This is a genomic window from Myxococcus sp. MxC21-1, assembly GCF_032612255.1.
Taxonomy (GTDB): Bacteria; Myxococcota; Myxococcia; order Myxococcales; family Myxococcaceae; genus Myxococcus; species Myxococcus virescens.
This window is the reverse complement of sequence record NZ_CP123278.1, coordinates 1710788-1826130: the sequence shown is the minus strand read 5'-3', so window position 1 is coordinate 1826130 and position 115343 is coordinate 1710788. Positions and strand designations below refer to the sequence as shown.

Here is a 115343-nt window from a genome sequence, read left to right as displayed (position 1 = left end):
CACCGGCGCCGCGCTGTCCGCCGTGAATCAGAAGCTGGGCGAGATGACCGACGGCAGCCGCGTGCTCGCCTTCAACTACGACACGGGCGAGCGCTACCTCTCCATCGAGCCGCTCTTCCCGGCCCAGTAGTCCAAAGGGCCCTCAGCCGCGGTGCGTCCGCACCAGCTCCACCAACCGGTCCATCTCCTCGGGCAGGTTGTAGAAGTGGGGTGAGAGGCGGACGCGCCCGCGGCGCACCGAGAGGGCCACCTCCCGTCCAGCGAGCCACGCGCCGAGCGCGCTGGCCTCGCCCTCCGGAGGCAGGAACGTGAGGATGCCCGCCCGGTGCTCCGGCGCGGGCCCCACGTCGCAGCCCAGCCCACGCAGCCCTGTCTCCAGCTGGCCCAGCAGCTCGCGGATGCGCGCGGAGATGGCGTCCACCCCCACCTCGTGCAGCAACTCCAGCGCGGCGCCCAGGGCGTAGATGCCGGTGTACGCGGCGCTGCCCTCCTCCAGCTTGCCCGCGTCCGGGCGCAGCTCGAAGTGGCTGCGGTTGAAGTTCCACGCGTCAGTGGTGCTGCGCCAGCCCACCAGCACGGGCCGCAGCCTGGGCAGGACGTCCTTGGCCACGTAGAGGAAGCCGATGCCGGCGATGCCCAGCATCCACTTGTGGCTGTCCGCGCTGAGGAAGTGGACTCGGCTCTTCTTCACGTCCACGGGGATGCAGCCCACGCTCTGGATGCCGTCCACGCAGAACAGGACGCCCGCCCGCTCGCACAGGGCGCCCACCGCGTCCAGGTCCGTGCGGTAGCCGGTGGCGAACTGCACGGAGGACACGGCCACCAGCCGGGTGCTCGGGGTGAGCGCGGCGGCCACGGCTTCCGGCGTCACGCCCCTTCGGGCGTCTGGATTTCGCGCACGGTGACGCCGCGGTCCTTCAGGTGCAGCCAGGGATAGACGTTGGAGGGGTACTCCAGCGAGGATGCGACGACGACCTCGTCGCCGGGCTTCCAGTCCAGCCCCTCGGCCACCAGGCCCAGGCCGTGGCTGGTGTTGCGCACGAAGGCAATCTCGCCGGGCTCGGCGTTGATGAGGCGGGCGGCCAGGCCCCGCACGCGCTCGCAATGGGCCTCCCAGCCGCGCTCGTGCTTGATGCCGTGGTGGACGATGTCCTCCATCCACCCGCGCACGGCCTCGGCGGCGCGCAGGCTGGTGGGAGCCACACCGGCGTGGTTGAGATAGAGCTGCTCCCTCAGCACGGGGAAGAGGTCTCGGTAGGATTCGAGCGAGCGCGTCATGGTGCCCGAAGTGTAGCCACGTCGCCGCGCCGCGCCGTACTTCGTGAAGGCCGGGTGTCCGCCGTGGACAGACGCGGTGGTTTTTCCGTCCCACCTTGGGATGCGATATGCGTCGGGGCCTGCTCGCCGCGGAGGACCCATGCGCCGCACCATCCTGGACGCCATGAGGAACACGTTGTTCGTGGGCGCCGCCCTGCTGGCGGGCTGCGCGGGAACCGTTCATGCGCCCTACCCGCCCATCCGCGCGGACCTGTCCCCCGCCGCCCTGGAGCGAGGGGCCGCCATCTTCCACGCGAGCTGCGAGTCATGTCACCGCGGGGGCGACGCGGAGACGGCGTCGGGCGCGCCGCTGCGCGAGCTGCCCTCGTACATGGGGCGCTTCTACGCGGCGAATCTCACGTCGCATGCCGAGGCGGGCATCGGCGCCATGACGGATGAGGAGTTGGCGCGGGCCATCCGCTACGCGGTGAGCCGCGACGGGCGGTTGATGGTGATGCCCAGCTACGGCATGGGCGACGCGGACCTGGCGGCGGTGCTGGGCTTCATGCGCTCCGGGCACCCGCTCTTCACGCCGGATTCAGTGCCCGCGCCCCCGTCGAAGTTCAGCTTCTTCGGCGGTATCGGCTTCCGCTTCATCACCGGGAATGAGCCGGTGGAACGGCCCGCCTCGGGCATCCCCGTGCCGCCCAAGGCGGCGACCCGGGAGTACGGCCACTACATGGCGCATGACGTCTACGACTGCGCCTCGTGTCACACGGATGGCTTCAGCCCTCGGAAGACAGAGGGCGATGACGTGTTCGCGGGTGGCATGGCGTTCGTCGACCCGGAGGGAAGGAACGTTCATTCCAGCAACATCACGTTCCACGAGACGGGGCTGGCGCATTGGACGCTGGAGGACTTCACCCGCGCGGTGCGTGACGGACTGGCACCGGATGGCTCCGTGCTGCGCTCGCCCATGCCTCGCTTCCGGGGCATGGACGAGGTGGAGGCGCGAGCGCTCTATGACTATCTGCGCTCCGTGCCGCACAGGAAGAACGCAGTGAAGGGCGCGCGGCCGCGGCTCACCTCGGCGTCGGTCCGCCCGGACTGGGGCGCGGAGGAGGCGGAGGAGCAGAGCGCGGAGGCACTCCCGGATGCGGCGCAGGCCAGCGGGCCCAAAGTGACGCGCACGGGAGATGTTCTCAACGCCAGCGCCTCCATGAAGGGGGCAGGGGAAGAAACCTCGGCTCCGCCAGATTCCCCCGCGCAACCTCCGGCCAGCCATCAGGGCACACAGGGAGAAGACGCCCATGCCGCAGTGACGCCTTCGGCCTCGGCGACCGCTTCCGGCTCGGCGATGCCCACAGCACCCGGAGCCACCGACAAGAGCGCGGCATCGGCACCGTCCGCGCAACCCGATGCGGCCAACACCGCTGCGGCCAGCCCCTCCACGCTGGCCAGCAAGCCCGCCCCCACCCGCAAGCCGCGCCCCGCTGCGCCCAAGGTGGACGCCCCCGCCCTCTTCGTGAAGCTCGGCTGCGCGAGCTGCCACGCTCCTGGCGCGCGGTATCACGACCGGCTCGCCAAGGTCGCCTCGCGCAGCGAGGCCGAGTTGGTCCGGTGGGTGCGAAACCCCGAGCAGTTCCTCCCCGGCACGCCCATGCCCACCTACGCGGAGTTGATTGACGAGAAGACCGCGCGTGCCCTGGTGCGCTGGGTGAAGGCGGGAGGCCTGTCCAAGCTGCCCTCCACCTCGCGCTGAGCCGCGCCCCGAAGCACGCGGAAAAAACGCCCCGGAAATGACCGAGGAAAACCCCTGCTGGCGTATCCCGTCTGGAAGTTCTCAGCGGGCACCTCGTCGAGGCACTCGCTGGGCGCGTACCACCCCGGAGCCAACCGGCCCCAGCCCCGGGGTGGTGCGTGAGACTTCCCACCGCACCGTCGGCTGGCACGCCAGCGTCTCCGGCTACGGGGACGGCTGCACCCGCGCCGCCGCTCGCGTACGGTGCGCCGCATGACGGAGTGTCTCCTCAACGTCGACCTGGGCGAGCTTCCTGGTGAAGACGAACAGCTCTACGCGCTGGCCCATGTGGCGAACATCGCTTGCGGCGGGCATGCCGGGGACGATGCCTCCATGCGCCGGGCGCTGGAGCGGTGCGAGCGGCATGGCACGCGCGTGGGCGCGCACCCGTCCTACGAGGACAGAGAGGGCTTCGGCCGCCGCGCGCTCGACGTCACGCCGGAGCACCTCCGGGCGCAAGTGGCCGCGCAGTGCGGCCGGCTCGCGAAGCTGGCGGCTGACCGTCATCTGCCCGTGACGTACGCCAAGCCCCACGGCGCCCTGTACCACGCAGCCAATGCAACACCGGCCCTGGCCCGCGCGGTGGTGGCGGGCATCGTGGAAGCGCTGGGGACCGCCGTCACCTGCATTGGCCCCGGCACGGGCGCGCTGCACGACGCGGCCCTGGCGGCGGGGCTGGCCTACGCCCGCGAGGGCTTCGCGGACCGAGGCACCCGGCCAGACGGCTCGCTGATTCCCCGAGGACAGCCCGGCGCGGTGCTGACCGACCACGCCCAGGCGCGGGCCAACACCGTGCGCCTGGCCACCAGCGGCAGCGTGGATACCGTCTGCGTTCACGGCGACACGCCCGGCGCGGTGGCGCTGGCGCGCGAGGTCCGCGCCACCTTGGACGCGCTCGCACTTCGCGCCGAGCCTCTGGGTGAAGGCGCCCTGCGACTGGTCCTTCCCGAGGGACTGGAGCGGCGCGCCACGCGCGAGGCCCTCTGTGCCATGCCCGGCGTCCTCGACACCGTCATCACCGAGGAGCACGCCTGCGTGTACTTCGCCCCGGATGCACCACCCGAGGAGCCTCGGCTCGCGCTGGCGCGGTTGCTGCGCATCCCAGCCCCAGTGGCCGGCCGGCCCCTCACGACCATCTCCGTGCGCTACGACGGGCAGGACTTGCGCGCGGTGGCGGAACGCGCGGGCCTCACCGAGGACGAAGTGGCGCGGCGCCACACGGCGCGCGAGTACACGGTGCGCTGCGTGGGATTCCTCCCCGGGTTCGCCTATCTGGGCGAAGTCGACCCGAGCATCGCGGTCCCCAGGCTGGCCACGCCCCGCACGCGAGTGCCTGCCCTCGCGGTGGGAATCGCGGGTGGGCGCACGGGGGTGTATCCCTTCGCATCGCCTGGAGGCTGGAACCTCATCGGCACCGCGCTGGACTTCACCGCCTTCACAGCCGAGGAGGGCTCGGTGCTTCAGCTCGGGGACCGGGTGCGCTTCAAGCGGGTGGACCGATGACGGGCTGGCTGGACATCACGGGCGTGGGTGCGCCCGTCACGGTGCAGGACGCGGGACGGCCGGGGAAGATGCACCACGGCGTGCCTCCGGGAGGACCGCTGGTCCCGGAGCTGCTCGCCCTGGCCAATCTCGCCGTGGGAAACGCGAGTGGAACGGCGGCGCTGGAAGCCTTCGGCCGGTTGGAGCTGCGCGCCCGAGGCCGAAGCGTTCGCGTGTCCATGGACGGACACGCCCTCACGCTGGCGGATGGAGAGCGCCTCACCGTCCCCGCGCCCGAGTCGACGAGCGTGCGCTATGTCGCGGTGGACGGCGGGCTCGCCGTGCCGGAAGTGCTGGGGGACGCGGCACCCTGCTGGTCGCGCGCCTGGGCGGACACGAAGGCCGCCTGCTGCGTTCGGGTGACAGCCTGCCCCTGGGTGACGCGAACGAGCGCACCGAGGCGCGAGCGCCCGGTGCGTCACTGGATGCAGCGGCGCCCATCCGCGTGACGCTCGGACCGGACAACCGCCGCTTCGAACCAGCCACCGTGGCCACCCTGCTGTCGGGCGCCTTCACCGTGTCCGCCGCCACCGACCGCGTGGGGATGCGGCTCCAAGGGCCATCGCTCACCCATGGTGACGAAGGCACGGGCACGTCGCGCCCCATGGTTCGTGGGGCCATCCAGGTGACGCTTTCAGGAACGCCCATCGTGCTGGGCCCCGACCATCCGACGACAGGTGGCTATCCACTCATCGCGACAGTCATTCGCGCCGATTGGGGACGGCTGTGCGCCCGCCGCCCAGGCGCCGCTGTCCGGTTCCAGGAAGTGAGCCTCGAAGAGGCACGGGAAGCGTGGCGGCTCCACTCGGAGCACTTCGGTATCGGCACGCGCCCCACGAAGCCGTAAGCCGCGGCGCCAGGGCTCAGGGCGCCTCCAGCTCCGGGGGCCAGAGCGCGCCCAGGTCCAGCTCCAGGTCCTCGAACGGCTCGGCGCGCACACACGCATCCCCCGAGTACTGCCCCCGCGCGACCCATTCGCCTTCCCGTCGAGCGAAGACCTCCAGGGCCTTCGCTGTAGGGTCCACCAGCCACACGTGCCCCACGCCTTCGCGCGCGTAGATTTCCCGCTTGCGGTTCCTGTCCAGCTTCCAGGTCGACGGAGATAGCACCTCACAGACCCAGTCCGGCGCCAGCGTGAAGAAGGGGACGCGCCGCATCATCGGCATGCGCTCGCGGCGCCATCCCGCGATATCCGGCACCAGGACGTCCTCACCGACGTGCAACTCGGGCTCGGTAACAATCCACCACCCTCCCGGCGCTCGCTGCCCGACCTGGAACCGGGAGACGAGCAACCCGCCCAGGACGGAGTGCGCCACCGCATGCGGGCTCGCGGGCCTCGGCAATGCGATGAGCTCACCGTCGATGATTTGCCCGACCATGTTCTCGGGCAGCGCCACCAGGTCTTCATAGGTCGCGGGACGCTTCGTCTCATTCCCCATCTCGGGACTCCCCAGGCCAGCCGCCTCCCACCCCTCCATCATCCGTCCTGCCTCCCCCAAGTGGAACCCCACCTGAAACACCGTGTCCAGATGTCCCTACCTCAGGGGTCCGACATGCCCTCGGGGGCAGGGCGCACATCACTTCCCGGCGTCACCCGATGATGCGGAAATAAAGACTCCCCCAATCCCCGTGCCCCCTGAGCTCCACCATCCAGGGGACGCAACTTTTTCCGGTTTCAACCGATACTGGAGAAGATGAGTCCCCCAAAAATCGGTTCCCGAGCCCCCGTCCGCCCCACCGAGCTCCGCGAGCCGCCCCGCCCCGCTCGCAACGAGGCCAAACCCCAGGCCAAGGCCCAGGTGACCCGGCCCGGCATGTCCGGGGTGTCCCAGTTCGAGTCCCCGCCCGCCCGGCAACAGCCCGTGGCGCTGAACGCCCCCGCGGCCCTGGCGCGAGGCCCGAGCGTCGCGCCGGGCAGCTATCCCACCGCCGCGGACGTGCGGAACATCGCCGCCATGCAGGACCCGGTGGCGCGCAACCATGCGATTACCCAGGGCTATTCGGACCTGTCCAACGCCATGGGGCAGCTGCTGGGCACGGAGAACGCCAACTGGTCCACCTTCGCGACCTGGGCCTCGAAGCAAGCCGGCGTGAGCATCCGCGGCGAGGACATGCCCAAGTTCTTCACGGACGCGCTCAAGGGCGCCGACGGCGTCATGGGGCCGATGTCCAAGGTGGACGACCTGCTGCGCAAGCTGGGCCTCCCCTCGCTGCCGCTGGGCGACATCGCCTCGGCGGGCAATGAGGCGCTCCAGAACGTCAGCAAGGCCATCGCCGACGGCAACAAGCTGGTGTTCGAGGAGGTGGGCCAGGAGTTCGCCCGCTTCGTGGAGACCTTCCAGGGCGACACCCAGTTTGACGCCGCCAAGGTGGAGCAGTACCTGAGCGGCTTCCCCGCGGACAAGCCGCTGCTGAAGGAGGCCTTCGGCCACTACGCCCAGGCCATGTTCGAGAAGGACCCGAACAAGAAGGCCGAGCTGATGCTCCTGGCCAACGACAAGGTGGGCCTGCACGAGCAGACGCAGCTCCAGCCCTACGTCGAGAAGGCGCTCAACTCGCCGGTGAAGGACACCTTCCGCGACATCCTCAAGCAGACCGTCGAGGCGCAAATCAATGCGCTCCCCTTCCCCGCCAACCTCGCGGGCAAGGCGGCCTTGAAGACGGGCCTGGTGGACGCGGCGCTGAACCCCGTGGTGGATGGCGTGGCGAACGTGTTCCGCCGCGTCGCCACCGAGCACATGATGAAGCTGGCCGTGCCGGGCAGCGCGCTGAAGCTGGGCAATGATTTGCCGCCGCCTCCGGGCATGGAGTCGACGCTCTTCCCGCCGCACCTGCGCTCCATCGAAAACCCCGAGCTGCGCGCGCTGCTGGGCCAGCTCGACAAGAGTCAGGACAGCCTCAAGGGCTCCGGGGCGAAGGACTGGAGCAAGCTGGACCAGCGGATGAACTACATCGTCGACCTCTTCCGCTCGCGGCAGTCGGACCCGGCGCTGTTCGACCCGCCGTTCGGCCAGCGGGGCACCTACCCGGTGGCGCCCTCGGCACCGCGCGTCTCCTAGGCGCGCGGTTTCAAGGCTCACGCCTCGTCGACGACGAACTGCTCCAGCCGGGCGATGCCCAGCTTCTTCATCCGGCTCTGGAGCGTGGACGGCTTGAGCCCCAGCAGCGCCGCGGCCCCATTGGCGCCGTAGACGCGGCCCCGCGTGAGCGTGAGCACTCGCATGATGTGCTCGCGCTGCACGGCCGCCAGCGTCAGCACGGGGGCAGCTTCGGCCGTCCCGCCGCGGGCGCCGGCTCCTCCGGCAGGGCCGTCACCCCGGCCGCGCCGCGCGTAGGAACATCGAAGGACTCCGGCCCCAGCTCCGTCCCTCGCGTGAGGATGGTGGCCCGCTCCAACGCATTGGCCAGCTCGCGCAGGTTGCCCGGCCACTCGTAGGCCTCCAACCGCACCAGGCCCTCTGGCGTCACCCGCATGCCCCGCCGTCCCGTCCGGTTCGCCTGTTCCTCCAGGAGGAAGGCGCACAGCTGCGGCAGGTCCTCGCGGCGCTCGCGCAGCGGCGGCAGGCGCAGGGGGAACACGCTCAACCGGTAGTAGAGGTCCTCGCGGAAGCGCTTCTGGGCAATGGCTTGCTGAAGGTCCACGTGCGTGGCCGCCAGGATGCGCACGTCCGCGCGCACCGTCTTGTCGCTGCCCACCGGCTCGAAGGTCTTCTCCTGCAGCGCCCGCAGCAGCTTCGCCTGGAGGTCGACGGGCAGCTCGCCCACTTCATCCAGCAGCAGCGTGCCGCCATGCGCCATCTGGAAGCGTCCGGCCCGGTCCTTCGTGGCGCCGGTGAAGGCGCCCTTCACGTGGCCAAACAGCTCGCTCTCCAGCAAGCCCGCCGGAATGGCAGCGCAGTTGAGCGTGACGAAGGGCTGGTCCGAGCGGGCGCTCCAACGGTGGATGGCGCGGGCCAGCCGCTCCTTGCCCGTGCCCGTCTCACCGGTAATCAGCACCGGCGTGTCCGTCTCCGCCACCTGCCGCGCCCGCCGCGCCAGGTCTCGCATCACCGGGCTCTTCGACGTCTCGAGGATGCCCTCCGAGTCTCCGCCGAGCTGCGCCTCCAGCAGCTTCGCGTGCTCGTGGTCCTGACGGTGGAGACGCTCGAAGGTGGCGCGCTGCTCGGCCGACTGGATGGCCGTGGCCAGCATCTGCCCGTACACCTCCACCAGGTCCACCACCGGCTGGGGGTACGTCTCACACTCGGCGCGGTCCAGGGAGAGCACGCCGTAGCAGCGCTCCCCCGCGCACAGCGGCACCACCATGCACGAATGCCCCGGCGGCAAATCCAGCACGCCGTCGAAAGGGTCTCCATCCCCGTGGGCATGGTCCTCTTCCGTGAAGGCCTTCGCCCGCCGCGTCTCCAGGGCCTGCCGCAGCGAGGGGAACTCCGACAGCTGCAACGAGTGCTGCCGCACCTTCGCGTTGGCCAACGGCCCTCGCGCGGCCACCGACACCAGCCGGCCCTCCTTCAAGAGGAACACCGTGGCCAGGTCGAAGCGCACCACCCGCGTCAGCCAGTCGAGCCCACGGCGCAGCAAATCCCCGACGGAATCCTCCGCCGTTGCCAGCTCGAGGAGGTCCCGAGCGTCCTTCGCACCGTCGATGGCGCCTGAAAAGTCGTCCTGCATACCTACGAAATAATAGGGTTCCACCGAAATTGCAGTGAGGCAGGCACCGAGATTTCGTGCCCCACCGTCCAGGCAACCGCTCCAGGCCGGAAGATCCGTCGCAACTCCCGGAACACAAAGAGATTCTTTTGAACATTCGGGGAGGGCCCGCGCGAACGCGGGCGATTGGCTGTCGAGGTGAGCCCACGGCCCGGCCCTGATGCGTCGCGACGAGGACTATCGCCCCTTGTAGGTGAACGGAGCACGCGTTCGCGGCCGTACATTCGAGCCGTTGCCGGTCCGGAGTGGGTGCAACCACGCGGCACTTCTCGTATTTTCCGCCCGCTCGTGAGGGCCACGAGCGGCCAGTCTCCCCCGGTTCGTCGATCCACCGAAATTGCAGTGGCGAAACGCACCGAGATTTCGTTAGACACCGGCCCAGCGGCACCGACCCAGTGGGGGTGAAATCCAAACCCCTGGAATCATTGATTCGAGGTTCTGGCACGGTGACTGCTAAGCGGTAGGACAGAACACGTTCACTGGGGTCGGCTCACCGCCGGGCCCCCATCCCAAGGAGCCGTAATGCTGACCGTTGGCGACAAGATCCCGAACTTCAAGGTGAAGGCCACCGTGTCCCTGGAGAAGGGCAAGGAGTTCCAGGACATCACGAACGAGACCTTCAAGGGCAAGTGGCTGGTCCTGTTCGCGTGGCCGAAGGACTTCACCTTCATCTGCCCCACGGAGATCGCGGAGTTCGGCAAGAAGAACAAGGACTTCACCGACCGTGACGCGCAGGTCCTCGGCCTGAGCACCGACAGCGAGTTCGTGCACCACGCGTGGCGCACGCACCACCCGGACCTGAAGAACCTGCCCTTCCCGATGCTGGCGGACATCAAGCACGAGCTGTGCAACGCGCTGGGCATCCTCCACAAGGAAGAGGGCGTGGCCCTCCGCGCGACGTTCATCGCGGACCCCGAGGGCATCATCCGCCACGTGACGGTCAACGACCTGTCCGTGGGCCGCAACGTCTCCGAGACGATCCGCACGCTGGACGCGCTCCAGACGGATGAGCTGTGCCCCTGCAACTGGACCAAGGGTGAGGAGACCCTGACCCAGAAGCTGTCGAAGGCGGGGTAATCCACCATGGCCTCGCTCGAAGTCGTCCGCTCTGAACTCGCGGACTCCCACAAGGACACCCGCCTCAACCTCCAGGGTGTCCTGGAAGGTGGCAGCCTCACCGCGGAGCAGCGTTGGGGTGTGGCCGTGGCATGCGCCTTCGCCGCTCGGAATGAGCGGCTGAAGGAGGCCATGCTCAACGAGGCGAAGAAGGCCCTCGCGAATCCCGAGCCAGTCATCGAGGACGCGCGTGCGGCGGCGTCGTTGATGGCGATGAACAATGTGTACTACCGCTTCAGGCACATGATCGGGAAGGAGTCGTACTCGACCAAGCGCGCCGGGCTGCGGATGAACCGGCTCGCGCAGGTGCTGACGAACAAGGTGGACTTCGAGCTGGTCTGCCTCGCCGTCAGCGCCATCAACGGCTGCGAGATGTGCATGCAGTCCCACGAGAAGATCGTCCTCGAGGGCGGCCTCTCCGAGGACCAGGTGCACGACGCGGTTCGCATCGCGTCGGTCATCCACGCGGCGGCGGTGGGGCTGGAGTCTTAAGCCCCTCTGTCGCGAGGCATCGCCGAAGTTTCAAGCGCCCTCCGGTGGAAACACCGGGGGGCGCTCCCTTTTTGGCCGCCGCGCATCCAACCAGCCGACACCGACAAACACAGCCGAAAGGAAGACACCATGTACCGCAGCCCCAGCCCCCTCCCCGAGAAGGCCCGCGCCGCCATCGCTGAATCGCTCAACGAGCGGCTCGCCGACGGGCTCGACCTGCACTCGCAAATCAAGGTCGCGCACTGGAACATCAAGGGTCCGCAGTTCGCCTCGCTCCACCCGCTGTTCGAAACGTTCGCGGTGAGCCTGGCCACGCACAACGACTCCATCGCCGAGCGCGCGGTGACGCTGGGTGGCAAGGCCTACGGCACCAGCCGCCACGTGGGCAAGACGAGCCGCCTGCCGGAGTATCCGCAGGAGACGACGCGCGACATGGAGCACGTGAAGCTGCTGGCCGAGCGCATCGAAATCTACCTGGACGGCCTGCGCAAGAGCCGCGCCCTCTTCGTCGAGAACGGGGACTCGGACTCCGAGGGCCTCACCACGGACATCATCACCGAGTTCGAGAAGCACGCGTGGTTCCTGCGCGCTTCGCTCGAAGGCTGAGCCGCCCTACCCGGACGGGCCCGCCGGGGCTGTGCAACCCGCTGCACGCACATCCCGGGCCCTGTTCCGGCCGAGCCTCGTGTTCTCGCGAGGTTGCACCGGGCATGACGGTTGCTCTCCACGGGGGCAGGACCCGCCGCGAAGCCGCGGTGTCGTGCACCCCTGGAGAAGCGCCCATGCGACGCATCACCTGTCTTGCCCTCACCGTCCTCGCCACCGCCTGTGGCGGTGGAGCCCCCACGCAGGAAGAAGTGGACGCCGCCCGTCAGCGCGTGGAGCGCGTGGTGGCGGCCTCGCATCAGGTGCGCGGCGCGCTGGAAGTCCTGGGCGTGCTGCCGGTGTACACCTGCGGTGAGCCCCGTCGCGCCTTCCTCAGCACCGCCGCGTATGACGTGCGCACGCGGTGGGCCTGCGCCCGCGCCGCGGTGGAGCCCCATGACAGCGTGACGGACCGCGTGGTGCTCACCTTCGATGAGGGCGGCTGTGACGTGCACGGCCTGCGCTTCGCCGGTCAGGCCGCGTTCCTCTACCGCGGCGGCGAGGACCTCATGGAAGTGGAGGCGGACCTGCGCGGACTCACAGTGGACGGACACCCGCTCCAGGCGGAGGTGGGCTACGGCACGTGCGGAGACGAGACGCGCATTTGGGCGGATGTGGAGGGCGGCGTCCCTGGACGGCAAGGCCACACGTTCCACGTCGATGGCCGCGTGGGCATGCGAGCCGGCATGCCCGTGTTCGGTGGCACGTCACTGGTGCTGGACGGTCCAGGCGAGCTGACGGGCCCCGATGGCACCGACCGCCTCACGCTGACGGGGCTGCACTACGAGGTGGGTGAATACCTGCCGAAGGAAGGCACCGCGGTGCTGGAGACGGCGGACGGGCGGCGCGTGGAAGCCCGCTTCCAGCCCGTCCTGTGGCGCCTGGGCAAGGCTGAGGTCACGGTGGACGACCTGGAGCCGGTGACGGTGCCCATCGTCCGCTGAGCGGGCGCGCGGCGGCAGCGCGCACGGCGCGGACTTCCGCTAGGGTGTGACGCCGTGAGCGACGACGTTCCCCTTCCGGCATTCCGCGCCGTGCCCCGCACCGGCGTCATCTTCGTCACCGCCGAGGCCACCCGCCGTGGCTACCGCTCCAGCAACCCGGAGTGGTGCAACCTGGGCCAGGGCCAGCCGGAGACAGGAGACCTCCCCGGCGCGCCGCCCCGGCTGAACCAGGTCACCATCGACGTGGCCGACATGGAGTACGCCCCCGTCGCCGGGCTCTGGGAGGTGCGCGAGTCCATCGCCAGCCTCTACAACCGGCTCTACCGCCGGGGCATGCCCAGCCAGTACAGCGCGGAGAACGTGTGCCTGTCTGGCGGTGGCCGCGCGGCACTCACCCGCGCCGCGGCCAGCCTGGGCGCCATCAACCTGGGCCACTTCCTGCCGGACTACACGGCGTATGAGGAGCTGCTGGACGTCTTCAAGGCGTTCACCGCCATCCCCATCCTCCTGGAGGGTGAGCGCGGCTATGCCTTCACCGCGGAGGACTTGCGGCGCGAGGTGCAGGGCCGGGGCCTGTCCGCCCTGCTCTTCTCCAACCCCTGCAACCCCACCGGCAAGCTGGTGCACGGCGAGGAGATGGCGCGCTGGGTGAGCGTGGCCCGCGAGCATGAGTGCGCGCTGCTGGTCGACGAATTCTATTCGCACTACATCTGGACGGGCCGCCCCGGACACCTCCCGGTGGAGAGCGCCGCCCGCTACGTGGAGGACGTGAACAAGGACCCGGTGGTCTTGTTCGACGGCTTCACCAAGAACTGGCGCTACCCGGGCTGGCGCATGACGTGGACGGTGGGGCCGCGCCAGGTCATCGATGCGGTCTCCAGCGCGGGAAGCTTCCTGGATGGCGGTGGGAGCCGGCCGCTCCAGCGCGCGGCGATTCAGCTCCTCCAGGAGGAGCCCGTGGTGGCGGAGACGATGGCCATCCACAACACCTTCCGGGAGAAGCGGGACCGCTTCCACTCCCGGCTGGAGCGCATCGGCATCCGCACGGACCGCGCGCCGGACGGCACCTTCTATGTCTGGGGCAACGTGTCCGGGCTGCCGCCGCCGCTCAACGACGGCATGGGCTTCTTCCGCGCCGCGCTGGACCAGAAAATCATCGCCGTTCCGGGCGAGTTCTTCGACGTGAATCCCGGCAAGCGCCGCGCGCGGCCCTCTCGCTTCCGCGGCTACGTGCGCCTGTCCTTCGGCCCGTCCATGGAGACGCTGGAGAAGGCCCTGTCGCGGCTGGAGGCCATGGTCCTCCACTACTCGCGCACGCCGGGCCAGCCGCCTCCGGCGCCCTGACGTGAAACGGCCCGGCCCCTCCTGGCGAGGGCGCCGGGCCCGGACGCCTCCCGCCGTGCTCAGCGGGGCGCGCCGCCCGTGCCGCGCTCGGGGACGACCCAGAGGTAGAGCGTCCGTCCCTCGCTCTGCACCGTCTTGGTCGGCGCCCAGTCCCCCATGTCGAAGCTGTGCGACACGATGCGCGTGCCTGGCTTCAGCTCCGAGAGCAGCTTGGACTTGAGCCGCTCGTTGACGGAGGGCAGCAGATAGAGCGTCACCACCGACGCGTCACGGATGTCCGCGTCGAAGAGGTCACCCTGGCGGAACTCCACCTTGTTCTTCACGCCCGCCTGGCTCGCGTTCTGGTTGGCCTCGGCGATGCGCTCCGGGTTGATGTCCACGCCCACGGCGTGCTTCGCCCCGTGCTTCTGGACAGCGGAGATGACGATGCGGCCGTCACCGCTGCCCAGGTCATAGACAGTGTCCCCGGGCTTCACGCCAGCCAATGCCAGCATCCCGTCCACGGCACCTTCCGGCGTGGGGACGAAGGGAACCTCGGGCGCCTGAACCGAACTGCCCGGGGAGCCACTGACCTGCACCGTCACCTTCTGCTGTGCCGTCGAAACGCTCGCGGCGTTCGAGGCCATCGCCGCCGTGAACGTGAAAACCACCATCATTCGCTTCATGTCGCCTCCTTCGTTCGTTGCAGTCTGGGAGAGGAAGTGGCCTTGGGGGAGGTCCCCTGCGAGCCCCTGCGGGTGCGCACCGCCTCCACGGCGAGCAGCACGCCGCCCGTACCCAGCACGGCCAGCCCCGCGAGCGCGCCCAGCCCGGTGAAGGCCAGGCTGGAATAGAGGACGTAGGCGCAGATGCCGATGAAGAGCAGCGGCGTGAGCGGATACAGCGGCACGCGGAACGGCCGGGGCGCATCCGGCTCACGCACGCGCAGCACCATCAGCGACACGCCCGTCAGCAGGAAGAAGAGCCAGAAGACGGGCGCGGTGTACTCCACCATCGTCTCGAAGCCCTGACGCGTCAGCGTCCCCAGCCCCACCAGCGCCAGGGAGATGGCCCCCTGCACCAGCAGCGCGCGGGACGGGCCATTGGACTTCGCGTGCCACTGCCCCAGCCCGTTGAACAGCACGCTGTCCCGCCCGAAGGCATAGTGGGTCCGAGCCCCCGTCAGCACCGTGGCGTTGGCGGACGTCAGCGCGGAGATGGCGATGATGACGCTCAGCACCAGCGCGCCCCCGCTGCCCACCGCGCGCTGCATCAGGTCCGCGGCCACCGCCTCCGAACGCGCCATGCCTTCGAGCCCCAGGCCGCGCAGGTAGGCCACGTTGACCAGCAGGTACAGCGCCGTCACCAGCCCGATGCTCGCCAACAGCGACCAGGCGATGGTGCGCCGCGAACCCCGCACCTCCGAGGACAGGTACGCCACCTCGTTCCAGCCGCCGTACGTCAGCAGCACGAACACCATGGCCAGGCCCCAGGCGGTCCCCGACGACGCGGCCGGTGCCGGCGCCGCCTCAGCGGGCACCAGCGCGGGCGTGAACAACAGCCCCACGATGACGACAGCCCCCACGCCCAGAACCTCCAGGGCCGTGAGCAGGTTCTGCGTACGGGTCCCCTGTCGGATTCCTGCGATGTTCACCGCCGTCAGCCCCACCACCAGCATGGCCGCATAGACGGGCGACGAATACGGGCCCAGGGGGAAGAGCTGCGTGGCGTAGTCCCCGAAGACGAAGGCCAGCAGTGCGATGGAGCCGGTGGGGATGACGGTCAGCCGCGCCCACGCGAAGAGGAAGGCGGGCCCCTTGCCCAGCGCGCGGTACAGATAGTGGTAGTCCCCGCCCGGGTGTGGCCAGGCGCTGGCCAGCTCCGCGTAGCACAGCGCGCCCACCAGCGACGCGACACCGCCGAGCAGCCACGTGAGCAGCATGGCCTCACCGCTGGCGGACTGCGCGGCCACCAGCGAGGGCGCCTTGAAGATGCCCGCTCCCAGGACGATGCCCACGGTCAGGGCCATCACATCCAGCACGCGCAACGACGGCGACGGCGCGGACTCGCCCCGCTTCACGACTTCGACTCCTGCCTGCTGCTCCTGCATGGTGACGTGCTCCACGCGCCTCGGCAGCCTTCGCCGTCCGGCGCAAGATGAGGCCGGGACCCGGCCATGGGGAGGATGAGCGTAGAGAGCGTCCCCTCCCCGTCCATGAGACGGAGGGCCCCTCTGCATTGCCGTGGACAGGGCCCCACATCCGGACTGGCGAGCGGACACTTCCTCGTTCCCGACACGGTGGCTCTATGCTGGGCGTCAATGAGACTTCCGTCGTCCCGGCTCGCCCTGCTGTGCATGCTCTACTTCGTGCAGGGCCTGCCCTTCGGCTTCCAGGCCACCGCCCTGCCGGTGTACCTGCGCTCGCAGGGCGTCTCGCTGACCACCATCGGACTGCTCGGCGCGCTGTGGTTGCCCTGGGCCCTCAAGGCGCTCTGGGCGCCCCTGGTGGACCGGTATGGCTCGGCGCGCATCGGCCGGCGCAAGTCGTGGATTCTGCCGATGCAGGCGGGGCTCGCGGCCAGCTGCGCCGCGGCGGCGGTCGCGGCCTCGCGGGACGCGCTCCCCGCCCTGCTGGCGCTCGTCTTCCTGATGAACCTGTTCGCCGCCACGCAGGACATCGCGGTGGATGGCTTCGCCGTGGACACCCTTCGCCCCAGTGAGCTGGGCCTGGGCAACACCGCGCAGGTGGTGGGCTACAAGCTGGGAATGCTGACGGGCGGCGGGCTGCTGGTGTGGGCCAGCGCGCGCATCGGCTGGTCCGGCCTCTTCGTCGCCATGGCGCTGCTGTGTCTGGCCGTCTTCACGGTGATGCTCTTCGCCCGGGAGTCTCCCCCCGAGGCGCACGCCACGCCTTCCGCGGCCACCGCCCGGCAGGAGCCGGATTGGCGCGAGCTGTTCCAGCGGCTCAAGAAGGCGCTCCTGCTGCCGGGCGCGGGCTGGCTGCTGCTCTTCATCACCACGTACAAGCTGGGCGAGAGCATGTCCGACGTGCTCTTCAAGCCGTTCCTCGTCGACGAGGGCTTCACCGCCGCGCAGATTGGCCTGTGGGTGGGCACGTGGGGCACGGGCGCGTCTATTATCGGCTCATTGGCCGGAGGACTGCTGGCCTCGCGCATGCCGCTGCTGGGCGCAGTGGGGCTCACCGCGTCGCTGCGGGTGATTCCCCTGGTGGGGCGGTGGCTGCTGGCCACCGGAGGCGTCACCGACGCGGGCGTCATCGGCGTCACCATGGCCGAGGAGCTCTTCGGCGGCGCGCTCACCACGGTGATGTTCGCCTTCATGATGTCGCGCGTGGACCGGCGCATCGGCGCCACGCACTACACGCTGCTCGCCAGCCTGGAGGTCTGGGGCAAGGCGCCCGCGGGCCCGCTCGCGGGCTGGCTCGCGGACCCGAAGCACGGGCTCGGCCTGGGCTACGCCCCCGTCTTCCTGCTGGGCATCCTCCTGTCCGTGGCCTTCCTGGCGCTGCTGGTGCCCATGCGGCGCCAGAAGCACGCCCCGAGCACCACGCTCAACACCGCCTGAGGCCACAGCCCAGGAACGCCGTCAGCCCTCCACGGGCGGCGCGTCGGGGAGCTCCGCCGAGCGCCACATGTACCAGCTGGCCACCGAGCGCCAGGGCCGCCAGCGTTCGCCGTAGGCGAGCAGCGCCTTGGGCTTGGGCATCTCCGGCAGGCCATAGGCCTTCATGAAGCCCTTGCGCACGCCGTAGTCGTCCACGGGCAGCACGTCGGGCCGCTCGAGTTGGAACATGAGCAGCATCTCCACCGTCCACTGGCCAATGCCGCGCACCTGGGTGAAGTGCTCGATGAGCTCGGCGTCATCCATGCGCCGCACCTTGGCCAGCGGCGGCACGGTGCCGTCCAGCGTCTTGCGCGCCAGGTCCTGGAGCGCGGCCAGCTTGTTGGCGGACAGGCCCGCTTCGCGCAGCGACGTGTCCGGCACGGCCAGCAGCGCTTCCGGCGTGAACTTGCGTCCCGAGCCCACGCGCTCGCACACGCGGCCGAAGATGGTGGCGGCCGCCTTGCCGTGGAGCTGCTGGTAGACGATGGACTCCGCCAGCGCGCCGAACGGGCTGTGCAGCGGACGCACCTGGAGCCGGAAGGGGCCGACCTGCTTCATCAACGCGCCCAGCGTCGGGTCCGCGCGCGACAGGGCACGGCGGACCGAGGGCGTGTAGTAGCTGGGGTATCGAATGACGTCGGGAGGAGGACGCGGCATGGGCGGCGACCATGATGCCGCCGCCCAGCCCCCTTCACGCAACCCGATTCTTGCCGAGCGTCGCTGCCTGGAGCGGTGAGCATCCACGATGATGTCTCCGCTTCGTTGCGGGGGCCCACCAGGCAACGACGACGGCGCGCGTCCGAGGTGGGGCTCGAGCCCGCGCGCGGACGCCCGTTGCGAGTCGCGACGAGCCCGCGCGCCCGGCCTCACCCCGCGGGCGGTGGGCCCACACAACTGCCGGTGGCCTTGTTCCCCCAACCGGAGGTGCTCGCCTGGCGTGCACGCCTCACGTGGCTCGAGTGAACAGATGCCTGTGGCTCACCTGATAGGCCCGCGTGCGGATGAGCTCGCGGAGGGAGCGCGGCGCGGCCATCCAGCGAAGAACCGAGATGGGAGACGTCTTGTCCGTCGAGATGAGGGCGACGGTGCCGATGCCAAGGAGCCGGTCCAGCAGGCTCTGCGAGACCTGGGTATCACCGACACTCCGGAGGTCGATCTCCCCCACGGTTTTGGAGAGGGCTCCGGTCTCGATGATGAGGCGCTGGTTCGTCAGCTTGTAGTGTGTGGTCCTCAGCATGAGGAATGCGCCGAAAAAGCGGAGCAGCTCGTAGACAATCAACGCACCGACAATCCACCAGCCCACCCTCGCCGCCTGCTCCGCCGCCTCGCTGCTCGGAAGGAACGGGCCGAGACGGCCCACGCCTGCACGCAGAACGGCGGGAAGCACCAGCGCCACGAAGCCGAGCGCGAGGAGACGACCGAGAAGGACCCGCCAGGAGGGCGAGCCCTCCCACAGCGTCTCTTCAGGGCCCGGGGCCTCGCCAGAAAGCACCGGCCGTAGCGGCGCGGGGGCTCCGTCCATCGGACGCCCGCAGTGAGGGCATCTCGGTGCGGAGGTCGAGACTTCGCGCTGGCAGTCAGGACATGTGACCAGGGGCATGGAGGAAAGGTATGGGGCCTGGACCTGGTCAACACGGCGGCTGTCCGTCCACGGAGCACGCCCTCTCTCCGGGGCACGACTGGCCGGGCGACAGCGCTGCCCCGCCTTCACATGGGACGTGAACCCACCCTGACTTCTACCGAGCGCTTCGGCCTCCCCTTCTACCGAAGCGCTCCCAAGGCACATCACGCCAGGCCGTCCCAATCCTCAGCGCCCAGCAGATGCCCTCCACCACCCGCGCTAGATAGGCGCGGCGTGCTCCGTCTCCGAGGGCACCTGGGTGCGCGGCTCGCCCTCCATGAGCTCCTCGAACTCCTGCTGCATCTGGACACCCAGGTCCACGAGCTGCTCCTTGGACAGGAGCTTGCGGACCTTCTTGAAGAGCTCGCCCTCTTCCTCTTCGACGTGGTGCTCAATCTGCTCCTGGAGCACCTGCATCTTCGCGTCGAACTCCTCGTCGGATGGCTCCAGGTCCAGCAGATCGGCGATGAGGCGCTTGGCGGACAGGTGTTCCTCGGCGGCCTCGCGCAGCAGCTCCTCCGTGTCCTGGGCCTTGGCCGCGGGATAGAAGTACTGCTCCTCGATGGAGGCGTGCGCGCTCAAGCGGTCGGAAATCATCTCGAAGAGTTCCTGGCGTTTCGCCTCCGCCCCCTCCGAGAGCTTCTCGTACTTCTTGAACAGCTTCTTCACCTCGTCGTGCTGCTGCGTCAACAGTTCGATAGCGTCCATGCTCGCCCTCTCCCGTGTGGATGATGTGTGTCGTGTTGAGGTGTGAAGACGTGCGGCTCAGGTCGGCAGCTTCTTCGCCGGCAGGTCCTTCATGGCGGGGCCGTTGAGCACCTTGCCGGTGGGACTGAAGCGCCCTCCGTGACAGGGACAGTCCCAGGAGCGCTCCGCGCCGTTCCAGTGCACGTGGCAGCCCAGGTGCGTACACACCGGAGACACCGCGTGCGGGGTGCCGTCCTCCGCGCGGTACACCGCGACCTTCTGTCCCGCCACCTCCAGGACCTTGCCCTCGCCGGGCGCCACGTCCGCCAGCCGATGCCCCTCCGGCCGGGACAGGCGGTCCGCGACGAAGTGGAAGGCGACCTCCGCGTTCTCCTGGATGAAGTCCTTCGCGCCCGCCTGGGGCTTCACCCGCGTCGCCGAGTAGAGCGCGGCGAAGGGGTTCTGTCTGTCGAGGATGGCGTCGGAGAGCATCATCCCCGCCAGCGTGCCGAACGTCATGCCCGTGCCGGAGAAGCCGGTGGCCACGTACACGTGGCGGCTGGCCGAGTTGCGGCCGATGTACGCCAGCCCGTCCGCGGGCTCGATGACCTGGCCGGACCAGCGGTGGGTGATGTCCGTCACCGGGAAGCGCCGCAGCGTGTAGGCCTCCAGCGCGGCGTAGCGCCGGGCGGTGTCCTCGTCGGTGCCGACCTTGTGGTCCTCGCCGCCCACGATGACGTAGGTGCGCCCGTTCACCCGCTGCGTGCGGATGTAGTGATAGGGCTCCTGGCTGTCGTAGTACTGGCCCGGCTCCAGCGGCCCGTTGAGCGGCCCCGCCACCGCGTAGGTGCGGTAGGGGTAGAGCTTGGTGTGCATGGCCACGCGGTTGAGCGGCGTGGTGGTGGCCTCCACCACGGCCGCGGCGGTGACGGTGCCCCGGTCGGTGACGACGCGACAGGGCGCGCCGTCGTGGACCTCCGTCACCCGCGTGTTCTCGAAGATGTGGCTGCCGTCGCTGGGAATCCGGTCCGCCAGCGCCAGCAGGTACTTGCGAGGATGGAAGAGCGCCTGGTCCTCCACCCGCAGGGCGCCCTTCACGGGATACGGCAAGGGCACGTCCTGGGTGAAGGTGGCCAGCAAACCGGCCTCGCGCGCGGCGGTGACTTCGTGGTGCAGGTCGGCCAGCTCGCGCTCCGTCTCCGCGTAGCGGTACATGGGCACGCGCTGGAAGTCACAGACGATGCCGAGCTCGTCAACCAGCGCGGCGATCTGCTCGATGGCCGCGCGGCTGGAGGACGCCGCGAGCTGAGCCCCCTTCTCACCGAAGTCGCGCCGCAGCGTGGCGTAGGGCGTGTCGAGCATCTCGGTGAGGTGCGCGGTCGTCTGGCCCGTCTGCCCCGACAGGATGCGGTGCATGTCCAGCACCGCCACGCGCTTGCCAGCGCGCTTCAGGAGCCACGCAGTGGTCAGCCCCGCCATCCCCCCGCCAATGATGGCCACGTCCACCGTCACGTCCCCCGGCAGCGCCGGGAAGTCGCGCGGGGGGGCCGTCACCGTCCAAAGTGACCTGTGCGCCCGCTGCTCGTCGTCCATGGTCCAAGGCTAGGAACGGCGCCTCGGAGCGATAAGCCACGGGAGCGGACCGCACGGCTGGCTGCCTACCCAGCTCCAAGGCGCTGCAGATGTACACGAGCGAACACTGCCGGCCCCCTCGTGTTCGCAAATCACGGTGCGGGCAGGCCTGCTCTGGGGTGGCTCGCCGACGCGCGTTACAAAACCCGGCCCCAGGAGCCGAGGAGCTTCGACGATGCCCGTGGAAAGATTGGCTGGAAGCGCCAGCCTCGTCGACGTCTTGGACCGGGTGCTGGACCGGGGTCTGCGCTGGGACGCGAACGTCCACGGGCAGGCGCTCCAGGACTGGCCACCCGCATCCACACGCACCATCGTGGTGAAGTTCGTGGAGGTGCGAACGCCCACCCCTCACTCCCGTGGAGCCTGACGCAGTGGTCCCCCCCGCCGCACTGCCCACCCCAACCCCCGAGCCAGACGTCGAAGCTCGGCTCGCCCTGGCCGAGCACCTGCTCGCCTGCGACGAGCCACGTCTGTGCGCGCAGCACGTGGTGGCGTGGCTCACCCGCGAGCGGCCGTCGGACGTCGCGGCCTGCCTCGCGCGCGACAGCGGCACGGAAAGGTGGGTCTGCCTCGCGGCCCGGAACCTCTCCGAGGCCCAGCGTGACGCCCTGGCGTTCCAGCCCGGTGAGACCTCCCATCCCCTGGCGGAGACGCTGACGCAGGGGGCGCCTCGCTTCTTCGCCGCCCCCTGCGCCCCACTTCCAGCCGTGGGGTGCATCGCGGTGCCCCTGGGCCGTCCTGGAGCGCCCGCCGCGGGCCTGTTGCTGCTGTCCGCGGACGACCCCACGCTGACGCCGGACGCAGCCTGGGTGAGCGCGCACGTCGGCCCCCGGCTGGCCGCCATGCTGCCCACGGAGGGCCGCGAGGTGGCGGGCGGAGAGCTGCTCCGTCGCATCATCGACACCGTGGCGGACCCCGTGCTGCTGACGGACCTGGAGGGACGGCCCCACATCGCCAACACCCGCGCGGAGGTGCTGCTGGTGGCCGGACCGGATGCGAGCGAAGGCCGCCGCCGGGCGACGGCGCTCAACCGGCGGGTGTTCTCCTCCGCGCTGGCCAGCTTCGCCAGCGGTGAGACGTCCACCGTGCGCCGACGGGAAGTCCCGCTGGTGGACCCGGTGGAGGGAATCGACCTGCTCTTCGAGGTCGTCAGCACACCCGTGCTCGAGCCGGATGGCCGCGAGTCGCTGGTGAGCGTGCTGCGCAACGTGACGGACCTGGGCCGCGCCACCCAGGCGCTGGGGGAGAGCTACCGGCGCCTGCGCGACACGGAGCGGGAGGCCCGCAGCGAGCGGCACCGGCTGGACCGCGTGCTGGACTCCGTGCCGGACCCCCTCATCCTGTCCGACCCGGCGGGCGGCATGGTGATGATGAACGGCCCGGCGGAGAAGCTCTTCGCCACGCACCCCGACAGTGGGGAGGCGGCGCTGCGGCGGCTGCGCTCCAACAACGCGAGCTTCTCGTCGTTCCTCGCCAACCTGCTGGGCGCGGAAGGCCGGCCCCGCTGGCGCGGACAGCTCGGGCTGGTGGACCCGGCCACGGGCGCCACGCTCCCCATGGAGGCCGTGGCCAGCAAGGTCCTGGGCGACTCCGGTGAGCTGACGGGCATCGTCACCCTCTTCCACGACCGCAGCGAGGCGCTGGAGAAGGCGCGGCTGTTGGAGCGGGTGAAGGAAGGCTCCGTCCACCTGGAGGCGCGCGTGCAGGCCGCCACCGCGGAGCTGGCCGAGCAGAACGAGATGCTGCGCCGCCAGGCCATCCAGGTGGAGCAGGCCAGCGCGGCCAAGTCCCAGTTCCTGGCCAACATGTCCCACGAGTTCCGCACGCCGCTCAACGCCATCCTCGGCTACACGAACATGCTGCTGCAGGGCGTGTCCGGCGAACTGAACCCGGCGCAGAAGCGGAACCTCACGCGCATCGACTCCAACGGCAGACACCTGTTGGAGGTCATCAACGAGATTCTGGACATCACCCGCATCGAAGCGGGCCGCATGCCCTTGAACCTGTCGGACTTCGGCATCCCGGAGCTGCTCCAGGAGGTGATGGCGGAGATGGACCCCATCATCGCGCGCAGCAAGCTGACGGTGAGCGCCCACCTCGGCCCGCGCGTGCCGGCGGTGTACAGTGACCGGCAGAAGGTGAAACAAATCGTCCTCAACCTCCTGTCGAATGCGTTGAAGTTCACGCACGAAGGCTCAGTGCAGGTGCAGGCGGAGTACGTGGCTGCTACGTCCACGCTCACCATCTCCGTGACGGACACGGGCATTGGCATCGACCCAGCCAACCAGGAAAAAATCTTCGAGGACTTCCAGCAGGTGGACAGCTCTCCGACCCGAGCCTATGGAGGCACGGGTCTGGGGCTCTCCATCTGCCGTCGCCTGGCTGCCATGCTGGGGGGGCGCGTCACCCTCCAGAGCACCCAGGGCGAGGGTTCGACATTCACCCTGCACTTTCCCCGACGCGCGAGGCGCGCATGATGAACCCATCTGAGACCCCGAAGCCCCTCGTGCTGGTCGTTGACGACTATCAAGATGCCCGGGAGATGTACGCCGAGTACCTGGAGTTCTCCGGCTTCCGCGTCGCCGAGGCCAAGAACGGCCAGGAGGCGCTGGACAAGGCCTTCGAGCTGCGGCCCGACATCATCCTCATGGACCTGTCGCTGCCCATCATGGACGGCTGGGAGGCGACACGGCGGCTGAAGGGCGACGACCGCACGCGCACCATCCCCGTGGTGGCGCTCACGGGCCATGCGATGACGGGGCAGTCCGACGAAGCCAAGGGCGCGGGCTGCGACTCCTTCGTCACCAAGCCCTGCCTGCCGGACGCGCTGGTGGATGAAGTCCGCCGCGTGCTCGCCACCCACGGAGGCGCATCGGCGAGGTGAAGCGCACCATGTCCCGGACGACACGGCCCCGGAAGGGGGCGGCTCACGGCGACACCCGCCCGGCCCAGGCCGCCCGGCCTTCGCCCCCCACGGCGGAGACGGTGACGCCCGACGGGCCCCGGTATCTCTACGGAATCGTCCGTGCCACCGCGCCCCTGGACGTCGGGCGCATCGGATTGGGCACTGTTCCCGCGCAGGTGTACGCGGTGAGCGAGGCGGGCCTCACGGCCCTGGTGTCCGTGGCGCCAGGCCGCGTGGTGGACCCGACGCGAGCGCACCTGATCGGGCACCAGCGCGTCACCGAAACCCTGCTCCGTGAGCACACCGTGCTCCCCGTGGCCTTCGGCACCGTCATGGCGTCCGAGGCCCAGGTACGCGCGGTGCTGCGCACGGCTCATCGCGAACTGTCCGGCGTGCTGGACGCGCTGGAGGGCAAGGTGGAGCTGGGCCTGAAGGTGCTGTGGCACCGCGAGCACCTCGCCCAGCGGTTGGTGCTGGAAGACGCCCAGCTTCACCGGCGCGATGATGAGCCGGAGGCCGAGCACGAGCGCCGCTTGGAGGCCGCCGTGGAGGACCGCGCCGGGCGTGACATGCGCGCGCTGCTGGAGGGCCTGCGCCCCCGCGCCGCCGCCATGCGTGAGCATCCCCCGTAGGTGAGCGGATGCTGCTCAACGCGGCCTTCCTCGTCGAGCGGGCCCGGCAGGAGTCCTTCGAGGAGAAGGTCCGCTCCCTGGCCGCGCGCGCGGACACGTACTCGTTCCGCTTCACCGGTCCCTGGGCGCCGTACAGCTTCGTGGACGTGCACCTGGGGCTGCGTGACGAGGACGCATCACTTCCCTGAAGCGGAGGACACGGGCGCCGTCACCCGCGCCGCCTCTTCCGCCAGTGCGTCCATCCCGGCGTGGAGCCGGGCCCAGCCCGTGGTGTGCTCGGTCCGGGCGTAGAAGCCATCCTCGCCCTTCACCACCATGAGGTGGCCAACGGCCCGGCCCGCGCGCAGGTAGTCCACGCGGAAGGACTCCTGCGGCTCGCCCCCGGGAAGCGGCTCGTCGCGGCCGAGCAGGTCCACCGGCATCATCCGCCACACGCGGTCATGCCAGTTGCGCGCGAAGTCGTCCGGCCGCTCCGGTGCGTCCTCCGGCGCCAGGACGACCGGGCCGGGTGCCTTGCCCGTGGCCCGGAAGGCACGGGTGGCGCCGCCCGCGCGGATGGTCACCGCGTCGAAGTCTCCCAGGTCGAAGGTGTGCAGCCGGCGGTCCACCAGACGGCTGTTCGCGTTCTCCAGGTCCGGCAGCATCGCCGGCCCCAGCAGGTACACGCGGCCGTCCTCCTCGCTGCGCAGGTACGGCGTCCCCCAGCCGCCCGGAGGCGACGCCAAGGCGAACACACGCGCCTTGCCGGCCACGGTCAGCGTCAGCTTGCGCGGAGACGTGGCCAGGCCGACCTCCTCCAGCTTCTTCGCGTCCAGTTCCCCCAGCGCCCGCATGGCGCGCATGGGCGCGAAGCGGGAGAACAGCTTGTCCGCCACCTCGTTGGCGCGCAGCTCGCGCGGCGGTGGCGGTTCCTCGCGCGCGGCCACGGGCGGCTGTCCCGTGGCGGCGCCAGTGCCCGCGTCCGTGCCCACCGCCGCGGTGGCCACTCCCGCGTCCGCCGCCTGCGGAGCCAGGCCCGCGTCGGTGGCGCCGGCATTCGCACCGCCGGAGGCCGCCCTGGAGGCCTTGTAGCCCAGCCGCACCCAGAGCCGGTCACGCTCACTGGCATCGCGGAACACGTCCACGAAGCGGGAGTCGTCCTCGTAGCGGATGCTGTCCAGCGCGCGCGCCGGAACATCCACCACCGTGACTTCACCCGGGCCCGCGGAGGGCTCGCGCTGCCAGACGACGAACGCCGCAATCAACGCGGCCGCCGCCAGGGCCCCTTGGAGGGCCAGGTCCCGAACCTTCATCGCTCACCTCCCGCCACCGCGGGCGCGGCGCGCGGCGTCCCCGCCGGCGCGTCGTCACGAAGCCCACCGCCAGCACCAGGGCCGGCCCCAGGAACACCGTCGCGTAGAACCAGAGGACGTCCTGCTCCCGCGTGTGCTGGATGGGCGTGTCTTCCTCCGAGGACACGGCGCCGGAGATGGACTCCTCACCGGTGAGCCACCGCAGCGTGTCCACCGCCAGGTACGCGTTGCCCATGTTGCCTATCAGCAAGTCACTCACCGCGTCCGCGTCCGCCATCACCACGGCGCGCATCGACTCCTGGCCGGCCGGCGCGGGCTTCTCCACCGCGATGACCAGGGGCCAGGGCCGCCGCATCTCGCCCGCGTCCAACGTGAAGTTGCCATTGGCGTCCGCGAAGGTGGCGCCGTGCGCGCGCACCGACACGTCCTGCGCAATGCCACCCGGCAACGGGTGAATCTGCTCCAGGGCGCCCGCGCTCAGGAAGACAGCAGGCGCCTGTCCCGCCAACGACGACAGCGACGTGACGGACGGGTGCGAGGAGAACGTCGCCGTGCCCAGGTTGCCGCGGTCGCTCTGCTGCCGCGACGTGCGGAAGTACACCTGGTCATTGGCCAACGGCGTCTTGAGGTACTTCAGGCCCAGGGGCTCCAGCAGCGGCTGGAAGTCCGGCCCCTCCGGCTCCAGCGCCAGCCACAACCGGCCACCGCGCGCGGAGTACTCGCGCAGGGCATTCAGCTCCTCGGGGAGGAACGCCTGCGTCGGGCCCGCCACCACCACCACGGAGGCGTCACGCGGCACCTCGGTGCCCAGGCCCTCGGAGACACCGAGCGGCCGCACGTCCACGTTCTGCGCGCGCAGCAACTCCTTCAGCTTCTCCACGGACGGGCGGGTCGTCTCGCCCGGCACCGCTCGCGACTCGGCGCGCTCACCGTGGCCAGACGTGAAGTAGACGACCCGGCGAGGCCGGGCCACCGTCAGCAGGCGGCGCTGGACCTCCTGGTCCAACCGCTGGAGCTGGCCGCGCGCCCGCTCGATTTCCAGGCCCACCGTGAGCGGCTCCTTCCGGTCGCCGCGCGCCAGGACGATGGTGCCGTTGTTGTGGACGCCCAGCGACTTCGCCCGAGCCGGCTCCACCGCCTGGTCCAGCCGCACCACGTTGAGCAGGCCTGGACTCTCCACGGACAGGTCGCGGAAGTACTGCCCCACCGCTTCGCCCACCTCGTTCGCGGGCGGGAAGAAGAGCGTCACCTGGAGCGGCTCATTGAGCCCGCGAATCACCTTGCGCGTGCCGTCGCCGGGCTTCGCGGTGCGGAAGTAGGACAGGTCCCACGTCACGTCGGCCTGGGTGGCGACGAACATGGACGCGAAGGCGAAGACGAGCACGAAGGCCAGCCCCAGCCCGGAGTACAGCGCGCTGCGGACACGGCCCGTCTCCAGCACGGGTGCGCGCGTCATCGCCGCGGCGGCGACCTCCACCATCGCCAGCGGCAACAAGCAGCACGCGAGCAACGCCGGGAAGAGCGCCGCCAGCGACACCGCCAGCCGAGGCGCCTTCTGGGACAAGGGGCCGCCGAAGAGCCCGGTGCCTACGTCCGATTGGACGAAGTAGAGCCCCAGGGCCAGGAGACCCACGCCGTACAGGCCCGACACCCACGCCTCGACGGCCCGCCGGTCCGCGCTGGCCGACCGCATGCGCGCGAAGCGCCAGCCCAGCGCCCCCACTGCCACCGCCACGCCCAGGCCCGACAGGACGGTGCGGCCCGTGCCGATGCCGAAGAGCCGCTCACCGAGGAAGACCGCCAGCAGGCCCGACACGAAGGCCAACGTCACGGGGAGCCCCCCGCTCGAAGGACGCGCGCTCATCGCCACCTCCGCGCCTCGAGCACCCGCGTGGCCGCGAACAGCGCCACGTAGGTGACCACGAGGTAGTAGACGACGTCACGCACGTGGATAAGCCCCGCCTGGAACGGCGGGAAGTGCTGATTCCACAGCGACATCGCGCTGAAGACATCCGCCAGTGGCTGCTCGGTGATGCGCGCCAGGAGCCAGCACAGGATGAGGGCCACCAGCATCACCGCGGACGTAATCGCCGCGAGCAACTGGTTGCGCGCCAGCGAGGAGCCGAAGGTCCCGACCGCCAGCGACGCGCTGCCCAGCAACAGCAAACCGAAGTACCCCGCCGCCACGTGCCCGAAGGACACCTTGCCGTTCACCATCACCAGCAGCGGCATGTAGACAGTGCACAGGAGGTACAACGCGAGGAAGGCCAATCCCGCGAGGAACTTGCCCAGGACGATGTCGCGGTCGCGCAGCGGTGACGAGTACAGCAGCGACAGCGTGCCCGTCTGACGCTCCTCGGCCAGCAGGCGCATCGAGATAAACACCGAGGCGACGACGGTGAAGCCGCTCGAGTAATAGAAGAACTGCGACAGCACCTCGGCGGAGCGCTTGCTGGCGCCGCCCAGGGCATAAGCGTTGAAGAACAAGCCGTTCAACGCGAGGATGACCGCGATGATGACGTAGCCGCTGAGCGTGCGCAGATAGGCGGACAGCTCGCGGCGGGCGATGAGCAGCGCTTTCACGCGCGCGCCTCCTGGCCGTGTGTCAGCCGCAAGAAGATGGACTCAAGCTGACCGGCTCCCTGGTCCAGCCGCAACAACTCCAGACCCGCGCCCACCACCGCCTGCGCCACCTGGGGCCGCTGGTCGGGCGAGGCCCGCACCGTCAGCGCCACCAAGCCATCCGATGCGCGGTCCACCTCCACCGTGCCAAAGTGCTGGAGCACCTCCACCGCGCGCGCCTTGTCGCCGCGCACCTCCAGCTCGATGGTGCCCCGGCCGCCCATCTTCGCCGCCAACTCCTCCTCCGTGCCCTGCGCCACCAACATCCCCTTGTGGATGATGAGCAGCCGGTCACACGTCTGGGAGATTTCAGGGAGGATGTGGCTGGAGACGAGCACCGTGTGCGCGCCCTTCAACCCGCGGATGACGTCACGCATCTCGACAATCTGCCGGGGGTCGAGCCCGCTGGTGGGTTCGTCGAGGATGAGCAGGGCGGGCTTGTGCACCAGCGCCTGCGCCACGCCCACGCGCTGGCGATAGCCGTGACTGAGCGTGGAGATGAGCTCGCCGTGGACGTCACGCAGGCCCGTCTTCTCCTCGGCCTCGCCCACGCGGTGGGCGGTGTCCCGGGACGTGACACCGCGAAGCTGCGCGACGTACGCCAGGTATTCCCCCACCGTCATCTCCTCGTAGAGCGGAGGCACGTCCGGCAGGTAGCCGATGCGCTGGCGGACCTCGTGGGCATTGCTCACCACGTCATGGCCGTCGATGACGACATGCCCCGAGGTCGGCAGCAGCACGCACCCCAGGACCTTCAGCGTCGTCGATTTTCCAGCGCCATTGAGGCCCAGGAAGCCAATGACTTCTCCCTGGCTGATGGTGAAGGCCAGGTCCCGGATCGCCGCGTGCTCACCGTAGTATTTGGTCAGCCTTTCGACCTGAATCATCAGGAGTCCTCTCCCCTTCGAATGCGTCGTTTCTTCTGGCGCAGCGGAGGGGATTGTCAAGCGCCGGACTCGCTAAGAATGGCGGTATTCAGGGCCCTTCGTCGTGCGCCCCAACGTGAAGCGCAGCGCGCTTTCCAGGTCGGGAAGGAGGAAGGCGAACCCCAGCCGCTGGGCTGCCTGAGGCACGATTCGCGCGCCATCCAGCAGCGCCTCTTGCCCCATCTGTCCGAAAAGGGTTCGCACCGCGGGCGCGGGGACCGGGAAGACGGCCGGACGCCGCAGCACCTTGCCCAGCGTCCGGGCGAAGTCCGCCTGCCGCACCGCCCCCGGCGCCACGGCGTTGATGGCTCCGCGCGCGGCGTCGGTGAAGACAGAGAAGTGGATGAGCCCGAGCACGTCCTCCAGCGACACCCAGCTCATCCACTGCTGCCCGGAGCCGATGGGCCCGCCGCCTCCCGCGAGGAACGCTGGCAGCATCTTCGCCAGGGCGCCCTCGCGCGCGTCCAGGACGGGACCGATGCGCAGGTGTACCACGCGGATGCCCGCGGCCTCGGCGGGCGCGGCGGCGGCTTCCCACTCGCGTGATACCTGGGAGAGAAAGCCCTTCCCGTCCGTGCTGCTCTCCTCGGTGAGGACTTCGTCGCCGCGGTCCCCGTAGATGCTGCTGCCGCCCGCTGAGACGAGCACCTTCGGCTTGCGCTTCATCCGCGCCAGGGCTTCGGCCAGGGTGCGAGTGCCCTGGGTGCGGCTCTTGAGGATGGCGTCCTTGTACTCAGGGGTCCAACGCTGGCCGGCCACGTTGACGCCCGCGAGGTGCACCACGGCGTCCACGCCTTCGAGCGCGTCGGTGTCCACCTCGCCCTTGTCAGGCGCCCAGGCGACCTCGTTCCGCAAGGAGTCCGCCTTGCCGCGCACCATGCGCTTCACCGTGTGGCCGCCCGTGGTGAGAAAGGGCACCAGCGACGAGCCCACCAGCCCCGAGGCTCCGGTGACGGCGATGGTGAGCGGCCCCTGCCCTGTGAAGGCGGCGTGACGCTTCAAGTCCTCGAGCGTGACGCGGTGGCGGTACGCGAACATCCGTTCCAGGGTGCGCCGGGCGAAGCCTCCGCCAAAGAGGCTGCCCAGGGGGCCTACGGGGAGGACGTATTCCACTTCGTCATCCAGGATGGACGTGCCCGTGGCGGGCTCGGGCCACATCCGGTGGGTGTGGACCCACTTCGCGAAGGGGCCGGACATCTGCGTGTCCTGGAACATGGCGTCTTCGACGTAGGCGGTGTGCTCGGCCACCAGGCGTTGGGGGATGGGACCCACGCGCATGCGGACGACGACGCGGGCGCCGGTTCGGATGCCATCGCCGGTGCGCTCCAGGACCTCCATCCGCTCCCAGGGGGGCGTCAGGCGTTCGAGCGCCCCCTCCCGGGCATGCCAGGCGAAGAGGTCCTTGGCCGTGACGGGCATCCGAGTGCGAGCATCGAAGACGTGCGACTTGCCCATGTTCCCTCCTGGGGCGACAGTGCGGCGGCGCATGATTGCTCCAGAGTCCCTTGAACGCGCGGTGGAATTGCTGCGGCACGGTGGTGTCGTCGCCCTGCCGACGGAAACCGTCTACGGTCTGTCCGCCAACGCGGAGGACGAGCTGGCCGTGCGCCGCGTCTTCGCCATCAAGGGCCGCCCCGCCACCCACCCGCTCATCGTCCACATCCCAGGCGTCGAGCACCTGAACACGTGGGCACGTGAGGTCCCAGAGGCCGCACGGAAGCTGGCCGAAGCCTTCTGGCCCGGGCCATTGACGCTGGTGCTGCCGCGCACGGCGCGGGCCACGGATGCCGTCACGGGTGGGCAGGACACCGTTGCCCTGCGCGTGCCGAATCACCCGGTGGCGCTCGCGGTGCTCCAGAAGCTGGGCGGAGGGCTGGCCGCGCCGAGCGCGAACCGGTTCGGGAAGGTGAGCCCCACCACGGCGGAGCACGTGCGGGAGGACCTGGGCGGAGACGTGGACCTCGTCCTGGATGGAGGCCCGTGCACGGTGGGGGTGGAGTCAACCATCGTGGACTTGAGCTCGGATGAGCCCGCGATTCTGCGGCCGGGAGGACTGGCTGCGGAGGATGTGGAGCGGGTGCTGGGGCGCAAGGTGCCGGTGAGGACTTCGTCCAAGGTGCGGGTGTCAGGCTCACTGGAGTCACACTACGCGCCGCGTGCAGGCGTGGTGCTGACCGAGCCCGGGCAGGCCGTGATGCGCGTCCAGGAACTGCGTGAACAGGGATTGCGCGTGGGGGTACTGGGGCCTGCGAGCCTTGCGTTGCCACCCGACGTGCCGCGCTTCGATGTGCCGGATGAGCCCGCGGGTGCCGCGCGCGTGCTGTACGCCCGGCTGCGTGAGGCGGATGCACAGGGGCACGACGTGCTGGTGGCGTGCCTCCCTGCTGAGAGCGGCCTGGGCATCGCTGTCCGCGACAGGCTTTCGCGTGCCGCCGCGCCGCGCGGGTAGCGATTACGCCAAGCAGCTTGGGTCTGCCTTTGAAGGTAGCGCTTGGGGTAGCTTCCGACTGACGCCTGCACGACGTGAGTCCGGAAAGGCCCATACTCTTGCGCACACTCGCTTCAACTCTGCGATTGCTGGTGCTGAGTTGTTTGCTCGTCGCCTGCGCGTCCGCTCCCCCCACACCAGATCCGCCACGTGGCATCGCGGAACTGGAATCCGCGGAGCTTTGCGAGGCCACCGAAGCCGCACCATGTGTCTCCCTGGCTTGTGACGAGGGCTGGTGCGCCTTCTTTCTCTGCGAAGACGTGGCGCCGCGGGTCGAGCCTGCGCTCATGCCCGTTGCTCGGCCACCGCTGCGCAGAGGCTGGGGTGTGCGTCTGGGCATTCGCATTGGAGCTCAGCCGGTCATCACATTCCCATGGCGCCCGCACGTCCAGGTTCGGCCGGTCTATCAACTCCCGGCAGGCCGGTATGTCAGGCACCACATCTTTCCCCAAGCCCCCGACCTCGCGCTCTACTTCCAGCGAGCCGGCATCAAGATTCACGACTTCACGTTGGTGATTCCCGAGCATGTCCACCGGTACATTCACGGGGGCGGTCCGCGAGGGGGACGATGGAACGACGCGTGGGCACAGTTCATCAAGGCCCATCCACATCCTCCGCGCCCCGATGTCATCTATCGCCACGCCGGCGACCTGATCTTCCGCTTTGAACTGACCGGGAAGGTCATGCCCTACTACAAGCGCTGAGATTGGCCGACTGAGGAGGCTGGGCTCTTGAAGTTCTATGTGGTCGAAGAAGACAGGACCGCTGGGTTCACCGGAAACCTACGCGCCCTTCCCCCTTGGGGGCTTCCAGGCGTCAGCCCCTGCGACACATGTGGAGCCGCAGGCGGCTGGGCTGGCCTCCAGTACCCGTGTGTCGACCTGTCGGGCCTCCAGGAGCGCAAGGCGCTCGAAAACCCAGGCCGCCAGGTCAGCTTCGAGGAATTCTCCCGATTGAGGGACTTGGTTCGTCCATTCGCGCCTGATTGGGCTCGACTGGAACCCGGCGCCGATTTCGGTCCGCCCACCGGTACGGGCAGCGGCACCTTTGGCGACCTCTTCCTGCAGAACCCATGGTCGCTCTACATCCGCCGTGAAGCCGTGGAGCGCCTTCAGAGCGCGGGCATTCATGGCCTGTCAGGCTGCCCGCTGAACGTGCGGTTCCGAGGAAAGAACCCACCCGAGCTGCTCGCCATGCAGTTGGAACTCCATGGTCGACTGCACATTGATGGCGTGCCGTCAGGAGAGAGCCCTGTCTGCCTGACATGCGGGGTGTCCCGACACGAGTTACCTCGGCCGCCAATTCTCGACGTTCATTCGACGCCCGCTCCTCGAGATCTCTTCCGGCTCTACAACTGGTCCACTCTCATTGTGGCGAGCGAACGCATGGTGGCCGCAGTGCAGCACCTTGGCTTACGTGGCATTCGCTTCAGCGAACTCGCGACCCGCTAAGGACCGTCCGTTTCCGTCACCTAGCGGATGTCTTGCTGTGTGTGCAGGCGCACCCCAACTCGCACATCGACGAACTGCTCCCCAACGAGAGGAAGCGTCGGAGCGCCACCGATTCCCCCGAGTCACGCCTCCAGACCATGCCCCTGAACATCTCGCTCGGCGCGGTGCGCATCGAACACGGTCCTCGTCCGACATCAACCGCTGTCGCCACCTCTCTGGCCGGACGGTTACGAAATGAGCTCCGGGACACCCGAGGAGTCGTCCGTTCCGAGGGCGACGTCAAGACCTGGCTGCCGTCAGCGAACATGGGACGGCTGAAGCACTGCTCGGCGATTCGACCCCGGTGCCCGACTGGGATGACACCATCGGGAAGAAGGCCGCCGATGTGATTGAATGGCTGACTTGGAGTAAGCCGTCGTGACGCGCACTGATTCAGCGCTGGTTCCGGGGCACATCCAAAGCACGACGGGAGCGTAGCGTCAGTCATGCCTCGGCTCCGTCAGGATTCGTCATCCAGTGCAGCAAGGTTCACACGCAGAATGTCCTGGTAGTGCGGCACCACTTCCACGACGAGCGCGTCGTTCAGTAGCTGGCGAGCGCCGTCGACGTCCCCATCGTCCCGGCAGCGCTCCACTTCAGCCAAGGTGCGAGACAGACGCCGCGAACCATTGCTGATGCGTTGCGACACTTCCGTCAACAACTCATCAGCGGTGGGCTCAGACTGTAGCGCTCGCTCCGCATCACTGAGAGCGATCCCCACTTGAGGAGCTGTCCTACGTAGTATCGAGCGTGTCGACTCCGTGAACGCGAATGGCTCCCCGTGGGCCACACGGCGGGCGAGGTCTCGAACATCGGTCCAGTTCAAGCCGTCCATGTCATTCCCTATCCAGGATTGGAATCAGTGCCGAGTCCGAGGCCCCTCCTCTTCCCCAGGCGGAGCCAGCCGCTGGGACAACAGTCCCAGCAACTCCTGGGTCGACAGCCGTCCCGCCGCGTCCTTTCCTTCCAGCACCCCCGCGACCAGCGCGCGCTTGTGCTCGTGCAGCGACAGCATCTGCTCCTCGATGGTCCCCCGCGTCACCAGGCGGTACACCGTCACCGGCCGTTCCTGGCCAATCCGGTGCGCGCGGTCGGAGGCCTGGTCCTCCACGGCGGGGTTCCACCACGGGTCCAGGTGAATCACCGTGGTCGCCGCCGTGAGATTCAGCCCGAAGCCACCGGCCTTGAGTGAAATCAGGAACAGCGGCACGTCTCCCTCCTGGAACGCGCGGACCCGCTCCGCCCGAGCCCCCGCGGGCGTCTGCCCATCCAGGTACTCGTAATCAATCCCCTCCGCGTCCAGCACCTCGCGCACCAGCGCCAGGTGGGAGGTGAACTGGCTGAACACGAGCGCGCGATGCCCCTCCGCGCGGAGCTCCCGCACCAACTCCATGAACCGCTCCAGCTTGGCCGACTCCAGCTTCGACCCCGCGTCATACAGCCGTGGATGTGAAGCCAGGAGCCGCAGCCGCGTGAGCGCCGCCAGAATCTCGATGCGCCGCTCCTGCTCCTTCATCTTCGGCTTGCGCGTCTCCAAATCAGAGAGCGCCGCCAGCCGCGCGTCCTCGTAGAGCGCCCACTCCTCCGACGAGAGGACGATGGGCACCCGGATGTCCGTCCGAGGCGGAAGCTGCGCCTCCACCTGCGCCTTCGTCCGGCGCAGCAGGAAGGGCTGGAGCACCCGCGCCAGCGCGGGCGCGGCCGTCGGGTCCACGCCCCGCTCAATCGGCGCGGCGAAGCGCGAACGGAACGCCTCCCAGCTCCCGAGCAACCCCGAGAAGACGACGGCGAAGAGACTCCACAGCTCGCCCAGGTGGTTCTCCAGCGGCGTGCCCGACAGCGCGAACTTGAAGTCCCCCTGGAGCGCCCGCGCCGCCCGGAAGCGGTGCGTCGTCGCGTTCTTCAACGTCTGCGCTTCATCGAAGATGATGGTGGAGAAGCGCAGCTTCGACAGCCGCTCGATGTCCCGCGTGAGCAGGCCATAGCTCAACACCAGCACGTCCTTGGGCCCCAGTTGCTCCAACGTCCGGCCCCGGTCCGCCGCGTCCGAGAACAGCGTCATCCGCAGCGACGGCGCGAAGCGCTTCGCCTCGTCCATCCAGTTGAAGGCCACCGACGTTGGCGCCAACACCAGCGCGGGCCCCAGCTTGCTCCGGTCCAGGAGCACCGTCAGCGCCTGCACCGTCTTGCCCAAGCCCATGTCATCCGCGAGCACCCCACCCGCGCCCCATGAAGCCAGCCGCGTCAGCCAGCGGAAGCCTTCCAACTGGTAATCGCGCAGCGCCGTCTTCAGTCCCGAGGGAACCCGCGGCTTCAGCTCCTTCGCCGCGAAGATGCGCTCCACCAGGGACTGCCACGTCTTGTCCGCCTCCACCTCGGCGCCCGCGTCCTCGAGCGCCGTGAGCGTCTCCACCGCAGAAGGCCCCACCTCCAGGCCATGGCGCGTGGCATGCGCATGGTCCGCCAGCCGCTCCAGGTGCTCCCGCAGCGCGCCTTCAATCTCCACGTAGGACGTCGAGTCCACCTGGACGAAACGTTCCTTCCGCCGCGCCGCATCGAGCAGCCGGGCCAGCTCCACTCGCTCGCCTTCCACGGAGAGCCCACCCAGCACGCCAAACCAGTCCCGCTTCCGCTCCAGGATGACCTTCAGCGCCGGAGGCGCGGCGGCATGGAACAGCCGAACCGGCGCCCCCACCCACTCCAGCTCCGGCTTCGGCTCCAGCTCCACACAGGCCGAGAGCACCGCCAGGCCGCCCTGCGCGCTGGTGAAGCGGAAGGTGAAGGGCAGCTCCTCGGGCTCCGCCGTGTCGAGCGGCAGCCGGGCCTGAAGCAACTCCGCCGCGTCGCGCTCCTGAACGAAGTCACGCACCGCGTGCACGGCCCCTGTCCCCCGCCGGACGTGGACGTCGCGCGCCCCCTCCCCCGGAATGAACGTGGGACTGTCCGGCAATGGGCGCGTGCGCAGCTCCACCCGGACCGCCCCGCTCGCATGCGCCTCCATGCGCACCACGGGGGCGTAGCGCAGCGGCACCGACTCCCCCAAGACGCTCCGAGGCAACGCCACCGGCACGCGCAGTGACAGCTTCGACAGTTGGTCCAGCAGCGCGACGTGGCTCTCCGGCGGAAACGAATTGCCGTGGCGGTTCAGCGCCGAGAGCAGCGCGCGGACCTCGGGGCCCGCGTCCAGCACCGTGAGCACCCGCTGGCTTTCATCCCAGATGTAGAGCCCCTCTTCCGGCTGAGCCTTGCGCACCCGCTCCAGCATCGCCGCGGGCAGCATCGCGCCATCCACCCCCGCGCTCACGATGACCACGCCGTCCCGGTCCTCGGCGACGAGCCCGACCTTCGCGCGCTCGATGCGCACCAGCAGGTCCGGGTTCTCATCCAGGTGGATGCGGGGATGCCCCACCAGTTCGAAGAGCAGCGCGCGCGACGCGGGGCCTCCGACTCCGGCAGCAACGCCGCCAGGCGCGCGTCCGCCGCCGACAATTGCGAGCCATGGTCCTGCAGCAGCTTGCGCCGGCTCACCTTCGCGCCCGTGCTGCGCTGGCCCTTCTTGTTGCGCTTGTGCACGTAGGCCGCGAGTTCCACGCCGTACCCGTTGATGACGTCCAGCCGCCAGGAGACCTCGCCACCTCCAGGCCCACCGGGACTGTCGTCAACGGCCCGCTCCAGCGCCCGCAGCGCGCGCTCCCAACCGGGACGGACCAGTTCCTCCAGCTCCTCTCCAAAGGACTCGGACCAGGGCTGGCGCAACCACAGCAACGCCGTGTCGATGGCCGCCAGCAGGTGGACGCAGAACGTCGCGCCACAGGAACAGTCCCCCGTCACCTCGGTGGGAGCGAAAATCAGCCGGGCCTCGGGAAGGATGAAGCCCGCATGCGCCCCCACAGGCAGCTCGGAGATGCGCGTCTCGCGGAGACGGAAGCCTGGGAGCGGCGCGTCATACTGCATCAGGTCCGGCACCAGCGCGTGCATGGGCCGGGGGGCCACGGACGCCGGAACGCGCGCACGCAGCGCCAGCAACAGGCCATGGACGCGATGCGTGCGGGACTCGGCGGGCGGAGCGAGCCGCTCCTCGAGCGAAGCCCGCGACGCCTCCGCCCCCAGCCGCTCCGCCTCCACGAAGCGCCAGGCGAGCGCGGGCAGCAGCTCCTTCATCCGGGGAGAGGGCATCGCCTCCGTCATCCACCGCGCCAGCGAGTCCGTGCTCAGCAACTCCACCAGCCTTCGGCGGGCGAGCACGGGACGCGCCTGGGGCAGCCAGGCCGCTTCCACCAGCGGCATCAGCACCGCCAGGCTCAGCCGCGACAAGTGCTCGAGCCCCTGCGCCCGCAGCCACGCCAGCGCGTCACGGGTCGTATCGAACAAGGGAGTCACGGGCTTCTCTGGCGGCGCGGACATGCACCCGCTTCTTCGCAAAGCACGCACGAAACGCAAGCAGACCCATGAGGCGAGGACGCAAGACGGCTGGCTGCCCTGCACAGCCCCGCTCCACTTTCCGTATGTCCCTGCCGATATGGCCGCCTGGCCGTGGCGTTGTCACCCAACGACACACGTCCCGCGTCCCCTCACGGAGGCCCGCCGATGACGATGAACCCCGCGTTCGTAAGCATCCTCACGCTGCTCGCACTGGTGGGTTGCACGAACCAACGCCAGACGCTGCTGGAGCGCACGAGCAGCTATGTGGTGTACGACATGCCCGCCCGGCAGGTCATGAAGGCCGCCGAGGCGATCCTGAGTGAGCGCGGCTATGCCCTGCTGCCCAGCACGGACCCGATGTTCCTCATCACGCCGTGGAAGGTCTCCGGCAACTACGACGTCTTCACCCACTGGTCCCGCGTCTACGTCGAGGGGCACAAGCGTCCCGACGGCCGGTTCACCGTGCGCGCATACCATATGGCCGCCAACATGCCCGCCCGGACGCAGTCGCTGCCGACGCCGGAGACGACGACCATGACGACCCCCGAGGAGAAGCAGAACATCATGCCCACGGTCCTGCTCTCCACCGAGCCCGTGCTGGTGCGCTCCGCCAGGCCCAACCTCCGCAGGGACCTCGAGCTCGAATGGGCCATCATGGAGCGGCTCGACCCAGACTTCGCCGGACGCGTCAAGACGCAGGTCGACGTGTATCTCGCCCATTCGTCCTCGAAGCGGCCGGGTGACGTACTTGAATGACCTCGCCTGCTTCGATATCCCGCGAGGGCTGCCAAGGAGCGTCCCCGCGTGAAGCAAAGCGTGTTTGGTCTGGTCGTCGCCCTGTCACTGACCGCCTGCAAGGAAGAGCCCCGTGGGAAGATGGAGCCCATTCCCCGCCCGCCGGGGATGAAGGACGCTCCGCCCCCCGCGGAAGCCGCTCCCGCGGCTGCCGCGGAGCCACCCGTGGACCCCTCGAAGGTGGTCCTCCGGTGGAAGCTTGCCCAAGGTGCGCCCACGTCGTACCGGCTCGACATCGAGCGCACCGGCGGCGCGCCCGCCAGCACCGAGGAAGCCGCGCCCCCAAGAGCGCCAAGGGCAAGGGCAAGGAGAAGCCCGCCCCCGTCGCCGCGGCCCCCGCGGCCCTGCCCGGGCCCGTCACCTACTTCATGGAGCGGACCGACTCGGGTGACTACCGCCTCCGCGTCGTCCCCGTGGGCAGCAACGCCGACGCGGACACGGCCACGCTGAGCGAGCGCGGCTTCGTGCTCGACGGCCTGCAGGGCGCCACCCGCAACACCGCCACCCTGGTGCTGGAGCTGCCGAGAGATCCAGTGGGCACCGGTGACGCGTGGTCGCTCGGCACCGAGCTGATCCTCATGGAGGCGCTGGGACCCCAGTTCCAGGCCGGCCAGCCCGAGCGGAGCAACCGCGTGAAGCTCGCCAGCCTGACGCCCGCCGACGGGGGCGAACAGGTGGCCACGCTGGAGTACGACATCTCCGAGAAGCTGGCCGGCAAGGTCCGCGGGAAGGAGGAGCCCGCCACCTCGCCCGCGCGCGCCGCGGAGGAAGACGCGGAGGCGGACGAGTCGGGACGCCCCCGGCTCCGGACCACGCCCGAAACCAGCGCCAGCGCCGAGGTGAGCATCACCGGCCGCGGCGAGTTCCTGGTGAAGGCCGGCCGGTGGCGCTCCTGGGAGGGCACCATCACGTCGGTGACGAAGGGCGGCTTCCCCGCCGCCGCGCTCCAGGTGCCCGCCGGCGCCCTGAAGCTGCGCCTCACCGCGGTGGAATCGGCTCCCGCGCCGGCGCCGACGGCCCAGCCACAGCAGTAGGCGGCCCGTCCGACTCGCGCACCATGCGCACCACGGCGTCCACCCAGGCCGGGTGGGCGTTGAGGAGGGGACCAGCGTCAGCGACTCCTCCCGCCTCCAGGAACTGCTCGCGCGCGCGGAGGCCAATCTCCTCCAGCGTCTCCAGGCAGTCCGCCACGAAGGCCGGGCACATCACCGCCAGGCGCTTCACGCCCTTCTTCGCCAGCTCCGGCAACACCACGTCCGTGTACGGCTTCACCCACGGCGTGCGGCCCAGCCGCGACTGGAAGGACACGCTCCACCCATCCGCCGGCAGGCCCAGCCGCTGGGCCAGCCCCTCGCCGTCGCGTAGCTCTGCGCGCGGTAGCAGTGGCGGTTGGCGTCCGTCATGGCATCGCAGCACGAGGCGGTGGACAGGCAGTGCGTCCCCGTGGGGTCGCTCTTGCGCATGTGCCGCTCCGGCAGGCCATGGAAGCTGAAGAGGACGTAGTCGGCGCGCGCGTCGTCAATCACCGGCCGCGCCACGGCGGTGAAGGCATCCAGGAAGCCTGGGTGCTCGAAGAAGGCCGGCACCGCGCGCACGAAGGGCACGTCCCACGACTGGGCCAGCACCTCGTAGGTGCGCGCCAGCGAGGACGCGGTGGAGGACGCGGCCTCCTGCGGGTACAGCGGCAGCACGGTGAACTCCGACACGCCGCGCGCCTTGAGCGCCGCGATGCCGTCGGGGATGGAGGGCGAGCCATACCGCATGGCCAGCACCACCTCGTACTCCCCCGCCAGCCGCTCGGCCACCTGGGCCGCCAGGGCCTGGCTGTACACGAGCAGCGGCGAGCCCTCCTTCATCCAGATTTTGCGGTACGCCTCCGCGCTCTTCGCCGGACGCGTCGGGAGGATGATGAAGTTGAGCAGCGCCCAGCGACCCAGCGGGTGGATGTCGATGACGCGCGGGTCATTGAGGAACTCGCGCAGGTAGCGGCGCACGGGCCCCGTCTGCGGAGCATCCGGCGTCCCCAGATTGACGAGCAGCAGCCCTCGCTTCGAAGTGGGCGTTGGCATCAGTGCAGGGAGTTGGGAAGGGTGAGCGCGAACTCGGCGATGCGCGCCTCGAAGTGCGTGCCGTCCGGCCGCACCATGTCATAGGTGCCGCGCATGGTGCCGAAGGGCGTGCGCAGCATGGCCCAGCTCGTGTACTCGAACCGCTCTCCGGGCCCCAGGTGGGGCTGGCGGCCCACCACGCCCTCGCCCCTCACCTCTTCCACCTTGCCCGTGGCATCGGTGATGACCCAATGGCGCGCCTTGAGCTGCGCCGGCGCGTCGCCCTCGTTGGCAATCTCCACCGTGTACATGAAGGCGAACTGCCCGGACTCCGGAGCGCTGCGCTCCGGCCAGTAGGCGGGCTTCACGGTGATGCGGATGCCGTCGGTGGTGGCGCTGGAGGACATGCCCCCAGATTTGGCGGCAACGGCGGCCACTTGCAAGGAAAACGCTGGGTTGGAAGCCCCAGCGCCCTGCCTACGTCTTCGCGCTTTCCCGGTCCTGTCCGGGCTCCGGCTGCTTCGGCCACACCAGCGAGGCGACGATGGCCGCCACCAGCACGCCGGCAATCACGCCCAGGGAGATGCCGATGGGGACGTGGATGTCGAAGAAGGTGATGAGCATCTTCACGCCCACGAAGCCCAGGATGGCGCTCAAGCCCACTTTCAGGAAGTGGAACTTCTCCATCAGGCTGGCCACGACGAAGAACAGCGAGCGCAGGCCCAGGATGGCGCACACGTTGGACGTGTAGATGATGAAGGCGTCCTGGCTGATGCCCAGCACCGCGGGGATGGAGTCCAGCGCGAAGAGCAGGTCCGTGGCCTCCACCACCAGCAGCACGATGAACAGCGGCGTGAACTTGCTGCGGCCGTCTTCCTGCACCATGAAGCGGCTGCCTTCACCCTGCCGGGCCACCGGCAGCACCCGGCGCGCGAACTTCACGATGCCCTTCTGCTCCGGGTCCATCTCCTCGTCCTTGGACACCAGCATCTTCACCGCGGTGAAGACGAGGAACGCGCCGAACAGGTAGATGAGCCAGTGGAACTGCTTCACCAGCGCCGTGCCGGCGATGATGAGGCCAGCGCGCATGACGAACGCGCCCAGGATGCCCCAGAAGAGCACCCGGTGCTGGTGCTCGGGCGCCACCCGGAAGTAGCTGAACACCATCAGGAAGACGAAGAGGTTGTCGACGGAGAGCGCGTACTCCACCACGTACGCCGTCAACCACTGGAGCCCCACGGTGGGCCCCTGGTAGTGCCAGATGCCCGCGCAGAAAATCAGGCTGAGGGTAATCCACACCAACGTCCAGAGGCCCGCCTCCTTCGGCGTCACCGCATGGTCCTTGCGATGGAACAGCCCGAGGTCCAGCGCGAGCATCGCGAGGACGAAGACGTTGAAACCCACCCAGAGCGCGACTTGCGTGTTCACGTAGCAATCCTGTTGCAGGGTATGACGGGGCGCACCCTACCGGCGGGCTGCCTGTGCGTCGACTCCTCGCGTGAAACCCGCTGGACCTCCTGCTTTCGTCCAGCGGGCCCCTTCCAGCCCCCAGGGGGCTATTCCGTCGCCGGGCGGCGCAGCACCGCCAGGGAGCGGCCCACCACCTGCACGGTGCCTCCCGCCGGCGTATGCGTGCGAGGCGACTCCCCCGCCAACGCCGTGTCCACCACCAGCTCCCAGTCCGCGCCCCATTCGACGGCGGGCAGCCTGAAGGTGATGGGCTCGTGGTGGGCGTTCATCAGCACCAGGATGGTGTCCCCCACAATCCGGTTCCCTTCATCGTCCGGCGCGGTGATGGCGTCACCGCCCAGCAGGAATCCCAGGGAGCGCACGTAGGGCTTCTCCCAGTCGTCCTTGCGCATCTCCTGGCCGTCGGGCCGGAACCACGCCAGGTCCTTCATCTCGCTGTCCCACATATGGGCGCCGAGGAAGAAGCGCCGCTTGTGCAGCACCGGCTGCTCACGCCGCAGCTTGGTCAGGGCGCAGGTGAAGTCCAGCAGCGCGCGCTGCGTGTCGTTCAGCTCCCAGTCCACCCACGACAGCGCGTTGTCCTGGCAGTAGGCGTTGTTGTTGCCCTTCTGCGTGCGGCCCATCTCGTCGCCGGCGACCAACATGGGCACCCCCTGGGACAGGAAGAGCGTGGCCAGGAAGTTGCGCTTCTGCTGTTCGCGCAGGGCGTTGATCTCGGCGTCGGTCGTTTCGCCCTCCACCCCGCAGTTCCAGGAGTGGTTGTCGTTGGCGCCGTCGCGGTTCTCCTCGCCGTTCGCCTCGTTGTGCTTGTCGTTGTACGTGACGAGGTCGTGCAGCGTGAAGCCGTCGTGCGCGGTGACGAAGTTCACGCTCGCTGCGGGCTTGCGGCCGGACAGTGAGAACAGGTCCGAGCTGCCGGTGAGGCGGTAGCCAATCTCCGCCGCCTGCCGGTCATCGCCCTTCCAGTAGCGCCGGATGGTGTCGCGGTACTTGCCGTTCCACTCGCTCCACAGCACCGGGAAGTTGCCCACCTGGTAGCCGAAGTCGCCCACGTCCCAGGGTTCGGAGATGAGCTTCACCCGGCTGAGCACCGGGTCCTGGTGGATGATTTGGAAGAAGGCGGCGCGGGTGTCGTAGCCGTGCCTGTCTCTTCCCAGCGTGGTGGCCAGGTCGAAGCGGAACCCGTCCACGTGCATCTCCTCCACCCAATAGCGCAGGGAGTCGGCGACGAGCTTCAGCGCGTACGGGTGCGTGGCGTTCCACGAGTTCCCGCACCCGGTGACGTCCAGGTAGTAGCGCGGGTCCTTCTCCGTGAGCCGGTAGTACGCCGCGTTGTCCACGCCCTTGAAGGACAGCGTGGGGCCCAGCTGGTTGCCTTCGCAGGTGTGGTTGTAGACGACGTCGAGCAGCACCTCGATGCCAGCGCGGTGCAGCTGCTTCACCATGCGCTTGAACTCGTCCACCTGCCCGCCCAGCGAACCCGAGCCGCTGTAGCGCGCGTCCGGCGCGAAGAACCCCAGCGTGTTGTAGCCCCAGTAATTGACCTTCTCGCGCTGGATGAGGAAGGGCTCGTCGACGATGTGCTGGATGGGCAGCAGCTCCACCGCGGTGACGCCCACCTTCTTCAGGTGCTCGATGCTGGCCGGGTGCGCCAGCCCCGCGTAGGTGCCCCGAAGCGCCTCCGGGACGCGCGGGTGCAGCTTGGTGAAGCCCTTCACGTGGACTTCGTAGATGAGCGTGTCGTGCCACGGCACGGCGGGCGGGGCATCTCCCTCCCAGTCGAAGGTGTCCGCGCCCATCACCACGCCCTTGGGCACGGCGGCCGCGTCATCGCGCGTGTCGAACGCGAGGTCGTCCTCCTTGGAGCCTGGCGTATAGGCGTAGATGGGGGCCTGGTAGTCCACCTGGCCGTGGATGGCCCGGGCATACGGGTCCACCAGCAGCTTGTGGGGGTTGAAGCGCAGCCCCTTCTTCGGCTCGTAGGGCCCGTGCACGCGCAGTCCGTAGAGGGTGCCCGCGGCCAGGCCAGGCACGTAGCCGTGCCACACCTGGTGCGTCGTCTCCAGCAGGGGAAAGCGGCGCGTCTCCTTCGCGGGGTCCTCCGGGTCGAAGAGACAGACCTCGACCCTCTTCGCGTGCTCACTGAAAACGGCGAAGTTGACACCCTGCCCATCGAACGTGGCGCCCAGGGGATACGGCTTCCCTGGAAGCACCTCGGCCCTCCTCATCCGGCGCTCCTCTCCAGCAGAATCACCGGGAACTCCGCCAGGAGCGGCCCCAGGGGCAACACCGCGCCACCCGGTCCACGCTCGGGCCGCACCTGACGGCCGGTGAACACATCGCGGAACATCATGCCCGCATATGCCTCCGGAAGGTCCAGGAACGTGCTGCCGTAAGCGCCCGCCAGCCCTTCGGGGGACTGCAGGGCGGACAGGGTGTAACGCGGCGCGCAGGCCACCAACACCGTGTCGCCGTGCTCGCGGGCGAAGGCCACCGCCGCTTTCGCCCGGGCGCCGGTCAGCTCGAGCGCCCGGTAGCCGCCCTTCCGGAAGAGGGCCGCCTGCCGCTGGCGCAGCCGCAGGGACTCCGTCAGGACGTAGAGCTTCACCTGGCCGTCATCGAGGTTCGCCGCCAGCCGTGCGCTCAGCGCGGCCCGGTCCTTCTCCGCCTCGGCGTCCAGCGTCTCCAGCAGCCGCGCGCGCAGCGCGAAGTCCACGGGCCGCCGGTTGTCCGGGTCCACCAGCGACAAGTCCCACAGCTCGCAGCCCTGGTAGGTGTCCACCACGCCAGGTGAGGCCATCTTCAGCAGCAGCTGCCCCAGTGCGTTGTACTGGCCCGCGCGCTCGATGGAGCGCTTGAAGTCCCGCACGTCCGCCAGGAAGGAGCCCGTCACCTTCGAGTCGAAGCAGGCGTCCACGTAGCGCGCCACCGCCTCGTCATAGGCGCTGTCGGGGTTGGTCCACGAGGTGCGGACCTTGGCCTCCTTGATGGCCTTGCCCATGTACTCGCGCACCCGGCGCTGGAAGTCCGCCAGCTCCTCCGCGGAGTGGGCGTCGCCCATGGGCCACGCCCCCACCACCGTCTGGAAGAAGAGGTACATGTCATTGGCCGTGGGCGCGGGACCGGACGGCAGCTGGGACACCGCCTTCTCCGTCTGGCGGGCCCACTTCTTCACCCGCTTGCGCCACTCCTCCGGCACCTCGGTCAGCACGTTGATGCGCGCGCGCACGTCCTCGCTGCGCTTGGTGTCATGGGTGCTGGAGGTGAGCTGGCTGGACGGCCACCGCTCCGCGCGCTCCTGGTTGCGCAGGTGGAAGGTGTTGGCGTGGACGCCGAAGCGCTCCGGCTCGCCGCCCACCTCGTTGAGGCTCACCAGCCGGTTGTAGATGTAGAAGACGGTGTCTTCCAGGCCCTTGGCCATGACAGGCCCCGTCACCTGTTGCAGCTTCATGGCGAAGCGCAGCATTTCCGCCCGCTCGCGCGCGTCCGCGTGCTCCGGGTAGCGGCGCAGGAGGATGTCGCGCAGGAAGTCGAAGATGGACGCGTTGGTGGTGGCGTTGCGCTCCTTGGCGCGCTGGATGGTCCACTCGATGTACTGCACGTCGCGCCCATCCAGCTCCGGGCGCCAGCCGTCCACGTAGGTGCGGTAGACGGGGAACAGGGCGATGAACTCCACCAGCGCCCGCCGCAGCGAGTTGAGCGTGAAGTCGCGCGTGCGCCGGTTCATCTCCGAGATGCCGTTGAGCGCGTGCGCCAGCACGTTGATTTCGCTGGCCATGGACACGCGCATGATGAGCAGCTTCTTCTGGTAGACGAGCTCCGCGAAGTCCGCCTGCCCTCCCACGAAGCGCTCGTACGTCTCCGTCAGCGCCTTCTCCGCGTCCGGCTGGACGAACACGCCGCTCACCGCGTTGGCGTAGCGGTAGCCCGTGGTGCCGTGCACGGCCCAGGATTCGGGCATGCGCTCGCGGCCGCCCTGAATCTTCTCCACCACCACGTACAGCGCCTTGCGCAGCCGGCTGTCCGGCTGCTGCGTCACCTCCGCGCGCCAGCGCTCGCGCAGCGTGGACTCCACCGCCGGCCAGCGCGTGTCATCCTCCGCATGCGTCTGGAGAAACAGCGCGTGGGCCCGCTCCACGAAGTACGCCTCCTGCAGGTCCAGGAAGTAGGCGGTCGGGTCGAAGAGGCCGTCCGGGTGGTCGATGCGCAGCCCCGTGACGAGCCCCTCGCGCAGCCAGCGGAAGATGAGCGCGTGCGCCTCCTGGAAGACATCCGGGTCCTCCTCGCGCAGCGCGGCCAGGCCGTTGATGTCGAAGAAGCGCCGGTAATTGATTTCCTCGCCCGCCACCCGCCAGTGCGCCAGCCGGTAGCTGCACGCCGCCAGCACCGAGTCCAGCAGGTCATATGAGCGCGGGTTGCCCGGCTCGCCATTGAAGACGCGGACGTTGTCCTCGATGTAGGCCAGCATCTCCGGGAACTCCGCCGTCACCGCGGCCAGCCGGCGCTTGATGACCTCCTTCTCCCGGTGGCGCTCCACCACCTTCGGCCGCTCCACCTCCGTGCGCGAGGGCAGGTAGTCGATGGCGGTGAGGATGGACAGGAACTCCAGCATGCCGGGGTGCTCCTCCCCCAGCCGCGACTCCAGCCGCTCCAGGCCATGGCGGAGGATGCGGGAGTACTGACGCGGCGCCACCGGCAGCAGGTGGTCGTAGTAATGGAGGAAGAAGGCGCCGTCGCGGAAGGACAGCTTCAGCTCCCCTCGCTCCAGGACGATGCCGTACTGGTCCCCCAGAATCGGCAGCAACACCCTGTCCCGCAGCTCCTCCTTCACCGGCGACCAGTCGATGTCGAAGAACTTCGCGTAGACGGAGGACGGGCCGTTCTCCAGCACGTCGAACCACAGACGGTTGTCCCGCTCGATGCCCATGTGGTTGGGCACCACGTCCAGCACCTGCCCCATGCCCTGCGCACGCAGCGCCGCGCAGAGCGCCGCGTGCGATTCAGGCGTCCCGACTTCGGGATTCAACTGTTGGTGGTCCACGCAGTCGTAGCCGTGCGTGCTTCCGGGGGTGGCCTTCAGATAGGGCGAGGCATAAAGGTCACTCACCCCCAGGCGGGCCAGGTACGGCACCACCTGCCGCGCGTCCTCGAAGGTGAAGCCCTGGTGGAACTGCACTCGGTACGTGGACAGGGGCGTGTGCGGACGCGCATCCAGCTCCGCCTGGACGCGTGCGTAGAGCCCTTCGGCCAGGGCCTCCGCCGTCATCGTGGCGCCACCCGCCCCATTCGAGGCGGACCCCTCTTCTTCCAAGGCGTCGAGCAACATGTGGCGCAGAGGTAGGCCGCCCGCCCGCCGACCGCCAGCACGCAGAAACGCGTCCGCCCTCTATCCAACGCTCCGCGCCAACCCCTGGAAATGCAAAGGGCCCGCCGCTTGTCGCGGCGAGCCCCGAGTACGGCCACCGGGAGGCCCCGGCCAATGCTCAGCTCAGCTGCTTGTTCACCAGCGCCGTCATCTCGAACATGGTGACGCTCTTCTTGCCACCAAAGATGGGCTTGAGCTTGTCGTCGGCGTTGATCTGCCGCTTGTTCTTCGCGTCCTGCAGGCCCTGCTTCTTGATGTAGGCCCAGAGCTTCTTGACAACCTCGGTGCGCGGCAGCGGCTTCGCGCCGACGATCTCAGCGAGCGCGGCAGACGGCGTCATCTCCTTCATGAACGACGCGTTCGGCGTGCGCTTCTTCGCAGCGGGAGCCTTCTTCGCGGCGGGAGCCTTCTTCGCAGCAGCTTTCTTGGCGGCCATTCGTCTTGAGTCTCCTCCCCTCCGAAGGGGACGTTGTACGGCTTTGCTTATGTGAAGCGAGAGCCGTTGCGGCGTAGAAGTAGCACGCCCAAGCCCGAAAAACAGCCCTCTCCTGCGTTTTTCCCTCTGAGCGCCCCTCTACGAACGCGGCTGGAGCCCGAGAATCAGCCTCCGGAGCGCTCGGCACCCTCGCGCGCCTTCACTTCGGAACGCGTCCGGAGCCCGAAAATCAGCCTCCGGAACGCTATCTTCCCTCGGGAAACCCCTTAACGGCGTGGATCACTCCCGGAAGCGGCCGCCGGATTCTCCTTGCGGTCGTGGTGTGTTTTTTTGGATGAAACCCCAACATGAGAGCCCTCATCACCGGTGCAGGCGGCTTCCTGGGAATGTGGTTGGCCAAGGCCCTGGCCGCGCGGGGAGACAGCGTCACATGCCTGTTACGCCCGGGAGGAGATGCCTCGGGGCTCGCGGGGTTGACCTACACGCGGGTGGAGGGCGACGTGACGGTGCCCTCCACGCTCTCAGCCGCGGTGACGGGCCAGGACGTCGTCTTCCACCGGCGGGCGCTCGCCGCGGCGCGACACGCGACGACTTCATGCGCGTCAACGCGGAGGGCACCCGCCACCTGTGCGAGGCCATGGTGGCCGCGGGCCACCGCCCCCGGCTGGTGCTCACCGGCTCGCTGGCCGCCTGCGGTCCGTCCACGCCCACCCGGCCGCATGTGGAGGAAGACGCCTTCCACCCCCACGAATGGTATGGGGAGAGCAAGGCGGAGGCGGAGCGCATCGCCTTCTCCTATGGAGACCGGCTGCCCGTCACGGTGTCCCGGCCGCCGCGCATCCTGGGGCCCGGGGACCGGGAGAACCTCCCCTTCTTCAAGATGGCTCAGCGCGGCATCCGGCTGGAGCTGTCCGGCGGCCCTCGTCCGTTGACCATGGTGGATGTGGAGGACGTGGTGGACATCCTCTTGTTGCAGGCCACCCACCCGGCGGCCATTGGTGAGGCCTTCTTCTGCGCGGGCCCCGGCGAGCCCCTGTCCTTGGAGAAGGTGCAGGACCTGGGCGCGCAGGCCCTGGGCCTGACGCCCCGCACGGTGCGCGTGTCCCCCGCGCTGCTGCGGGCCATGGCCACGGCGGCGGACGGCGTGTCCCAGCTGACGGGCCGCAAGCTGGCCTTGAGCCGGAAGATGGCGAAGCAGCTGTTGGCGCCCGCCTGGACGTGCTCCGGAGCCAAGGCCGAGCGGCTGCTCGGCTTTCACCCCCAGCGCGACCTGGCGGACTCCATCCGTCGCAGCGTGCAGTGGTACCGGGAGCAGGGCTGGCTGTAGCCCCTTCTCCCCCGAGCCGCCGGGAGGCACGCCAAACTCCCGGCATCATTGACCTCCCCCCCCTCGAAGTGTCAGGAAGCCCGCAGCCCCATGTCCTCGAAAGCTGCCTTCTTCGATGTCGACGGGACGCTCGTGAAGACGAACGTCGTCCACGTCTACGCGTACTACGCGATGAACCGCGGCTCCGTCCTGGGCATCGCGGGGCGGACCCTGAGCACCGCCCTCAGCGTGCCGCTCTTCGGTGTCATGGACGCGGTGGACCGCAAGACGTTCAACGAGTTCTTCTACCGCTACTATGCGGGCCTGAGCGAAGACCGCCTGGTCACCATCGCCGAGGACATGTTCGAGGACGTGCTGCAGCCCGCCCTCTTCGAGCAGACGCAGGACCTCATCGACCAGGCCCGCCGCAGCGGCTGCAAGATTGTCCTCGTCACGGGCGCGCTGGACTTCACCATGCGCCCGCTGGCGCGCCACCTGGGCGCCGACGACATGATCGCCAACAAGATGCAGTTCGTGGGCGGCAAGGCGACCGGCAAGGTGATTCCGCCCATCATCGAAGGTGCGAACAAGGCGAACGCCATCCGCGCCTACTGCACCAAGGAAGGCCTGTCGCTGGACAAGTGCCACGGCTACTCCGACAGCGCCTCTGACTACGCGATGCTCGCGGTGGTGGGCCGTCCCACCGCGGTGAACCCGGACCTGCGGCTGCGCTCCATCGCGCGCGCCTATAACTGGCCCATCCTCGACCTCAAGTAAGAGCCCCCACGCCATGCGCCCGTTCAAGACGCTCCAGAAGCTGTACGACGAGGAAAGCCAGGTCGTCATCACCGAGAAGGGCAGCCCCCCGCGCGTGCTGTTCCACGGTGAGAACTTCCTGCAGGAAGACCTTCCGGTCGGCACGCGCGTCATCTTCCCGCGCCCGCCCCTGGCCGGCGTGCCCAACGTCAAGGCCGCCATCCGCTACGCCATCAACAACCCGGAGGGCATGGAGCCGCTGCACGCGCTCCTCAAGCCGGGCATGCGCCTGACGTGCGTCATCGACGACATCAGCGTGCCGCTGCCGCCCATGGTCACGCCGGACGTGCGGCAGACCATCCTGGAAATCGTCCTGGAGCTGGCCGCCGACAGCGGCGTGGACGACGTGCACCTCATCATCGCCAACGCCCTGCACCGCCGGATGACGGAAGGCGAGATGAAGCGCATGGTGGGCGAGAAGATCTTCGACGCCTACTACCCGGACCGCTACTACAACCACGACGCCGAGGACCCGGACGGGATGGTCGCGCTGGAGCGCACGTCCCACGGTGAAGAGGTGTCGGTGAACCGCCGCGTGGCGGAGAGCGACCTCATCGTCTACGTGAACGTGAACTTCGTGCCCATGAACGGCGGGCACAAGTCCATGGGCACCGGCGTGTCCAACTACGCGTCGCTGCGGCACCACCACAACCCGAAGACCATCCGCGCCTCCGACAGCTACATGGAGCCGAAGACGAGCGCGCTCTACAAGAGCAACGAGCGCATCGGGCGCAACATCGACAAGCACCTGAAGGTCTTCCACATCGAGACGGCGCTGAACAACCGCATGTTCGGCGGCCCCACCGACTTCCTGGCGAAGAAGGAAGAGGACTACACGGAGGCGGACCGGCTGAAGTTCCAGGCCATGCGCTTCGCGCTGTCCAAGCTGCCGCGCGCGGCGGCGCGCAAGGTGCTCAACTCCGTCCCCGCGCCCTATGACGTCACGGGCGTCTACGCCGGCGCCACGGAGCCCACGCACGCGAAGACGCTGGAGACGAGCTACAAGCAGTACGTGGTGCCGGTGGAGGGGCAGAGCGACATCGTCATCTTCCCCATCCCGTTCATCTCCCCGTACAGCGTCAACTCCATCCTCAACCCGCTGCTGGTGCAGGTGATGGGGCTGGGCTACTTCTACAACCTGAACCGCGGCGTGCCGCTGGTGAAGAAGGGCGGCGTGCTCATCCTCCTGCACCCGGCCTACGACGAGTTCGACCCGGAGCACCACCCCAGCTACATCGAGTTCTTCCACAGGCTGCTGCCGGAGACGCGCGACTCCATGAAGCTGGAGCACAAGTACGAGCGCGAGTTCGCGGAGAACCCCAGCTACGTGCACCTGTACCGCAAGGGCAACGCCTACCACGGCGTGCACCCCTTCTACATGTGGTACTGGGGCGAGAATGGCCGCCAGCACGTGGGCAAGGTCATTGTCGCGGGCGCGGAGAACAACCACGTCCCCGCCCTGATGGGCTGGGACCGCACCGACACGCTCACCGAGGCCATTGAAGAGGCCCGCGGGTTCATGGGCCGTTCGGCCACCATCAGCCTGCTGCGCATCGCGCCCACGGTGATGGTGGATGTGAAGTGAGGACGCCCATGGCCGCCCTTCCCGAGCTGAACGTCACCCAGACCTTCACCGGCAAGCGCCTGCTCTTCGCGGGCGCCACCGGCTTCGTGGGCAAGGTGACGCTGTCCATGCTGCTGACCCGCTACGGGCAGGACCTGGACAAGGTGTACGTGCTGGTCCGCAAGGGCAGCGCCGCGTCCGCCGAGCGCCGCTTCTTCGACAAGGTCGCCACCAGCGAGCCCTTCCAGCCGCTGCGAGACAGCCTGGGGGATGAAGGCGCGCTGGCCTTCATCCGCCAGAAGGTGGAGGTGCTGGACGGCGACATCACCGACCCGTGGATGGGCCTGGAAGAGCCCCAGGTGGAGGCGCTCACCGGCAAGGTGCACGCGTTCATCAACTGCGCCGGTCTGGTGTCCTTCAACCCGTCGCTGGAGGTGGGCCTCAACGTCAACACCCACGGCCTGAAGTTCGCCGCGGCGCTGGCGGTGCGCTGGTCCGTCCCGCTGATTCACATGTCCACGGCCTTCGTGGCCGGCAACCGCAGCGGGCTCGTCTTCGAGGACGAGGAGATTCGCGGCTACTTCCCCAAGCGGGAGGAGATGGACGGCCGCGACTTCAGCCTGGAGCAGGAGTTGCAGGACGCGGCGCGCATCGTCGCGCGGCTGCGCGAGCAGGCCGAGGACCGGGCCCTCACGTCCACCTTCCGCAAGAAGGCGTTGGAGCGGCTGGAGGAAGAAGGCCGCGACCCCAACGACGAGAAGACGCTGCGGCTGGCGGTGGGCCGTGAGCGCAAGCTGTGGCTCAGCGGCGAGCTGGTGCGCGCCGGCATGGAGCGCGCCGCCCACTGGGGCTGGCCCAACACGTACACGTACACCAAGTCCCTGGGCGAGCAGGTGCTCGCGGCCACGCCGGGCCTGCGCTACTCCATCGTCCGGCCCTCCATCGTGGAGAGCGCGCGGCACTTCCCCTTCCCCGGCTGGAACGAGGGCTTCACCACCTCCGCGCCCCTGGCCTTCGCGGGCATCAAGGGCCCCGGCGGCATCCCCGCGGGCGAGAACACCATCCTGGACATCATCCCGGTGGACCAGGTGGCGGGCGCCACCATCGGCATCACCGCGCATGCCATGGACGTGGAGGAGCGGCGCATCTACCAGCTCGCCTCCGGCGATGAGAATCCCTTCTACGCCGGCCGCTCCGTGGAGCTGGTGGGCCTGTACCGGCGGCGCTACTACCGCAACCGCGAGTCCGGCAACGCGCTGTTGAACAAGCTGCGCTCGCGCGTCGAGCCGCAGCCGGTCAGCAAGAAGGAGTTCGAGCTGTTCAGCGCGCCCATGCTGTCGCGCGGCGCGCGCTTCCTGAAGAAGGCCATCGACGAGGTGCGTCCCGCGTGGGGCGCTCCGGCCGTCCAGGCCATGCTGGACAAGGCGAAGGAGTCGCTGGACGAGGTGGACGACAACGCCCAGGGCATCATCGCCCTGACGGAGCTGTTCCTCCCCTTCCTCTACGAGAACCGCTACGTCTTCCGCTGCGACAACACCCGCTCCGTGTATGCGCGCATGGCGCACGCGGACCGGTTGAAGGTGCCCTGGGACCCGGAGCACATCGACTGGCGCGACTACTTCCTGGGGACACACCTCCCTGGCCTGGAGAAGTGGGTGTTCCCAGGCATGGAGGAGGAGCGCGAGAAGCGCACCGTCATCCCCGCGCACCGCGACCTGCTGGAGCTGATGGAAGCCACGGTGCACGCGTACCGGCACCGCGTGGCCTTCCGCATGGTGGCGGGCGAGAAGGAGGAGCGCTTCACCTACGGCGAGGTGCACCGCTATGCCGCGCGCGTAGGCAGCTTCCTGCTGGCCGCGGGCATCAAGCACGGCGACCGCGTGCTGCTGGTGTCGGAGAACCGGCCGGAGTGGGGCATCAGCTACTTCGGCATCCTGCGCGCGGGCGCCACCGTCGTTCCGGTGGACCCAGGCTTGAGCGAGGCGGAGCTCGTCAACATCGCCCGCCGGGCGGACGCGCGCGCGTGCCTGGTCTCCGAGGACGCGGCCCGGGACTTCCCCGGCCTCTTCGCCGCGCTGGGTGACGGCGTCACCGTGGCCAGCCTCGCGGAGGCGATGACGGGCGACCCGGCGCACCCGGACCGCATCGGACCGGTGCGCAGGTCCGCCGCGGCGGATGACCTGGCCAGCATCATCTTCACCTCCGGCACCACGGGCACGCCCAAGGGCGTCATGCTGACCCACCGGAACTTCGCCGCGCTGGTGGCGAAGCTGGCGGGGACCTTCGACATCGGCGTGGGCGACGGCGTGCTGTCCGTCCTGCCGCTGCACCACACCTTCGAGTTCGCCGCCGGTTTCCTCACCCCCTTCTGGCGCGGGGCGGAAATCACCTACATCGACGAGCTGACGTCGGACCGGCTGGGCGAGGTGTTCGAGACGGGCCGCATCACCGCCATGGTGGGCGTGCCGGCGCTGTGGCAGCTCCTGCACCGCAAGATTACGCAGGAGTTCGCCAGCCGCCCGCCGTTCATCGAACAGGCGCTCAAGGCGCTGATGGCCACCCACGGCGAGCTGCGCAACCGCAACAACATCAACCTGGGCAAGCTGCTGTTCTGGCCGGTGCACCGCAAGTTCGGCGGGCGTATCAAGGTCATCGTGTCGGGCGGCTCGGCGCTGCCGGACGACGTGCACAAGGCCTTCCACGAGCTGGGCTTCAACATCACGGAGGGCTACGGCCTGACGGAGGCCGCGCCGGTGCTGGCGGTGACGAAGCCCGGCAACAAGCGCCAGCCCGGCACGGTGGGCCGGGCGTTGCCCGGCATCGAGCTGCGCATCCTCAATCCGGACAATGACGGGTTGGGTGAAGTGCTGGCCAAGGGCCCCAACGTCATGCCCGGCTACTTCGGCGACCGCGAGGCCACCGAGGCGGTGCTCAAGGACGGCTGGCTCCACACGGGCGACCTGGGGCGTCTGGACGCGGAGGGCCACCTGTACCTGGTGGGCCGCGCGAAGGACGTCATCATCGACCACAACGGGAAGAACATCTACCCGGACGAGCTGGAGGAGCTGTACCAGGACCACACGCACATCAAGGAGCTGTCCATCGTCGGCCTGCCCGACGACGCGGGCGGTGAGAAGGTGGCGTGCCTGTGCGTGCCCGACTACGCGGACCGCCCACGCGAGGAAGTGCGCCGCGAGCTGGAGGAGCACTTCCGCAAGGTGAGCGCGGGCATGCCCTTCTACCGGCGCGTGAAGGTGCTGCGCCTGTGGGACGGCGAGCTGCCGCGCACCGCCAAGCGCAGCGTGAAGCGCAAGCAGGTGGTGGAGGAGCTCAAGCGCCAGGAGCGCATGGCGGCCAGCGCCAGCAAGGCGCGCGAGAAGGCGGCCAACCCCGCCACGGGCGGCATCGCGGACTGGCTCTTCCCGCTCATCGCGGACGTCAGCCACCGGCCGCTGTCCGACGTGCGTCCGGACGCGCTGCTCAGCGGGGACCTCGGCTTCGACTCGCTGATGCTCACCGAGCTGTCCTCCGCGCTGGAGGCCGCCGGCGTGCCGCTGCCCGCGGTGGACGACCTGACGCAGGTGCAGACGGTGGAGGACCTGCGCAAGGTGGTGGCGTCCTCCGGCAAGCGCCCCGCGGTGGAGACGCGCGCGAAGGAAATCTCCAAGGAGAACGAGCGCGCGGAAGAGGTGGAGATTCCGGTGCCCGACGTGGTGGCGGACGTGGGCCGCCAGCTCTTGTCCTTCGGGCAGAAGGTGCTCTACGGCGGCGTGTTCGACGTGAAGGTGACGGGCAAGTCCTTCATCCCGCAGAACCGCAACTTCCTGGTCATCGCCAACCACTCCAGCCACCTGGACGCGGGCCTGGTCCGCGTGGCGCTGGGTGACCAGGGCGAGCGGCTGGTGTCCCTGGCGGCGCGTGACTACTTCTTCAACACGCCGCTCAAGCGCGCCTGGTTCGAGAACTTCACCAACCTGGTCCCCATTGAACGGCAGGGCTCGCTGCGCGAGTCGCTGCGGATGGCGGGCGAGGCGCTGCGCCAGGGCTTCAACGTCCTCATCTTCCCGGAGGGCACGCGCTCCACCACCGGTGAGCTGATGGAGTTCAAGTCCACGCTGGGCTACCTGGCGCTCACCTTCAACATGGACGTGCTGCCGCTGTACATCGGCGGCGCCTTCGACGCGCTGCCCAAGGGCAGCGTGCTGCCCAAGACGAAGACGCCCCTGCGGGTGAACATCGGTCCGGTGCTGGGCCACGCGGACCTGCGCACGCGGGTGCAGGGCATGGCGCGCTCGGAGGGCTACCGCTACGTCACGCGCATCGCCGAGGACTCGATGCGGGCGCTGCGCGACGGCCGGGTGCTGAACCTGGAGCGCGTGGACCTGCCTCCGGCCGGGGCCAGTCCCCGCGCGTCCACGTCCACGGAAGGGAAGGACTCGTGAAGCTGCTGGTGACGGGAGGCACGGGCTTTCTGGGCACGCACCTGGTGCCCAGGCTGGTGGCGGCGGGCCACGAGGTGCGGCTCATCGGCCGCTCGCGGCCTTCGGGCGCCCCCTACGCGGGCACGGAGTACGTCCCCGGTGACTTGAAGGACCGGGACGCGGTGCGCCGCGCGCTGGAGGGCGTGGACGCCGTCTACCACCTGGCGGGGCTCGTCTCCTTCCAGCCGAAGGACGCGCGGAAGATGTTCGAGCTGCACGTGGACAGCACGCGCGAGCTGCTGCGGGACGTGCGCGAGGCCGGCGTGAAGCGCGTGGTGCTGGCCTCCACCTCCGGCACCATCGCGGTGTCGAAGGAGGCGCAGGTCCTCGACGAGCGCGCCGACTACCCGATTACGGTGGTGGGCCAGTGGCCCTACTACCTGTCGAAAATCTACGAGGAGAAGCTGGCGCTCGCGTACTGCCGCAAGCACGAGATTCCCCTGGTGGTGCTCAACCCCAGCCTGCTGATGGGGCCCGGGGATGACCGGCTGTCCTCCACGTGGACGGTGGTGAAGTTCCTCAACCGCGAGATTCCGGCCATGCCGGGCGGCGGCATCTCCTTCGTGGACGCGCGCGACGCGGCGGACGCCTTCGTCCAGGCGCTCACCCGGGGCGAGGTGTACGGCCGTCACCTCATGGGGGTGAACCTGTCCATGAAGGACTTCTTCCAGCGGCTGGAGCGCCTGTCCGGCGTGCCCGCGCCGAAGCTGAAGCTCCCCTCCAAGGTCAACGTGCTCGGCGGGAAGCTGCTGGAGCGCTGGGCCAAGGTGCGCGGCACCACGCCGACGCTGGACCCGCAGGAGATCGACATCGGCGAGCACTGGTTCTGGCTGGACGCATCCAAGGCGGAGGCCGAGCTTGGCTTCCGCGCGCGCGACATCCAGGAGACGCTCTCCGAGACGGTGCAGCACATCTACGGGAAGATGCCGCCTCAGAGCCTGCCGGGCACCAAGGGCCGGCTGGCGGAGCTGCGCGAGAACACCTGAGCAAAGCTCGCGGCGGGAGCTTCCGGGCACCGGACTCCCGCCCCTGCTCTCGCCGATGGGAGTGCACCGCAGCCCGGCGTCGTGCCACGACCGGAGCCGTCCGGGCGACGCCTCCCGGCGGCACCGCGCCCAGGCGCTTCACTTCGCCCTTAGCGCTGCGACACACCCACCGTGCGCAGGGCGTTGTCCACCAGTCGCGCGGCCCAGGGCTCCGCGCGGTGGCTCCACACCCAGGCCGCGCCGAGGAAGGCGCAGCCCACGAGCACGAGCACCAACCGCGCGAGGAAGGACGGACCCGCTTCGCTTGCGCTGGCGGCCACGGCCTAGCCCACCACGCGGTTGCGGCCCGACTTCTTCGCCTTGTACAGGTTGGCGTCCGCCACCTTGATGAAGTGCGTGGGCTCCAGCATGTCCGACGTCTGCTCGGCCACGCCAATGGAGATGGTGACGGGGATTTCCTTGTCGTCGTAGACGAAGGACTTGCCCTCGATGAGCCGGCGAATCTTCTCCGCGAACAGGCGCGCCTTGTCCGGGCCGTCCTCCGGGAGGACGACGGCGAACTCCTCGCCGCCGTAGCGGGCGAAGCACTGCTCGCGGCGCACCAGGCGCTTGATGGACTGGGCCAACTCCCGCAGCACGTAGTCCCCGGCGAGGTGGCCGTGGACGTCGTTGATCTGCTTGAAGTGGTCGATGTCGAACATCATCAGCGTGAGGGTGCGCTGATAGCGGGTCGACCGGCCCATCTCCTTCTCGAGGTACTCCAGGAAGTACCTCTTGTTGTTGATGCCCGTGAGGCCGTCCGCGATGGTCAGCGTGTAGATGGTCTCGTGGTACTGGGTCTCGATGTTGTCGCCATCGAGGAACTTGAAGATGGAGCCTCCGACCTTGACCAGGTCTCCGCTGCGCAGCGGAGAGGCCTGAAGCACTTCCTGGTCATTGAGGAAGGTACCGTTGGTGGAGCCCAGGTCTTCAACGAGCATCTTCCCCCCACGCCCCAGAATCCGGGCGTGGCGGCGGGACACGTTGTCCAGGTCCACGACGATGTGGTTGTGCTGATCCCGCCCGATGGTGAGTTCGGCATCCTCGATGAGGTACTTCTTGCCGAGCTCCGGGCCATGAATCTGCACGAGACAACACTCCGTGCTGCGGTGGGCATGCACGTTGAGCGTTGAGATCTTGGTGACGCGGGTTTCGTCGCCGGCCATCGGAAACGAGGCTAGCACGATAGCCTCGGCAGACGCCATGCAACGCAGCGGGGGCCGGTTCTTCGGCCCTTTGCGGCGCTTCTCCCACATGCCAGCCGGGGGTGGCCACTGGACGAGGCCCGGAAACCCGAGGCGTCGGGACGTCCAGCGCCGGTCAGGACACCTGAACAGGCGGTTCGGCATTCAACGATGGCTGGCAGGCGGGCACACGTGCCCTTGCCGGCCCTCCAGGGACGACTAACGTCCGGAACACCTATGTCCAAAGTCCTGGCGATGATTCTGGCTGGAGGCGCTGGCACGCGCCTGGAGCCCCTGACGCGCGAGCGCGCGAAGCCCGCTGTCCCCTTTGGCGGCCGCTACCGCATCATCGATTTCGTTCTCTCGAACTTCGCCAACTCCGGTGTGTACCGGATGAAGGTCTTGACGCAGTACAAGAGCGACTCGCTCAACAACCACCTGTCCCGCGCGTGGCGGATGACGGCGTTCCTGGGCCACTACGTGGAAGCCGTCCCCGCGCAGATGCGGACGGGGCTGGACTGGTACAAGGGCAGCGCGGACGCCATCTACCAGAACCTCAACATCATCACCGACGAGGAGCCGGACTACATCTTCGTCTTCGGCGCGGACCACGTGTACCGGATGGACACGCGCCAGATGCTGGACTTCCACTGCGCGAAGAAGGCGGCGTGCACGGTGGCCGCGATTCCCGTCCCCATCGAGCAGGGCCGCGAGTTCGGCATCATCGACGTGGGGCCGGACGGGCGGATGCGGCAGTTCCTGGAGAAGCCCAAGGACCCGCCGCCCATGCCGGGCAACCCGAAGATGTGCCTGGCCTCCATGGGCAACTACCTCTTCTCCACCGACGTGCTGGTGCAGGAGGTGGTGCGGGACGCGGCGAACGAGGCGAGCGCGCACGACTTCGGCAAGTCCATCATCAGCGAGCTGTACAAGCGCGCGCCGGTGTACGTGTACGACTTCGCCCAGAACGAGGTCCCCGGCCAGGAGGCCAAGGAGCGCGGCTACTGGCGGGACGTGGGGAACATCGACGTCTACTACCAGTCCAACATGGACCTGGTGGAGGTGGACCCGACGTTCAACCTCTACAACGACCGCTGGCCCATCCACACCCAGCCCAACAACTACCCGCCGGCGAAGTTCGTCTTCGCGGACGAGCAGAACCACCGCGTGGGCCACGCCATGGACACGCTGGTGGCGGAGGGCTGCATCATCTCCGGCGGCAGCGTGCGGCGCTCGGTGCTGTCGCCGAAGGTGCGCGTCAACTCGTACTCGGAGGTGGAGGACTCCCTCCTGTTCGAGAACGTCACCATCGGCCGGCGCTGCCGCATCCGCCGGGCCATCATCGACAAGAACGTGGAGATTCCGCCGGGGATGACCATCGGGTTCGATCCGGTGGAGGACCGGAGGCGCTTCCACGTCACGCCCGGGGGCGTCGTCGTGATTCCCAAGGGCATGAAGGTGACCTGAGGCGGCCATGGGCGCGGAAGGACTCCTCCTGAGGCCCGCGAAGGAGTCCGACCGCCGCACGCTGTGGCGCATCCACACCCTGGCCGTGGAAGCCCTGTGCCCTCGCGCGTACGCGCAGCACGAGGTGAGCACCTGGGTGCGGCTCTTGAAACCGGAGGGCTACCTGCGGCCGGAGCGTCCGCGCACGGTGCTGGTGGCGGAACGCGGCCGGCGCGCGGTGGGCTTCGGCCGGTGGACGCGGCGCTAGGTGAGTTGGAAGCGCTCTACGTGGTGCCAGACGAGGCGGGCCATGGCGTGGGCCCCGCCCTGCTGTCGGCCCTGGAGTCCGCCGTCTGGCGGGGCAGCGCGCCACTGCTGGGGCTGGATGCCAGCCTGAACGCCGAACACTTCTATCAGCGGCACGGCTATGCCTCCGTCCACTCCTCCCGGCGCCCACTCACGGTCGACGTCCAGTTGGCGTGCGTGCGGATGCAGAAGCAGCGGCCGGCCACGGCCCTGGGGCGATGGCCGGCCTGGCGCCGCGGCTAGGTGAAGGCCGCCTTCACCTCGGGCTTGTTCAGCACCACCAGGGCCCAGATGCCCACGGGAATGCCCAGACAGGCGCAGGGGCCGCAGCAGGGGATGACGGAGATGATGGCGGCGGTCATCGCCAGCCCGTAGTTCTGCAGGTTCTTCATCTTCAGCGCGCCGAAGAAGACGAGGCCGTTGAGCACCAGCGTGGGCAGCGCGAGCATCAGCTTGCCGCCCGTGGTCGTCATGCCCGCGAGCAGTTGCCGGGCCCCCTCGGGCAGGTCGGGGTTGTTGAGCGCCTCCTCGACGGCGGGGTCCGCCCCACCGAAGGCCTGGAGCACGTTGATGAGCCCCAGCAGCACGGTGATGGCGGACAGGACCATCAGCAGGATGGCCGGCAGCGACACGGCCTCCTTCGCGCCCGCTCCGCCGGGAGAGTTCATCGTTCCGTAGGTGTTCTCCATGGTCCCCAGTTCCCCTCGATGCCGCGTGAGATGCCGTGCGGGCAGTGGGCCCGCCGCGCGGCCATTCCACTCGCAGACGGGGGAGCACGCCAAGTGAAATGACGTGCCCCCTTCCCTCCCTGCTCAGGCCTTGAAGGTGAGCAGGGGGGAGAGCCGGGCGACCTCCCGGACGATGCCGGCCTCCACCTGGGCATCCACCACCGGGCGGATGGGCTTGTATGCCGCGGGCGCCTCCTCGACGCGGCGCTCCGCGCGAAGGGTGATGCAGTCGACACCGGTCAGCCCCAGGGCAGCCTCGCTCTGGTCCGCGCCGCCCCGCGACAGGGAGAAGCGGGAGCGCGCGCGGCCCGCGCCGTGCGACGCGGACTCCAGCGCCCGCGCATCCCCACACCCCACCATGAGGAAGGACGTGGCCCCCATGGAGCCGGGGATGATGACGGGTTGCTCCGCCCCCGCCGGGCATGCGCCCTTGCGCGCCAGCCAGCCGCCCTCGTAGGGCAGCGTCAGGTTGTGGGGCACGTCGTAGACGAGCGGCGCCTCCACGTCCCCGAAGAGCTCCCGGAGCGTCTGGCGCAGCAGCTCCGCCAGCAGCAGGCGGTTGAGGAAGGCGTAGTTGGCCGCCGTCGCCTCCGCCTCCAGATACTCGGTGACGAGCCGCGCATCCCCCAGGGGAGAATGCCGCTGGTCGGAAGCGGCGTTCCCGCGGGCCACGCCTGGCGCGCACGGTCCTGCCAGGCCACGCCCACGTGCTTGCCCACGTCCCGGCTGCCAGAGTGAATCATGAACGCGAGCTGTCCCTCGCGCACGCCCCAGTCCCACGCCCGCGCCCGGTCCTCCACGGCCTCCACGCGCTGCACCTCCACGAAGTGGTTGCCGCCGCCAATGGTGGCCAGGCCCGCGTCGCGCACCAGCCCTTCGCGCGTGAAGGACTCGGGCGCCCAGCGCGGATGGCCCTTCAGCCCGCCGCCCAGGTGGATGCGCGACACCTCCGCGTCGAGCTGCGCCAGGTCGGCCCGGCCCGCGCACCCCAGCGGCTGCTCCAGCGTCTCCAGGAGCCAGCCCTGCACGCCGTCGCGCAGCAGCGCCTCGGAGGCCCGCGAGGCCATGGTGACGTCCCGCGTACCGAAGAAGTAGTGGCCCTTCATCCGCTCGACGAAGAGCGACCGCTTTGCCAGGAAGTCCTCCACGGAGATGTCCGCGACGTGCAGCCGCATGCCGCAGTTGATGTCGGTGCCAATGGCGCCGGGCACCACCAACCCGCGCGTGTGGAGCACCGAGCCAATGGCCACCCCGGAGTCTCCCGGGTGGAAGTCGGGCGTGGCACGTACCCGCAGCACCTCGCCACCACCGGGGTGTCTCAGGGCCGCGAGCTGGGCGAGTTGTTGGAAGGCCTTGCCCTCCACGGGCAGGTCCGGCGGAAGGAGGACTTCGGCGGGCGGCGCGTGAGCGTCACCCAGGAGGCGGACGGAATAGAGGCGGCCGTCATAGGCGACCTCGAGCCCCTCGCGGGCGAGCGCCCGGAGAAGCCGGTTCAGTTTCGGCTGCATGACCCAACTCAGGAATGCCCTGGGGCCCGAAGACGGGCACGCCCAGGGGGACGTGACGGAGAGATGAGGGACCTGGGGTCAGCAGCCGCGGTCGCCAGACGGCGCGAAGCCGTCTTCATCATCCACACACGGGCCCCCGGCCCGTTCCTGACGAAGGGAAATCAGACGGCCGCGGACAGGCCGCCATCCACGTTGATGGCCGCGCCGCTGATGTAGCCACCACGGGGCGACAGCAGGAAGGCCACGGTGTCCGCGAACTCCTCCGCCTTCCCCACCCGGCCCAGCGGAACCCCAGCGTGACGCGCCATCTCCTGCTGGAAGGACTCCACGGGCTTGCCCACCTCCTTGGCACGGCGCGCCCACTGGCCACTTTCGATGATGCCCACCAGCACCGCGTTCACCCGGATGGCGTGGGGGCCCAACTCCTTGGACAGCGCCTTCGTCAAGGCGAGCCCCGCCGCGCGAGACACCGACGACGGCGTGGAGTTTGCGCCCGGCGTCTTCGCCGCGATGGCCAGCACGTTGACGATGGCGCCGCTCCCCGACTCCTTCAGGAAGGGCAGCGCCTGCCGCGAGGCACGAATCGCCGCGAAGACCTTGAGCTGGAGGTCGGCCTCCCACTCCGCGTCACTCACCGAGGCGAAGGGCCGGCCCGCCGCGGTGCCCGCGTTGTTCACCAGCCCGTCGATGCGCCCGAAGCGCGCGTGAGCGGCATCCACGAAGTGCTCCACTTCCCACGCACGCGACACGTCAGCCTGGACGGTGAGCACGTCCCCACCCTCGGCGCGCAGGGCCGCGGCGGTGGACTCCAGCCGCTCCGCCCCGCGGGCACAGAGCGCCACCTTCGCGCCCTCCCGGACGAGCCGCCGGGCCACCGCGGCTCCCAGCCCCTCCGAGCCACCTGTCACCAGCACCACCTTGCCACCCAGTTCCAGGTCCACGTGCCACCTCCTCGCGGCCTGCGCCGGCCCGTGCGAGTCGACTGCACCTCGCACGGGGCCGGGACGCCGGACGTCACGTCATCAAGCGGGCTGCTTCACCAGGTGCCGCTTCTGGTCGAAGGCCGCCAGCGTCTGGGCGATCTCCTCGTTCACCGCCCGCAGCATGTCCTGCTTTTCCCGGAACGGGAGGAAGGCGCTCTTGAAGCCGGAGACGAGGATGGTGGTCAGGTCCTCCAGCGACAGGCCCAGCGCGGAGTGCGCCGTCCACAGCTCCTTGGTCACCGTGGTGTCGGTGATGAGGCGGTTGTCCGTGTTGATGGTCACCCGCAGGCCGTAGTCGAAGTAGAACTTCAACGGGTGCGCCGACAGGCTCGTCACGGCGCCCGTCTGCACGTTGGAGGTGGGGCACACCTCCAGCGGGATGCGGTGGTCGTTGACGTAGTTGAGCAGGTCCCCGTCCTCGCGCAGCCGCGTGCCGTGGCCGATGCGGTGCGCGCCCAGGTTGTGGATGGCCTGGGAGATGGACTCGGGGCCGTAAGCCTCGCCCGCGTGCGCGGTGCAGTTGACGTTGTTCTTGAGGATGAGCTGGAAGGCGTCCCGGTGGTCCTTCGCCGGGAAGCTCGCCTCCGCGCCGGCCAGGTCGAAGCCGATGACGCCGCGGTTCTTGTAGGCCACCGCCAGCTCCGCCAGCCGCATGGACGTCTGCGGGTTGATGTGGCGGATGCCGCAGACGATGACGCCGCACTTGATGCCCGTCTCCCGCTTCGCGGCGCGCAGGCCCTCCAGCACGGAGTCGATGACCGTGGTCATCTTCAGGCCCTTCTGCAGGTGCAGCGCGGGCGAATAGCGGACCTCCAGCCAGCGCACGTTCTCCGCGGCGGCGTCCACGGCCAGCTCGTACGCGGCGCGGTAGAGGGACTCGGCCGTCTGGAGCACGGAGAGCGTCACGTCGAAGGCGACGAGGTACTCCTCCAGGCTCTCACACACCTCGCCCATGTGGATGGCCTTGGCCAGCCCATCCTCGGTGTCGGCGAGCAGCTTGATTTTCTGCTGCTCGGCCAGCTCCAGGATGGTCTTCAGGCGCATGGACCCGTCCAGGTGGCAGTGGAGGTCCGTCTTGGGCAGTGCGCGCAGCAGCTCTTCCGTCACCGCCAGGGTGGGCGGCGGCACGAAGTCCGTCCGACGGGCGGACGAAGGAATGCCGGTGGCGCTGGGAATCTCGTCATCACGAATGGTAGGCATGGTCCAAGTTCCTTCCTTGCGTCATCCTCCAAACCATGTCGTCTCGCGCCTGTCCATGCACGCCCTTGCTGCCCGCCCTGGCGCTGACATTGGTGGCCGCCATGGGGTGCCGGGAGCCCGCGACGAGCGACTTCCGCCATTCCACGGACGCGTCGTCTCGAGCGGGGCTGGTGGCCCTGCCGGATGGCGTCCTCACCGCCAATGAGGCGGGCACCGTCGTCCGCCTGGAGCGGACCGGCCAGGTCTCCTGGCGGGCCGCCCTGGACAGAGAGGTGGCCACACGCCCGGCCCTGCTGGGAGACAGCGTCATCGCCGGGACGGTGGGCGGAGACCTGGTCCGGCTGAGCCTCGCGGATGGCGCGGTGCAATGGCGCCTCACCGGAGAGCCCCCTGTCCTTACCGCACCCGTGGCGGATGCGGAGGGGAAATTCGTCTTCCTGGTCGCGCCGGATGGGTCCGTCCGCTCCCTCTTCACGGACACGGGGAAGACGGACTGGGAGCGCCCTCCACCCGGAAAGCCCGAGCCGACGGCCGCGCCCCGTGGATTTCCCGTGCCGGTCCTCCAGGACGGCCTGCTGGTGGTGGCGCTGGGTGACGCGGGGCTGATGGCCCTGGCCACCCAGGATGGGGCGAAGCGCTGGCAGCGGGACCTCCGGGACGTACTGGGGATGTCTTTGTGGCGGGACACGCTCTATGTGAGCACCCGCCAGGGCCACGTCCTGGCGCTGCGGCTCGGGGACGGCACGTCCCTGTGGGAGCAGGCCCCCGCGGAGGCCCTGAGCAGTCCCCCCTCGCTGGCGCTGGGAACGGTGTGGGTCGGCACGGCTGGGAAGGTCTCCGCGCTCGTCGGCCTGTCCCCTTCGGACGGAAAGGAGGTGGCGCGCGTCACGCTGCCCGACCCGCTCGTCTCGGAGGTGACGCCGGTGAGAGAGGACCTGCTGCTGGTGCCCACTAGCGGGCGTCAGGGACGGCTCATCGCGTTGAACACGAGGACCTGGGCGCAGGCCTTCTCGGTCCGCGCGGACACGCCGTTGCGCACCCGCCCCGTGGTACTCGGCGACCAGGTCATCGTCCTGGGACTGGATGGCCGCGTGCTGTCGTGGCGGCTGCGCAAGACCGACCCTTGAGCCTCCACTCAGGACGCCGCCGCGGGCTTCACCACGCCCGCAGTGTCGACAGTGAGCGCTCCACGCGGGCGGACAGCGTGCCGTAGTCACGCTCGGGCGCGGAGAAGGTAACCAGGACGAAGCCGTCCTTCCTGGGCACGAAGTACACCAGCGTGCGCGCGCCGCCCGTCTGTGAGAATTCGTAGCGCGCCACGGGCCCCGCCGGAAGCGTACCCTCCGTGTCCTGAAGCAACTTTCCGGGCGCCTTCAACCCCGCCGCAGCCAGTACGGCCTCAGGGCCTGCATCCAGGGCGGGCGCCGCGCCGCGCACCGAGCGCAGCTCCAATCCCCCGTCAAAGCGGGCCAGCGCCGGGGGCCCGGCCTCCACGGAGCGCAGGTCCATGCCCGAGGGCGGCTCGTACTGCACGCCGAGGTCCTGCGAGGAGAAGCTTCGCGAACAGCCGAAGCCACACCACACCAGCAGGAGGCACCAGGTCAGCGATGCGAGTCTCACACGCCGGACTCTGCCACCAGCGCATTCGCCCTGTCAGGCGCGCGGGCTTTCTTTTGTCGCTCCCACACGTCTCCAAACCGGCTTGTCCACTCGGGTGCCCCCCTTCTCAGCCCGGCATCAGGAAACGGGCGATGATGCGCTTGAGGCCCACGCCTCCGCCGAACTCCACCGTCACCTTCGCGTTGGGGCCGTTGCCGTCCGCGGACACCACGCGGCCCACGCCGAACTGCTCGTGGCGCACGCGCATGCCGCGCACGTCCCCGCCCACGCCGTCCATGTCCGACGCCTGCGAGTACGAGCGGTCGATGCGCGGCCCGTCGTCCTCATCCCAGGTCCGCTTGCGCGGCATCGAGGGCGCCATGGGCCGAGGCGCTTCGGGGACTTCCTGCTCGCTGATGCCGAACAGCGCCGGCGGCACATCCCGCAGGAAGCGGCTGGGCGCGTTGTAGCGCAGCTCACCGAACAGCGAGCGACACTGCGCCAGACTCACGAAGAGCCGCTTTCGCGCGCGCGTGAAACCCACGTAGCAGAGGCGCCGCTCCTCGGCCATCTCCTCCGAGGGCTCCCCCTCCGCCGAGGCGACCTCGTTCAGGAACGTGGACTCGGACTTCACCGCGCGCGAGTGCGGGAAGACGTTCTCCTCCATGCCGGTAAGGAAGACGGCGTCAAACTCCAGGCCCTTGGCCGCGTGCAGCGTCATCAGCGCCACCCGGCCCTCGCCCACCTCCGCGTCCGCCTCGCCCACCAGCGAAATCTGCTCCAGGAAGGCCTGCAGCGCCGGCACGTCCGCCGTCAGCGGAGCCGCGTCCACTTCGGGAGGAACGTCGCTGGGGGATTCGCCGCGGCCGCCACCGCCGCGGCCGCCCGGTTCAGGTCGAACTCCTGCGCCGCGCCCAGGAACTCGCGGAGGTTCTCCGCGCGCGTCTGAGACTCGTCGCTGCCCTCGGCCTGAAGCGTCTCCACCAGCTTCGTCTCGCGCAGCATCTGGTCCACCGCGCCCGCTGCTTCCTCGTTCGTCTGGGCGAAGGCCGTCAGGGACTCCAGCAGGTTGCGGAAACCCTTGAGCCGCTTCACCGCGGCACCATTGAGCGCGGGAATCTGCTCCGGCTGGGACAAGGCCTCGTAGAGGCTCACGCCGCGCGCGTTGGCGAAGTCCGTCACCCGCTCCACCGTGGTGTCGCCAATGCCACGCGCCGGGATGTTGATGATGCGCAGCAGGTCCGCGTCCGAGCGCGGGTTCACCATCAGCCGCAGATACGCGGAGGCATCCCGCACTTCCGCCCGGTCATAGAAGCTGCGTCCGCTCACCAGGGTGTACGGGACGCGCGCCAGGCGCAGCGCCTCTTCCAGCACGCGGCTCTGCGCATTGGCCCGGTAGAACACCGCCATGCTGGAGAGCTTGATGAAGCCCTCCCGCTGTAGCGCCAGAATCTGCCGCGCCACCTCCTGCCCCTCGGCCCGCTCATCGCGGTTGAGCATCAGGTTGAGCGTCTGGCCCCGCTGGCGCTCGGACCAGAGCTTCTTCTCCATGCGCCGCGTGTTCTTCCGGATGACCTCGTGCGCCGCATCCAGGATGTTCTGGTCGGAGCGGTAGTTCTGCTCCAGCTTGACCACCTTCGCGCCGGGGTACTGCCGCGGAAAGCCGAGGATGTTGTCCACGTCCGCGCCACGCCACCGGTAGATGGACTGGTCGTCGTCGCCCACCACCACCAGGTTGGCGGAAGGGGGCGGCGCCAGCTGCTTCAGCAGCGCGTACTGCACCGGGTTGGTGTCCTGGAACTCATCCACCAGCACGTGGTGGAAGCGGCGCCGGTAGTTCTCCAGCACGTCCGGCCGGGTGCGGAACAGCGTCACCAGCAGGAGCAGCAGGTCTCCGAAGTCCACCGCGTTGGCCGCGCGCAGCCGCTCCTGGTAGGCCGCGTACACCTTGCGCACCAGTTGGCCCCGCTCGTCACCAGGCGCGACCTGCATGTGCTCCGGGAGCCGGGCCGCGTTCTTCTCCTGGTCGATGCGGTGGAGGATTTCGCGCGGCTGCATGGACTCGATGCCCGCCTCGCGCATGGCGCGCTTCACCACGTTGAGCTGGTCCGAGTCGTCGTAGATGACGAAGGAGCGGGTGAGCCCCACGTGCTCCGCCTCTCGGCGGAGAATCTGCGCCGCCGCCGAGTGGAAGGTGCTCACCACCAGCTCGTTCGCCTGGGCCCCCAGCAACTGCACCAGGCGCTCGCGCATCTCCCGCGCCGCCTTGTTGGTGAAGGTGACGGCCAGGATGCGCCACGGGTAGACGTTGTGGACCTTCACCAGATACGCCACGCGCCGGGTGATGACGCGCGTCTTGCCGCTGCCCGCCCCTGACAGGACGAGCAGGGGGCCGTCACCATGCAACACGGCCTCGCGCTGTGGCGCATTGAGGTCTTCGAGGAGGGCGGATTCGTGTGGGTTCGCGGGAGACATTCGGGAGGGAACCCATGCTTCTAACGTCTTTCCCTCACCAATGGGCGCCCTTCCGCAGTCCCGCCCGGCCGCTCGGCCCCCAAGGCATGCGGTGCGCTTATATAATGGTGCGACTCCATGTCCGACTCCACGTCCGGCGCCCCTTCGAGGCCTTCCCAGGCTGACCTGGACCGTTACGCCGAGCAGTTCTCCCAGAGCCTCACCCTGCGCCTCTTCGGCGCGCAACTCAGCTTTCCGGAGGGCCGGAAGGTGGTCGTCACCATCCCCGAACTTCGGCCCGAACACCGGGGCGGCGCCGGCAGCGCCAGCGCCGTCAACGGAGGCATCCTCGCCGCCCTCTTCGACTACGCCGTGGGCTGCACCGGCGCCCTGGTGGACCCGGGCCGGCGCTGCGCCACCGTGCAGTTGTCCATGAGCTTCGAGCGCGCCGTCACCGGCGACAGTCTGCGCGTGGAGTCCGAAATCGACAGCCAGACGGTGTCCCTCCTCTTCGCCACCGCCCGGGTGTACGACGGTGAAGGCCGTGTGTGCGGCCGCTGCCAGGGCGTGGTGAAGCTCTCCAACCTCCGCTGGGCGTCGGGAGACAGTCCCGCCGTCAACTGACCCTTGCCCACCCCGCCCCACATCTTCCCTGCCCCCATCGATATGTCCGCGCCGGACACACGTTCAGGGGACACCGGGGAGCAGGCGTGCTCCCCGGACGCCTCTGAGCGACGGGAAGACGGCATGAGTGCAGCCGTGCAGGGCCTGCGGATGACGACGCTGCGATTGTCAAAGGAAGCCGACGAGCCAGCCGAGGCGACGGCGCCCGGGGAGGACGAAGCCCTCCTCGCGCGGCGCGCCCTGGCGGGTGAGAGGGCGGCCTGGGACGCGCTGGTCGCACGCCATCACCGGCGGGTCGTGGTATCGCTGCTCGCACGTGGCGTCCGGGTGGACCGGGCGCAAGAGCTGGCCCAGGAGACCTGGGCGCGGCTCATCCAGCAACAGCAGCGCGGGCTGCTGACGGAGCTTCGCCTGCCCAACCTCGCCCTCACCCAGGCGGCCTTCCTGGCCGCGGACGACGCACGACGGGCCCGTCGCGAGTCCATTGCCGGAGCGGTGGATGAATTGCCGGAGCGTCACCACCCGGTGGACCCGTCCGTGTCCGCGGAGCGGCGCCTGCTGACCGAGGAGCAACTCTCCCGCGCCCATGCCGCGCTGGCGCAGGTGTCTCCCAGCGCACGAAACGTCTTCCTCCTGGCCTGTGACGGTCAGGAGCTCCCTCATGCCGCAATCGCCTCACGCGTTGGCCTGTCGGTCCAGCGCGTGCGGCAAATCCTGTGCGAGGTCCGCAAGAAGCTGCGCACCGCGCTTGAGGAGGAAACCCATGCTTAAGCCCCACCTCACCCGCGACTCCGCGGAGCAGTACATCCTGGGGGCGCTGGCACCAGAGAAGGCCGCGAGCCTCGAGGCGCACACGCTGGAATGTGATCCGTGCGCCCGCCTGCTCCAGGAAGAAGCCCTGCTGTCGGAGCAACTCCACGAAGTCGCCAACACCTATGCGCCCGCCGTCCACGTCCTCCGCCCGGCCCGCTGGGAGACTCGGCGTCTCACGGCCGGCCGGCCGGTGCCGCACTGGCCGCGGCAGCGGCCTGGGCCTTCGTCGTGTTGCCCGGTGGACGGCAACCGCCCGACGCGCCCAGGACGCTGGCCCTTCATGTCGAGCCGCCCTCGGTGGAATTGGAGCTGGAGGTCGCCGAGCCTCACTCCATCGTCGTGGCGTGCCCGGACCTGGCCACACAGGCGTCCTGCACCCAGGCGGCCGAGGAGCGTGGGCTGCTCGTCCAATATCCCTGGGGCACGGGTGAAGTCCCGCGCTATGAGGCCCGCACTGGCCTCCCCGAGGGTGCGCTGAGCGCGCGCCGCCCCGTGTCGCTGTGAGGATTCCCGTCATGGACTTCCGGAAGAAACTCGCCGCCCTGCTGCTCGCGCTGGCCTCCACCGGGGCCAGTGCGCAGCCGTCGGAAGGCGCCCAGAAGCTGCCAGTGGGCTGGTATGTGACGGAGAGCGCCCCCAAGCGCTACGAGGCCGGCGTGGACAGCAGCGCCACGTGCGAAGGCAACCGCAGCGCCTATCTGCGCTCGCTGTCGCCGGATGAGAATGGCTACGGCACCTTCATGCAGGCCTTCGGCGCGCATGACTTCCGGGGCAAGCGGCTGCGCTTCTCCGGCGCGCTCCGCATCAAGGACGTGGAGGGCTGGGCAGGCCTGTGGATGCGCGTGGAAGGGCCCGACCCGAAGCAGCCCCTGGCCTTCGACAACATGCAGTCGCGCGCCCTGGTGGGCACCGCGGGCTGCAAGCGCTACGACGTGGTGCTGGACGTCCCGAAGGAAGCCACCACCATCATGGCCGGCCTCATCATGAGCGGCACGGGACAGGCATGGCTGGACGGCGTGCGCTTCGAGGTCGTCGACACGTCCGTGCCGGTGACGGACCTGCTGGCCTCGCGGCCGGTGGTGGCCGCCGCCGGTCCTTCAGGACTGGAGGACGCACCCGCGCCGGTGGCGAGAAACGACCAACTGCCCCTGGGCCGCGTGGGTGACGTCTGGTTCAACCACGGCCGCATCGCCGCGGACAAGCCGTACACCCGGCGCAAGGACGGCGTCTGGGTGAGCATCCTCGGCGAGGAGGTCTACGAGCACGGCATCGCGGTGACGGGCACGCTGGGACAGCGCGCGCTCGAGCTGAAGCTGAAGGCCGGTGGACGGCGCACCGTCATCGAGGGGACGTGGGGTGAGGAGCCCGTCGACATCCAGCTCACGCCAGAGAAGCTCACCATGCGCTGGGGCCGCAACATGCGCGAGATGGCGCGACACCTGGACCCGCAGGTGGGTGCCACGTGCAACCGCTACCAGCGCACCGAGGGCCCCCGGGTGCTGGACCAACTGGACGTCTGCGGCGCGGCGCTCGGCACCCGCCCACCCAACGCGCAGCTCATCATCTCCTTCCTGGTGAATGGCTTCAGCCCCACGTTGCCGGCGGGGAGCCTTCCCATTCCGCGCCCCCCCGTGCGCAGCCGTCAGGCGCTCGACACGCAGCGGACCGCAATCCCCATGTCCCCCTGAGCGCGGAGGGCCCGTGACCACGGGCCCCGGCGTGAAACGGGGACCTCCCGTCAGAAGGCGAAGTCGCGCTCCAGGGTTTCGCTCCCCGCCTGCACGGACAGGTGGGCAGAGCGCGCGCCGGTGGACGACGCGGACGTCAAATCAAAGGCGATGCCCTCCGGCCCATGGGCCGGCTTGAGCGAGGGACGGCCAGGGCTCAGGAACACCGCCGCCGTCACGGTCCGGCCAGACAAGGGCTGCACCAGCAGGCGCACGCGCTGACGCTCGCGCACCAGCACCACGCGAAAGTCGCGGCGCTCATCCAGCACTTCGCGCTGCTCCGGCAGACGGGCGGCATGAGCGCGGTGGGAGACCGGCGCGCGCGAGGCGCGAGCGGAGCGGGCCACCGTCCCGTCCTCCTCCATGTCCAGCGCCTCCTCGATGGCCGCCTCGCCCTCGTCCAGCGCCAGCACGGCCTGGGCACACTCGCCGCAGCGCGCGGTGTGCGCATCCAGCCGGGTCCGCTCGTCCTCGGACAGCAGCCCCATGTCGAGGCGCCAGAGGTCGTCCGCGGTGAGGTGCCGGCGGGGGGCATGTCCACGGGCGCGGCATCCGCCATGTCCGCGCGGCACGCGTCGCATTCCTGAAGATGGGCCGTCAGCGTCTGGGGATTGGCCGTCCAGGTGGCGACCAGGTCATCGCAGCCGGCGCGCGCGGAGAACCACCAGGCGGCGTCCTGCTCGGCGAGCTCGAGGAGGTCGCGCTCCTGCCGGCGCTGCGGATTGAGTGGGATGAACCAACGCGCTCGAGAACGGAGTGCTGAGTCCAGACTCTGGAGCGCGGCGAGAAAGCGGTCTCGAAGCTGCGCGGACTCGCCGTCGAGGGCACCGTGAAAGCCCTCCCAGACGGCCAGGGCGTGTGCGGCGGAGGCGGCCCGGTCGCGAGCGGAAAGTCCCTCCAGCGCGGAGACCCGCCACATGTCCGCCTCTTCACCGCCGTCGAGCGCCACCTCGACAGCTTCTTCCGCGGCCCTCAGCAGCACCGGCTGCAGCGACTGGGGCTTCTGCGCCTTCAACCAGGCTTCTACCTGAGATCGACCCAGGCCCCGCAGGGCGGCGTCCACACCTTCGGTCTCCAACCGGGAGCGGCGGCGCAGCAGGTCCCCCGCCGCCTCGAGCACTTCACCGGGAGAAGCCGTGCCCGACAGGAGCTGCGAGCGGCGGGCGGAATAGCGGGACAGCGTATCTCCAACAATCATGGGTTCATTCCTCCTGGGTACCCCGGGTGTGGCGGGGAAGGAGGCGGCTCACGCTTCCTCCCCATGCGACTCGCGATGAAGGTCCAGCAGGTAGAGCTTGAGGTAGGCCTGGGCCCGGCTGACGCGCTTGTAGCTGTTCACCACGGTGATGCTCAGGCGCCGGGCACATTCTTCGTGATCCTCGACGTCTTCGTGGTGGTACAGGTCCCAAGCCGAAGCTTCCTTCGGGTGCTCCTGCTGGAGGCGGGCAAATGCCGCCCAATACAGCTCCTGGGCTTCGGCGCGCTCTTCACGCCGCTTCCCGAACTCGACGGCGCGAGCCACCTCGGAGGGTGGCTCTTCCATGGCGTCATCGGGGTCCGACGGAGGCGCCGCGAGCTCCTCGCGGTGCTTCCGGTAGAAGTCGATGGCCACGTGCTTGACGATGCGCAGGAAGAACGTCTTGGGAGACGCACTCCGGCCGGGCATCTGCTCCGACACGCCGCGGAACTGGTCCAGACCCCGGTCGATGAACTTCCCGACCGCGTCCTGGAAGAGCTCGTCCGCGTCCGCTGGGGAACCACGGCCGTAGCTCGCCTGAATCTTGCTGATGACGTACCGCGAGGGCCGGGCCCACCGCTGCACCAACGCCCCAAGCGGGCCTCCAACAGGCTCGCCAGTGGCGCGGCGGCGGACCACCTCCGCGAACAATTCGTCATCCGTGAGCTGCTCGTACACCGGAAGGACCTGGGGGCTGCGCCGGGGAAGTCGCCCCGGGATGTTGGGTTACGGGGATGTGGCGCGGCAAGGTACCACGTTGGCATCCGCAGGCAGCCTCCGAGACAAGCAGGGGGCGCCAACCCGGCGGAATCACCGGACAATTGGCACCCGCGAAGTCGGACGAAAGCCGCATGGCGTTCCTGACGGGATTTATAGAGCAGGCGTCAGGAACCGGGCCCCGGAAAATCACCTGTCAGGAACAGCGGGGGCCCGCGTCTTCGCCCCCATCGCTTTCGAGCGCCCGGCCGAAGCGGCCCTACAAGCCGTGGTTCGACTCCACACATATGCCCCATGGGCGTATGCCGACGGGTGGTCCGTCACTGATCCTGGAATCAGCCAACTGGCTTCTTCACTCGGGCGCTCATTTTTCCCTTCTTGAGGATTCGCGTCATGTCCCGCCGCACCATCGTCATCGGAGACCTTCACGGCTGCTACGACGAAGCCGTGGAGCTGCTCGGCAAGGTGGGCGCGACCTCCAGCGACCGGATCATCTTCGCGGGTGACCTGGTGGACCGGGGCCCGAAGCGCCGCGAGTGCGTGGAGTTGGCCATGCGGCACGAGGCCATCCTCGGCAACCACGAGGAGAAGCACCTCCAGCAGCGCCACCGGGCGGATGAGCGGTTGCATCCCGACCACCTCGAGACTCGCCGGGTGCTCCAACCCGGGCACTACGACTGGATGGCCCGGCTGCCTCGCTACCTGCGGCTGCCGGAGCACAACGCCATCGTGGTGCACGCCGGCATGCTGCCGGACCTGCCCGTCGAGAAACAGGACCCGTACCACCTGCTCCATGCCCAGTGCATCCGGCCCCCAGCAGCCAAGAGCTACTGGCCATCCAAGGCGCCTGAAGGCTGGACCTTCTGGACGCACCACTGGAAGGGGCCGGAGCGGGTCATCTTCGGTCACACCGTCTTCGACGCGCCGCTCGTCACCGAGCACGCGGTGGGTATCGACACCGGGTGCGTCTACGGACGGTCGCTGACGGCGGTGGTGCTCCCCACCTGGGAGCTCGTCTCGGTGCCAGCCCGGAGTACGTACCGGGGCGGCAAGGACGTGGCCCGGATTCCGGTCCACGGCGACGTGTCCGTCTTCTCGTAATCGATTTCGCGCCCGGCCGACGGGGTCCAACACGCAATACAGCTGTCGCGGGTTCGAATCCCGCCGGAGCCATTCGTGGCTCCGTAGCTCAGCGGTAGAGCACTGGGACCGTTAATCCAAGAACGGCCTCGTCACTCGGGCGCCCCCTTTCCTCCCCATCCTCACTTCGCACGGGCCGCCTTCGCTGAAGCGCAAGGCACTCGTGCGTCCACGCGCGGTGCACTCCGCTCGCTTCGTCGCGAGTGGTCCGCCCCGCGCCTGACCCGCGGCACGTCCCTAGGGGGACACCATGACGACCCAGACGCAGAACCCGAACGCGCTGCTGCCCGAGTCGCAGCGCGGTCCCGCCGAGCGCCTGCTGGACCTGGTGCTCGGAGGCTCCGCCCACCTGTGGCACAACCGGCCTGGCCTGGATGTGAATGGCACCTGGTACGCGGCGGCGCACGCCACGCCGTTCCAGCGTGAAAAGGGGCGTCCGGTGAAGCCGGGCCTCTTCGTGCCCGCCGCGGTGAAGCTCTACCGGCAGCTCCTGGACATCTACCGGCTCAACGCGGAGCTGATGGCGCACTTCGCGTCGTACGCGCTGACCCAGACGGACTGGCGCGACCTCAAGGTCGCGACGTGCGCGCTCATGCTGGTGCAGGAGCACGCGGGCCAGCCCGTGCGCGACGAACAGGGCGGCGTGGCGTTCCATGACGACGACTGGCGAGCCATTGGCGAGGCGATGGTGCTCCACTACGAGCGCAAGTCGACGCGCATGCTCACGCCCAAGGCCGTGCTGCGCGTGGCGGAGCTGCTGGAGCATCCGGAGATCGCTCGGCTCAACCGCGAGGCGGGCTTTGGTGACCCGGCGTCCCGAAAGGCGCCGCTGGGCCGCTGGAAGCGCGTGGCGTCGAAGTGGCTGGCGGCGCGTGAGGCCAACATGCCCATGCTCCAGGGCCTGGTGAAGGCAGGCTACAAGGAGACGCTGAAGAAGCTGGCGCGCAAGGCGGGCTACAAGCCGCGCGCGCAGGGCTTCTTCGAGGTGCTCGGCTGGAAGCAGAAGCAGTCCGCGCAGGGCCACCGCGAGGTGGGCCTGAATGGGCTGACGCTGGTCAAGCGCGAGCGCTTCGACGGCCTGTCGGAGGCGGAAATCTGCGAGTGGATCGACCTGGAGCGCCTCTCCTACAAGGAGGTCGTGGGCCGACTGCCGAAGGACGTGGGTCTCACGCCGGCCATCATGGCGGCGCTGCTGCCCTCGCTGTCGGACCGTGACCTGCGGCTGATGACGCCCACGCTCGAGGAACTGGGCCTGCTGACGGACCCGGCCATCCGCGCGCGCTGGGAGAAGGCGGTGCACACGGCCACGGACCAGCGGGCGCTGAACATCGCGAAGAACGTCCGCAGCGCGGTGCTGCGACGCAAGCTGGAGGAGGCCAGCGACAACGCGGCACGGCAGGCGGTGGCGGAGGCGACGGCGGAGACCGACGTGCGGGTGATGTTCCTCATCGACAAGTCGGGCTCCATGGAAGGGGCCATCGAGCGTTCGAAGGAGGCGCTGTCGCGCATCCTCGCGGGCTTCCCGATGGACAAGCTGCACATCGCCGCGTTCGACACCCTGGGCACGGTGCTGCGTCCCAAGGCCGCCAACCGCATCGCCGTCCAGCACATGCTGGCGGGGCTGCGGGCGTCGGGTGGAACGGCGCACGCGTCCGCGGTGTACGCGCTGCATCGTGACGGCGTTCGCGTGCCGGAAGACGCGAAGCTGGTGGTCATCGTGGTGGGAGACGAGGCCGGAGAGGCAGGCGACCAGTTCGCCCGGGCATTCCGTGACCTCCGCATCCCGGTGTCGGCGATGGCCCTGCTGGTGTCGGTGGCACATGCGCGGGGCTCGACGGTTCGAACCTGCGCCGCGCAGTTGCGAGTGCCCTTCAGCGAGGTGAACGTGGACCAGTTCGAGGACCCGTACCAGGTCCCCCGGGTGCTCAAGGCGCTGATGGATGCGCCCACGCTGCCCGGAACCGCCCAGTCCGGCTGGGTGGAGCGGGTGATGCGCACGCCGCTGCTGAAGGTGGCGTGAAGCCAACGCAGTGAGGAAGGAGGAGGCGTCGTGGACTACCGGAAGTTCCTCGGGAAGGTGGAGTCGGTGGTGCTGCCGTATCTGGGCGGTGGCACCGTGGATTCCGCCTCGCGACGCCTCCGTGTCACCACCCCGGTCACCCCGGGGTGGTGGCGCTTCGAAGTGAAGGGACGAGACGCCACGCCGCGTGAACCCTCCGAGCCCGAGTGCCTGGAGGCGCTGCCGCGCGTGCGGGGCCATGCCTGGGGACGCCGGCTGGTGCGAGAGGGCGCCGTGGCGGAGCCCCTGGAGCTGATGCCGGAGGAGGAGCCGCCGCGCCGGCGCCGGTGAGCGCGCGCCGATGGTTTGACGGCGCCCTGCTCTTCGAAGGCGTGGATTTCGAAAGCGAAGCCGAGGGCGCGGCACGCCTCGCGCTGGAGCAGAACCAACCCCTCGCCCACATTCGGGGCGTGAGCGCCCCCTGCGGGCCGCGTTTGGCTACGCCCTGGTGGAGCGAGTCTCGCGCGACGTGGGCATCCGCTTCGCACCCGCCGAGGTCCGAGGCCGGATACTCGCGGTGGCGGAGGGCGGCCGCGCTCCGGCGGAGGATTGCCTGCGGCGTCTGAACCATGAACGTGAGGCCCAGGCGGCACGGACGCGACAGGAGCGAGAGGACGCCGAGCGGAGGGCCCGGTCCGCGGAGTTGATTGAGGAAGCCCAGCGACGCATGGCCCGTCTGGCGCCGCGGGGCGTCCGCGGGAATCCGAGGGAGGACGGCATGCAGCGCGCACAGCAGGCGCTGCTGAACGCGGGCGCTCGTCCGCTGGACCTGCGGCGGCTCGCGGGCCAGCGATTGGAGGTGACGTATGCCTTCATGGGGGAGCGCTTCGTCTCCATCGTCGCGGCGGACTCGCTCCAGGTCCTGGACGCGGGCATCTGCCTGGCTGGTGCGGACGGAGATGTCACGCTGGAGAGCCTGCCGTCCGTCATTCGCGAGGCCATTGAAACGGATGTCCTGGTGGTGACCCGGCATGCATGAGGAGACGGACATGTCCACACGAGAGGTCTGCCTGCTCATCGGCCACGGCGACGAAGTGCTGTGGTGCGACGCGTCCGACAGTCCGAATCAACTGCCCGACTCACGCGCCCGCTGGGAAGCCATCTGGCGGCTGCGTGACGTCCTTGAAGAGGTGGCGCACAGCCACCCCGACGGACCACTCGGCTTCTCCGCCGAGGATGAAAGCACCATGGCCGCGCTCACCTCCGCGCTCGGGAAGCCCCTGCGCTTCTCCGTCGTGGCGCCCGAGGGCATGGTGGCGCGGCTGCGAGGCCGAGACGTCCTGGTGGCGGCCGAGCCCTGGTGGGCCGAGGCGCTTCGCAGCGCCTCCGGCATCCGCCACACCCCCAGCGGCCTCGCTTGAGTCCTCAGACGGTGCGCGTCCAGAGGTCGCGGATGTCCTGCGGGAGCTGGCCCATGACGTCCTCGGACTCCCCTTCGGTTATCTGGTGGCGGACGGCATCCATCACCGCGCGAACCACCGGCTCCACCGCGTCTGGATGAAGGCTCAGGTCCTCCCCGACCCGACGCAGAAGGTGCTCGCGGTGGAACTTGGGAGGCAGCTCTTCCTCGTGCTTCTCACAGCGGTGCAGCAGCAGGGTCAGCTTGCGAGGAAGCTGGTCCTCCAGGTCGCTTGCCTCCTCACTGAGGATTCGCTGTTCCAGAGCGCAGAGGACGGACACCGCGGCCTTCTCGGCCACGGCGGGTGACATGCCGCCTCGCTCGCACAGGTGCTTGATGAAGGTCGCGTACGTCTGGCTCGTGCGTGACTCGTGCCGCAGCCGCCTGCGGACCTCGATGGGCGTATCCCGGCGGCTGGTCTGACGCTCGCTGCCCTGCGGAGCGCCCTTTCCCTGCTCACGGTCATTGGGCATGGGCTGTCCTTCCTTCATGAAATGGCGTGTGCGCCTCACGGTGCCCACGCCATCCAGAAGGAGCACGACGTAGCGGCACGAAAGCCGTGCCGCCGCCTCCCCGCTCGCTACGCGGCCTTGCTGCGCACGTACGTCTCGAAGAGTTCCCCGAAGAAGAAACGCCCGAAGCGGGCGAGCGCGGCCAGCCGCTGCACCGTGCCCTGGGCATGGAGCACCCGTAGGGTGGAGAGCTGCACGGCGAAGTCCTTGGCGTTCAGCCGCAGGTAGCCCCGGAAGATGCAGGGCCCCGAAGCGTCCTCGCCACGGTAGATGGACACCAGGAGCCGCGTGGTGTCCACCCACAGGTCCGGACCGTCGTCGTCATGGACGTCCTTGTAGCCGTCGACGAAGAAGCGCTCGCCGGACTCGGAGACCAGCGGAAGCTGGTAGCGCATCCGCCGTCCGCCAGGACGAGCGCCCTCGTGGGTCATCAGGTGCAGCACGCCCTGCTCCACCGTCATCGGACGGGAGGACAGCACGGGCGCCACCACGCAGCCCGACAGCTGCATGGGGTGCAGCGGATGCGCGAGCGTCTCCTCCAGGTCCCGTGAGTCCACCGTGACAATGAAGCGGAACGGCGACGTATCCCTGCGCGCGGGGTCCCCGGCTCGCAGGAAGTCCTCGTCGGCCCCCGCGGAGATGTAGCCGTACATGGTCTCGGTGAACTGCACGGCCAGGGGCTGCGTGGGCCGCGGACCCGGTGCCTCCGGAACCGGCGAATAGTCCACGCTCCAACCGTGTCGCCGGGCCATCAGCGCCACGGTGCGCTCCGCCACCGCGGAGATGGTGAGCAGCGGGTTGATGCCCAGCGGCCTCGGAATCACGGAGCCGTCGCTGACGTAGAGGCCCTCGTGGACCTCCGTGCCCTCGGGCCCCGCGAAGACGCGGCCCTCGTGGTCCACCACGCCCTCCTCCGCGCGCTCGCCCATGGCGCACCCGCCCAAGGGATGGGTGCACAGCAGTTCGTGGCCGGTGAGCTTGTTCCAGAGCGGATTGCGCACGAAGGTTCCGCCCAGCGCCTCCGTGGCGCGGCGTAGGCGTTCATCCACCCGCGTGAAGACGGCCTGCCTCCCCGCGCCCGGCCAGTGGACACGGACCCGGTCGCCCGACAGGCGCAGTTCACCCGCGCCGTCATCATGGGACATCACGAGGAACGTCTGCGTGTTGCGCATGGCCCCGTGGTACGGGCCGCGCACGGCACTGTCCGCGATGCGCGCCAGTTCCCCAACCCGGTCGAAGGCGCCCCGGTCCGTGTCCTGCCCGGCGAGGGCCGACGCAGCGGCGAGCAGCGCCGTCACGGGGCGCGCGAGCGCGGCGGGAATCGCGCCGTTCTCGATGATCATGCCGTCTTCCTGCCGCAGCGTGGCCCGGTCATCGATGATACCGGTGATGGTGGGGCCCACGGGCTCGCGCCCCGCGGAGGGCGCCTCGCCCAGACCCACGCCATGGACAGGGACGTCCGTGTTGTAGCCGAACGCCATCACGTCCCCGTTGTTGCTGAAACGCTGGCCCAGACGCCCGGAGAGGGACAGCCCCAGCGCCTTCGAGCGAAGCAGGAGCTCCGCGGTGCCCATCGTCCCCGCCGCGAGGATGACGCGGTCGGCGGTCAACCACAGGTCTGGCGCATCGAACCGCTCGCGGCCGGCGTTCATCGGCCGGTAGTACACGCGCCACCGGGCACCATCGCGCGCCAGGTAGCGCACGCCCACCTCGCTGAAGAGCTTCGCCCCATGGCGGTGCGCGTCCGGCAGGTAGTTCATCAGCACGGAGTTCTTCGCGCCGAAGTTGCAGCCCGTCATGCAGTCACCGCACAACGTGCAAGCGCCCTGACGCACCCCCGCGGCGTTGACGCCCTCCTCGAAGGTGACGGCCAGGGGTGGCCGGCGAAAGGTGCCGCCCAGCTTCTCCGCCGATTTCGCCAGCGCCGACAACGTGGCCAGCGGCGGCGCGGACTCCGGATAGGGCAACGGCCGCAGCATGTGCTCGGCCCAAGCGAAGCCGTCCTCCAGCAAGCCGTCCACGTCGGCGCGGAACGCGTCCGGCCAACGCCCGTCCAGGAACACGCGAGGGTCCGGCCGCATGGCCACGTTGGCATTGATGAGCGACGTCCCGCCCAGGCCGCAGCCTGTGACGACGGAGACGTCCCCGCCCCGGTGGAGCTCGAACAAGGCCGTCGGACTGCCCACATCGCCGGCGGCCTCGGGGTCGAAGTGAACCTGGAACTCGGACATGAACTCGGCGTCCGTGCGCGGGTAGTCACCGGGCAGGAGTTCCCGGCCTCGCTCCAGGACACAGACCTGCTGGCCCGCGCGTGCCAACCGGCTGGCGGTGATGGCCCCTCCGTACCCCGAGCCCACCACCACCACGGCGTAATGCGACGCCAGCTCACTCCAAGGTGACGACAACCTCCGCATTCGCGCTCCCAATGACATCTCCCGCCCTGGCCCCAGCCCCTTTTCGCGGCCTGAGGTGCTACCGCCAGTACGGGCTGGCGGGAAGGGCGGACAGGGAGACAGACGCCCGAGCCGCCGTTCCTTGAGGCCCCAGGCGAGGGAGCCACCTCCGGACATAGAGTCGGTTGGGACGGCGGTCAAAATCAGGGGCCGGCACCTACTCCAGTTCGGCGCCCTCTCCGTCCGCGCGCCGGAGTGCGTTGACCAACCGGTGCGCATGCCGCGTGGTCTCCGGCTCGCGGTACTTCGGGCTCACCTTGAGCACCCACTCCACCGCCGTGGGCAGGTCCATCAGGTGGCCCGGGGACACGTAGACGGGCTGCACGCCCTTGCGCGTACGCACCGCCATGCCCACGACCTCGCCCCGGTGCATGAGGGGCGCGGTGGAGCCTCTCGCCTCGCCCAGCGGTCCATGCGTCCCCACCAGCAGGGACTTGGCACAGCCGATGGATGGCACGCCGAACAGCAACCCTCCGTGACACGCAATCCCCATGCGCCGGGGATGGGCGGTGCCTTGTCCATCGAAGATGACCACGTCGGGGCGCACCGTGAGCCGTTCCCAGGCAGCGGCGATGATGGGCAGCTCGCGAAAGGACAGCAGGCCCGGCACGTAGGGAAAGTGCAACGTCACCACGGCCTCAGACTGGGCCACCGGCGCCAACGTCTCCACGTCCAGGACGACGAACCCACCAAAGCCGGTGTCCTTCCCCTTCTCCGTGGAGATGTCCGCGCCCGCGATGCGCTCCACCTTCAGTCCAGGGGGCGGCCGGAGCACCAACTGCTCACGCAGCCGGCGCTGCAACTCCACCGCCTCCGAAGGCGTGACGTCCCACCGGCTCACCTCGGGCTGAAGCTCCATGCACACGCAACCTCCACTGCCAATCTGAAGGCTCTGACCTCAAGGGCAACCCATGACGTCCCTTCAGCGTGGACTGGTGAACTGGCCGTGCCCCTTTGGAACCCGCGACCCTCCACGCGCGAGAAGAAACCGCTGAGCCTGTCCTGGCGACCGGCGAGCCCACTGGATGACCTTGGCCATACGCGTGCGTGCTCAGCTCTCCGCCCATGCCACGACCCACCCACGCCCGCTTCCGCCGGACGGGCCTTCCCCTCCTGGCGCTCTGTGCATGCCTGGTCGGCAGCGCAAGAACGGAGAGCCCGGTAGGGAGCGACCATGCGCCGCCCCGCCCTCCTTCCGCATCCCAGGGACACGGACAGCTCTCCGCATCCGCGCTGGACGCACTGGAACAGCGCATCCTCAGCAAGGGGTGCGAGACGATGTTGCTCGGCGATGCGAAGCGCCGCTTCGTCGAGTCACAGCTCCTCTGCGATGGCCACCTGTCCTTCATCCTCGTTCAGGCGGCGTTGGACGGCCATCCCCTGCCGGACACGCAGCGACGACTGCATGCGCTCCTCGCGGACGCGCTGGGACGTGCCCGGGCCCCCTTCATGCGCGGTGGGACGGACGTCGTCCTGGGCCACTCCCTGCCACGGAGCATCCTCTACCGGGGCTATGTGCTGCTGATGCTCGCGGGCATCGAACGCGCGGGCATGCAGGACGCTGCGTCCACGGCGCTCTTCGATGCCCTGGCCAGCCAGGTCGTGAAGGCGCTCGAACACCAGTTGCTGCTGCCCAGCTTCAGTACCTCCATCTGGCCGTGTGACAGTGCGCCGGCCGCCGCGGCGCTGCTGCTCCATGGCCGGCTGCGAGGCCATGCGCCCTCCGAGGCCGCGGCAGACCGGCTCATCGCGCGACTGGTGGAACTGTCCGCCCTGCCCTCGGGCTTTCCCACCCGGGTCGACGCGAAGGGACGCGTCGTGGAGCGTACGCAACGGGCCACCACGCTCGCGTGGACGGGCGCCTTCCTCGCCATGGCCGCGCATCCCGCTGCGGGAACCTTCACCGCCACCCTGGTGCGGGATTACTGCGCTCGGCCCGCGGGCGCGCTCCTACCGCTGGCGGCCTGCCGGGAGTGGCCTCGCGGAGTGAAGGGGAAGGAGGACTCCGCCAGCGGTCCGCTCGTCTTTGGCGGCTACTCCGTGGGCGCGAGCGCGCTGGCCATCGCCGCGACGCGACTCTCCGACGCGCATGGCACGTGGCATGCCCACCTGGTGAACGCAGCACGAGAGATGGGCATCAACGACATCCTGTCACGCCCCGGGAAACGTCCACTCGAAGCAGTCTTGTACGAATGGGGAACCACCATTCGTCCTTGGTAGGTCATGGCCAGACATCGCGCCTTGGAGCGCCATGGCATGTTCAATCACGGACCGCCGTCTCATCCCTCCGGGTTGATTCATGAATAAGCCGTTTTTGATGTACACCCGTTTTACCCATCACAACCATTTTCCTCTGGGTAAAACATGAATCGACACACACTGAAGCTCTTCGTCTCCGTGGGCATGATGTTGCTGATGGGGGCGTGCGCATCGCGGCAGGTGCCCTGCAAGGACCGCACGGCCAGCAGGCCCACGATGGGCCAGAAGCAGACCGGCAAGTTCATCACTGTCCGAAAGAAGATTCCGGGTGAATACATTGTCGTCCTGAAGTCACCCGCACAAAGCCTGGAACAGGTCGAGGTCCAGCAAGCCACGACGAGCCTCACCACGGCTTACGGTGGCACTGCATTCGCGATGTATGAGAATGCGTTGCGTGGTTTCGCGGCCAAGATGACGGAAACCCAGGCGCGGGCCATGGCGAACGACCCCGCAGTGGACTACGTGCAAGAGAATGGCGTGGTCAAAATCGCCGAAAGCCAGCAGGGTCCCACGTGGGGCATCGACCGGATGGACCAGCGCAAGCTCCCGCTGGACAAGGTCTACACCTTCACCGCGACGGGCCAGGGCGTGCACATCTACATCCTGGACACCGGTGTGCGCTTCTCGCACCGGGAGTTCGGTGGCCGGGCCTCCATCGGCTACGACGCCATTGGCGACAGCATGCGGGGCAATGACTGCAACGGCCACGGGACACACGTCGCGGGCACGGCGGCGGGCGCCTCCTACGGCCTGGCCCGCAACGCGATTGTCCATTCCGTCCGCGTGCTGGGCTGTGACGGCTCCGGAGCCACCTCTGGCGTCATTGAGGGCATCGACTGGGTGACCCGGAATCACGTCTCGCCCGCCGTCGCGAACATGAGTCTGGGCAGCGACGAGGACCCGGCGCTCGACGACGCGGTTCGCCGCTCCATCGCCGCGGGGGTCACCTACGTCGTCGCCGCGGGCAACGAAGACAACGACGCCTGCAAGCACTCCCCCGCCCGTGCGCCGGAGGCCATCACCGTTGCCGCCACCGACAGCAAGGACAAGCGCGCCACCTTCTCCAACTGGGGGGACTGCGTGGACGTCTTCGCGCCGGGGAACAAAATCAAGTCCTCCTGGCACTACGGCGACCGCGAGAGCCGGGAGATGAGCGGCACCTCCATGGCCACCCCTCACGTGACGGGACTGGCCGCGCTGTTCCTCGAGGTGAATCCCACGGCGAAGCCCGAGACGGTCGCCAATGCGGTGTTCACCAACGCCACCGAGAACACGGTGTCCAACCCGGGCTGGTGCTCGCCCAACCTGATGGCGTACTCGGGCTTCATCACCGCGCTCCCAGGGTTGCCCGTCGTGCAGCTCAAGGACTTCCTGCCCAAGCCCGCCGTGGTCAGCAGCAGCGAGCCGCGGTAGGCGTCTTCCCTGGCAGCCCGGCTTCCCGTGAGGGGAGCCGGGCCCCGGTTGGCAACACCGCTGGCCGGTATCGTCAGGAGCCTGCCCCCATTGCCGTCCCGGCGTGAGTCCCACGGGGCGCACCCTCGCGCTCCGCCGGGCGCGTGAGGAGGCGCACACGACGATGGCCACACTCAACATCACCTACGACGGCATGTCCGCGGACGTCCCGGTGGAGCTGGACGGCCCCGTGCCGGACACGGACATCCGCCGCATCGCGACGGAGCTGGTTCGTTCGGGCGGAGTGCCCGGCCTTCACCTGAGCCAGCTTCGCGACGACGCGTTCGCCCACTTCGTCGTCGACCGGTTCCGGGGCGCGCGGGGTGAGGAGCGCATCTACCTGCGTCCCAAGGTCCCCTTCGGGGCCCGGTGAGACACCGCCATGCGAATCCTCTTCTGTGGCGTGGGCGCCATCGGCTCCACCGCGGCGGTACTGTGTCGCAACCTGGGGGCCACCCTGGTCTTCATCGACTTCGACCGGGTCGAGTCCAAGAACCTGCTCGCCCAGGCCTACGTGAAGCCCTCCGTCGGGAAGAACAAGGCCGAGGCGCTCAAGCTCCAACTCCTCAACCTGCACGGGGTGAAGGCGGAGTCCCACGGCGTGCGGCTCACCCGGGACAATGCGGAGGTTCTCTGCGGTGGCGCGGACCTCCTGGTGGACTGCATGGACAACCAGCACAGCCGGCAGGTGCTCATCGACTACGCGCACCGGACGGGCAAGCCGCTTGTCCACGGCGCGGTAAGCGCGGATGGCACCTTCGGGCTGGTGCGCTGGGATGAGCGCTTCACCCCGGATGCCGAGGACGCCCAGGGCCAGGCCACCTGCGAAGGAGGCGCACACCTCCCCTTGCTGGGGCTGCTCTCCGCGACACTGGCCCGCGCCATTCAGGACTTCGTGAAGCACGGTACCCGTCGTGATTCGCTGGTGAACCTGAGTTCGGTCCTGTCCCAGTGACTCACGGGCGCGTGCGCCAGACCCGGCGCCGCTACGCGCCTGGCATCTCGCGAAGTGACGATTGAAGACCTTGGTGAACGCGCTCTCCGTCTCATCGCCGACGCGGTTCGCGACATCACGGATGGCGGCCGGCTCCGCGGCGAGCGTCGTCGCCTGCGACTCGCAACACGCCTCAACGCTGCGTGCGCAGGAGGTAGAGTTGCCCCCGTCAAATCGGCGACTCTCCTCTTATGCGGCTGACGGAACGCACCGCCGCAACCTGCGATTCACGTGCTCGGAGGTTCGATGGCGACCGGAGAACTGCTTGCAGTGAAGTTGTGGAACGAGTGGGGGCGCGCCATCGCGGCGAGTCGAGGGCTGACGGCACTCGACCTGTCCGCGCAGGTGCCACTCATTCGCGCCAAAAAGGCGGTCACGCGCGTGCTGGTTTCGCTCACCAGCTCGCCGCAAGGGGGGCTCGGGGCCGAGCTGCAGGTTCGCTTCGAGAAGAAGACGCCAGTCGAGCTCGAGTTCATGGGCACGACCTATGTGGCATCGAAAGAGCTCGTCGTCGCCGAAGGAGCGGGCACCCAACAGGGTGGTCGTGTCGAGCTGGCTTCGAACGCCCTGAAGCTCACGCTGTGGGCCAACGGCGTGGCCCGTATCATTCCCTCGGTGCTCGAAAAGTCGCCGTTCATGGGGCGCGCGGATCGCTACCTGCGCTGCGGTCGAATCGAACAGCTCGCATATGGGCACGATGTCGAGCTCGGGATCCTGAGGGAAATCGATGGCGACTTCACCGCCGACGGAGACGAGTTCGAGCTGCTCACCCGGCTCGGGCTCACGTGCACGGACGAAGCCGACAGCAAGAGCACGCTCCTCACCCACGAGGAATGGATGGATCGTAGGGACGAAGACTACGCGCGGATGGTCCACACCCCGAAAATCGTTTGGCGCGACGACGACGGGGGCCGCATCGAGCCCAATTCGAACCTGCTCAACGTGAAGTGGGGCTACCGCGGACCTAAGCTCCGAACTGTCTGGTAGCTGTTCAGGCGTGTCTCGTGCGTATAGACGGGATAGAGGCCATGTTGAGGCGCGGCAGGGGCCTGGGCCTGCGAGTCATGTGGAAGCCGGGCGGCCGACGCTACCCCAGCGCGACGATCGCGCGGTCACAGCCCACGTAGACCGTGCCGTCGGCGACGAGCGGTGCCGTCCACACGCGGTAGGGAGCCTTCCACCGCCAGCGCTCTGTTCCCTCCCGGAGCGTCCAGGCGTGGACGACGTTGCCGGCCCCCATGTAGACGACGCCACCTGCGATCGTCGGTGAGACCGTATCCTTCGGGGGATTGTCGAGCGCGACCGACCAAATCTCTTTCCCGGTATCTTGGTCCAGCGCGTGGAGAATCCCGTGATAGCCGGTGAAGCACACGACGCCGTCCGCAACGGCGGGCGTTCCCCACAGCGCGCCGCCCGTCTCATACAACCAACGCTCTTTGCCGCTGGCGAGGTCGAGCGCGCGAAGGCACATCCCCAGACCGGACAGGGCATAAACCGTGCTGCCTTCGATCGCGGGCGCTCCGCCGTTGGCCATCGCACCGGCCTTCGCCGACCATCGCTCGCCCCCCGTGGCGCGGTCGAGCGCGACGACGTGGCCCTCGACGAAGTCGCGTCTGGTCCCGACGACGACCTGATCGCGCGTCACGCTGACCGCGGACTGCACACTCTCACCACAGCGTAGCTGCACGCGCCATCGCTCGACTCCCGTACGCGCGTCGATGGCGACCACCCCACCGAGCCGCGTTCCCACGTAGACGTCGTCGTCGACAACGATTGGCGAGGAGGTCGCCTCGGAGTCACACGAGACGCTCCAGCGGATGGCGTGCGTGCCAAGATCGACGGCGTGACACTGCCCGCCACCGACGACGAAGAGCAAACCATGCGCAACCATCGGATTCGAGATGCTCTCAGGAACGCGCCCCCCGACCCGCACGCTCCAGAGCTCTTTTCCCTTCGCGAGGTCAAGCGCGTAGAGCTTGTCATTGTCGAAGTTCGCGAACAGCACGCCATCGTGGATTGCAGGCGTGTTGCGTGTGGTCGCAAGCGTGCTCGGCTTGAACTTCCAGCGGGCTCGATTGACCACGAGCGGCCCCGTTCCCTCGAAGTGTCCGGTCCGCGCAGCATTGGCGCCAAAGAACACGGAGCGAGATGAATCCGACATGGGTAGATCCCTTTTAGCAGCCCGGCAGATGGCGTTCGTCGCGACGACCCTCGTCTGGAAGCGGAGGCACCTCGGACCAGTCGCCTTGAAGTTGGCTGCGCGAATGCGCTCGGCCAACTGGGCGTCGCCGCGGCCTCCAGAGCGAACCAGGCCGCAGCTTTTTTAGTTTGCGGACACGCTCTAGCGCGTCACAGCGAGTAAGAGAGGCGCGCGCAGAGAGCATCAACAGCTCGGCGAGTCCGCCCAAGCGACTTCTTCCCTGACACAGGGGGCCCCCACCTCGGCGCGGCGCCGGTCTCCCCAAGCGGGTTCGGTGCTGGCGAGAACGTCTCACGCCGCGAAGCACTTGGGGTGGCTCACCCCCATCAGAGCAGGGTGCTCTCGAGGAGCTGAAAACCCGTGCCAATGCCTTGCACATTGGTCAGCCGCAGCAACACCTCGCCCGATGGGAGCTGCCAGTATACGTCCGCGCGTGCGTAGTCGTCCGGGAGGAGGCGGGGATAGGCCATGAACTCCGTCCAGGTGCGGCCGTCCGCGCTGATGAAGACGTGGGCGGACTCGTCCCCAGGCGCGTACACGTCCCCGCCGGTCTCTCGTGTGGTTCCCATCAGGAATCCGCCACCGCGAAGCCGAAGCACGGAGTAGCTGGGCCCGGGCAGTCGTGTCATCTCCATCATCTCGTCGTTCGCACCCACGAGACGGATGCTGGGAAAGTCCGGACCGTACAGCGTATCCGAGCCGAAGAGCAGGCCAGGCGGGGTGATGATGCCGTCCACCGCGACGCCCCGGGGACCGTCCACCACGGCGCTCCACGTAACGCCGTCGTCCACCGAGCGCAGCAAGCCTCCGCGGGCGTCTCCCATCATCGCCCACAAAACGCCCTGCTCCGCGTCCGCCACCAACGAGTGACAATGGCGGCGTCCCGTCAGCGTGGCACGCACCTTCCAGGTGGCGCCCCCATCCGTGCTCGCCCAGATGCGGATGGGCGACTCGTTGGCGAATACCTGGTATTCACCAAAGAAGACGGTGCCGTGCAATTCGCGGATGTTGCCTGGTTGAAGCATGCGGAACAGCCCAAGAGGCAGCACATCGCTCCAGGTAGCGCCGTTGTCCGTGGAGCGAGCGAGCGCGTGCATGCCATCAGGGGCCAGGGTGTCCGCGAGCAAGGTTCCGTCCTTCAGCGACGTCATCACCTGGAAGGAAGAGCCCTGCGGGTGGCGACCGCGCGGCTGCCAGGAGCGCGCGTTGTCCGTGCTGGCCCACAGGAGCGCCCGGCCCGTCTCACGCTTCACGGCGAACACGGTGCCAGCAGTGTCCACTGTGAGCACCTCATGGCTGGAGTTCGTCAGTGTCACCTTGAGGGTCATCTTCCTGGAGGGCTCCTCGGAAGGCTCGGGTCCGAGCCGCCGAGCCACCTCGGCCCCCATCCAAGCCTGGGCCCGTTCGGAGAAGCCTCCGGTGTCATCCTGCACGTGGGGTTGGCAGCGCTCGGGATTGCTCGGGTCTCGAAGCAACACGTCGAAGTCCACGACCTGGGCCGCAGGGGGCGCCGAGCGCAGCCAGTCATTCACCACGTGTCGGGCGCCCCGGGACGGCTCCCCGCTGGATGACGAGGGGCCCTGGGGCGGGAGCGTTCCGGCATAGACATGACATCGTGAGCGCAGCCGCGATAGCAGCGCATCCAGCGAGGACAGAAGCGTGGACGTATTGACGGAAGGCGCTTCGTCACCGCCCAGCAACACCAAGCAGTCCGTGACACCCGCGAGCCGCAGCGTCCCCGCGTCAAGCGCCGCGACCACCGAGGCGATGCTCTGGCCTTCCTGGCTGAGATTGAGCACCGGCTGGCCGAGAAGACGCTCGGCCACGGCGGGCCAAGTCTCCCGAAAGTCGCCGGTGGGCGCGCCCTTGCCCGCAGCGAACCCACCGCCGATGAGAGCGATGGTGCGTGTCTCCTTGGCGTCCACCTCGATGCCGCCGAGCCCCACGAGTCGATTCTGGGCCTCTCCGAATCGGCCAGGCTTCGAGGAGTGGCTCCCCTCGGCCGCGTAGCTCTGGGGGAAGAGGTCCATCTGCCCCTCGGCGATTGCGCCCTCAACCTCAAAAGAGATGGCCAGTTCCTCACGGAAGCTCACGGGCAGTGCCACGGCGTCACTGTGAACGGCCTGACGCGCGGCGATCAGGGCGTCGGGGGCGCCCTGGAAGGTGAGCGGCAGGGGGGCGGCCGCGAGCGCTCCATTCGCGCCCGCACGGGCCACGGTGGCCGCATGGATTCTCAGCGCGTCGTCCCCCGCGAAGAAGACGAAGCTCAGCCGCCCGCCGGCGCGCGCCACAGGAATGCGGAAACGAAAGGTCGTGCGCTTCGCCACGGTTCGTGAGCCCGGCAGCGATTGCTGGAAGGCCTGGGGGAATATCTGCCGTCCGGCATCGTCTGGTGGCACTTCACCAGGAGATGGCTCTTCAGGCTCCAGAGGGTGGCCGCCATCGGAAATCGAGGGCTCGACAGGAGCAGGAGCATCGGAGGCAGGCGGCGCCGTGTCCATCCCTGGAGACGAGTTGCATGCCACTCCGATGCAGAGCCCCCATCCAACCAGACACATCGCCCATGAATTCCATCGCAACGTCATGAGTTCCCGTTCCTCCCCGCAGACGCCCGGAGAAGCTGAGCAAGGGAGGAGTCGGAAGCCAGTGCCTTGATGGGACTGTGTCCGTGTCGGTGGCCACGCAGGACACCTATCTTGCGAGGCAATGACGAACGGGCCCTCAGATGACGGGACGGTCGGCCACCACGGCACCCACGTCGACGCATTCTCGATGCACTGCTGTACGTCACGCGGGGAGCCCTCTCCTGGCGGATGCCGCCGCACAACGTTCCGCCATGGGACACGGTGTACAGCTGCTTCCGGCGCCAGCGCGACGGTGGGCTACTGGAGCGCATCCATGTGCCGCCGCGAACGGAAACGCGCCATCGGCTGAGACGCGATGCTCATCCCAGCGCTGGAAATCAGGACTGAGCGTCACCCGATTCAGCGGCTTGCCCGCCCTTCGTATGGGCCGGAGGTTCAAACGGTGAGCAGCACTCGATGACGTAGCAGGTCGAGGTTTGCGCGGCCTCACATCAGACGATTGAGGCGCTCGAGCTTCGTGATTTGGCCCTCGGCCTGGGCGCAGGATGGTGCGACTCGTGACGCGCCGCCGCGACGTGCTGGCGCCCCAGACCACCGCATCCAGCGCCTCCGCCAGGTCGGGCCCCCTGGGACATCTCGTGGGATTACGCGTTAAGGCGGCGTGGCAGGTCGAGCCGGGACCTCATGTCCCTTGATGCACGTGGCCACCAGCTTTCGTCATATCGCGTTGCGCGTTGAAGCGCGGCTCGCCTCGCATTCGAAGGACGCCGCCATGAGGCGAGCCGCCGCTCAGAACGACACGTTCCGGGGCTCCATTACTCTCGCGAGGACTTCGGCTGCACGGCCTCCTCGGGATGTGGCACCGGGAGCGTCCATATCTCCCGACCGTGCACGCCATCCAGAGCCGTGAAGTAGATGAAGTCGCCTGCGCGGAGCAGATCCTGCGGATAGGACGAGGCCGGCCCCGGGTTGATGTCCTGGAGCAACCGTGTGCCGCTCGGCTGACCGTTCGTCACCCAAAGCTCATGGCCGTGGGCTTCGTCGTATGCATAGAAGACGACGCGACCATCATCCGTAGGGACGGGCCTGGGAGGCAACAGGTCAGGCGAGACGAGGAGGGGCTGGTACAAGAGCTTTGTTCCCTTCCGGGTTCCGTCCGTCCTCCAGAGCTGCACGTCGGCCGGGGCCGGACTTCCCACGTCGTAGTAGAGCGTGAAGTAGAGCTTTCGCTCCGTCGCGGTGAAGGTGGAGACGAAGATGAAGAACTCGCGCGGAATGTTCGCATAGGGGTTGGGGATGGTGGCGACACGCTGCGAGCGTGGGTGACAGGAAGGATCGGGATTCAACTTGCGGAGCTCGGTCGCCGCGTACAGCGGGGCGAACGTCGCGAAGTAGAGGCGCTGCTTGAACACGGTGATGGGTTGCGCCTCGGACCCCTCCGGGCCGGGGCGGGTGTCCTCGACCAGCTCCGTGCCCTGCTCGGTGCCGTCGCTCCGCCACAGCTCACGCCCATGTTCGCCATCGTCGGCGGAGAAGTAGAGCACCCCAGCCGCGGGCGTCAGATTCCGGGGGAACGACGAACTGGAGCCCGGGAAGATGTCCTTCACCAGGTGGGTGCCCCCGGCGGTTCCGTCACTGACCCAGAGCTCTGTGCCTGTATCCGTTTTACCAAAGCTCATGAAGAGACGGCCTCCCACGCTCGCCAGTTCCAGCGGGCCATTGAACGTGCCTTCCTGCCCCAGTTCCGTCACCCGCACCGTCCCCTCCGCGGTGCCGTCACTTCGCCACAGCTCCAACTCGCTGGAGAAGATGATGGGCATGCGGACGACACGGAAGAAGAAGAGCGTGTCACCCACCGCGATGAAGTTCTCCAGAAAGGCCGTGCCGGACGCGGGCGTGAGGTCCTTGACCAATCGGGTCCCCGCCGTCGTGCCATCGCTCACCCACAGCTCGTTGCCGTGCTCCTCGCTGAAGCCTCCCGTGAAGAAGAGCTGGTTACCCACCACCGTCAGGCGCCCGGGCGCGTCGTCGAGGTGCTTCACCGGGACAGTGCTCGCGGTCGTACCGTTGCTACGCCAGAGCGCACCCTGGCCCGCCGCGAAATCAATAGCGGAGAAGTAAAGCCTGTCACGAAAGGCCAGCAAATCGGTGGGAGCCGGCCCGCCGAAGGGCCCCGGGAACGGCTCGTCCGGCGGCGGGTAGATGTCCTTCAAGAGAGTGGCGGGACCCAGTTCCGGGAGCGGGGCTTCCCACTGCGCCTTGACTTCCTCTGGAGCAGGGGAATCCGACGCGGGTTCTTCCATTGTCGCACCACCGCATCCCACTGCCAGGAGGCAGGCCCCGACCAGTTGACGCCATACATGCATGAGAGTTCCCCCGCGACTTCGAGTGGGAGCCCGCCCACCATGGCCAGGCATGACGAGGCGCCTTCGCGAGGGTGCGTCCTCGTGGTGCATCGGCAAGCGTTTACAGGTCGTGGAGCGTGCACGGCGGTGAGCACGATGCCGGCCCCTCCGGCGCAGCCACGGGACCAGGACGCGTGTCGCGGCGCCTGGCCGGCTTCAAGGCTTCGCGTGGAAGCGCTCGCCTGCGGGACGGAAAGGGCAGAGCGTAGAGCTCGCGTCCGCTGCCGCTGTCCTCGGCGGTGAAGAACACGCCCCAGCCAGATCGAACGAAGCCGGTTGGCGTGCGCGCGGGGCCGGCGGTGAACCGCCGTGACCCCGAGGCGGTGCCGTCACTCAGCCAAGGTTCGGCTTCGCGCCCCCCCCCATATTGCCGCGCCGAAGAACAGCCAGCCCTGGATGGCCGTCACTCCGGCCGGAGGCAAGCCGCCACTTCCACGCACCAAGTCCTGGAAGAGCTTCGCTCCCTGGAACGCCGGCGCTGAGCCTTCCGCGCCCGGGCGGATGTCCTCCACACGCCGCGTTCTGGACACCGTGCCGTCGCTGCCCATAACGCCTCGCCCTCCGGCGTGCCCCAGCCCGCGCTGAAGTAGAGCCCGCCGTGGAGCGCGACGATGTCGTGGGGATACTCGCCCGGGAAGAAGCGCAGGGAACGCGTGCCCTCGCGCGTGCCGTCCGTGACGAAAAGACTCGGCTCTTCCTCGTCCCGAACCACCAGGAAGCAGAGCTTCTCACCCACGGACCGCATGTGGAAGATGACCGTGTCCTCGAAGACATCGAGGAGCGGCGTGCAGGCCGCTCCTCCCTCGCTGCGCACCAGCCAGTTCTCCTCGTCCAGGCTGATGACGAGGTAGAGGGCCGTCGTTCGCGGTGAAGAACAGGACGCCATCGCCGTGGACGGTCTCCTCGTTCGACACGCATTCAGGGCCGGAATGGATTTCCAGAAGCATGCGCGCACTGAGCCCGCAGGGCCCCCCACGGGTGGCGGTCAGCCGAAGGCCGCGTGGAGCCTTCCCGAAAGGACAAAAACGTGTCGTCCACTGGTAGCGGCTCACAGGCCCCCAGGAGGGACTGCAACTCCATGGGGACAGGACAACGAGGAAGCGCCAATTTGCGGAGGGTGGGCGCTTGCCCCACCAGCCCAGGAGTCCAGCGAGAAGATTGTAACGTGACACTTCACATCGTCTGCTCCAGGCCTCAACAATCAGCAGCCATCAACTAAAGACGCGGTTCGCTCCACATCCCCCCAGTGCGCCCCCCTTCAGAACCCAGAGCACCCGCACGATAGGTGTTCGGAATCGTTAGGGACGGCGGGAGCAAGGGTGGGCACAAGGTCGCAGGTGGGATGGGTTCCCCCCCTTGCCATGACCAGAACGGGTAAGACGACCTCAAGTGATGGAATATCCCTGCTGCTCCTCGCGCGCTCTACTGCGGTGGAGGACGGGTGTGGCGCCCATCCTGATGGCCGTTCTCGGGTTTACCCTGGTGCGTTTCCCACTCTCCATCACCTTCGACTGGACCATCACGCGCCCAGAGGGACCGCTGCTCGTCGCGCGCTCCTTCATGGGCTGGCAGCTCTGGGTGGCGCTCGCCAGCGTGTAGGAGAGCGCCCGGGCATGGCCGCATGCCTTGGCATCCCTGAAACCGGTCCCTGAGTCTTGGATGCGGCAATGCCCCAGCGTTACAGCGGCCTTCCTGTCGCGAACGCCACCGCCCAACACCAGTCCACGCACGGCCCCTGCTCGGGCCGCATGGTTTCCGTGGCTTGGAGCATCACGTCGTGAGACACTGGCCACACATCTCGAAGGGTGTGCGGCGCGCGCCTGGCACGCACAGGTTCCTCGGTGGTCGGGCCGCCACCTGCCTGCGGTGGTTACCGCAGACAAGCTCCAGTGTGGGGTCTCCATGCGCGTGCTCATTTCCACCTACGGTACCCGAGGTGATGTCCAACCCTTCGTCGCGCTCGCCAAGGCGCTCAAGGCGCATGGCCATGTCGTGGCACTCTGCACGCCCACCGGCTTCCGAGGCCTGGTGGAGCGCCATGGCATTCCCTACGCGAACATGGACAATGCGGTGCTGGAGCTGACGGAGGCGGTCCTACGCGCCCCAACGCGAGCCGAGCAGCGGCAGTTGTTCAAGGGGTTCGGCGCCATCGTCCGGGCGGGAATGGAGGACGAGTGGCGAGCGGCGCGGGAGCTGAAGCCGGACGTGCTCGTGTACCACTCCAAGGCGCTCGGCAGTCACCACATCGCGGAGAAGCTCGGGGCCGTCGAGTTGCTCGCGATGCCGCTGCCGCTGACTCCGACGCGCGAGTTCCCGGTGCCGGTAGTCCCGAGCTTCCGACTCGGCGGTTGGCTCAACGCGCTCAGCTATCGACTCCTGACGCTGGCCAACGTGGTTTGGGCCGGAGCAACCAACGACTTCCGGGTGAAGACCCTGGGCCTCGCGCCGCTCTCACGCTTCGCGGACCCGATGAAGAAGGCCGATGGCTCCGCGGTGCCGGCGCTGTACGCGTACAGCGAGCATCTGCTGCCACGTCCCTCCGACTGGCCGCCCCAGACGCAGGTGACGGGCTGCTGGTTCCTCGACGAGGCTGACCAATGGACTCCGCCCACCGAGCTGCACTCCTTCCTCCAAGAGGGACCGCCGCCCGTCTACGTGGGCTTCGGCAGCATGGGCGCGGCGCATGCGGATGCGCGTGCCACCACCGTCCTGAAGGCCTTGGCGTTGACCGGCGAGCGCGCGGTGCTGGCCACAGGCTGGGGAGGCATGAAAGCGCGCGAACTCCCACCCAATGTCTTCATGCTGGAGTCCGCGCCACATGATTGGCTATTCCCTCGGATGAGCGCGGTGGTCCATCATGGCGGGGCCGGCTCCACGATGGCAGGTTTACGCGCGGGCAAGCCCACCATCATCTGCCCCTTTCTTGGCGATCAGCCCTTCTGGGGGCACGTGGTTCTCCGTGCGGGCGTAGGGCCCCAACCGGTACCGCAGAAGTCGCTCACGGCCGAACGGCTTGCGGATGCCATCCGCACGGCACTATCCCCGACGGTACTGGCGCAGGCCGCGGCGGTGGGTGAACGCATCCGAACAGAGGACGGAGCCGCGCGCGCGGTCCAACTCATCGAGCAGGAGCATTCGAGGTGGAGCCACCGTCGCACGGCAACTTGATGCGTGAGCCTGGCCACCTCGACCACGGTCTCCCCTCATCAAATGTCCCATGTGCCAACCCCAACCTCGGACCCTGCGTCATGGGTGCATCAAAACCACATTGAGTATTGCGTCATTTCGAGCAAGCGAAGCGCGCACGAGGGCCGACGAGTTCCCGTAGCACCGAAGCAGGGTCAGAAGCACCGAGGCACCGCCCAAGCCGTATCGAGGACTACCACGTCCCCGGACGACCAGCGCCGCGGTACTCTCAGCCAGCGCTTCCCATGATATCGGGCACACCGTCAGAGAGCTTGAGTCCTCTGATAGAGAGCCGAGAACGAGTTCGCGCAGGGATTCATTCGGGGAAGCGCTCAACAACATTCTCCTGGTCCCCGAGGGGGCAACGCAAGGCCAGCGGGGCGCCTCCAAATCCATATTCAAAGTGAAGACGTTTCAGGAGGCCGCTGCTCCAGCTGCCTCCGCCGCCGTTTCACGGGGGCACTCGCCCTTCTCGCGAGGCGACCGGCTCACCCGTCCAGAGTTTCCCGAGAGACTCGGAGCCCCAAGACTCCGCAGAGCCCCGCTGTGCCTACCCAGAACTCGGTCGCTGCGTCATGAGTATGTCAAAGCTGCGTCAAAACGCGCGTCATGTCGTGAGCGATGCGCCGGCGCAGCGACTCACCACGAGGTGGCCAGCCAGCATATTCAGGAAACAGAGGCACAAATCGGAAGACACTGGCTGACTGACACCTGAGGCCACTCCTGCAGCGCAACTCACCTCGCATCGGACCGAGCGCCAGCACCACCTGGCGCGCACGAAGAGAAGAACTGGAAGAGGTCGAGGTCCGTGATGGAGGGGACCTTGATGTGCAGCGGGACCACGAGGCCTCCGGACAAGTGTCCGTAGGATTCGAGCATGCGCTCCGGATTCGCCACGTCCGATGGAAGGGCGACTCGCAGCCACTCTTCCGGCTCAGGAGGCCGGAAGGCGTTGAGCTCGGCAATCTTCCGCTGCCGCTCGCTGATGGCGAACTCGTCCAGCAGCCGCGAGAGGAACGGAGCTTGCTCTACTTGGGGAAACCAAGAAGGCTAAAATTATCAACAACACATGAAAATCCGCGCCGAGCAGTAGGGCAATAAGGACGATTTTCGCTTGCCACGATGAAACTGCGAAACACCCGTCCAGGGCCGTGCTAGCGTCTCTTCACCTTCCCACATCCTCATTCGCCATGCGTTTCCGGACAGTCACCTGCGCCCTCTCCGCATGCCTGCTGCACTCCGCTACCGCGGGTGGCGCGCCGCCGACGCTCCCCCAGCTGCAGGCCTATACCGTTGATGCGTCCTGGTTGAAGCCCATGCAGCCGCTGCGCATCGCCGACCACACCTGGCAGATTGGCACCGAGGAGCTGACCGCCCTGCTGGTGGAAACCAAGGACGGCGTCGTGATGCTCGATGGTGGCATGCCCCAGATGGCCGACCATCTGCTGGCCAACCTGCAGCGTCGCGGCTTCGCGCCGCAGGACCTGCGCCTGCTGCTAAGCAGTCACGCACACGCCGACCACGCAGGCCCCTTCGCCGCACTGAAGCGCCGCACCGGCGCGCGGCTCGTGGCCAGCGCCGAGTCGGCGGTGCTGCTGGCCCGCGGAGGCAGCGATGATCTGCACTTCGGCGATGACATCACCTACCCGCCAGTCGTGGCGGATCGCGTGGTGATGGACGGTGAGGTCGTCTCACAGGGCGGCGTCGACTTCACCGCGCATTTCATGCCGGGGCATACCCCGGGCAGCATCGCCTGGACGTGGAATGATACTCGCGATGGCAAGCCGGTACGCATTGCCTACGCCGACAGCCTCAGCGCCCCCGGTTATCAACTGCTGGCCAACCCGCGTTATCCGAACATCATCAGCGACTACCGGCGCAGCTTCGCCACCGTGCGCGCCCTGCCTTGCGATGTGCTACTGACACCGCATCCGGGCTCCAGTGGCTGGGAATATGCATCCAGAGACGCGGCCGGCGCCAAGGTGATGAGCTGCAAGGCCTACGCGGATGCTGCCGAGCGCGGGTTCAACACGCAACTGGCCGAAGAGCGCCGCAAGGCCCGTTGAATCACGCGCAGGCGGAGCCCGTCCGGCACTTCAGTCGCCCCCGCATGGCGACTTCGCGCCGGGACACGTGCGGCTTCCGGGGGGCCTCCTTCAGCCCCCAATGGGGCGAAGTAGCAACCCGCGTCTCCGTCCAAGGACAGTTGCCGAGCCCGACATCTGGACTCGGCAAACCTCGCGACGGCACCAGGTTCGGAGGGAGTCGCGTATCCCATCTCCGCCGAAACACACGCAGGCGCCCCACAAACCTCGGCCCGGCCATCATCCCTAGACAGCCCCCAGAACACCCAAGAGGGCTTGCTACGCCCGCCAACCAGAGCGTGTCTGCCTTTCGCGACGAGCAACAAAGCACCGCGCCCCCCTTCGCGCAGCCCCCGGTAGAAGCTCGCCTCACTGGCGACGTACTCTTTCCCGGTGCGATGAGTTTGCGGCTGGGTCGGTCTGACGGACTTCCTCATGATTCCGTGTCCTGACGAGAACGAGCTGCTGGACTGGGAGCAGGGGCGCCTGTCCGCGGATGCCGTGGCCCGCCTGGAGGCCCACCTGGATGGATGCGCGGCATGTTGCGCGGTGGTGGCAGGCCTCAGGGGAGATGGAGTCCCGTCCCCGGAAGGCAGGGGGCCCCTGACGGCACCTCGACTGAGAGGTACGCCGGAGCCTGGAGCACGCGTGGGGCGCTACGTGCTGCTGCGCCGCGTGGGCGAGGGGGGCATGGGAATCGTCTTCGCCGCGTATGACCCGGACCTGGACCGGGAAGTGGCGCTCAAGCTGGTGAAGCCCGGGGCGGTGGCGGACGCGGAGGCCCGCGGGCGGCTGGTGCGAGAGGCGCAGGCCCTGGCCCGGCTGTCCCACCCGAATGTCGTCACCGTGCATGACGTGGGGTTGGATGGCGACACCGTCTTTCTCGCCATGGACCTGGTGCGTGGGCGGACGCTGCGGCACTGGCTGGCGGAGCGGCCGCGGCCGTGGCACGAGGTGCTCTCGCGCTTCCTCCTCGCGGGACAGGGGTTGGCCGCCGCGCACGCGGTGGGGCTGGTGCACCGCGACTTCAAGCCGGACAACGTACTGCTCGGGGACGACGGCCGGTGCGCGTCACCGATTTCGGCCTCGCCCGTGCGGAGCCCGCTCTCCTGACTCCACGGGAGCCGTGGGGCGAAGAGGCCCCCGCCGGCAGTTCCTGGCGACCGAAGGCGACACCCGAACCGGCGTCCGGCGGGGCACGCCCGCGTACATGTCCCCGGAGCAGTGGCGAGGCCTGCGCGCGGACGCCCGCAGCGACCAGTTCAGCTTCTGCGTCGCGCTGTACGAAGCCCTCTTCGGCCACCGGCCCTTCGCGGGAGGAACGACGAGCGAGCACGTCCAGGCCCTGCGTGAGGAGCGAGTGACGCCGCCGCCCCGCGGCTCGCGCGTGCCCGGCGCCGTGCGCCGCGCCGTCCTGCGAGGCCTGGCCGCCGAGCCATCCTCGCGCCACCTGACCCTGGCCGCGCTCCTCGCCCAGCTCGAGTCGGGCGCACACGCGCGCCGCTGGCGCTGGGTGGCCGCGGTGCTGACCACAGGCGTGGCGGCCAGCGCCGCCGCGGGCTTCGGCATGGCACGCGGTGACGCCGCGCGGGCGTGCACCGGCTTCGAGGGCCGGCTGGAGGACGCCTGGGGCGCGGCGCACCGGGTCCGGCTGGAGCAGCGCTTCCGTCAGGGAGGGCCGCCGGTGCCGGGGGACGCCTTCGAGTCCACCACGCGGGCGCTCGACGCCTATGCCCAGGCGCTGGTGGCCCAGGAGCGGCAGTCGTGCGAAGACACGCGCGTGCGACAGGCGCAGTCGGAGCGGCTCATGGACTTGCGCGCCGCGTGCCTCGATGGCCGGCACCAGGCGCTGCGGGTGTTGGTGGAGCTGCTGGAGCGGGGTGAGCGAGAGGCGCTCACGCAGGCATCCGAGGCCGCGCGGCAGCTCCTCCCTGGCCGCGTGCGCGAACCGGGACGCACTCGCCCGCGTGGACCCACTGCCAGAAGCCCCGGAGGCCCGGCGGGAACTGGCGCGCTTGCGCCAGGAGTTGGACGGACTGCGCGTGCGGGGCGCAGCCGGATTCCATGAACGCGTGCTGCCCCGGCTGGAAGAGGTGGTGGGGACACTGCGAGGGCTGAGGCACCGGCCCACGCTGGCGGGAGCCCTCCTCCTGCTGGGCGAGCTGCGAGGCACCGCCGGGAGCTTCGCCGCAGCGCGTGAGGCACTGGAGGAAGCGGTGCGCGTAGCGGAGGCAGGACACGATGACGAGACGGCCGCGCGCGCGTGGAATCGCCTCCTCTATACGGAAGTCCAGGGCATGGGCCTGGTCAAGGAGGCCCAGCGCACCGCGCGCATGGCGGAGGCCGCGCTGGAAAGATTGGGTCCCGAAGCCTCCCTGGAGGTGGCCGCGGAGCTGCACCGCGTCCTCAGCAGCCTCAGCTACCGACAGGGCGAGTACGCGCGCGCGCTCACGGAAGCCAGCAAGGCCCTGGCCCTCCTTGAGAGGGCGCGCGGGCCTCGCGACGTGGCGCTCGCAGATGTCCTGACCGGCACGGGTGTGGCCCTCAACGCGCTGGGGCGTCACGCGGAGGCGGAGCAGCACCATGCCCGCGCCCTGGCGCTCGTCGTGGCGGTGTACGGCCAGGAGCACCCGCTAGGCGCCGTGCACCTCAACAATGTGGCCACCGCGCTGAGGCTCCAGGGGAAGGTGAGCGAGGCGGTGGCGCGCCATGGCGAGGCGCTCGACCTGAGCGAGCGCCTATTGGGCGCGGAGCACTCCAACACCAGCATGATCCGGGCGAACCTGGGCGACGCGCTCGCACGACAGGGCCAGTTGGAGAAGGCGATTCCCCACTATGAGCGCGCCCTGGCCAGCCTGCGCAAGGGCGGGGACAGCGAGCAGCTGCGGGTGGCAACCGTGTTGCTGAGCCTGGGCAATGCCCGGGGGGATCTGCGTCAACTCGCGCAGGCGGAGGCTGCCTACCGAGAAGCACTCACGATCCAGGAGACGCAGCTGGGTCCCCGCCACCCGGACGTGGCCCTGTCGCGCAACAACCTGGGTTCGGTGGCGATGGACGCGGGCCGCCTGGAGGACGCACGCGCCCTCTTCGACGCGGCGCACTCGCTATGGGAGGCCACGCTCGGCCCCGACCACCCGAAGGTGGCCAGCGCGCTCTACAACCTGGGACACGTGGAGCTGAGACTGCGCAGAGTGCGCCCGGCGCTCGTCCACCTGCGGCGGTCGCTGGAGGTGCGCGAGAAGGCGCTCGGAGCGGAACACCCCCGGGTAGCGCAGACGCTCGGACTGCTGGGCGAGGCGCTGGTGGAGGGCGGCCGGCTGCGTGAATCCCGTGAGCCGCTGGAGCGGGCGGTGGCGCTCGCCAAGAAGGTGGAGCTGGCCCCGGCCGAGCTGGCCCGAGCGAACTTCGCGCTCGCCCGAGCCCTCTGGCAGTCACAGGAGGAGCGGCCCCGGGCGCTCGCCCTGGCACGAGAGGCCCAGACGGCCTATGCCCGAAGCGCGCCCATCCACGCGCCTCGTGCGCACGCGGTGCGCGCCTGGCTGTCCACCCACGGCGCCCCCTCGGCCGAGGCGCCCCGTCTCTCTCCCAGCCGCGTGGGTGGGATTGTCGGTGGAGGTGTTCCGTGACGTCCGAGCTGACCGAATCCTTCCTGTCCCGGGCGCCGCACGCGCTCGTCCCGGCGCTGAGAGCGCTTCCCGACTTGGAGGAGGTCCTTGATGCGCTGGTGCGGGAGGCACGCGAGGCATGGCCGGAATTGCGCATGGACACGGAGTCCTTCGTGGCGCACGTGGCGCAGCGGCTGCCCTCTACGAGAGCGGCCCACGAGGTATTCGCGAGCCTGCGCGCGGCGGATGTCTTCCTCGCCTTCGCCTGCGTGCAGGGGGAAGCGAGGGCGCACGAGGCGCTCGACACGCATGTGCTGTCCCAGGTGGGGGCGTGGCTGCCAAGGGAGGCGCCCACCCTTGTGGACGAACTGCGGCAGGCATTGCGCCAGCGGCTTCTGGTCCCGGTGAATGGCGCACCGCCGAAGCTGGCCTCCTACTCCGGGCGCGGTCCGCTCGGGCAGTGGGTGCGGGCGGTGGCGCTGCGGCTCCACATCGACCAGCAGCGCGCCGCACCGCGCGAGTTGTTGGAGCGGGCCCCGGTGGCGCTCGCGGAGCGGCTGGGCGCGGATCCCGAGCTGGCCTTCATCCGTGAGCGGCATCAGGAAGACTTCCGCGTGGCCCTCCGCGCCGCGCTGGGTCGTCTGGGGGCCCAGGAGCGCAACCTGCTGCGGTTGCACCACGTGCATGGAATGGCCATGGACGCCGTGAGCGCCACGTATCAGGCGCCCCGCTCCACCGTGGCACGCTGGATTGCGCGCGCGCGCGAGCGGCTGATGGAACTGACCCGCGAGGAGCTGACGACGCGGCTGAGGCTGACGCCCGGCGAGTTGGACAGCATGCTGCGCCTGGTCCGCAGCCAGCTCGACGTCAGTCTGCGCCAGTTCATGGCGGACTGATTTTTCCGCTGTAACCATCTTTGCAGTTTTTTTCGTTTTCCCATGAGACGAGCGGCACGCGTCTCCGTCCTTCAGGCGTGTTCCAACCCGGAGGAGAGAGCATGCGCGAAGCCAGTCCCAAGAAGACCGCGATGACGATTCATCCCAAACGCTCCTGGCTCGTGCCCCTGGCGCTCCTGGGTGCGCTGGGGTGCACCAACGACGGGGTCGAGGAGCCGGCCCCGCCCGTTCAGCAGGACGTTCAGGTGACGGCGTGGGTGCCCGGCACGCCCCCGCCCTCCCACACGCACGTTGAAGGAACGGAGCATTCGCTCGTGATGGACTGGGTCCGTGAAGAGGGCTCGATTGAGGACCTGACCGACCACTCTGCGTTGATCATCAACGGCCAGGTGGAGTCCACGCGTTTCGACGTCATGCGCGCCTATGCGCAATCCAAGGTGGAGGGGCAGTCCACCGGCGAGGAGAGCGGCACCTACAGCGACCTGCCGGTGACCATCGCGACCGTGCGGATCGACGACATCGCGCGCGCATCGGTGGGACTCAAGAGCGCCTCGGGCGGCGTGGTCGCCCAGGGCAGCACCGTGGACGTCGTGTTCCCCGGCGGCCTGCTCTCTGACGGGTGCATGCTCGCGCCGGCGGACAACCCGCTGCCGAAAATGGGCGAGCGGGCGGTGTTCTTCCTCACGCCGCAGGGAGGCGACAAGCCCGTGGCGGCGAGCGCCAGGACCGAACTCTACTCCGTGACCGGCGGACCGCTGGGACGGGTCCTGGTGCAGGACGGCCGCACCCAGGGCGGGACAGTCGACGCGCTGCTCGCACGTGTCGAGGCCCGTGTGAGCAGCGCTCAGTACATGGGCCCTGACACGCAACCGGAGACCCTGCTCAAGGCGGACTCCGGCACGGTGACCGCCCAGAGTTGGTGCGGGCTCGCACGCTTCGGCTACAAGTGGTGCCGCAAGCCGACGAACGTCACGTTCACGGACTACACGAGCACGCGTTGGCCCGTCGGCGATGCCATGAACGCGTGGATGTACACGAACATCAGCAACAGCCTCTATCTCTACTGGCGCTCCAGCGGCGCCTCCGACGTCATGGTGTACGAGGCCTGGTACGGCGCCACGGGCTGGTACGGGTACGCGACGAACTCCTGGTCGGGCTCCTGCATGACCCGGAGCACCATCCAATTGAACAACACGTACCACCGGGGCGCGCACCACGCGAAGACTGTCGCCATCCATGAAGTCGGGCACAGCATCGGCTTTGCCCACCACGGGAACTGCAACTCAATCATGTACACGGACCCCACCGTGTGCGCGGCCACCACATCGTCCTGCGACGCGCAGGCGGCGGCGGAACTCTATCCGTACTGAAGGCGGCTGAACGACGGTTGGACCCAAGCGCGCCTCCCGGCTCGTCGCCGCGGAGGCGCGCGTTCGAATCCACCGTCGGTCAAAGAAAGACAGGGGCTGTGCCTCCCCAACACTCGGTCGCTGCGTCATGCGTACGTCAACGCGAGTCCAGGAGGCAAGCAACACGCGTTACGTCGCACGCGGCGGCCCGAACCATCGGGTCAGGGCCTCACGCAGCCCCTCGTCCGAGCCCTCCCCGACCCACGCCACGTGTCCGTCCGGTCGAATCAGCACCGCAACCGGCGCCGTGACCACGCCGAGCGCCGGGAGCTCCCACTCCCCCGTGTAGCGAGCAGCGACCCTCCGAACCCGGTCCCCCCAAGGCGTGATGTCGAGAGTGCCGGGCTCGCCCAGGTTGAGCAGCACCGGCCGCGCGTCGTGCAACAGGTGGAACACGCGCCGCGGGCCGTCGGCGGTGACCAGGTCGAGGTCCGGCATGCGGCGCCCGAGCAGCGGGTGTCCGTTGCCCAGGTCGTAGTGGACATCCAACCCCGACATCATCGCCGCGTACTGCTTGCGTGGCCCGTCCATCTGCAGCAGCTCAGCCAGCGTCTCGCGCACAGCGTCCATTCGCGCGTCACCGCGACTCAGCGCGGTCTGCGCCATGGTCTTCCGCAGTGCACGGGCCGCGACGGGGTGCCGCTCGGCCTGGTACGTGTCGAGCAGGTTCTCCGGCGAGACGCCGCGCACGACCTGGGCCAGCTTCCATCCCAGGTTCACGGCATCCTGCACACCGAGGTTGAGCCCCTGTCCGCCCATCGGCGAATGCACGTGGGCCGCGTCGCCGGCCAGGAGCACCCGCCGGTCCCGGTAGGACGCCGCCTGCCGCGTCATGTCGGTGAACCTCGAGAGGTGCGTGGCGCTGCGCAGGCCGTAGTCCGTCCCGTAGAGCGCGACGAGCCCCTCGCGCAGCCCCTCGAGGGTCGGCGCGTCGCCCGTGCCGACCCGCTCCTCTCTCAACACGACGCCCACACGTCCGTCCTCCAGCTTGCCCATGGCGTAGGTGCCCTTCTCGTCCCGGCGAATGCCGAACGCCGGCGCTCCGGTCATTTCGACCTCGGCGATGAGGTAGCTGATCGACGCGTCCCACCCCGGGAACTCGATGCCTGCCGCCTTGCGGACGAGGCTGCGCCCCCCGTCGCACCCGACGAGGTACTTCGCCCGCAACGCACGTCCGTCGGACAGCTCGACGTCGACACCGGTGTCGTCCTGCGTGAAGCCCGTCACCTCGCACCCACGGTAGATGGGCACCGCCAGTTCACCCACCCACTCCGCCAGGATGCGCTCGAAGCGCTCCTGCAAGAGCGCGAGCCCATGGTTGTGACGCGTCGGGAAGTCGCTGAGGTCCAAATGCGCCTGCCCGAACGCGACATTCTGGACCGCTTGCCCTTGCGAGGTGAAGCGCTCGACGACCCCACGCTGATCGAGCACCTCCAGGCTGCGCGCGTGCAGACCGCGCGCTCGAGAGCCGGCGACCTCCTGACTGGCGCGCCGCTCGACGATGGCAACGTCCACCTGAGCCAACGCCAGCTCCGCCGCCAGCATCAGCCCGGTCGGGCCCCCTCCAGCAATCATCACTGCGTGCTGTGTCACCACGTCCGCGTGCATTTCTCGGCCCTCCCGCTCCTGGATTGAAACGGGCCATGGTGGAGCACGACCGGGGGGGCTTGCGGCAATACCCGGGGTCTGGCATTTGCTGGCAGTGAAGAAAGCGGAGAGGGCTGCCTTGGCGACTCCAACGGCCCGCCGCGGACCCGGAAAGCGCGGACGCCTGCCCCCACGCGTGGCGAGGCCAGGCGTGCTCTCACCTCTCGGCTGAGCGCCCTACTCCTTCAGCTCGAGCAGGAAGCCGGTGCGGCCCTCGACGAGCGCGCGGGCATTGTCGCCGAGCACGACGCACGACACCCTCCAGCCAGTCCTGCTGACGCTCGGGCTACTCGAAAGCGCCTCTGTCACGACTCGACGATGAACGTGGTGTGGTCCACTCCGGTGTTGCCGGTGATGGGGTCGTATGCAGTCACGGTGACTTCGTAGATACCCTGCTGCTGGACGGACAGCGCTGCCTCGAAGGTGCTGGTCTTCCCGGCGTACTTCAGGGGGAGTTGGGCGAGCGGCTTCCCGTTGTGCTTCACCGTGGCCTGCAGTTCATACCGGTTGGAGTCCCAGAGCCCCTTGGGCTCGGTAGGGCAGCCACACATGAGCGTGAGGTTGGCGCGAAGAGGAAGGGTGAGTTTCTTGTCGGCCGGGAGCTTGAAGAACTCGTGAGCTGACGGGGTCACCACATTCATCACGAAGCCGGGCAGCTCCAGGATGAGGCCATCGCCCTCGAGGTGCTTGCCGGGCAGCATCCAGAGTTGGGTCGTGCTGGTGGCGAGTGCCTGCCGCTGCGCGAGGGGCCCGGACACCTCCACGGTCACCAGCCGCGGCTCGGTGAGGTCCAGGGTGGCCGTGAACTTCGCGGATGACTCATCCGCGAGCGGCGCCCCCCGCACTTGTGGCTGCTTCATCAGCGTCTGCGTGTTGCCTGTCGAGCCGGCAGTGACGCCGCTGACCAGCACTTGGCCGGACTGTGCATCCCGGAGCACCACCCGCACGCCTCCCATTGACGTCCCGATGAACTTGCCGTCCCGAGCGAGAGCCCTCACGACCAGTCGTGTCTCGGCTGCCAGGGCCGTCGTAGAGAACAACAGCAGGGTCCAGAGAATGAGGCTTCGCATGACTCGCTCCGTGTCGGAAGGTCTTGAGCGGAGCCGCATAACACGGCACGCGCACGAGAGTCGCAGGCCCTGGTGGAGAAACGCCTCGAGGCGGCACTGACGGTGGGGCCTCGCGAGTGAGGAATCGCTCGTTCAGCGCTGATTCCCCCGCGAACGTCTTTCCGAGCGTCCACGTCCGCCCGCCCGATGGCGCGGCGGAGTCGGCGAAGGAGCGCACGTCGGGATTGGATTCGGCGGGGCTGCTGGAGAGGACCTTCTCGGACGGCTTCACCGAGAAGCTTCCCTCTGTCCTGCTCGCCCCTCTTCACCGACTCCACACGACTCGGGAATTGACCGGCACGAGGGTCGCCAGCGCGAAGTCTAGGGCTCCTGGCTTGTCAGGGGCGGGCTGACACCCTCGATGCGCGTATGACCGTCCTTTCCGACCTCCAATCGGACGTGCGTCTTGCCAGCCGCGTCGCGGATCTCCACGGTCGCGACGCCGCTCTCGTTGACACCGAGGGTGATGCGCTCCTGGGGGGAGTTCCCATCGTTCGAGCGAAGTTGAATCGAGGGTCTCCCGTGGATGGTTGAGACACACACGGCCTCATAGCCCTCCGCGCTGTCGAAGCACAGTCCGTGGAAGCCTCGCTCGTCCAGCATTCCAATCCCTCCCATCTCCTGGCCCGACGGGCCCAGGAACTGAAGTCCATAACCAGGCGCGGCACGTGGCCCCGGGAGGGGGGCCCCAATGCGGACACGCGTCTGTCCTTGCGCGTCCACAATGTTCAGTTCTCGAAGGCTCATTGATGTCGGTGGCGCCTGCTCCGTGCATGAGGCGAGCGCACCCGCCAACAAGACGACACCGCCGGCCCACGAGGATTTGCCAAATGCACCACGCATGGAGGGCGACCTTTCTGGTTGAGAACCGACAATGGGGTTCTGCATCGGCAGCATGAAGGCGCACCGGGCTCTATCGCAAGCACCATGCGACACTCCGTGCCATCGAGCCTTGTCAGGAACGAAAATCACCGGACGTAAGGTCTCCTCGAAAGGAGCGGCGACCATGACGACGTTGACGATGCAGACGAACCCGATGAAGCGCAGCTATCGCAACAACCTCTGGTCCCAGCTCGACGCCGCCTCCAGCTCCCTTGTGAGCTTCGATTCGAAGTGCATCGTGGGATTTGACCGGATTGGCGGCCATCCGCCCGTACCCTGCTGAAGCTCGCGCTCCGTCACCGGCGCGCCAAGCCACGCAGAGGCCGGGCTCCCATCCAGGGGACCCGGCCTCTCGGCTTTCAGGGCCCCGCTCCTCCGGGGACGTAGAGCGTTAGGGGAGACGCGCGGGCCTGTAGAGCCCGAGCCCGACAGGGCCCGCTGGGTTCAACTCCCAGCGTCCCCATGCAGCACGAGCGTGGCCCGCCACGCCCAGTCACACACACCTCACGGGGTATCGCTCAAGGGTAGGGCACTCGTCTGATACGCGAGAAATCTCGGTTCGAGTCCGAGTACCCCGACAGACAGGCTATCTGACAAATGAATCGTCGTGATGAATGCATGCCGTCTGCTCTTTCCTGGGGCGGCACACAACACACCTCCGTAGCTCATTGGTAGAGCATCTGCCTCTTAAGCGGACGGCGAGGGTTCGAATCCCTCCGGAGGTATCTGAAGCAGCAGCACATACCGGAGTCGTCTAACCAGCAAGGATGGCGGACTCTGACTCCGCAGGTGCAGGTGCAAAGCCTGCCTCCGGTTCCACCTTTCACCCCCTCAGAGCGTTTGCGCGCTCCATGGGGAGCCGTTCGTCATAGGCCGCGCTTTGGGAGCAGCTTGGACTCCAAATCCGCGCATGCAGGGTTCGATTCCCTGGCGGCCTGCTTTCGCAGCACATGGGTACGTAGCTCAAGGGGAGAGCACTCGGCTTGCACCCGAGGGATCCGGGTTCGAATCCCGGCGAATCCACTTCACCAACGCCGGAGTAGCCCAATTGGCAGAGGCACCAGGTCGAGAGCCTGGAGGGTGCGGGTTCGACTCCCGCTTCCGGCACAACCCACGAGGCATCGTGTCATGGAGACGCTGGTCCTGAGTCAGTCTTTCGAACCTGTCGCACGTGTTCCCTGGCAACGCGCGGTGATGCTCATCTTCCAGGGCAAGGTCGAAGTGGTCGAGGAGTACGAGGACCGCGTCGTGCGCTCGGTGACGGTGGAGATTCGCATGCCCTCCGTCATCCGCTTCATCCGAGGCCTGCGCCGGCGGCCCAAGGGCGTGAAGTTCAGCCGGGAGAACGTCTACCTGCGGGACCACTGCCGCTGCCAGTACTGCGGCATCAAGGTGACGCGCCCGGAGGCCACGTATGACCACGTCCTGCCGCGCGCACAGGGTGGCAAGACGAGCTGGGAGAACATCGTCATCGCGTGCGTGCCCTGCAATCAGAAGAAGGGCAACCGGACGCCGGAGCAGGCCCGCATGGCCCTGCGCACGGCGCCCATGAAGCCGAAGAAGGTGCCCGAGGCGATGCACCTGACGTTCCTGTTCGAGAAGGGCATGCCCATGTCCTGGGCGAAGTTCCTCAGGGACGTCGCCTACTGGCACGTGGAATTGCAGGAGTAAGGCCGTGGGGGAAAGGGGAGCCACCCGAGGTGGCTTCCGCCTCCTGAGTGTTCCGCCCCGGCGGTGGATGCACTCGGAGGTCCGGGAGTCCGCCAGAGGCGGCTCCCACCCCGACAGCCACCCCGCGCGCCAGCAGGCGGGATGTCGCTGCTGGCGGTTTTTCGGGAAGCTGAACTGGCGATGGCGCCAGGCCCCGCTGCTAACGGGTGCGAGCCGCTCTTCGGCCCGAGGTTCGAGTCCTCCGGCTTCCGCTATGCATGCCCCACCGGTCCTCGGGCCACACGGGACTGTCCGCAGCGTGACGTGATGCGACACCGGCACGCAGCATGGCCGTGCCCCCGGGCGTCCCTACGCTCCCGCCACCGGGGCCACCGGCCAAACGAGGGGACGGACACATGATGCATGCGCGGATGGGACGGTGGGCGACGGCGGGCTGGGTCCTCCTGGGCGTCGCGGGAGGTGTCGGCGTTGGCTGCGGGTCGGATGACTCCGCCAAGAAGGAGCCTCCCGGAGGAGAGCAGGCCCAGATTCCCGTGGGCGCCGAGGACCAGGAGCGCATCGACATCGGGCTTCGAATCTCGCCCGTGCCGTTGAAGCTGGAAGGCCTGGACCGGAACCTGGTGGGATTGGGGAGCTACATCCTCAATGCCCAGGCCGGCTGTAGCGACTGTCACACCCAGCCGGGCTATCTCCCCGGAGGCGACCCGCATCAGGGCGAACCCGAGCAGATCAACACCACGAACTTCCTCGCGGGAGGAAAGCCGTTCGGTCCAGGCCTCGTCTCCTCCAACATCACCCCGGATGCGCAGGGCCTCCCAGGCGGCATGACCTTCGAGGCGTTCCTGGCGCTGATGCGGACAGGCCGTGAACACGGCGCCATCATCCCGGTGATGCCCTGGCCCATCTACGCGAAGATGCGCGACCAGGACCTGAAGGCCGTCTACGAATATCTCCGGGCCATCCCCCCGGCCCAGCCAGGAATGGCCCCGCCGCCAGCCCCTTGAGCGGGGCCGTCACGGCCGCGTCCCCTTCGGGGCACGCATTTGACCGGGATTGCGCGCTCACCCCCACGGTTCAAGGGGGTTAGAGTGCGCTCCCGGCGAGGGGGCGGCAGACGAGACATGGCGACGAGGAAAAGCGAGGACCAGGAGCGGCTCATCGACCGCGACCTCACCGCGCTGGCGCGGGAGGAAAGCTACCGGCCGCACACGGTGTGGACGCCGCCGTGACGGAGGTGCTGGGCCTGCTCACGCGGGGCGGCAAGCATCCCCTGCTGGCTGGTGAGCCCGGCGTGGGAAAGAGCGCCCTGGTGCAGGAGGTGGCCCGGCGCATCGCCGAAGGCCGCGTGGACGCCGAGCTGGCGAACGCACGGGTGGTGGAGGTGTCCGTCGCCAACATCCTGGCGCGCAGCACCCAGCGTCAGGCGGCGGAGAGCTTCGAGGAGCTGCTGGCCTACCTCGCGCGGCACCCCTGCCCCATCGTCTACATCCGGGACCTGCCCGCGGCCCTCGGTGGCCCGCTGGCGCCCGTCGCCGTGCGCGGACTGCGCACCGGAGGCCTGCGCTTCATCTTCGAGACAGAGCCCAAGCGCGTGCAGGAGCTGCTCCGCTCCGACGAGGCGCTGGCCGAGCGGCTCCACCTGCTGCCCCTACACGAGCCTCCGACGGAGAAGGCCCGCTGGGTGTTGGGCCGCGTGGCGGAGGAGCTGGAGCGCGAGCTGCGGCTGCCCATCGACCCGGCGGCGTGCGACCTGGCACTGCGCCTGACGTCCAAGTTCCTGCTCGCGCAGCGCATGCCGCGCAAGGCCATCGAGCTGCTGAAGGAGACAGCCGCGGAGGCGGCGAGCGCGGCCAAGGACCATGTGGGTCCCGAGGACGTACTCACCCGCTTCTGCGCGGCCACGCGGCTGCCTCGCTTCGTCGTCGACGACGCGATGCCGTTGGACCTCGATGAGACAGAGCGCTTCTTCGGCGAGCGGCTGCTGGGACAGACGGACGCGGTGGGCGCCGTATTGCGCTCGGTGGCGCTGCTCAAGGCCGGCCTCAACGATCCGCGCCGCCCCCTGGGCGTGTTCCTCTTCGCGGGTCCCACAGGCGTGGGAAAGACGCAGCTGGCCAAGCTGCTGGCGGAGTACCTGTTCGGCTCGGCGGACAGGCTGGTGCGCCTCAACATGGCGGACTACCCCAACGACGGTGACGAGAGCGTCCCCTTCGGCGCCACCTGGGCCCCGGCACTTGAGACACGGCGGGGAGAGCTGAGCGCGCTGCTGGACGGCAAGGTGTTCACCGTGCTGCTGCTCGACGAGTTCGAGAAGGCGGCGCGCAGCGTCCACGACCGCTTCCTCCAGCTCTTCGACGAGGGCACCTTCGTCAACGGGGCCGGCGAGACGGTGTCGTGCAACAACACGCTCATCGTCGCCACGTCCAACGTGGGCGCGGAGGTGTATCGCGAGTCCGGCATGGGCTTCACGGGCGCGCGCCGCGCGGAGGAGATGGTCCCCGAGGTGGACCGGCGCATCGGAGAGGCGTTCCGTCCGGAGTTCCTCAACCGCTTCGACGCCATCTGCCACTTCCGGCCCCTGTCCAAGGTGGACATCCGGAAGATTGCGCAGCGCGAGGTCGGCCGCGTGCTGGAGCGCGAGGGCATCCGCGCGCGCGCCCTGGACGTGGAGGTAACGCCCGCGGTGGTGGACCTGCTCGTGGAGCGGGGTTACTCGCCCCAGTTCGGCGCGCGCTACCTGCAGCGTGAAATCGAGAAGACGCTCACCGCGGCGCTGGCCGTGGAGATTGCGCGCAGGCCGCTGCCTCCGGGCACGCCCGTCCGCGTCGAGACCCGCCTGGGCGGCCGCGTCACCGCCGTGGCGGAGCCCGCCGCGCCGCCGCCCTCCCCCACCGCGCAGCTGCTGCTGCCATCCGCTCGCGCGGCGCCGGTGAAGCGGCGGCTGGACCGCAAGTCACTCCTGTTCGAGATGGACCGCCTGGTGGGCAAGGCGCGCGCCCTGGCGGACTCCGCCGGCCGGCCGCAGTTGGAGCAGCGCCGCGCGGAGCTGCTGGCGGAGACGCAGGCGCCCAACCTCTGGGATGACCCCACGCGTGCCGCCGAGGTCATCCGCGCCTTCCGCACCGTAGAGGCGCAACTCAACGAACTGGAGCGGCTGGAGGCCGCGGGCCTGTTCGCGCGGCGGCTGGTGCGGGAGGCGAAGAACGAGGTGCAGCTCGGCTCCGCGGCGCGGCAGGTGGAGGACGTGGCGCGCGAGGTCCAGATGGCGGAGGCCCTGCACGCCTCCGGGGCCACCACCCAGGACACCGAGGCACTGGTGGACATCTGCGCCAGTGACTCAGCGGAGGCCCAGGCGACCTGGGTGCAGGAACTGGCCACCATGTACCTCGGCTGGGCCCAGCGGCGCGGCTACGAGGCGGTCGCGGTCGCCGAGGCGGAGGAGCCCTCGCGCGTCGTCGTGCGAATCGCCGGCCCGGGAGCCTATGGCTTCCTCGCGGGCGAGGCGGGCATGCACCGGCGGCTGGAGGACGAGAAGCGCCAGCGCGCCTACGTGCGCGTCCACCGCGGCGGCTCGATCTCCGAGGAGGAGCTGGCCTACCTGGAGGTCCAGGGCCGGCCCATGAAGAGCCACGAGGGCGCCTACCTCCAGCGCGTCCGCACCGAGGTGACGGTGAAGGACGAGTCCTCCGGACGCGTGCTCACGCTCACTGGCGCCACGGAGATCGACGAACTGAAGGACATCGCCGCGCGTGTCGTCTACGGCCAGGGCAGCAACACAGACGAGGCACGGCGTTACTACCTGGGACGGGGCGCCCGGGTGGAGGACCCGCGCACTGGCGCCGGCACCCCGCGCGTGAAGGACGTCCTGCGCGGCGAGCTGGACGTCTTCATCGCCGCGTGGATTACACGGCCCCCCACCGAGCCCCCAGCGCCCGGCAACTGAGCGGGGCGCGAGGCGTCAGCGGGACATGTCCACGACTCGGAGCGTCGAAAGGCCCTCCGAGGCCGAGGCCATCGTCTGGCCGAGCTTGCGGGCACTCTCTGGGAAGGGGCCCCGTGCCAGCTCCCGCCCCGACGGGCTCAGGACCTTGGCGACGACCTGGCCAAACCCCTTCTTCAGCCCCATGGCCTGGTGCGGCTCGCCCTTGGCGTCCGCCACCATGAAGAGCGACGACTCCAGCTCGGGAGGCGGCGCCTCGCCGTGCTGACGGAAGATGTTCCGCATGTGCTCGATGGACTCGCGGTGGCTCTTCTTGATTTCGCCCCGCGCCATGCCCTTGAAGAGGCCAGGGACGTCCCGCAGGTCCACGTGAATCAGGACAATGGGCCGCTCCTCGCGCAGGTCGTAGATGAACGAGTAGGCGTGCTGGCGCAACTCATCCCGAGAGCCCCGGTTGGCGTACAGCACCAGGGTGGGCCGCCCCTTGCCGACGGGGACCTCACGGCCGAATACGTCCTTCAGCTCGGCGGCCTGAGAGGGAATCGCTCCCAACAAGGCCAACAGACATGCGAGCGCGGCGACTTTCTTCATGCAGCGAGTTCCTTTTCCAAGGGCCTACAGTGGCTCAGACGAACACGGGGCACCCCTATTCGAATCCCTTCCCTCCCCCTGGAGTCGGCGTGATGCACCTGCCAGGTCCACGCCGCTTGCCCAGGGGGCCCGGCCGGTTGCCTGGCGTCCGTTCCGTCTGGTATCGGATTCATCATGCCGCACGAGTCTGACTCGCCGCGGTGGGGGAAATCCATGTCCAGACCACACGGGGTGTTTCGAAGGTTCGTCTCGCTGCTCCTCCTGTCGCTGGCGCCGGCCGCGTTCGCCGCGGCGCCCTTCACCGAGGGGATGGTCACCATCACCCTGGACGACGGCTGGGCCACGCAGTTCTCGCTGGCCCGCCCCGAGCTCAACGCGCGGAGCATCCCCGCCACCTACGGTCTCGTCACCCTGGCCATCCACGAAGGCTGGGGCGGCTACATGTCGCTGGCGCAAGCCCAGACACTCGTCTCCGAGGGCAATGACATCGCCAGCCACACGCTGACCCACCCGGACCTGACGTCGCTGTCCCCGACGCAGCTCGCGGCCGAGCTCCAGGACTCTCGTGCCTGGCTGGAGAGCGCGCTGAGCCTGCCCGCCGTCCCCAATTTCGTGGTGCCGTATGGCCTGCAGAACGGCCTGGTGCTCGACGTCATCCGCCAGCATTACGCCAGCAGCCGCACGGTGAGCGCGGGCCGCAACTTCCGCGACACCGTCGTCTACGAGCTCCGCGCCAATGACGTGGCCCGCACCGTTCCAGTCAGCACCGTCCAGGGCTGGGTGGACCAGGCCATCGCGGAGAAGAGCTGGCTCATCCTCGTCTTCCACGAGTTCGTCAACGGCACGCCGACCCGTGACACC

Annotated in this window: 93 protein-coding genes, 6 tRNA genes and 11 pseudogenes (2 of these 110 running past the window's edge); 63 read left to right on the top strand and 47 right to left on the bottom strand. The window is 68.8% G+C overall.

The features are described from left to right. Positions 1 to 130: the end of a cysteine synthase A gene (gene cysK, locus QEG98_RS08675; RefSeq protein ID WP_141594364.1), read on the top strand. 791 nt of this gene lie to the left of the window's left edge; the window shows 130 of its 921 coding nt (coding positions 792-921); the start codon falls outside the window, past its left edge; it ends in the stop codon at positions 128 to 130. A 12-nt stretch (positions 131 to 142) separates the two neighbouring features. Here the strand turns inward: cysK and QEG98_RS08670 are convergent. Then, positions 143 to 1278 (bottom strand): annotated as a pseudogene (locus QEG98_RS08670) (aminotransferase class V-fold PLP-dependent enzyme). A 139-nt stretch (positions 1279 to 1417) separates the two neighbouring features. Here QEG98_RS08670 and QEG98_RS08665 point away from each other — a divergent pair. The 3 genes and pseudogenes from QEG98_RS08665 (at position 1418) to QEG98_RS41760 (ending at position 5447) form a co-directional block, all read left to right on the top strand. Next, the gene (locus QEG98_RS08665) at positions 1418 to 3019 is read left to right on the top strand and encodes a c-type cytochrome (RefSeq protein ID WP_316566365.1); all 1602 of its coding nucleotides are present in this window, start codon (positions 1418 to 1420) and stop codon (positions 3017 to 3019) included. Positions 3020 to 3271: 252 nt separating this feature from the next. Further along, entirely contained in the window at positions 3272 to 4561 is a 1290-nt protein-coding gene (locus QEG98_RS08660) for a LamB/YcsF family protein (protein ID WP_316566364.1), read from the top strand. Beyond that, positions 4558 to 5447 (top strand): annotated as a pseudogene (locus tag QEG98_RS41760) (biotin-dependent carboxyltransferase family protein). The gene QEG98_RS08660 and the pseudogene QEG98_RS41760 overlap by 4 nt, the downstream one beginning before the upstream one ends. Before the next feature lie 16 nt (positions 5448 to 5463). Here the strand turns inward: QEG98_RS41760 and QEG98_RS08645 are convergent. After that, the gene (locus QEG98_RS08645; RefSeq protein ID WP_316566362.1) at positions 5464 to 6039 is read right to left on the bottom strand and encodes a Uma2 family endonuclease; all 576 of its coding nucleotides are present in this window, start codon (positions 6037 to 6039) and stop codon (positions 5464 to 5466) included. 255 nt (positions 6040 to 6294) lie between these two features. Between QEG98_RS08645 and QEG98_RS08640 the strand changes: the two genes are divergently transcribed. Beyond that, positions 6295 to 7659 (top strand): hypothetical protein, encoded by a 1365-nt coding sequence (locus QEG98_RS08640; RefSeq protein ID WP_316566361.1) that lies wholly within the window; start codon positions 6295 to 6297, stop codon positions 7657 to 7659. Between the two features lie 17 nt (positions 7660 to 7676). Here QEG98_RS08640 and QEG98_RS08635 read toward each other — a convergent pair. Next, a pseudogene (locus tag QEG98_RS08635) lies at positions 7677 to 9271 on the bottom strand (sigma 54-interacting transcriptional regulator). A gap of 561 nt (positions 9272 to 9832) precedes the next feature. Here QEG98_RS08635 and QEG98_RS08630 point away from each other — a divergent pair. The 5 genes from QEG98_RS08630 to QEG98_RS08610 all read left to right on the top strand — a co-directional run bounded on the left by QEG98_RS08630 (position 9833) and on the right by QEG98_RS08610 (position 13851). Beyond that, on the top strand, positions 9833 to 10387 hold the full coding sequence (locus QEG98_RS08630; RefSeq protein WP_011551675.1) for a peroxiredoxin: 555 nt from the start codon (positions 9833 to 9835) through the stop codon (positions 10385 to 10387). Between the two features lie 6 nt (positions 10388 to 10393). Next, positions 10394 to 10918, top strand: coding sequence for a carboxymuconolactone decarboxylase family protein (locus QEG98_RS08625; protein WP_090484280.1), 525 nt, complete (start codon positions 10394 to 10396; stop codon positions 10916 to 10918). A gap of 129 nt (positions 10919 to 11047) precedes the next feature. Next, a complete protein-coding gene (gene dps / locus QEG98_RS08620; protein ID WP_090484282.1) occupies positions 11048 to 11524 on the top strand; it encodes a DNA starvation/stationary phase protection protein Dps in 477 nt (158 codons plus the stop codon). Between the two features lie 176 nt (positions 11525 to 11700). After that, positions 11701 to 12507, top strand: a complete 807-nt coding sequence (locus tag QEG98_RS08615) for a hypothetical protein (protein ID WP_316566360.1) — start codon at positions 11701 to 11703, stop codon at positions 12505 to 12507. A gap of 54 nt (positions 12508 to 12561) precedes the next feature. Next, on the top strand, positions 12562 to 13851 hold the full coding sequence (locus QEG98_RS08610) for a pyridoxal phosphate-dependent aminotransferase (RefSeq protein WP_316566359.1): 1290 nt from the start codon (positions 12562 to 12564) through the stop codon (positions 13849 to 13851). Between the two features lie 59 nt (positions 13852 to 13910). Here QEG98_RS08610 and QEG98_RS08605 read toward each other — a convergent pair whose 3' ends face one another. Then, positions 13911 to 14507: an SAM-dependent methyltransferase gene (locus tag QEG98_RS08605; protein WP_316566358.1), complete on the bottom strand. Its 597-nt coding sequence runs from the start codon at positions 14505 to 14507 to the stop codon at positions 13911 to 13913. Positions 14508 to 14512: 5 nt separating this feature from the next. Next, on the bottom strand, positions 14513 to 15940 hold the full coding sequence (locus tag QEG98_RS08600) for an APC family permease (RefSeq protein WP_316566357.1): 1428 nt from the start codon (positions 15938 to 15940) through the stop codon (positions 14513 to 14515). 210 nt (positions 15941 to 16150) lie between these two features. On the opposite strand from QEG98_RS08600, the gene QEG98_RS08595 reads away from it, so the two are divergent. After that, on the top strand, positions 16151 to 17416 hold the full coding sequence (locus QEG98_RS08595; protein WP_316566356.1) for an MFS transporter: 1266 nt from the start codon (positions 16151 to 16153) through the stop codon (positions 17414 to 17416). Between the two features lie 21 nt (positions 17417 to 17437). Here QEG98_RS08595 and QEG98_RS08590 read toward each other — a convergent pair whose 3' ends face one another. From QEG98_RS08590 to QEG98_RS08575, 4 genes are all read right to left on the bottom strand, one after another. Then, a complete protein-coding gene (locus tag QEG98_RS08590; protein WP_316566355.1) occupies positions 17438 to 18112 on the bottom strand; it encodes a DNA-3-methyladenine glycosylase in 675 nt (224 codons plus the stop codon). Positions 18113 to 18401: 289 nt separating this feature from the next. Further along, complete coding sequence (locus tag QEG98_RS08585; RefSeq protein ID WP_316566354.1) at positions 18402 to 18851, bottom strand: PH domain-containing protein; 450 nt, start codon at positions 18849 to 18851, stop codon at positions 18402 to 18404. Between the two features lie 444 nt (positions 18852 to 19295). Further along, positions 19296 to 19784, bottom strand: coding sequence for a hemerythrin domain-containing protein (locus QEG98_RS08580; RefSeq protein WP_141594355.1), 489 nt, complete (start codon positions 19782 to 19784; stop codon positions 19296 to 19298). A 57-nt stretch (positions 19785 to 19841) separates the two neighbouring features. After that, positions 19842 to 21356 (bottom strand): FAD-dependent oxidoreductase, encoded by a 1515-nt coding sequence (locus QEG98_RS08575; protein ID WP_316566353.1) that lies wholly within the window; start codon positions 21354 to 21356, stop codon positions 19842 to 19844. A gap of 214 nt (positions 21357 to 21570) precedes the next feature. On the opposite strand from QEG98_RS08575, the gene QEG98_RS08570 reads away from it, so the two are divergent. The 4 genes and pseudogenes from QEG98_RS08570 (at position 21571) to QEG98_RS08555 (ending at position 25120) form a co-directional block, all read left to right on the top strand. Next, positions 21571 to 21762, top strand: coding sequence for a hypothetical protein (locus QEG98_RS08570; protein ID WP_141258543.1), 192 nt, complete (start codon positions 21571 to 21573; stop codon positions 21760 to 21762). 4 nt (positions 21763 to 21766) lie between these two features. Next, positions 21767 to 23872, top strand: coding sequence for an ATP-binding protein (locus tag QEG98_RS08565; protein ID WP_410477985.1), 2106 nt, complete (start codon positions 21767 to 21769; stop codon positions 23870 to 23872). Further along, a complete protein-coding gene (locus tag QEG98_RS08560; protein ID WP_316566351.1) occupies positions 23869 to 24279 on the top strand; it encodes a response regulator in 411 nt (136 codons plus the stop codon). Before QEG98_RS08565 ends, QEG98_RS08560 begins: the two co-directional genes overlap by 4 nt. Positions 24280 to 24287: 8 nt before the next feature. Then, positions 24288 to 25120, top strand: a pseudogene (locus QEG98_RS08555) (GvpL/GvpF family gas vesicle protein). Here the strand turns inward: QEG98_RS08555 and QEG98_RS08545 are convergent. The 5 genes from QEG98_RS08545 to QEG98_RS08525 form a co-directional block, all read right to left on the bottom strand. Then, positions 25109 to 26224, bottom strand: a complete 1116-nt coding sequence (locus tag QEG98_RS08545; RefSeq protein ID WP_316566348.1) for a hypothetical protein — start codon at positions 26222 to 26224, stop codon at positions 25109 to 25111. The pseudogene QEG98_RS08555 and the gene QEG98_RS08545 overlap by 12 nt on opposite strands. Next, positions 26124 to 28088: a Gldg family protein gene (locus QEG98_RS08540; protein ID WP_410477984.1), complete on the bottom strand. Its 1965-nt coding sequence runs from the start codon at positions 28086 to 28088 to the stop codon at positions 26124 to 26126. Before QEG98_RS08540 ends, QEG98_RS08545 begins: the two co-directional genes overlap by 101 nt. After that, on the bottom strand, positions 28085 to 28807 hold the full coding sequence (locus tag QEG98_RS08535; RefSeq protein WP_090484309.1) for an ABC transporter permease: 723 nt from the start codon (positions 28805 to 28807) through the stop codon (positions 28085 to 28087). The genes QEG98_RS08540 and QEG98_RS08535 overlap by 4 nt, the downstream gene beginning before the upstream one ends. After that, positions 28804 to 29733: an ABC transporter ATP-binding protein gene (locus QEG98_RS08530; protein ID WP_316566347.1), complete on the bottom strand. Its 930-nt coding sequence runs from the start codon at positions 29731 to 29733 to the stop codon at positions 28804 to 28806. Before QEG98_RS08530 ends, QEG98_RS08535 begins: the two co-directional genes overlap by 4 nt. 72 nt (positions 29734 to 29805) lie before the next feature. After that, positions 29806 to 31227: a TIGR01777 family oxidoreductase gene (locus QEG98_RS08525; RefSeq protein ID WP_316566346.1), complete on the bottom strand. Its 1422-nt coding sequence runs from the start codon at positions 31225 to 31227 to the stop codon at positions 29806 to 29808. A gap of 31 nt (positions 31228 to 31258) precedes the next feature. Between QEG98_RS08525 and QEG98_RS08520 the strand changes: the two genes are divergently transcribed. From QEG98_RS08520 to QEG98_RS08510, 3 genes are all read left to right on the top strand, one after another. Beyond that, on the top strand, positions 31259 to 32221 hold the full coding sequence (locus QEG98_RS08520) for an L-threonylcarbamoyladenylate synthase (protein ID WP_316566345.1): 963 nt from the start codon (positions 31259 to 31261) through the stop codon (positions 32219 to 32221). 74 nt (positions 32222 to 32295) lie between these two features. Further along, positions 32296 to 32964, top strand: a complete 669-nt coding sequence (locus tag QEG98_RS08515; RefSeq protein WP_316566344.1) for a TIGR02269 family lipoprotein — start codon at positions 32296 to 32298, stop codon at positions 32962 to 32964. A gap of 27 nt (positions 32965 to 32991) precedes the next feature. Then, positions 32992 to 33711: a double-CXXCG motif protein gene (locus tag QEG98_RS08510; protein WP_316566343.1), complete on the top strand. Its 720-nt coding sequence runs from the start codon at positions 32992 to 32994 to the stop codon at positions 33709 to 33711. A gap of 499 nt (positions 33712 to 34210) precedes the next feature. Here the strand turns inward: QEG98_RS08510 and QEG98_RS08505 are convergent, their stop codons facing one another. Genes QEG98_RS08505 through QEG98_RS08495 form a run of 3 tightly spaced genes read right to left on the bottom strand, consistent with a single transcriptional unit; the run spans position 34211 to position 38154 of the window. Continuing rightward, positions 34211 to 34585 (bottom strand): DUSAM domain-containing protein, encoded by a 375-nt coding sequence (locus tag QEG98_RS08505; RefSeq protein ID WP_316566342.1) that lies wholly within the window; start codon positions 34583 to 34585, stop codon positions 34211 to 34213. A 24-nt stretch (positions 34586 to 34609) separates the two neighbouring features. Continuing rightward, positions 34610 to 37159, bottom strand: coding sequence for a DEAD/DEAH box helicase (locus tag QEG98_RS08500; RefSeq protein ID WP_316566341.1), 2550 nt, complete (start codon positions 37157 to 37159; stop codon positions 34610 to 34612). Then, positions 37051 to 38154, bottom strand: coding sequence for a hypothetical protein (locus QEG98_RS08495; protein ID WP_316566340.1), 1104 nt, complete (start codon positions 38152 to 38154; stop codon positions 37051 to 37053). Before QEG98_RS08495 ends, QEG98_RS08500 begins: the two co-directional genes overlap by 109 nt. A 183-nt stretch (positions 38155 to 38337) precedes the next feature. On the opposite strand from QEG98_RS08495, the gene QEG98_RS08490 reads away from it, so the two are divergent. Both QEG98_RS08490 and QEG98_RS08485 read left to right on the top strand, forming a co-directional pair. After that, positions 38338 to 38928, top strand: coding sequence for a hypothetical protein (locus QEG98_RS08490; RefSeq protein ID WP_244171327.1), 591 nt, complete (start codon positions 38338 to 38340; stop codon positions 38926 to 38928). Positions 38929 to 39158: 230 nt separating this feature from the next. Further along, positions 39159 to 40001 (top strand): hypothetical protein, encoded by an 843-nt coding sequence (locus QEG98_RS08485; RefSeq protein ID WP_316566339.1) that lies wholly within the window; start codon positions 39159 to 39161, stop codon positions 39999 to 40001. Here QEG98_RS08485 and hemH read toward each other — a convergent pair. From hemH to QEG98_RS08455, 6 genes and pseudogenes are all read right to left on the bottom strand, one after another. Then, positions 39946 to 41036 (bottom strand): annotated as a pseudogene (gene hemH / locus QEG98_RS08480) (ferrochelatase). The gene QEG98_RS08485 and the pseudogene hemH overlap by 56 nt on opposite strands. After that, complete coding sequence (gene apaG, locus QEG98_RS08475) at positions 41036 to 41422, bottom strand: Co2+/Mg2+ efflux protein ApaG (protein ID WP_090484323.1); 387 nt, start codon at positions 41420 to 41422, stop codon at positions 41036 to 41038. The pseudogene hemH and the gene apaG overlap by 1 nt, the downstream one beginning before the upstream one ends. Before the next feature lie 70 nt (positions 41423 to 41492). Beyond that, complete coding sequence (locus tag QEG98_RS08470; protein ID WP_316566338.1) at positions 41493 to 42443, bottom strand: TerC family protein; 951 nt, start codon at positions 42441 to 42443, stop codon at positions 41493 to 41495. Positions 42444 to 42571: 128 nt separating this feature from the next. Next, positions 42572 to 44713, bottom strand: a complete 2142-nt coding sequence (glgX, locus tag QEG98_RS08465) for a glycogen debranching protein GlgX (protein ID WP_316566337.1) — start codon at positions 44711 to 44713, stop codon at positions 42572 to 42574. Beyond that, positions 44710 to 47811, bottom strand: coding sequence for a malto-oligosyltrehalose synthase (gene treY, locus QEG98_RS08460; RefSeq protein WP_090484329.1), 3102 nt, complete (start codon positions 47809 to 47811; stop codon positions 44710 to 44712). The genes glgX and treY overlap by 4 nt, the downstream gene beginning before the upstream one ends. Before the next feature lie 157 nt (positions 47812 to 47968). Then, entirely contained in the window at positions 47969 to 48286 is a 318-nt protein-coding gene (locus tag QEG98_RS08455; protein WP_011551643.1) for an SWIB/MDM2 domain-containing protein, read from the bottom strand. A gap of 347 nt (positions 48287 to 48633) precedes the next feature. On the opposite strand from QEG98_RS08455, the pseudogene QEG98_RS08450 reads away from it, so the two are divergent. From QEG98_RS08450 to QEG98_RS08430, 5 genes and pseudogenes are all read left to right on the top strand, one after another. Continuing rightward, positions 48634 to 49613 (top strand): annotated as a pseudogene (locus QEG98_RS08450) (NAD-dependent epimerase/dehydratase family protein). Between the two features lie 90 nt (positions 49614 to 49703). Then, positions 49704 to 50369 carry an HAD family hydrolase gene (locus tag QEG98_RS08445; protein ID WP_011551641.1) on the top strand — a complete coding sequence of 222 codons (666 nt, stop codon included), beginning with the start codon at positions 49704 to 49706 and terminating at the stop codon, positions 50367 to 50369. A 13-nt stretch (positions 50370 to 50382) separates the two neighbouring features. After that, positions 50383 to 51993, top strand: coding sequence for a lactate racemase domain-containing protein (locus tag QEG98_RS08440; RefSeq protein ID WP_011551640.1), 1611 nt, complete (start codon positions 50383 to 50385; stop codon positions 51991 to 51993). Between the two features lie 8 nt (positions 51994 to 52001). After that, positions 52002 to 56414, top strand: coding sequence for an AMP-binding protein (locus QEG98_RS08435; RefSeq protein ID WP_316566336.1), 4413 nt, complete (start codon positions 52002 to 52004; stop codon positions 56412 to 56414). After that, positions 56411 to 57439 (top strand): NAD-dependent epimerase/dehydratase family protein, encoded by a 1029-nt coding sequence (locus QEG98_RS08430; RefSeq protein WP_090484334.1) that lies wholly within the window; start codon positions 56411 to 56413, stop codon positions 57437 to 57439. Before QEG98_RS08435 ends, QEG98_RS08430 begins: the two co-directional genes overlap by 4 nt. Before the next feature lie 149 nt (positions 57440 to 57588). Here QEG98_RS08430 and QEG98_RS08425 read toward each other — a convergent pair whose 3' ends face one another. Both QEG98_RS08425 and QEG98_RS08420 read right to left on the bottom strand, forming a co-directional pair. Further along, a complete protein-coding gene (locus tag QEG98_RS08425) occupies positions 57589 to 57759 on the bottom strand; it encodes a hypothetical protein (RefSeq protein ID WP_167371002.1) in 171 nt (56 codons plus the stop codon). A gap of 3 nt (positions 57760 to 57762) precedes the next feature. Beyond that, entirely contained in the window at positions 57763 to 58644 is an 882-nt protein-coding gene (locus QEG98_RS08420; protein ID WP_026113815.1) for a GGDEF domain-containing protein, read from the bottom strand. Positions 58645 to 58899: 255 nt separating this feature from the next. Here QEG98_RS08420 and glgC point away from each other — a divergent pair, with 255 nt between their 5' ends. The 3 genes from glgC to QEG98_RS08405 are packed head-to-tail and all read left to right on the top strand — an operon-like array spanning position 58900 to position 60657. Then, complete coding sequence (gene glgC, locus QEG98_RS08415) at positions 58900 to 60129, top strand: glucose-1-phosphate adenylyltransferase (RefSeq protein WP_090484336.1); 1230 nt, start codon at positions 58900 to 58902, stop codon at positions 60127 to 60129. 7 nt (positions 60130 to 60136) lie between these two features. Then, positions 60137 to 60376 carry a hypothetical protein gene (locus QEG98_RS08410; RefSeq protein WP_316566335.1) on the top strand — a complete coding sequence of 80 codons (240 nt, stop codon included), beginning with the start codon at positions 60137 to 60139 and terminating at the stop codon, positions 60374 to 60376. Beyond that, entirely contained in the window at positions 60361 to 60657 is a 297-nt protein-coding gene (locus QEG98_RS08405) for a GNAT family N-acetyltransferase (RefSeq protein WP_316566334.1), read from the top strand. The genes QEG98_RS08410 and QEG98_RS08405 overlap by 16 nt, the downstream gene beginning before the upstream one ends. On the opposite strand, the gene QEG98_RS08400 is transcribed toward QEG98_RS08405, so the two are convergent. From QEG98_RS08400 to add, 5 genes and pseudogenes are all read right to left on the bottom strand, one after another. Beyond that, on the bottom strand, positions 60654 to 61196 hold the full coding sequence (locus tag QEG98_RS08400; protein ID WP_316566333.1) for a hypothetical protein: 543 nt from the start codon (positions 61194 to 61196) through the stop codon (positions 60654 to 60656). The two genes, QEG98_RS08405 and QEG98_RS08400, sit on opposite strands and share 4 nt — an antisense overlap. A 30-nt stretch (positions 61197 to 61226) precedes the next feature. Continuing rightward, positions 61227 to 61814, bottom strand: a complete 588-nt coding sequence (locus QEG98_RS08395; RefSeq protein ID WP_410477983.1) for an RtcB family protein — start codon at positions 61812 to 61814, stop codon at positions 61227 to 61229. Between the two features lie 53 nt (positions 61815 to 61867). Continuing rightward, positions 61868 to 62650, bottom strand: a pseudogene (locus tag QEG98_RS08390) (RtcB family protein); the annotation flags it as partial. Between the two features lie 161 nt (positions 62651 to 62811). Continuing rightward, positions 62812 to 63591 (bottom strand): SDR family oxidoreductase, encoded by a 780-nt coding sequence (locus QEG98_RS08385; protein WP_316566331.1) that lies wholly within the window; start codon positions 63589 to 63591, stop codon positions 62812 to 62814. A gap of 81 nt (positions 63592 to 63672) precedes the next feature. Beyond that, positions 63673 to 64833 (bottom strand): adenosine deaminase, encoded by a 1161-nt coding sequence (gene add / locus QEG98_RS08380; protein ID WP_090484346.1) that lies wholly within the window; start codon positions 64831 to 64833, stop codon positions 63673 to 63675. A 35-nt stretch (positions 64834 to 64868) separates the two neighbouring features. Between add and QEG98_RS08375 the strand changes: the two genes are divergently transcribed. Continuing rightward, positions 64869 to 65960 (top strand): PQQ-binding-like beta-propeller repeat protein, encoded by a 1092-nt coding sequence (locus QEG98_RS08375; RefSeq protein WP_316566330.1) that lies wholly within the window; start codon positions 64869 to 64871, stop codon positions 65958 to 65960. 28 nt (positions 65961 to 65988) lie between these two features. Here QEG98_RS08375 and QEG98_RS08370 read toward each other — a convergent pair whose 3' ends face one another. Together QEG98_RS08370 and QEG98_RS08365 are read right to left on the bottom strand one after the other, a co-directional pair. Next, positions 65989 to 66453 carry a hypothetical protein gene (locus QEG98_RS08370; protein WP_316566329.1) on the bottom strand — a complete coding sequence of 155 codons (465 nt, stop codon included), beginning with the start codon at positions 66451 to 66453 and terminating at the stop codon, positions 65989 to 65991. Between the two features lie 106 nt (positions 66454 to 66559). Continuing rightward, positions 66560 to 68907: pseudogene (locus QEG98_RS08365) on the bottom strand (ATP-dependent helicase). A gap of 117 nt (positions 68908 to 69024) precedes the next feature. Between QEG98_RS08365 and QEG98_RS08360 the strand changes: the two are divergent. The 4 genes from QEG98_RS08360 to QEG98_RS08340 all read left to right on the top strand — a co-directional run bounded on the left by QEG98_RS08360 (position 69025) and on the right by QEG98_RS08340 (position 72011). Next, a complete protein-coding gene (locus QEG98_RS08360; RefSeq protein WP_090484353.1) occupies positions 69025 to 69510 on the top strand; it encodes a PaaI family thioesterase in 486 nt (161 codons plus the stop codon). Between the two features lie 3 nt (positions 69511 to 69513). Beyond that, on the top strand, positions 69514 to 70281 hold the full coding sequence (locus QEG98_RS08355; protein ID WP_316566328.1) for an RNA polymerase sigma factor: 768 nt from the start codon (positions 69514 to 69516) through the stop codon (positions 70279 to 70281). A gap of 270 nt (positions 70282 to 70551) precedes the next feature. Further along, positions 70552 to 70827, top strand: coding sequence for a hypothetical protein (locus tag QEG98_RS08345; protein WP_316568086.1), 276 nt, complete (start codon positions 70552 to 70554; stop codon positions 70825 to 70827). A gap of 11 nt (positions 70828 to 70838) precedes the next feature. Then, on the top strand, positions 70839 to 72011 hold the full coding sequence (locus tag QEG98_RS08340; protein ID WP_316566327.1) for an AraC family transcriptional regulator: 1173 nt from the start codon (positions 70839 to 70841) through the stop codon (positions 72009 to 72011). A gap of 50 nt (positions 72012 to 72061) precedes the next feature. On the opposite strand, the pseudogene QEG98_RS08335 reads toward QEG98_RS08340, so the two are convergent. Together QEG98_RS08335 and QEG98_RS08330 are read right to left on the bottom strand one after the other, a co-directional pair. Next, positions 72062 to 73248, bottom strand: a pseudogene (locus QEG98_RS08335) (hypothetical protein). 48 nt (positions 73249 to 73296) lie between these two features. Continuing rightward, the gene (locus QEG98_RS08330; RefSeq protein ID WP_011551621.1) at positions 73297 to 73965 is read right to left on the bottom strand and encodes an RNA polymerase sigma factor; all 669 of its coding nucleotides are present in this window, start codon (positions 73963 to 73965) and stop codon (positions 73297 to 73299) included. Positions 73966 to 74397: 432 nt separating this feature from the next. On the opposite strand from QEG98_RS08330, the gene QEG98_RS08325 reads away from it, so the two are divergent. From QEG98_RS08325 to QEG98_RS08305, 5 genes are all read left to right on the top strand, one after another. Further along, positions 74398 to 75105, top strand: coding sequence for a metallophosphoesterase (locus QEG98_RS08325; protein ID WP_316566326.1), 708 nt, complete (start codon positions 74398 to 74400; stop codon positions 75103 to 75105). 289 nt (positions 75106 to 75394) lie between these two features. Next, positions 75395 to 77164: a vWA domain-containing protein gene (locus tag QEG98_RS08320; protein ID WP_316566325.1), complete on the top strand. Its 1770-nt coding sequence runs from the start codon at positions 75395 to 75397 to the stop codon at positions 77162 to 77164. Between the two features lie 30 nt (positions 77165 to 77194). Beyond that, positions 77195 to 77494, top strand: coding sequence for a hypothetical protein (locus QEG98_RS08315; RefSeq protein WP_316566324.1), 300 nt, complete (start codon positions 77195 to 77197; stop codon positions 77492 to 77494). A gap of 157 nt (positions 77495 to 77651) precedes the next feature. Beyond that, a complete protein-coding gene (locus tag QEG98_RS08310) occupies positions 77652 to 78182 on the top strand; it encodes a hypothetical protein (RefSeq protein WP_316566323.1) in 531 nt (176 codons plus the stop codon). A gap of 10 nt (positions 78183 to 78192) precedes the next feature. Continuing rightward, the gene (locus QEG98_RS08305) at positions 78193 to 78564 is read left to right on the top strand and encodes a hypothetical protein (protein ID WP_244171329.1); all 372 of its coding nucleotides are present in this window, start codon (positions 78193 to 78195) and stop codon (positions 78562 to 78564) included. Positions 78565 to 78568: 4 nt separating this feature from the next. Here the strand turns inward: QEG98_RS08305 and QEG98_RS08300 are convergent, their stop codons facing one another. The 3 genes from QEG98_RS08300 to nfi all read right to left on the bottom strand — a co-directional run bounded on the left by QEG98_RS08300 (position 78569) and on the right by nfi (position 82432). Next, entirely contained in the window at positions 78569 to 79093 is a 525-nt protein-coding gene (locus QEG98_RS08300) for a DUF2267 domain-containing protein (RefSeq protein WP_316566322.1), read from the bottom strand. An 89-nt stretch (positions 79094 to 79182) separates the two neighbouring features. After that, positions 79183 to 81528 (bottom strand): GMC oxidoreductase, encoded by a 2346-nt coding sequence (locus tag QEG98_RS08295; RefSeq protein ID WP_316566321.1) that lies wholly within the window; start codon positions 81526 to 81528, stop codon positions 79183 to 79185. A gap of 196 nt (positions 81529 to 81724) precedes the next feature. After that, a complete protein-coding gene (gene nfi / locus QEG98_RS08290) occupies positions 81725 to 82432 on the bottom strand; it encodes a deoxyribonuclease V (RefSeq protein WP_141591576.1) in 708 nt (235 codons plus the stop codon). Between the two features lie 200 nt (positions 82433 to 82632). On the opposite strand from nfi, the gene QEG98_RS08285 reads away from it, so the two are divergent. From QEG98_RS08285 to QEG98_RS08265, 5 genes are all read left to right on the top strand, one after another. Further along, on the top strand, positions 82633 to 83787 hold the full coding sequence (locus QEG98_RS08285; RefSeq protein WP_316566320.1) for a hypothetical protein: 1155 nt from the start codon (positions 82633 to 82635) through the stop codon (positions 83785 to 83787). A 144-nt stretch (positions 83788 to 83931) separates the two neighbouring features. After that, positions 83932 to 85239 carry a S8 family peptidase gene (locus QEG98_RS08280; protein WP_316566319.1) on the top strand — a complete coding sequence of 436 codons (1308 nt, stop codon included), beginning with the start codon at positions 83932 to 83934 and terminating at the stop codon, positions 85237 to 85239. 163 nt (positions 85240 to 85402) lie between these two features. Further along, a complete protein-coding gene (locus tag QEG98_RS08275; RefSeq protein WP_026113817.1) occupies positions 85403 to 85651 on the top strand; it encodes a hypothetical protein in 249 nt (82 codons plus the stop codon). A 9-nt stretch (positions 85652 to 85660) separates the two neighbouring features. Further along, positions 85661 to 86233, top strand: coding sequence for a HesA/MoeB/ThiF family protein (locus QEG98_RS08270; RefSeq protein WP_316566318.1), 573 nt, complete (start codon positions 85661 to 85663; stop codon positions 86231 to 86233). Positions 86234 to 86518: 285 nt separating this feature from the next. Beyond that, positions 86519 to 87259 carry a hypothetical protein gene (locus QEG98_RS08265; RefSeq protein ID WP_316566317.1) on the top strand — a complete coding sequence of 247 codons (741 nt, stop codon included), beginning with the start codon at positions 86519 to 86521 and terminating at the stop codon, positions 87257 to 87259. Positions 87260 to 87359: 100 nt separating this feature from the next. Here the strand turns inward: QEG98_RS08265 and QEG98_RS08260 are convergent, their stop codons facing one another. Together QEG98_RS08260 and QEG98_RS08255 are read right to left on the bottom strand one after the other, a co-directional pair. Next, entirely contained in the window at positions 87360 to 88412 is a 1053-nt protein-coding gene (locus QEG98_RS08260; RefSeq protein ID WP_316566316.1) for a PQQ-binding-like beta-propeller repeat protein, read from the bottom strand. Between the two features lie 386 nt (positions 88413 to 88798). Continuing rightward, positions 88799 to 90799, bottom strand: a complete 2001-nt coding sequence (locus tag QEG98_RS08255) for a hypothetical protein (RefSeq protein WP_316566315.1) — start codon at positions 90797 to 90799, stop codon at positions 88799 to 88801. A gap of 438 nt (positions 90800 to 91237) precedes the next feature. On the opposite strand from QEG98_RS08255, the gene QEG98_RS41755 reads away from it, so the two are divergent. Further along, positions 91238 to 91444: a transposase gene (locus QEG98_RS41755; RefSeq protein WP_410478063.1), complete on the top strand. Its 207-nt coding sequence runs from the start codon at positions 91238 to 91240 to the stop codon at positions 91442 to 91444. A gap of 428 nt (positions 91445 to 91872) precedes the next feature. Here QEG98_RS41755 and QEG98_RS08250 read toward each other — a convergent pair whose 3' ends face one another. Both QEG98_RS08250 and QEG98_RS41750 read right to left on the bottom strand, forming a co-directional pair. Continuing rightward, positions 91873 to 93270, bottom strand: a complete 1398-nt coding sequence (locus QEG98_RS08250) for an ELWxxDGT repeat protein (protein WP_316566314.1) — start codon at positions 93268 to 93270, stop codon at positions 91873 to 91875. A gap of 595 nt (positions 93271 to 93865) precedes the next feature. Then, entirely contained in the window at positions 93866 to 94348 is a 483-nt protein-coding gene (locus QEG98_RS41750; RefSeq protein WP_410477982.1) for a hypothetical protein, read from the bottom strand. A 557-nt stretch (positions 94349 to 94905) separates the two neighbouring features. Here QEG98_RS41750 and QEG98_RS08235 point away from each other — a divergent pair. Both QEG98_RS08235 and QEG98_RS08230 read left to right on the top strand, forming a co-directional pair. Then, the gene (locus QEG98_RS08235) at positions 94906 to 95061 is read left to right on the top strand and encodes a hypothetical protein (RefSeq protein ID WP_316566311.1); all 156 of its coding nucleotides are present in this window, start codon (positions 94906 to 94908) and stop codon (positions 95059 to 95061) included. A 303-nt stretch (positions 95062 to 95364) separates the two neighbouring features. After that, positions 95365 to 96630 carry a glycosyltransferase gene (locus tag QEG98_RS08230; protein WP_316566310.1) on the top strand — a complete coding sequence of 422 codons (1266 nt, stop codon included), beginning with the start codon at positions 95365 to 95367 and terminating at the stop codon, positions 96628 to 96630. An 810-nt stretch (positions 96631 to 97440) separates the two neighbouring features. Here QEG98_RS08230 and QEG98_RS08225 read toward each other — a convergent pair. Beyond that, a pseudogene (locus QEG98_RS08225) lies at positions 97441 to 97698 on the bottom strand (hypothetical protein); the annotation flags it as partial. Between the two features lie 140 nt (positions 97699 to 97838). Here QEG98_RS08225 and bla point away from each other — a divergent pair. The 6 genes from bla to QEG98_RS08195 all read left to right on the top strand — a co-directional run bounded on the left by bla (position 97839) and on the right by QEG98_RS08195 (position 104603). Further along, positions 97839 to 98714, top strand: coding sequence for a subclass B3 metallo-beta-lactamase (bla, locus tag QEG98_RS08220; RefSeq protein ID WP_316566309.1), 876 nt, complete (start codon positions 97839 to 97841; stop codon positions 98712 to 98714). 453 nt (positions 98715 to 99167) lie between these two features. After that, the gene (locus QEG98_RS08215; protein ID WP_316566308.1) at positions 99168 to 99845 is read left to right on the top strand and encodes a serine/threonine-protein kinase; all 678 of its coding nucleotides are present in this window, start codon (positions 99168 to 99170) and stop codon (positions 99843 to 99845) included. Positions 99846 to 99942: 97 nt separating this feature from the next. Continuing rightward, positions 99943 to 100800 (top strand): hypothetical protein, encoded by an 858-nt coding sequence (locus QEG98_RS08210; protein WP_316566307.1) that lies wholly within the window; start codon positions 99943 to 99945, stop codon positions 100798 to 100800. Continuing rightward, positions 100700 to 102358 (top strand): tetratricopeptide repeat protein, encoded by a 1659-nt coding sequence (locus QEG98_RS08205; RefSeq protein ID WP_316566306.1) that lies wholly within the window; start codon positions 100700 to 100702, stop codon positions 102356 to 102358. Before QEG98_RS08210 ends, QEG98_RS08205 begins: the two co-directional genes overlap by 101 nt. After that, positions 102355 to 103233: a sigma factor-like helix-turn-helix DNA-binding protein gene (locus QEG98_RS08200; RefSeq protein ID WP_316566305.1), complete on the top strand. Its 879-nt coding sequence runs from the start codon at positions 102355 to 102357 to the stop codon at positions 103231 to 103233. Before QEG98_RS08205 ends, QEG98_RS08200 begins: the two co-directional genes overlap by 4 nt. A 101-nt stretch (positions 103234 to 103334) precedes the next feature. Then, positions 103335 to 104603 carry a matrixin family metalloprotease gene (locus QEG98_RS08195; protein WP_316566304.1) on the top strand — a complete coding sequence of 423 codons (1269 nt, stop codon included), beginning with the start codon at positions 103335 to 103337 and terminating at the stop codon, positions 104601 to 104603. A 168-nt stretch (positions 104604 to 104771) separates the two neighbouring features. On the opposite strand, the gene QEG98_RS08190 is transcribed toward QEG98_RS08195, so the two are convergent. The 4 genes from QEG98_RS08190 to QEG98_RS08175 form a co-directional block, all read right to left on the bottom strand. Continuing rightward, positions 104772 to 106250, bottom strand: a complete 1479-nt coding sequence (locus QEG98_RS08190; protein WP_316566303.1) for an FAD-dependent monooxygenase — start codon at positions 106248 to 106250, stop codon at positions 104772 to 104774. A 216-nt stretch (positions 106251 to 106466) separates the two neighbouring features. Next, the gene (locus tag QEG98_RS08185; RefSeq protein ID WP_316566302.1) at positions 106467 to 106598 is read right to left on the bottom strand and encodes a hypothetical protein; all 132 of its coding nucleotides are present in this window, start codon (positions 106596 to 106598) and stop codon (positions 106467 to 106469) included. Beyond that, positions 106595 to 107359, bottom strand: a complete 765-nt coding sequence (locus QEG98_RS08180) for a hypothetical protein (protein WP_316566301.1) — start codon at positions 107357 to 107359, stop codon at positions 106595 to 106597. The genes QEG98_RS08185 and QEG98_RS08180 overlap by 4 nt, the downstream gene beginning before the upstream one ends. A 360-nt stretch (positions 107360 to 107719) precedes the next feature. Continuing rightward, complete coding sequence (locus QEG98_RS08175) at positions 107720 to 108001, bottom strand: hypothetical protein (RefSeq protein ID WP_316566300.1); 282 nt, start codon at positions 107999 to 108001, stop codon at positions 107720 to 107722. 403 nt (positions 108002 to 108404) lie between these two features. Here QEG98_RS08175 and QEG98_RS08170 point away from each other — a divergent pair, with 403 nt between their 5' ends. The 10 genes and pseudogenes from QEG98_RS08170 to QEG98_RS08125 all read left to right on the top strand — a co-directional run bounded on the left by QEG98_RS08170 (position 108405) and on the right by QEG98_RS08125 (position 113894). Then, entirely contained in the window at positions 108405 to 108563 is a 159-nt protein-coding gene (locus QEG98_RS08170; protein WP_194858444.1) for a hypothetical protein, read from the top strand. 94 nt (positions 108564 to 108657) lie between these two features. After that, positions 108658 to 108743, top strand: a tRNA-Tyr gene (locus QEG98_RS08165). Positions 108744 to 108787: 44 nt separating this feature from the next. After that, positions 108788 to 108858: transfer RNA gene (locus QEG98_RS08160), tRNA-Ile, on the top strand. A 76-nt stretch (positions 108859 to 108934) separates the two neighbouring features. Next, positions 108935 to 109005, top strand: a tRNA-Lys gene (locus QEG98_RS08155). 18 nt (positions 109006 to 109023) lie between these two features. Then, positions 109024 to 109099, top strand: a tRNA-Gln gene (locus QEG98_RS08150). Between the two features lie 133 nt (positions 109100 to 109232). Continuing rightward, positions 109233 to 109303 (top strand) — tRNA-Ala (locus QEG98_RS08145). Positions 109304 to 109313: 10 nt separating this feature from the next. Next, positions 109314 to 109387: transfer RNA gene (locus QEG98_RS08140), tRNA-Leu, on the top strand. Between the two features lie 21 nt (positions 109388 to 109408). Next, the gene (locus tag QEG98_RS08135; RefSeq protein ID WP_090484395.1) at positions 109409 to 109951 is read left to right on the top strand and encodes an HNH endonuclease; all 543 of its coding nucleotides are present in this window, start codon (positions 109409 to 109411) and stop codon (positions 109949 to 109951) included. A gap of 395 nt (positions 109952 to 110346) precedes the next feature. After that, positions 110347 to 110955, top strand: coding sequence for a cytochrome C (locus QEG98_RS08130; protein ID WP_316566299.1), 609 nt, complete (start codon positions 110347 to 110349; stop codon positions 110953 to 110955). Positions 110956 to 111072: 117 nt separating this feature from the next. Then, positions 111073 to 113894, top strand: a pseudogene (locus tag QEG98_RS08125) (AAA family ATPase). Between the two features lie 15 nt (positions 113895 to 113909). On the opposite strand, the gene QEG98_RS08120 reads toward QEG98_RS08125, so the two are convergent. Beyond that, complete coding sequence (locus tag QEG98_RS08120) at positions 113910 to 114482, bottom strand: hypothetical protein (protein ID WP_090484401.1); 573 nt, start codon at positions 114480 to 114482, stop codon at positions 113910 to 113912. A 213-nt stretch (positions 114483 to 114695) separates the two neighbouring features. Between QEG98_RS08120 and QEG98_RS08115 the strand changes: the two genes are divergently transcribed. Then, a protein-coding gene (locus tag QEG98_RS08115; protein WP_316566298.1) for a polysaccharide deacetylase family protein crosses the window boundary here: on the top strand, positions 114696 to 115343 show its 5' portion. It continues 567 nt past the right edge of the window; the window shows 648 of its 1215 coding nt (coding positions 1-648); its start codon is at positions 114696 to 114698; the stop codon falls past the right edge of the window.

Bases quoted from the DNA above. Each gene is read 5' to 3' on its own strand.
- QEG98_RS08630 (WP_011551675.1), top strand. From the start codon at position 9,833: ATGCTGACCGTTGGCGACAAGATCCCGAACTTCAAGGTGAAGGCCACC.
- QEG98_RS08305 (WP_244171329.1), top strand. From the start codon at position 78,193: ATGTCCACACGAGAGGTCTGCCTGCTCATCGGCCACGGCGACGAAGTG.
- QEG98_RS08530 (WP_316566347.1), bottom strand. From the start codon at position 29,733: ATGATTCAGGTCGAAAGGCTGACCAAATACTACGGTGAGCACGCGGCG.
- QEG98_RS08180 (WP_316566301.1), bottom strand. From the start codon at position 107,359: ATGCGAAGCCTCATTCTCTGGACCCTGCTGTTGTTCTCTACGACGGCC.
- QEG98_RS08210 (WP_316566307.1), top strand. From the start codon at position 99,943: ATGTCCCCGGAGCAGTGGCGAGGCCTGCGCGCGGACGCCCGCAGCGAC.
- QEG98_RS08570 (WP_141258543.1), top strand. From the start codon at position 21,571: ATGCCCGTGGAAAGATTGGCTGGAAGCGCCAGCCTCGTCGACGTCTTG.
- QEG98_RS08175 (WP_316566300.1), bottom strand. From the start codon at position 108,001: ATGCTGGACGAGCGAGGCTTCCACGGACTGTGCTTCGACAGCGCGGAG.
- QEG98_RS08195 (WP_316566304.1), top strand. From the start codon at position 103,335: ATGCGCGAAGCCAGTCCCAAGAAGACCGCGATGACGATTCATCCCAAA.
- treY (WP_090484329.1), bottom strand. From the start codon at position 47,811: ATGTTGCTCGACGCCTTGGAAGAAGAGGGGTCCGCCTCGAATGGGGCG.
- QEG98_RS08375 (WP_316566330.1), top strand. From the start codon at position 64,869: ATGTCGTCTCGCGCCTGTCCATGCACGCCCTTGCTGCCCGCCCTGGCG.
- QEG98_RS08360 (WP_090484353.1), top strand. From the start codon at position 69,025: ATGTCCGACTCCACGTCCGGCGCCCCTTCGAGGCCTTCCCAGGCTGAC.
- QEG98_RS08505 (WP_316566342.1), bottom strand. From the start codon at position 34,585: ATGGACGGCTTGAACTGGACCGATGTTCGAGACCTCGCCCGCCGTGTG.
- QEG98_RS08590 (WP_316566355.1), bottom strand. From the start codon at position 18,112: ATGCCGCGTCCTCCTCCCGACGTCATTCGATACCCCAGCTACTACACG.
- QEG98_RS08135 (WP_090484395.1), top strand. From the start codon at position 109,409: ATGGAGACGCTGGTCCTGAGTCAGTCTTTCGAACCTGTCGCACGTGTT.
- QEG98_RS08300 (WP_316566322.1), bottom strand. From the start codon at position 79,093: ATGAAGGAAGGACAGCCCATGCCCAATGACCGTGAGCAGGGAAAGGGC.
- QEG98_RS08270 (WP_316566318.1), top strand. From the start codon at position 85,661: ATGCGAATCCTCTTCTGTGGCGTGGGCGCCATCGGCTCCACCGCGGCG.
- QEG98_RS08520 (WP_316566345.1), top strand. From the start codon at position 31,259: ATGATTGCTCCAGAGTCCCTTGAACGCGCGGTGGAATTGCTGCGGCAC.
- QEG98_RS41750 (WP_410477982.1), bottom strand. From the start codon at position 94,348: ATGGCGTCCTGTTCTTCACCGCGAACGACGGCCCTCTACCTCGTCATC.
- QEG98_RS08170 (WP_194858444.1), top strand. From the start codon at position 108,405: ATGACGACGTTGACGATGCAGACGAACCCGATGAAGCGCAGCTATCGC.
- QEG98_RS08440 (WP_011551640.1), top strand. From the start codon at position 50,383: ATGCGCCCGTTCAAGACGCTCCAGAAGCTGTACGACGAGGAAAGCCAG.
- glgX (WP_316566337.1), bottom strand. From the start codon at position 44,713: ATGAGGAGGGCCGAGGTGCTTCCAGGGAAGCCGTATCCCCTGGGCGCC.
- QEG98_RS08490 (WP_244171327.1), top strand. From the start codon at position 38,338: ATGACGATGAACCCCGCGTTCGTAAGCATCCTCACGCTGCTCGCACTG.
- QEG98_RS08275 (WP_026113817.1), top strand. From the start codon at position 85,403: ATGGCCACACTCAACATCACCTACGACGGCATGTCCGCGGACGTCCCG.
- QEG98_RS08445 (WP_011551641.1), top strand. From the start codon at position 49,704: ATGTCCTCGAAAGCTGCCTTCTTCGATGTCGACGGGACGCTCGTGAAG.
- QEG98_RS08285 (WP_316566320.1), top strand. From the start codon at position 82,633: ATGCCACGACCCACCCACGCCCGCTTCCGCCGGACGGGCCTTCCCCTC.
- QEG98_RS08420 (WP_026113815.1), bottom strand. From the start codon at position 58,644: ATGGCCGGCGACGAAACCCGCGTCACCAAGATCTCAACGCTCAACGTG.
- QEG98_RS08340 (WP_316566327.1), top strand. From the start codon at position 70,839: ATGGACTTCCGGAAGAAACTCGCCGCCCTGCTGCTCGCGCTGGCCTCC.
- QEG98_RS08645 (WP_316566362.1), bottom strand. From the start codon at position 6,039: ATGGGGAATGAGACGAAGCGTCCCGCGACCTATGAAGACCTGGTGGCG.
- QEG98_RS08640 (WP_316566361.1), top strand. From the start codon at position 6,295: ATGAGTCCCCCAAAAATCGGTTCCCGAGCCCCCGTCCGCCCCACCGAG.
- dps (WP_090484282.1), top strand. From the start codon at position 11,048: ATGTACCGCAGCCCCAGCCCCCTCCCCGAGAAGGCCCGCGCCGCCATC.
- QEG98_RS08540 (WP_410477984.1), bottom strand. From the start codon at position 28,088: ATGAGCGCGCGTCCTTCGAGCGGGGGGCTCCCCGTGACGTTGGCCTTC.
- QEG98_RS08580 (WP_141594355.1), bottom strand. From the start codon at position 19,784: ATGGACGCTATCGAACTGTTGACGCAGCAGCACGACGAGGTGAAGAAG.
- QEG98_RS08525 (WP_316566346.1), bottom strand. From the start codon at position 31,227: ATGGGCAAGTCGCACGTCTTCGATGCTCGCACTCGGATGCCCGTCACG.
- QEG98_RS08455 (WP_011551643.1), bottom strand. From the start codon at position 48,286: ATGGCCGCCAAGAAAGCTGCTGCGAAGAAGGCTCCCGCCGCGAAGAAG.
- apaG (WP_090484323.1), bottom strand. From the start codon at position 41,422: ATGTCCTCCAGCGCCACCACCGACGGCATCCGCATCACCGTGAAGCCC.
- QEG98_RS08545 (WP_316566348.1), bottom strand. From the start codon at position 26,224: ATGAAGGTTCGGGACCTGGCCCTCCAAGGGGCCCTGGCGGCGGCCGCG.
- glgC (WP_090484336.1), top strand. From the start codon at position 58,900: ATGTCCAAAGTCCTGGCGATGATTCTGGCTGGAGGCGCTGGCACGCGC.
- QEG98_RS08295 (WP_316566321.1), bottom strand. From the start codon at position 81,528: ATGCGGAGGTTGTCGTCACCTTGGAGTGAGCTGGCGTCGCATTACGCC.
- bla (WP_316566309.1), top strand. From the start codon at position 97,839: ATGCGTTTCCGGACAGTCACCTGCGCCCTCTCCGCATGCCTGCTGCAC.
- QEG98_RS08280 (WP_316566319.1), top strand. From the start codon at position 83,932: ATGAATCGACACACACTGAAGCTCTTCGTCTCCGTGGGCATGATGTTG.
- QEG98_RS08625 (WP_090484280.1), top strand. From the start codon at position 10,394: ATGGCCTCGCTCGAAGTCGTCCGCTCTGAACTCGCGGACTCCCACAAG.
- QEG98_RS08230 (WP_316566310.1), top strand. From the start codon at position 95,365: ATGCGCGTGCTCATTTCCACCTACGGTACCCGAGGTGATGTCCAACCC.
- QEG98_RS08120 (WP_090484401.1), bottom strand. From the start codon at position 114,482: ATGAAGAAAGTCGCCGCGCTCGCATGTCTGTTGGCCTTGTTGGGAGCG.
- QEG98_RS08605 (WP_316566358.1), bottom strand. From the start codon at position 14,507: ATGATGGTGGTTTTCACGTTCACGGCGGCGATGGCCTCGAACGCCGCG.
- QEG98_RS08190 (WP_316566303.1), bottom strand. From the start codon at position 106,250: ATGCACGCGGACGTGGTGACACAGCACGCAGTGATGATTGCTGGAGGG.
- QEG98_RS08435 (WP_316566336.1), top strand. From the start codon at position 52,002: ATGGCCGCCCTTCCCGAGCTGAACGTCACCCAGACCTTCACCGGCAAG.
- QEG98_RS08325 (WP_316566326.1), top strand. From the start codon at position 74,398: ATGTCCCGCCGCACCATCGTCATCGGAGACCTTCACGGCTGCTACGAC.
- QEG98_RS08130 (WP_316566299.1), top strand. From the start codon at position 110,347: ATGATGCATGCGCGGATGGGACGGTGGGCGACGGCGGGCTGGGTCCTC.
- QEG98_RS08215 (WP_316566308.1), top strand. From the start codon at position 99,168: ATGATTCCGTGTCCTGACGAGAACGAGCTGCTGGACTGGGAGCAGGGG.
- QEG98_RS08265 (WP_316566317.1), top strand. From the start codon at position 86,519: ATGGCGACCGGAGAACTGCTTGCAGTGAAGTTGTGGAACGAGTGGGGG.
- QEG98_RS08595 (WP_316566356.1), top strand. From the start codon at position 16,151: ATGAGACTTCCGTCGTCCCGGCTCGCCCTGCTGTGCATGCTCTACTTC.
- QEG98_RS08665 (WP_316566365.1), top strand. From the start codon at position 1,418: ATGCGCCGCACCATCCTGGACGCCATGAGGAACACGTTGTTCGTGGGC.
- QEG98_RS08495 (WP_316566340.1), bottom strand. From the start codon at position 38,154: ATGTCCGCGCCGCCAGAGAAGCCCGTGACTCCCTTGTTCGATACGACC.
- QEG98_RS08560 (WP_316566351.1), top strand. From the start codon at position 23,869: ATGATGAACCCATCTGAGACCCCGAAGCCCCTCGTGCTGGTCGTTGAC.
- QEG98_RS08575 (WP_316566353.1), bottom strand. From the start codon at position 21,356: ATGGACGACGAGCAGCGGGCGCACAGGTCACTTTGGACGGTGACGGCC.
- QEG98_RS08320 (WP_316566325.1), top strand. From the start codon at position 75,395: ATGACGACCCAGACGCAGAACCCGAACGCGCTGCTGCCCGAGTCGCAG.
- QEG98_RS08410 (WP_316566335.1), top strand. From the start codon at position 60,137: ATGGGCGCGGAAGGACTCCTCCTGAGGCCCGCGAAGGAGTCCGACCGC.
- add (WP_090484346.1), bottom strand. From the start codon at position 64,833: ATGCCTACCATTCGTGATGACGAGATTCCCAGCGCCACCGGCATTCCT.
- QEG98_RS08660 (WP_316566364.1), top strand. From the start codon at position 3,272: ATGACGGAGTGTCTCCTCAACGTCGACCTGGGCGAGCTTCCTGGTGAA.
- QEG98_RS08615 (WP_316566360.1), top strand. From the start codon at position 11,701: ATGCGACGCATCACCTGTCTTGCCCTCACCGTCCTCGCCACCGCCTGT.
- QEG98_RS08600 (WP_316566357.1), bottom strand. From the start codon at position 15,940: ATGCAGGAGCAGCAGGCAGGAGTCGAAGTCGTGAAGCGGGGCGAGTCC.